The 114,472-nt window shown below is 66.5% G+C and carries 103 protein-coding genes and 2 tRNA genes (2 of these 105 running past the window's edge); 65 read left to right on the top strand and 40 right to left on the bottom strand.

What is annotated here, in order from left to right:
- On the top strand, positions 1-851 hold the 3' portion of the coding sequence (gene pgi / locus VFB33_16340; GenBank protein ID HZO83265.1) for a glucose-6-phosphate isomerase. The gene continues 784 nt to the left of window position 1, outside the view; only the last 851 of its 1,635 coding nucleotides appear in the window; its start codon lies beyond the left edge, outside the window; its stop codon occupies positions 849-851.
- A 14-nt stretch (positions 852-865) separates the two neighbouring features.
- Positions 866-1,789 carry an LLM class flavin-dependent oxidoreductase gene (locus tag VFB33_16335; GenBank protein ID HZO83264.1) on the top strand — a complete coding sequence of 308 codons (924 nt, stop codon included), beginning with the start codon at positions 866-868 and terminating at the stop codon, positions 1,787-1,789.
- A 263-nt stretch (positions 1,790-2,052) separates the two neighbouring features.
- Here the strand turns inward: VFB33_16335 and VFB33_16330 are convergent, their stop codons facing one another.
- From VFB33_16330 to VFB33_16300, 7 genes are all read right to left on the bottom strand, one after another.
- Positions 2,053-3,060, bottom strand: coding sequence for a hypothetical protein (locus VFB33_16330; protein ID HZO83263.1), 1,008 nt, complete (start codon positions 3,058-3,060; stop codon positions 2,053-2,055).
- Positions 3,061-3,204: 144 nt separating this feature from the next.
- Positions 3,205-3,390 (bottom strand): hypothetical protein, encoded by a 186-nt coding sequence (locus tag VFB33_16325; protein HZO83262.1) that lies wholly within the window; start codon positions 3,388-3,390, stop codon positions 3,205-3,207.
- Between the two features lie 127 nt (positions 3,391-3,517).
- Entirely contained in the window at positions 3,518-4,174 is a 657-nt protein-coding gene (locus tag VFB33_16320) for an MlaD family protein (GenBank protein HZO83261.1), read from the bottom strand.
- Entirely contained in the window at positions 4,167-4,910 is a 744-nt protein-coding gene (locus VFB33_16315; protein ID HZO83260.1) for an ATP-binding cassette domain-containing protein, read from the bottom strand. The genes VFB33_16320 and VFB33_16315 overlap by 8 nt, the downstream gene beginning before the upstream one ends.
- Before the next feature lie 90 nt (positions 4,911-5,000).
- Entirely contained in the window at positions 5,001-5,591 is a 591-nt protein-coding gene (locus VFB33_16310; protein HZO83259.1) for an ABC transporter permease, read from the bottom strand.
- A 468-nt stretch (positions 5,592-6,059) separates the two neighbouring features.
- Positions 6,060-6,136: transfer RNA gene (locus VFB33_16305), tRNA-Pro, on the bottom strand.
- A 105-nt stretch (positions 6,137-6,241) separates the two neighbouring features.
- Positions 6,242-6,985: an SDR family NAD(P)-dependent oxidoreductase gene (locus VFB33_16300; protein HZO83258.1), complete on the bottom strand. Its 744-nt coding sequence runs from the start codon at positions 6,983-6,985 to the stop codon at positions 6,242-6,244.
- A gap of 1,038 nt (positions 6,986-8,023) precedes the next feature.
- Between VFB33_16300 and VFB33_16295 the strand changes: the two genes are divergently transcribed.
- The 5 genes from VFB33_16295 (at position 8,024) to panC (ending at position 12,850) form a co-directional block, all read left to right on the top strand.
- Complete coding sequence (locus VFB33_16295) at positions 8,024-8,860, top strand: type III pantothenate kinase (GenBank protein HZO83257.1); 837 nt, start codon at positions 8,024-8,026, stop codon at positions 8,858-8,860.
- Entirely contained in the window at positions 8,832-9,710 is an 879-nt protein-coding gene (locus VFB33_16290) for an MBL fold metallo-hydrolase (GenBank protein HZO83256.1), read from the top strand. Before VFB33_16295 ends, VFB33_16290 begins: the two co-directional genes overlap by 29 nt.
- A gap of 742 nt (positions 9,711-10,452) precedes the next feature.
- The gene (locus VFB33_16285) at positions 10,453-10,884 is read left to right on the top strand and encodes a PDZ domain-containing protein (GenBank protein HZO83255.1); all 432 of its coding nucleotides are present in this window, start codon (positions 10,453-10,455) and stop codon (positions 10,882-10,884) included.
- 284 nt (positions 10,885-11,168) lie between these two features.
- Positions 11,169-11,999: a 3-methyl-2-oxobutanoate hydroxymethyltransferase gene (gene panB, locus VFB33_16280; GenBank protein HZO83254.1), complete on the top strand. Its 831-nt coding sequence runs from the start codon at positions 11,169-11,171 to the stop codon at positions 11,997-11,999.
- A gap of 2 nt (positions 12,000-12,001) precedes the next feature.
- Positions 12,002-12,850 (top strand): pantoate--beta-alanine ligase, encoded by an 849-nt coding sequence (panC, locus tag VFB33_16275; GenBank protein HZO83253.1) that lies wholly within the window; start codon positions 12,002-12,004, stop codon positions 12,848-12,850.
- A 263-nt stretch (positions 12,851-13,113) separates the two neighbouring features.
- On the opposite strand, the gene VFB33_16270 is transcribed toward panC, so the two are convergent.
- Entirely contained in the window at positions 13,114-13,692 is a 579-nt protein-coding gene (locus tag VFB33_16270; protein ID HZO83252.1) for a BON domain-containing protein, read from the bottom strand.
- A 112-nt stretch (positions 13,693-13,804) separates the two neighbouring features.
- Here VFB33_16270 and VFB33_16265 point away from each other — a divergent pair, with 112 nt between their 5' ends.
- The gene (locus tag VFB33_16265; GenBank protein ID HZO83251.1) at positions 13,805-15,553 is read left to right on the top strand and encodes an adenosylcobalamin-dependent ribonucleoside-diphosphate reductase; all 1,749 of its coding nucleotides are present in this window, start codon (positions 13,805-13,807) and stop codon (positions 15,551-15,553) included.
- 791 nt (positions 15,554-16,344) lie between these two features.
- On the top strand, positions 16,345-16,701 hold the full coding sequence (locus VFB33_16260; protein HZO83250.1) for a response regulator: 357 nt from the start codon (positions 16,345-16,347) through the stop codon (positions 16,699-16,701).
- A gap of 24 nt (positions 16,702-16,725) precedes the next feature.
- Here VFB33_16260 and VFB33_16255 read toward each other — a convergent pair whose 3' ends face one another.
- On the bottom strand, positions 16,726-17,085 hold the full coding sequence (locus VFB33_16255) for a cytochrome c (GenBank protein HZO83249.1): 360 nt from the start codon (positions 17,083-17,085) through the stop codon (positions 16,726-16,728).
- Positions 17,086-17,363: 278 nt separating this feature from the next.
- On the opposite strand from VFB33_16255, the gene VFB33_16250 reads away from it, so the two are divergent.
- The 3 genes from VFB33_16250 (at position 17,364) to clpP (ending at position 19,584) form a co-directional block, all read left to right on the top strand.
- Positions 17,364-18,674: an acetyl-CoA hydrolase/transferase C-terminal domain-containing protein gene (locus VFB33_16250; GenBank protein HZO83248.1), complete on the top strand. Its 1,311-nt coding sequence runs from the start codon at positions 17,364-17,366 to the stop codon at positions 18,672-18,674.
- Positions 18,675-18,694: 20 nt separating this feature from the next.
- Positions 18,695-18,904 (top strand): hypothetical protein, encoded by a 210-nt coding sequence (locus VFB33_16245; protein ID HZO83247.1) that lies wholly within the window; start codon positions 18,695-18,697, stop codon positions 18,902-18,904.
- Between the two features lie 74 nt (positions 18,905-18,978).
- Positions 18,979-19,584, top strand: coding sequence for an ATP-dependent Clp endopeptidase proteolytic subunit ClpP (gene clpP, locus VFB33_16240; protein HZO83246.1), 606 nt, complete (start codon positions 18,979-18,981; stop codon positions 19,582-19,584).
- A gap of 86 nt (positions 19,585-19,670) precedes the next feature.
- Here the strand turns inward: clpP and VFB33_16235 are convergent, their stop codons facing one another.
- Entirely contained in the window at positions 19,671-20,129 is a 459-nt protein-coding gene (locus tag VFB33_16235; GenBank protein ID HZO83245.1) for a hypothetical protein, read from the bottom strand.
- A gap of 670 nt (positions 20,130-20,799) precedes the next feature.
- Between VFB33_16235 and VFB33_16230 the strand changes: the two genes are divergently transcribed.
- The 8 genes from VFB33_16230 (at position 20,800) to VFB33_16195 (ending at position 25,942) form a co-directional block, all read left to right on the top strand.
- Entirely contained in the window at positions 20,800-21,003 is a 204-nt protein-coding gene (locus tag VFB33_16230; GenBank protein HZO83244.1) for a hypothetical protein, read from the top strand.
- Between the two features lie 36 nt (positions 21,004-21,039).
- The gene (locus VFB33_16225; GenBank protein HZO83243.1) at positions 21,040-21,525 is read left to right on the top strand and encodes a CBS domain-containing protein; all 486 of its coding nucleotides are present in this window, start codon (positions 21,040-21,042) and stop codon (positions 21,523-21,525) included.
- A 5-nt stretch (positions 21,526-21,530) separates the two neighbouring features.
- Complete coding sequence (locus VFB33_16220; GenBank protein ID HZO83242.1) at positions 21,531-22,262, top strand: BON domain-containing protein; 732 nt, start codon at positions 21,531-21,533, stop codon at positions 22,260-22,262.
- A 50-nt stretch (positions 22,263-22,312) separates the two neighbouring features.
- Complete coding sequence (locus VFB33_16215) at positions 22,313-23,749, top strand: RtcB family protein (protein HZO83241.1); 1,437 nt, start codon at positions 22,313-22,315, stop codon at positions 23,747-23,749.
- A 51-nt stretch (positions 23,750-23,800) separates the two neighbouring features.
- Positions 23,801-24,532, top strand: coding sequence for an SDR family NAD(P)-dependent oxidoreductase (locus tag VFB33_16210; GenBank protein ID HZO83240.1), 732 nt, complete (start codon positions 23,801-23,803; stop codon positions 24,530-24,532).
- Between the two features lie 98 nt (positions 24,533-24,630).
- Positions 24,631-25,299: a cupin domain-containing protein gene (locus VFB33_16205; protein HZO83239.1), complete on the top strand. Its 669-nt coding sequence runs from the start codon at positions 24,631-24,633 to the stop codon at positions 25,297-25,299.
- A gap of 58 nt (positions 25,300-25,357) precedes the next feature.
- Positions 25,358-25,597 carry a hypothetical protein gene (locus tag VFB33_16200; GenBank protein ID HZO83238.1) on the top strand — a complete coding sequence of 80 codons (240 nt, stop codon included), beginning with the start codon at positions 25,358-25,360 and terminating at the stop codon, positions 25,595-25,597.
- Positions 25,598-25,615: 18 nt separating this feature from the next.
- Positions 25,616-25,942, top strand: coding sequence for a hypothetical protein (locus VFB33_16195; protein HZO83237.1), 327 nt, complete (start codon positions 25,616-25,618; stop codon positions 25,940-25,942).
- Between the two features lie 25 nt (positions 25,943-25,967).
- On the opposite strand, the gene VFB33_16190 is transcribed toward VFB33_16195, so the two are convergent.
- The 7 genes from VFB33_16190 to VFB33_16160 form a co-directional block, all read right to left on the bottom strand.
- A complete protein-coding gene (locus VFB33_16190; protein HZO83236.1) occupies positions 25,968-26,867 on the bottom strand; it encodes an alpha/beta hydrolase in 900 nt (299 codons plus the stop codon).
- 131 nt (positions 26,868-26,998) lie between these two features.
- Positions 26,999-27,559 (bottom strand): hypothetical protein, encoded by a 561-nt coding sequence (locus VFB33_16185; GenBank protein ID HZO83235.1) that lies wholly within the window; start codon positions 27,557-27,559, stop codon positions 26,999-27,001.
- A gap of 126 nt (positions 27,560-27,685) precedes the next feature.
- Entirely contained in the window at positions 27,686-28,321 is a 636-nt protein-coding gene (locus VFB33_16180) for a pentapeptide repeat-containing protein (GenBank protein ID HZO83234.1), read from the bottom strand.
- A gap of 517 nt (positions 28,322-28,838) precedes the next feature.
- Positions 28,839-30,221 (bottom strand): DUF1329 domain-containing protein, encoded by a 1,383-nt coding sequence (locus tag VFB33_16175; GenBank protein HZO83233.1) that lies wholly within the window; start codon positions 30,219-30,221, stop codon positions 28,839-28,841.
- Between the two features lie 136 nt (positions 30,222-30,357).
- Positions 30,358-32,004, bottom strand: a complete 1,647-nt coding sequence (locus VFB33_16170; GenBank protein HZO83232.1) for a DUF1302 family protein — start codon at positions 32,002-32,004, stop codon at positions 30,358-30,360.
- Between the two features lie 137 nt (positions 32,005-32,141).
- Entirely contained in the window at positions 32,142-34,508 is a 2,367-nt protein-coding gene (locus VFB33_16165; protein HZO83231.1) for an MMPL family transporter, read from the bottom strand.
- Position 34,509: 1 nt separating this feature from the next.
- The gene (locus VFB33_16160) at positions 34,510-35,547 is read right to left on the bottom strand and encodes a hypothetical protein (GenBank protein HZO83230.1); all 1,038 of its coding nucleotides are present in this window, start codon (positions 35,545-35,547) and stop codon (positions 34,510-34,512) included.
- Between the two features lie 477 nt (positions 35,548-36,024).
- Between VFB33_16160 and VFB33_16155 the strand changes: the two genes are divergently transcribed.
- On the top strand, positions 36,025-37,143 hold the full coding sequence (locus tag VFB33_16155) for a kelch repeat-containing protein (GenBank protein ID HZO83229.1): 1,119 nt from the start codon (positions 36,025-36,027) through the stop codon (positions 37,141-37,143).
- Between the two features lie 24 nt (positions 37,144-37,167).
- Here the strand turns inward: VFB33_16155 and VFB33_16150 are convergent, their stop codons facing one another.
- Together VFB33_16150 and VFB33_16145 are read right to left on the bottom strand one after the other, a co-directional pair.
- Positions 37,168-37,686, bottom strand: coding sequence for a hypothetical protein (locus VFB33_16150; GenBank protein ID HZO83228.1), 519 nt, complete (start codon positions 37,684-37,686; stop codon positions 37,168-37,170).
- 41 nt (positions 37,687-37,727) lie between these two features.
- Complete coding sequence (locus VFB33_16145; protein HZO83227.1) at positions 37,728-38,969, bottom strand: vWA domain-containing protein; 1,242 nt, start codon at positions 38,967-38,969, stop codon at positions 37,728-37,730.
- Positions 38,970-39,293: 324 nt separating this feature from the next.
- Between VFB33_16145 and VFB33_16140 the strand changes: the two genes are divergently transcribed.
- The 3 genes from VFB33_16140 to VFB33_16130 all read left to right on the top strand — a co-directional run bounded on the left by VFB33_16140 (position 39,294) and on the right by VFB33_16130 (position 42,080).
- Entirely contained in the window at positions 39,294-40,721 is a 1,428-nt protein-coding gene (locus VFB33_16140) for an amidohydrolase family protein (protein HZO83226.1), read from the top strand.
- 68 nt (positions 40,722-40,789) lie between these two features.
- On the top strand, positions 40,790-41,596 hold the full coding sequence (locus VFB33_16135; protein HZO83225.1) for an enoyl-CoA hydratase/isomerase family protein: 807 nt from the start codon (positions 40,790-40,792) through the stop codon (positions 41,594-41,596).
- Positions 41,597-41,600: 4 nt separating this feature from the next.
- Positions 41,601-42,080, top strand: coding sequence for a GNAT family N-acetyltransferase (locus VFB33_16130; protein ID HZO83224.1), 480 nt, complete (start codon positions 41,601-41,603; stop codon positions 42,078-42,080).
- Between the two features lie 41 nt (positions 42,081-42,121).
- Here the strand turns inward: VFB33_16130 and VFB33_16125 are convergent, their stop codons facing one another.
- Positions 42,122-43,051 carry a zinc dependent phospholipase C family protein gene (locus tag VFB33_16125; GenBank protein HZO83223.1) on the bottom strand — a complete coding sequence of 310 codons (930 nt, stop codon included), beginning with the start codon at positions 43,049-43,051 and terminating at the stop codon, positions 42,122-42,124.
- Between the two features lie 38 nt (positions 43,052-43,089).
- On the opposite strand from VFB33_16125, the gene VFB33_16120 reads away from it, so the two are divergent.
- The 4 genes from VFB33_16120 to VFB33_16105 all read left to right on the top strand — a co-directional run bounded on the left by VFB33_16120 (position 43,090) and on the right by VFB33_16105 (position 46,829).
- Positions 43,090-43,959: a uracil-DNA glycosylase gene (locus tag VFB33_16120; protein ID HZO83222.1), complete on the top strand. Its 870-nt coding sequence runs from the start codon at positions 43,090-43,092 to the stop codon at positions 43,957-43,959.
- 143 nt (positions 43,960-44,102) lie between these two features.
- Complete coding sequence (locus VFB33_16115; protein HZO83221.1) at positions 44,103-45,389, top strand: nodulation protein NfeD; 1,287 nt, start codon at positions 44,103-44,105, stop codon at positions 45,387-45,389.
- Positions 45,390-45,432: 43 nt separating this feature from the next.
- Complete coding sequence (locus VFB33_16110) at positions 45,433-46,218, top strand: slipin family protein (GenBank protein ID HZO83220.1); 786 nt, start codon at positions 45,433-45,435, stop codon at positions 46,216-46,218.
- Positions 46,219-46,238: 20 nt separating this feature from the next.
- Positions 46,239-46,829 (top strand): histidine phosphatase family protein, encoded by a 591-nt coding sequence (locus VFB33_16105; GenBank protein ID HZO83219.1) that lies wholly within the window; start codon positions 46,239-46,241, stop codon positions 46,827-46,829.
- Between the two features lie 294 nt (positions 46,830-47,123).
- Here the strand turns inward: VFB33_16105 and VFB33_16100 are convergent, their stop codons facing one another.
- The gene (locus tag VFB33_16100) at positions 47,124-48,011 is read right to left on the bottom strand and encodes a hypothetical protein (protein ID HZO83218.1); all 888 of its coding nucleotides are present in this window, start codon (positions 48,009-48,011) and stop codon (positions 47,124-47,126) included.
- 102 nt (positions 48,012-48,113) lie between these two features.
- Between VFB33_16100 and VFB33_16095 the strand changes: the two genes are divergently transcribed.
- Positions 48,114-49,289, top strand: coding sequence for a substrate-binding domain-containing protein (locus VFB33_16095; GenBank protein ID HZO83217.1), 1,176 nt, complete (start codon positions 48,114-48,116; stop codon positions 49,287-49,289).
- A gap of 40 nt (positions 49,290-49,329) precedes the next feature.
- Here VFB33_16095 and recO read toward each other — a convergent pair whose 3' ends face one another.
- Positions 49,330-50,091 carry a DNA repair protein RecO gene (gene recO / locus VFB33_16090; GenBank protein ID HZO83216.1) on the bottom strand — a complete coding sequence of 254 codons (762 nt, stop codon included), beginning with the start codon at positions 50,089-50,091 and terminating at the stop codon, positions 49,330-49,332.
- A gap of 30 nt (positions 50,092-50,121) precedes the next feature.
- The gene (locus VFB33_16085; GenBank protein HZO83215.1) at positions 50,122-51,243 is read right to left on the bottom strand and encodes an AAA family ATPase; all 1,122 of its coding nucleotides are present in this window, start codon (positions 51,241-51,243) and stop codon (positions 50,122-50,124) included.
- Positions 51,244-51,450: 207 nt separating this feature from the next.
- On the opposite strand from VFB33_16085, the gene VFB33_16080 reads away from it, so the two are divergent.
- The 8 genes from VFB33_16080 to VFB33_16045 all read left to right on the top strand — a co-directional run bounded on the left by VFB33_16080 (position 51,451) and on the right by VFB33_16045 (position 60,256).
- The gene (locus tag VFB33_16080; protein ID HZO83214.1) at positions 51,451-52,650 is read left to right on the top strand and encodes a formyl-CoA transferase; all 1,200 of its coding nucleotides are present in this window, start codon (positions 51,451-51,453) and stop codon (positions 52,648-52,650) included.
- Positions 52,651-52,752: 102 nt separating this feature from the next.
- Positions 52,753-53,040, top strand: a complete 288-nt coding sequence (locus VFB33_16075) for a hypothetical protein (GenBank protein ID HZO83213.1) — start codon at positions 52,753-52,755, stop codon at positions 53,038-53,040.
- Between the two features lie 120 nt (positions 53,041-53,160).
- Positions 53,161-54,630 carry a hypothetical protein gene (locus tag VFB33_16070; GenBank protein HZO83212.1) on the top strand — a complete coding sequence of 490 codons (1,470 nt, stop codon included), beginning with the start codon at positions 53,161-53,163 and terminating at the stop codon, positions 54,628-54,630.
- Positions 54,631-54,636: 6 nt separating this feature from the next.
- The gene (locus tag VFB33_16065) at positions 54,637-55,578 is read left to right on the top strand and encodes a metal ABC transporter substrate-binding protein (GenBank protein ID HZO83211.1); all 942 of its coding nucleotides are present in this window, start codon (positions 54,637-54,639) and stop codon (positions 55,576-55,578) included.
- Positions 55,568-56,287, top strand: a complete 720-nt coding sequence (locus VFB33_16060; GenBank protein ID HZO83210.1) for an ABC transporter ATP-binding protein — start codon at positions 55,568-55,570, stop codon at positions 56,285-56,287. Before VFB33_16065 ends, VFB33_16060 begins: the two co-directional genes overlap by 11 nt.
- Positions 56,287-57,090 carry a metal ABC transporter permease gene (locus VFB33_16055; protein ID HZO83209.1) on the top strand — a complete coding sequence of 268 codons (804 nt, stop codon included), beginning with the start codon at positions 56,287-56,289 and terminating at the stop codon, positions 57,088-57,090. Before VFB33_16060 ends, VFB33_16055 begins: the two co-directional genes overlap by 1 nt.
- 5 nt (positions 57,091-57,095) lie before the next feature.
- Positions 57,096-58,673 (top strand): TldD/PmbA family protein, encoded by a 1,578-nt coding sequence (locus tag VFB33_16050; GenBank protein HZO83208.1) that lies wholly within the window; start codon positions 57,096-57,098, stop codon positions 58,671-58,673.
- An 8-nt stretch (positions 58,674-58,681) separates the two neighbouring features.
- Complete coding sequence (locus VFB33_16045) at positions 58,682-60,256, top strand: metallopeptidase TldD-related protein (GenBank protein ID HZO83207.1); 1,575 nt, start codon at positions 58,682-58,684, stop codon at positions 60,254-60,256.
- 40 nt (positions 60,257-60,296) lie between these two features.
- Here VFB33_16045 and VFB33_16040 read toward each other — a convergent pair whose 3' ends face one another.
- The gene (locus VFB33_16040) at positions 60,297-60,896 is read right to left on the bottom strand and encodes a hypothetical protein (GenBank protein ID HZO83206.1); all 600 of its coding nucleotides are present in this window, start codon (positions 60,894-60,896) and stop codon (positions 60,297-60,299) included.
- Positions 60,897-61,065: 169 nt separating this feature from the next.
- Entirely contained in the window at positions 61,066-62,760 is a 1,695-nt protein-coding gene (locus VFB33_16035; protein ID HZO83205.1) for a thiamine pyrophosphate-binding protein, read from the bottom strand.
- Positions 62,761-62,995: 235 nt separating this feature from the next.
- Between VFB33_16035 and VFB33_16030 the strand changes: the two genes are divergently transcribed.
- Complete coding sequence (locus VFB33_16030) at positions 62,996-64,282, top strand: BamA/TamA family outer membrane protein (GenBank protein ID HZO83204.1); 1,287 nt, start codon at positions 62,996-62,998, stop codon at positions 64,280-64,282.
- Between the two features lie 197 nt (positions 64,283-64,479).
- Here VFB33_16030 and VFB33_16025 read toward each other — a convergent pair whose 3' ends face one another.
- A complete protein-coding gene (locus VFB33_16025) occupies positions 64,480-65,547 on the bottom strand; it encodes an LLM class flavin-dependent oxidoreductase (protein HZO83203.1) in 1,068 nt (355 codons plus the stop codon).
- Positions 65,548-65,740: 193 nt separating this feature from the next.
- Between VFB33_16025 and VFB33_16020 the strand changes: the two genes are divergently transcribed.
- Genes VFB33_16020 through VFB33_15995 form a run of 6 tightly spaced genes read left to right on the top strand, consistent with a single transcriptional unit; the run spans position 65,741 to position 71,490 of the window.
- Positions 65,741-66,103, top strand: a complete 363-nt coding sequence (locus VFB33_16020; protein ID HZO83202.1) for a metal-sensitive transcriptional regulator — start codon at positions 65,741-65,743, stop codon at positions 66,101-66,103.
- 33 nt (positions 66,104-66,136) lie between these two features.
- A complete protein-coding gene (locus VFB33_16015) occupies positions 66,137-68,488 on the top strand; it encodes a heavy metal translocating P-type ATPase (protein HZO83201.1) in 2,352 nt (783 codons plus the stop codon).
- Positions 68,489-68,524: 36 nt separating this feature from the next.
- Positions 68,525-68,878: a hypothetical protein gene (locus VFB33_16010; protein ID HZO83200.1), complete on the top strand. Its 354-nt coding sequence runs from the start codon at positions 68,525-68,527 to the stop codon at positions 68,876-68,878.
- Between the two features lie 45 nt (positions 68,879-68,923).
- A complete protein-coding gene (locus tag VFB33_16005; protein HZO83199.1) occupies positions 68,924-69,103 on the top strand; it encodes a hypothetical protein in 180 nt (59 codons plus the stop codon).
- 43 nt (positions 69,104-69,146) lie between these two features.
- Positions 69,147-70,241, top strand: coding sequence for an acyl-CoA dehydrogenase family protein (locus tag VFB33_16000; GenBank protein HZO83198.1), 1,095 nt, complete (start codon positions 69,147-69,149; stop codon positions 70,239-70,241).
- 28 nt (positions 70,242-70,269) lie between these two features.
- Positions 70,270-71,490, top strand: a complete 1,221-nt coding sequence (locus VFB33_15995) for an acyl-CoA dehydrogenase family protein (protein HZO83197.1) — start codon at positions 70,270-70,272, stop codon at positions 71,488-71,490.
- 102 nt (positions 71,491-71,592) lie between these two features.
- Here the strand turns inward: VFB33_15995 and VFB33_15990 are convergent, their stop codons facing one another.
- The 4 genes from VFB33_15990 to VFB33_15975 form a co-directional block, all read right to left on the bottom strand.
- Positions 71,593-71,988 carry a hypothetical protein gene (locus VFB33_15990; protein HZO83196.1) on the bottom strand — a complete coding sequence of 132 codons (396 nt, stop codon included), beginning with the start codon at positions 71,986-71,988 and terminating at the stop codon, positions 71,593-71,595.
- Between the two features lie 569 nt (positions 71,989-72,557).
- Complete coding sequence (locus tag VFB33_15985; protein ID HZO83195.1) at positions 72,558-73,148, bottom strand: OmpA family protein; 591 nt, start codon at positions 73,146-73,148, stop codon at positions 72,558-72,560.
- A gap of 545 nt (positions 73,149-73,693) precedes the next feature.
- Positions 73,694-74,443 carry a hypothetical protein gene (locus VFB33_15980; GenBank protein ID HZO83194.1) on the bottom strand — a complete coding sequence of 250 codons (750 nt, stop codon included), beginning with the start codon at positions 74,441-74,443 and terminating at the stop codon, positions 73,694-73,696.
- A 334-nt stretch (positions 74,444-74,777) separates the two neighbouring features.
- On the bottom strand, positions 74,778-75,899 hold the full coding sequence (locus tag VFB33_15975) for a mechanosensitive ion channel family protein (GenBank protein HZO83193.1): 1,122 nt from the start codon (positions 75,897-75,899) through the stop codon (positions 74,778-74,780).
- Between the two features lie 239 nt (positions 75,900-76,138).
- On the opposite strand from VFB33_15975, the gene uvrB reads away from it, so the two are divergent.
- Positions 76,139-78,388, top strand: coding sequence for an excinuclease ABC subunit UvrB (gene uvrB / locus VFB33_15970; GenBank protein HZO83192.1), 2,250 nt, complete (start codon positions 76,139-76,141; stop codon positions 78,386-78,388).
- Between the two features lie 46 nt (positions 78,389-78,434).
- Here uvrB and VFB33_15965 read toward each other — a convergent pair whose 3' ends face one another.
- Positions 78,435-79,280, bottom strand: a complete 846-nt coding sequence (locus VFB33_15965) for a glucose 1-dehydrogenase (GenBank protein ID HZO83191.1) — start codon at positions 79,278-79,280, stop codon at positions 78,435-78,437.
- A gap of 85 nt (positions 79,281-79,365) precedes the next feature.
- Between VFB33_15965 and uvrC the strand changes: the two genes are divergently transcribed.
- Positions 79,366-81,651, top strand: a complete 2,286-nt coding sequence (gene uvrC, locus VFB33_15960) for an excinuclease ABC subunit UvrC (GenBank protein HZO83190.1) — start codon at positions 79,366-79,368, stop codon at positions 81,649-81,651.
- Positions 81,652-81,665: 14 nt separating this feature from the next.
- On the opposite strand, the gene VFB33_15955 is transcribed toward uvrC, so the two are convergent.
- Positions 81,666-83,111, bottom strand: coding sequence for a M48 family metalloprotease (locus VFB33_15955; protein HZO83189.1), 1,446 nt, complete (start codon positions 83,109-83,111; stop codon positions 81,666-81,668).
- A 92-nt stretch (positions 83,112-83,203) separates the two neighbouring features.
- On the opposite strand from VFB33_15955, the gene VFB33_15950 reads away from it, so the two are divergent.
- Entirely contained in the window at positions 83,204-85,795 is a 2,592-nt protein-coding gene (locus tag VFB33_15950; protein HZO83188.1) for a ComEC/Rec2 family competence protein, read from the top strand.
- A gap of 19 nt (positions 85,796-85,814) precedes the next feature.
- On the opposite strand, the gene VFB33_15945 is transcribed toward VFB33_15950, so the two are convergent.
- Together VFB33_15945 and VFB33_15940 are read right to left on the bottom strand one after the other, a co-directional pair.
- A complete protein-coding gene (locus VFB33_15945) occupies positions 85,815-86,360 on the bottom strand; it encodes a VOC family protein (protein ID HZO83187.1) in 546 nt (181 codons plus the stop codon).
- Positions 86,361-86,384: 24 nt separating this feature from the next.
- A complete protein-coding gene (locus tag VFB33_15940) occupies positions 86,385-87,323 on the bottom strand; it encodes a fumarylacetoacetate hydrolase family protein (protein ID HZO83186.1) in 939 nt (312 codons plus the stop codon).
- Positions 87,324-87,440: 117 nt separating this feature from the next.
- Between VFB33_15940 and VFB33_15935 the strand changes: the two genes are divergently transcribed.
- The 6 genes from VFB33_15935 to VFB33_15910 all read left to right on the top strand — a co-directional run bounded on the left by VFB33_15935 (position 87,441) and on the right by VFB33_15910 (position 94,323).
- On the top strand, positions 87,441-88,418 hold the full coding sequence (locus tag VFB33_15935) for an aldo/keto reductase (GenBank protein ID HZO83185.1): 978 nt from the start codon (positions 87,441-87,443) through the stop codon (positions 88,416-88,418).
- A 124-nt stretch (positions 88,419-88,542) separates the two neighbouring features.
- Positions 88,543-88,986, top strand: coding sequence for an OB-fold domain-containing protein (locus VFB33_15930; protein ID HZO83184.1), 444 nt, complete (start codon positions 88,543-88,545; stop codon positions 88,984-88,986).
- Positions 88,987-89,058: 72 nt separating this feature from the next.
- Complete coding sequence (locus tag VFB33_15925; GenBank protein ID HZO83183.1) at positions 89,059-90,222, top strand: thiolase family protein; 1,164 nt, start codon at positions 89,059-89,061, stop codon at positions 90,220-90,222.
- Positions 90,223-90,466: 244 nt separating this feature from the next.
- The gene (hisS, locus tag VFB33_15920; protein HZO83182.1) at positions 90,467-91,726 is read left to right on the top strand and encodes a histidine--tRNA ligase; all 1,260 of its coding nucleotides are present in this window, start codon (positions 90,467-90,469) and stop codon (positions 91,724-91,726) included.
- Positions 91,727-91,783: 57 nt separating this feature from the next.
- Positions 91,784-93,574, top strand: coding sequence for an aspartate--tRNA ligase (gene aspS, locus VFB33_15915; GenBank protein HZO83181.1), 1,791 nt, complete (start codon positions 91,784-91,786; stop codon positions 93,572-93,574).
- Complete coding sequence (locus VFB33_15910) at positions 93,571-94,323, top strand: GNA1162 family protein (GenBank protein ID HZO83180.1); 753 nt, start codon at positions 93,571-93,573, stop codon at positions 94,321-94,323. The genes aspS and VFB33_15910 overlap by 4 nt, the downstream gene beginning before the upstream one ends.
- Positions 94,324-94,414: 91 nt before the next feature.
- On the opposite strand, the gene ald is transcribed toward VFB33_15910, so the two are convergent.
- Positions 94,415-95,521 carry an alanine dehydrogenase gene (ald, locus tag VFB33_15905; GenBank protein HZO83179.1) on the bottom strand — a complete coding sequence of 369 codons (1,107 nt, stop codon included), beginning with the start codon at positions 95,519-95,521 and terminating at the stop codon, positions 94,415-94,417.
- Positions 95,522-95,699: 178 nt separating this feature from the next.
- On the opposite strand from ald, the gene gcvH reads away from it, so the two are divergent.
- Positions 95,700-96,089: a glycine cleavage system protein GcvH gene (gene gcvH / locus VFB33_15900; GenBank protein HZO83178.1), complete on the top strand. Its 390-nt coding sequence runs from the start codon at positions 95,700-95,702 to the stop codon at positions 96,087-96,089.
- A 4-nt stretch (positions 96,090-96,093) separates the two neighbouring features.
- Here gcvH and VFB33_15895 read toward each other — a convergent pair whose 3' ends face one another.
- Positions 96,094-96,921, bottom strand: a complete 828-nt coding sequence (locus VFB33_15895; protein HZO83177.1) for a DUF3426 domain-containing protein — start codon at positions 96,919-96,921, stop codon at positions 96,094-96,096.
- Positions 96,922-97,717: 796 nt separating this feature from the next.
- Between VFB33_15895 and VFB33_15890 the strand changes: the two genes are divergently transcribed.
- Entirely contained in the window at positions 97,718-98,839 is a 1,122-nt protein-coding gene (locus tag VFB33_15890) for a glycosyltransferase family 4 protein (protein HZO83176.1), read from the top strand.
- A gap of 87 nt (positions 98,840-98,926) precedes the next feature.
- Here VFB33_15890 and VFB33_15885 read toward each other — a convergent pair whose 3' ends face one another.
- Positions 98,927-99,820 carry a glycosyltransferase gene (locus VFB33_15885; protein HZO83175.1) on the bottom strand — a complete coding sequence of 298 codons (894 nt, stop codon included), beginning with the start codon at positions 99,818-99,820 and terminating at the stop codon, positions 98,927-98,929.
- A 71-nt stretch (positions 99,821-99,891) separates the two neighbouring features.
- Between VFB33_15885 and VFB33_15880 the strand changes: the two genes are divergently transcribed.
- From VFB33_15880 to VFB33_15835, 10 genes are all read left to right on the top strand, one after another.
- Positions 99,892-99,977, top strand: a tRNA-Leu gene (locus VFB33_15880).
- 115 nt (positions 99,978-100,092) lie between these two features.
- Positions 100,093-102,783: a valine--tRNA ligase gene (locus VFB33_15875; protein HZO83174.1), complete on the top strand. Its 2,691-nt coding sequence runs from the start codon at positions 100,093-100,095 to the stop codon at positions 102,781-102,783.
- Between the two features lie 24 nt (positions 102,784-102,807).
- Positions 102,808-103,659, top strand: coding sequence for a carboxylating nicotinate-nucleotide diphosphorylase (gene nadC / locus VFB33_15870; GenBank protein HZO83173.1), 852 nt, complete (start codon positions 102,808-102,810; stop codon positions 103,657-103,659).
- A 46-nt stretch (positions 103,660-103,705) separates the two neighbouring features.
- On the top strand, positions 103,706-104,542 hold the full coding sequence (locus tag VFB33_15865) for a biotin--[acetyl-CoA-carboxylase] ligase (GenBank protein ID HZO83172.1): 837 nt from the start codon (positions 103,706-103,708) through the stop codon (positions 104,540-104,542).
- A 116-nt stretch (positions 104,543-104,658) separates the two neighbouring features.
- Positions 104,659-106,761: an elongation factor G gene (gene fusA, locus VFB33_15860; GenBank protein HZO83171.1), complete on the top strand. Its 2,103-nt coding sequence runs from the start codon at positions 104,659-104,661 to the stop codon at positions 106,759-106,761.
- Positions 106,762-106,812: 51 nt separating this feature from the next.
- Positions 106,813-107,028, top strand: coding sequence for a DUF2905 domain-containing protein (locus VFB33_15855; GenBank protein ID HZO83170.1), 216 nt, complete (start codon positions 106,813-106,815; stop codon positions 107,026-107,028).
- Positions 107,029-107,031: 3 nt separating this feature from the next.
- Positions 107,032-109,269, top strand: coding sequence for an ATP-binding protein (locus tag VFB33_15850; protein HZO83169.1), 2,238 nt, complete (start codon positions 107,032-107,034; stop codon positions 109,267-109,269).
- Positions 109,270-109,312: 43 nt separating this feature from the next.
- Complete coding sequence (gene lpxC, locus VFB33_15845; protein HZO83168.1) at positions 109,313-110,572, top strand: UDP-3-O-acyl-N-acetylglucosamine deacetylase; 1,260 nt, start codon at positions 109,313-109,315, stop codon at positions 110,570-110,572.
- Between the two features lie 84 nt (positions 110,573-110,656).
- Entirely contained in the window at positions 110,657-111,391 is a 735-nt protein-coding gene (locus VFB33_15840; protein HZO83167.1) for an SDR family oxidoreductase, read from the top strand.
- Positions 111,392-111,415: 24 nt separating this feature from the next.
- On the top strand, positions 111,416-112,120 hold the full coding sequence (locus VFB33_15835) for a 7-cyano-7-deazaguanine synthase (protein ID HZO83166.1): 705 nt from the start codon (positions 111,416-111,418) through the stop codon (positions 112,118-112,120).
- Here the strand turns inward: VFB33_15835 and VFB33_15830 are convergent, their stop codons facing one another.
- From VFB33_15830 to VFB33_15820, 3 genes are all read right to left on the bottom strand, one after another.
- A complete protein-coding gene (locus VFB33_15830; protein HZO83165.1) occupies positions 112,121-112,891 on the bottom strand; it encodes an NRDE family protein in 771 nt (256 codons plus the stop codon). It abuts the gene before it with no gap.
- Between the two features lie 120 nt (positions 112,892-113,011).
- Positions 113,012-114,088, bottom strand: a complete 1,077-nt coding sequence (locus VFB33_15825) for a sulfotransferase (protein ID HZO83164.1) — start codon at positions 114,086-114,088, stop codon at positions 113,012-113,014.
- Positions 114,085-114,472, bottom strand: the final stretch of a protein-coding gene (locus VFB33_15820) for a sulfatase (protein ID HZO83163.1). Its footprint extends 1,520 nt past the window's final position; 388 of the gene's 1,908 nt are visible here — the last part of the coding sequence; its start codon lies beyond the right edge, outside the window; it ends in the stop codon at positions 114,085-114,087. Before VFB33_15820 ends, VFB33_15825 begins: the two co-directional genes overlap by 4 nt.

Raw genomic sequence — 114,472 nt, 5'->3', positions numbered from 1 at the left:
TGTTCGGCTTCTGGGACTGGGTCGGCGGGCGCTACTCGATGGATTCGGCGATCGGGCTCTCGACCATGATCGCGATCGGCCCGGAGAATTTTCGCGCTATGCTCGCCGGGTTCCGCGCGATTGACGAACATTTCCGCACCGCGCCGTTCGAGCGCAATCTGCCCGTGATCATGGGGCTGCTCGCCGTCTGGTACAACAATTTCTTCGGCGCGCAGACCGTCGGGGTGTTTCCCTACGATCAGTATCTCAAGCGCTTTCCGGCCTACCTCCAGCAGCTCACGATGGAATCCAACGGCAAACACGTGACGCTGGAGGGCGCCGCGGTGGACTACCAGACCGGACCGATCTTCTGGGGCGAGCCCGGCACCAACGGCCAGCACTCCTTCTACCAACTCATCCATCAGGGCACAAAGCTTATCCCCTGCGACTTCATCGCGTTCTCCCGCCCGCTCAACCCGCTCGGTCGCCATCATGACCTGCTCGTCGCCAACGTCTTCGCCCAGGCCGAGGCGCTCGCCTTCGGCAAGACGCCGGAGGAGGTGAAGGCCGAGGGAACTCCCGATTGGCTGGTGCCGCATCGGGTATGTGAGGGCAACCGGCCCTCGACCACGATCCTCGCCGAACAACTGACGCCGGAGACGTTGGGCAAGTTGGTTGCGCTCTACGAGCACAGCGTGTTTACGCAGGGCGTGGTCTGGAATATCGACTCGTTCGACCAGTGGGGAGTCGAGCTGGGCAAGATGCTGGCGCAACGGATCATCCCGGAGCTGGAAAATCCGGCGGAGCCGCGGTTGGAGCACGACAGTTCGACCAACGCGCTGATCCGCCGCTACCGCCGGCGCCGAACGTAACCAGAGCCCATCCGATGGCCACGCCCCCTTGCGGCATCGCGATTCCGCAAAGCTTCATTGACGCGCCGATTGACGTAAAGCTGATCCGCGAGTTCCTTCCGCGGGCCGAGGCGCTCGGTTTCGACAGCCTGTGGGTGCAGGAACAGATAGTCGGCGACGTCCCGATTCTCGAGCCGGTCACACTGCTGACCTACGCCGCCGCCCTGACGTCAAGGGCGCGGCTGGGCACCTCGGTGCTGCTTACGGTGATCCGAAACCCTGTGCAATTGGCAAAGAGCTTGGCTTCGCTGGATCAACTGAGTAACGGAAGGTTGATCGTCGGGATCGGAATCGGCGGGGCTCACGTGCCCGAGGCGGTATTCGGCGTGCCGAGCGAGGGGCGGGCGCGCCGGTTCGTCGAAGGCGTGCAGGTGATGAAGGCGTTATGGATGCAGCCGCGGGCGTCGATGAACGGCGACTTCTGGCGCTTCGAGAAGGTTGCGATGGAACCCAAGCCTGCGCAGAGGCCGCATCCGCCGCTATGGTTCGGCGCACGCGACGCGATCGGGCTGAGGCGTGCGGTGCGCCACGGCGACGGATGGATGGGTGCGGGGTCTTCGTCGTCGGCCGACTTCGCCGCCCAGATGGAAATCCTGCGCCGATTGCTGGACGAAGCGAAGCGCGACCCAGTGTCGTTCGGAATTTCCAAGCGCGTGTACATCGCGGTGGACGACGATCGCGAGCGCGCGGAGCGGATGCTGCGCGAATGGTTCGCCGTTCGCTACCGCAGCGCCGACATGGCCTCGCGCGTGAGCGTTTGGGGCAGCCGCGCCGAATGCGCTGAAAAGCTTGCGGCGCTGGTCCGCGCCGGAGCGCGCCATCTGATGCTCAACCCGGTGTTCGACGAGATGGAGCAGATGGAAGTGCTGGCGAACGAAGTAATTCCCGCGCTGGGATGACCCTCACGCCGGTACTGGGGAGACTGACCTTCGATGGGCTCCTCGTCGAATGTACCAGGCGGGTCCGCGAGTATCGCTTCATTGGCCGGTGTCCGAGGGGCCATGCGCCGCTGCTGTCGCCAAGAGCATCAAGATCGCCGCCCTCCCCGATACCGCCTTCTTCACGCGCATTGTGATCTCTACCCACTGCTGCGAAGATCACACGCCGCGGTTTACGAGAGCGGGACCGATCGCATCCGCGAGCGAGCCGCTTTTTTAATAGTTTAGAGGAGAAACCACCACGCCACGGCCACGTTGGTAGCAATAAACGCGGCTGGCAAGCCCTTGCGAGCAAAGACCCGGATCCGCAGCGCACGCGCTCCGCGCTCGCGCCGATGGTGGAAGTGCACGGCCACGAGTTCGACGATCGACAGGAAGACAAATATGTAACAGGTCAGAAAGAAAGCGTCGACGTATGTGAGGTAGGGCACGCGGGGCAGCGAAGCCGCGATCGAAAACCCGAATGCGATGATGGTCAGGATGGTGGTGACCGAAATCGTAACCTGCGAGGAGAGGTCCATCGGATCGACCCAAAAGACGGTCCACGACAGACACACCATCAGCAACAGCGGCAGGAAAACCTTCCAGATGTAGAACGCGGACCTGCGCCTGATCGCGATGTCAAAGTCGAGTTGCGAGATGTAACGCTTGCCGTTGTCGAGGCGGACCCGGCGGCTGGCGAAGTCGATTGCGCCCACCTGCCATTGGGCAAGTGCGTCGCTCGCACCCTGCTCGATGCCGGTCATCTCGGGCCGGCCGGCGAGAAGCTCGCGCGAGGCGTTGGCAAGAAAGGGCTGCACCGAGAGCCGCAGCGTCTGGGAATCGAAAGGGAAGCGGCGCAGGTAAAAGCGCGAGGAGAGCGACACGCTCCAACGTTCCAGGTAGCGGACCGAGCCGTCGGGGCGCGCGCTCAGTTCGCCGTCGTAGCGCGTATGCGGGGTTACCGCGTTCGGAAACTGAAAACGCGGCATCCAGATTTCGCCCGGCTGATACACGCGCCAGGTGTCGTCGTCGCCGTGCGGCGTATAGACGAGGCGTGGATCCTTCCAGTCCGCGATCAGATAGCCCACCATATCCACGCGCTGAGCGACTTCGTCGATCGCGGGGATGTTCAGAATCCAGAGCGCCACGGAGACCCGGACCGGCTGGCCGTTTACGGTCGGCGGTTCGAGGAGCGCGGCCTGCGCCTTGGGCGACACTTCGGCTCCCGCGCGGCCCGTCATCAGGGCCATGAGCGCCACCATGCTGGTCAACAAATGAAGAAATGCCCGCCGTCGCGTGTCGGCCATCATTGACTATTAGCGAAGTATCCTGCCCGTCGAGGCGCTGGAAGTTCAAGTCCCGCGGGTGGCTCGCGCGGCTGAGCCGGTCGGCGGCTACTCTTTGTGGTCGGATACGTATTTGCCGCGCAAGAGCGCGCTGGGGTTGCGCTGCAGGTAATTGGCGAGCTCGCGGATCGCGTTGGAGGCGTCCGAGAGGTTTTCCAGGGCGACGTCCAGCCGATAGGTTAGCGGCGAGTCGGCAGCGACCGTCGCCTGGATCGCCGACATCGCGGCCGACATCTGCGTCAGCGTGGCTTCGGCCTGGCGCGAGGTGTTCTGGAGGCTCGCCAGCAGCGGGCCGCCGTCGTTGTTGAGATTGTCGGAGAGGCGACGAATCGAGGTGAGCGTCGCGTTGAGATTGGTGGCATCAACCTTGAGCGAGGGTGTCCTTCAGGTCGCGCGACGACACCAGTTCCTTGGCGGCATTGGCGGCGTCGGTCACCGACTGTGCGAGCGCGAGGAAGTCGACCTTTTCGAGATGAGCCAGCGCGACGGTCGCGCTTTTCTGGACCTGCGCGAGGTTGGTCGAAGTGGTGGGGACTTCGCGGATACTCGCGCCGGGCTCCAGCACCAGGTTCGCCGGCGTATCGGGGAAGAAGTCGAGCTCGATGAAGAGGATGCCTGTGAGCAGGCTTTCCATGTTGAGCTGCGCGCGCAGCCCGCGCCCGATGAGCGCGTCGAGCTCGGCCGGCTTCAATGCCTCGCCGGTGCCGCCCTGCTTCCTGAGCTGCGCCTCGTCCACGTCGATGATCACCGGCAGCTCGTGTGGCAGTTGCGGCTTGACCCTGCCGTATGAGGGCGGAAGCCTGAGCATGATCTTCTCGACTCTCCCGATTTCGACGCCGCGCACCTTCACCGGCGCTCCCACTTTCAGTCCGTTGAGGCTGCCTTGGAAAAAGCAGACGAAGCGATGTGGGCGGCGGAAAAGCTGCCCGGAACCAAGCACGGCCAGCGCCACGACCATCAGCGCGATGCTGCCGACGACGAAGACCCCGATCGCGGTGGAATTTACCCGCTTAGCCATGGCTTCCCGTTGAGACTCCAGCCTGCTCGGCGCCGCGGGTCAGGAATCTGCGCACGGTCGGATGATGCGAATGCGCGAGCAGGTCCTTGGGATCGCCATGCGCGATCGCGGCCTTGCTCTCGGCGTCGAGGAAGATGCTGTTGTTGCCGATGGTGAAGATGCTGGCCAGCTCGTGGGTGACGACCACGATGGTCGCGCCGAGACTGGCGCGCAGCTCGAGGATCAGGTTGTCGAGCAGACGCGAGCTGACTGGATCGAGCCCGGCCGAGGGCTCGTCGAAAAAGAGAATCTCGGGGTCGAGCGCGATCGCGCGCGCGAGCCCCGCGCGCTTCTGCATCCCGCCGCTGATCTGGCTTGGATAGTAGTCCTCGAAGCCCCGTAGGCCGACCAGCGCGAGCTTGAGCGCGGCAATTTCGTGGATTTGCGCGGGCGTGAGATCGGTGAACTCGCTGAGCGGCATGCCCACGTTCTCCGCCAGCGTCATCGAGCTCCACAGCGCGCCGCCCTGGTAAGTGATGCCGAAGCGGCGCAGGATGCGCTTGCGCATCGCGGGCTCGGCGCGGGTGAAGTTCACGTCGCCGTAGAGGATATCGCCGGTGGCCGGCTCGATGAGGCCGATCAGATGGCGCAGCAGAGTGCTCTTTCCGCAGCCGCTGCCGCCCATGATGATGAAGATGTCGCCGCGGCGCACGGTGAAGTTCAGCTCGCGCATCAGCACGAAGCTCCCATAGGCCATCGTGAGGTTGTGCACCACGATATGCGGTTGGCCCGCCGCGCCGTTGCCGGCGTTTGAATTCGTCTCAGCTATCGCGTGCGCTCGCGCCTTTCATATGTGCAAGCGGTTGGTAACCACCGCGAAGACGCCGCAGGCGACCACCACCAGGACGATCGAGGTGACCACCGCGCGGGTCGCCGCGTCGCCGACGGCAGAGGAGCTGTTGCCGCATCGGAAGCCCTGCAAGCATCCGGCAAGCGCGATCAGGCCGCCGTACACGGTCGCCTTGAAGAGGCCGAGGAAGAGGTTGGTCAGGCTAAGCGCCGAGATGGTCTCGCGCATGTACATCGTGGGTGAGAGCCCGAGCATCCCGATTCCGATCGCGGCGCCGCCCGCGATTCCCATAAGGTCCGCGTACAGGCCCAGCAGCGGCATCATCAGCACCAGCGCGCTGAGGCGCGGCACGACCAGAAACTCCAGCGGCGACAGGCCCATCGTGCTCAGTGCGTCGATTTCCTGCGTGACCTTCATCGTGCCGAGCTGCGCCGCGAAGGCCGCGCCGGTGCGCCCCGACATGATGATCGCGGTCATCATCGCGCCCATCTCGCGCACCATCCCGATCCCAACTAGGTCCGCGACGTAGATCGAGGCGCCGAACTGCTGGAGCTGGACGGCGCCCATGAAAGCGAGGATGACGCCGATCGGGAATACCGTTCGTGATTAACCCAGCGGCGGGCGTGTAGCGAATAGATACACTCGCCGCCAGTGCGTGGCGCGAACAGCGGCATCGCGCGCCGATACAGCCGCGCGCTGGCTCTGTTGGGCGGCCGCCGACGGAACGTCAGCCTGCTTCCGGGTCGTCGTCTGCCGCCTGCCGAGGCCTGAGGCGCGCTCGGGTCGGAGACGGGTCTGCTGCATGCCCCAACTATGACGTAACGATCCCCATCCTTTTGCCGGCGGCCCCTTGAAAGGGTAGATGAACGTTCCGCCGGCCCGCGCTATCACAAATCCGGCGAGCATTGCCGACCGATGCCGCAGCGACTGTGCGTGGCGGTCAAGGCGATTGTGCGTCACGCCAAACTCACCCTGCGCGCAGAATCGGCCGTCGCTTAAGGAGGCGATGCTCTACACAGTAGGCGCCGGTTTGGCTAGTCGAGACAGGCCGGGATTTGGTCGGGGCGGCCGGATTTGAACCGGCGACCACACGCACCCCAAGCGTGTGCGCTACCAGGCTGCGCCACGCCCCGACCCGCAGATGCCGCGCAGCCGCGAGCCGGCGGCGCGGTTCCTGAAGCCACGCCAGTATAGTTGCGCGCGCGGCCAAATGCAGCACGCGCCGGTGCGTGCCGCGTTCAGGCCTTTTTTTTCGCCGCCACCCGCGGACGCCATTGCCAGTACGAGCGCAGATCGATGGCGAACGTCCACGCGTTGCGCGGCTGAGCGATCAGATGGACGATTTCGTTGCAGATCGCTTCGGTCGAGACGAAATGGTCCGGCTCCTCCTCGGGAGCGCCCTCGGTGATTCGCGGCAGGCCGACCGCCCCGTCAACGTCGAGCGCGGCCGAATGGATGCCGAGATGCATGTACTCGTAGGCGACCGACTCGGCCAGCGCGCGCTGCGCCACTTTCGAAGCGTTGTATGCCGAGTACATCGCGGGACCGCCGCGGGTCTCCGAGCCAAGGACGAAAATTATCGTGCCCCGCTCGCGCGCCGCCATTCGCGTGACCACCGCCTGCGTGCAATAGAACGGCCCGTAGGTGTTGACCTTGAGCTGGAAGTCGAACTCGTCCTCGGTGATCTCGTCGAAGCGCTTGCGCAGGTAAGCGCCGGCGTTGTTGATGAGCACCGCGATCGGACCGAGCTCGCGCTCGACGGCTTCGACCGCGGCCAGCACCTGCTCGCGTTTGGAGACGTCGGTCGGCGTGACCAGCGCTTTGCCGCCGGCCTGGCGGATAAGCTCGGCCGTCTCTTCAAGCTGCGACTTGGTGCGCGCAATAAGCCCGCACGCGTAGCCCTCGCGGGCCAGGCGTTGCGCAATGTCGCGCCCGATTCCGCGTCCCGCACCCGTGACCAATGCAACCTTTGGTTCCGACATGGCGCGCATCTTAGCCGAGCCAGGCGCCGGCTGAAAACCCGCGCAGCGGGTTCGTGGTTGGAGAATTTGTCGCCGACGCCGACCCTCCCGCAAGCCTGAATGTCCATGTCCCTGCAGCCTGAAGTGCCAAAATAGCGGAATGCGACTCGCTTGGCCCTCATCAGACGCCGGTGTAGCCTGAGGGCAGGCTTTGGGGCGTCAGCAGGAGATACAATGAAGTTTCGCAGCCCACGACACGGGTGCGGCGCTGCGGCGGGAGCAGCGTTGGTCGGCGCTGCCCTGATGTTGGCGGCGTCGGCCGCCACTCCCGCCTGTGCCCGCGACGCCAGCTCGGCCGACTCGGATTGGGAGCGCGTTGACAGCGTTCTGGAAATCCCTCCTGTCTATAAGCCGGCCGCCAGAAGCTCCGCGCCGGCCACTGCGGACCTGCCGCCCGATGGGAGCGGCTGCGAATCGCAAAAGCTGGGTTCGGGCGCCGACGGAGCGGTCGCCGTTGCGGGCACCGCGGACACCGCGTGCGCGGCGGCCGGGAGCGCTTCGGATGACCGACAGGTGTCGTCGTCGGATTCCGGGCAGCGGGAGAGCGATTCTGCCGACTCGCCAGCCGCGGCTGACCCTGCCATAGGCACGCTCGACGATTATCGCCAGCAACAGGCGGCCGCCGAGGCGGCCGCACGCGCCGCAATCGGGCAGATTCCGGTTGTTGTAGGACCCCCGCTGGTGCCCTATTATCTGCCGCGCGCTTATGCGGCGCCGGCGCCTGCGATGAACCATCTATACGTCCCTTCCACGGGCTTTGCGAATATAGCGCCGCGTGCTTCCTGGATGCCTGCGCCTGTGACGCCGATGGTGGTGCCGCCACCGGCATGGGCGCCGCAGCCAACGGTCCCGATGGTGGCGGCGCCAGCGCCGATGTTTATCCCGCGAACGTTTGGCAGCTTCGGGAGAAGCGCGGGCTATGGCGCGGCGGCGGGAGGCTGGCGGAGGTAATCGGCCGCCCAAAAAGACGGCCTCGACCTATGAGACGTGAAGACCCCCATGCTCGTAGTTATTGATGTCGGCAACACCCATACGGTGATCGGGATCTATGACGGCGAGCGCCTGCTCCATCACTGGCGCCTGTCGACCAATCCCGCCCGGACCACCGACGAACACGGGGTGATGATCGGCGCGCTGCTTCAGAGCGCCGGGGTCGAAGCGCCGCTGCGTCCCGAGGGCGTGGCGATCGCGTGCGTGGTGCCGCCGCTTAACCGCACGATGGAAGAATTGGCCCATCGCTACTTCCATCGTGAGCCGCTCCTCGTCGGCCCCGGGATCAAGACCGGGATGCCGATTCTATACGAGAATCCCAAGGAGGTTGGCGCCGACCGGATCGTGGACGCGGTTGCCGCCTACGAGCATTACGGCACCGCCTGCATCGTGGTCGATTTTGGCACCGCAACCACGTTCGACTACGTGACCGCGCGCGGCGAATACGTGGGCGGTGTGATCGCGCCGGGACTGGGGATCTCGATGGACGCGCTGGTCGAGCACGCGGCCAAGCTCTACCGGGTCGAGCTGGTACGCCCGCGCGAAACTGTCGGCCGCACCACGATCGCGGCGATCCAGTCCGGGTTGATCTTCGGTTACACGGCGCTGGTGGACGGCCTCGTCGAGCGCATCAATCGCGAACGCGGCGAGCATGCTCACGTGATCGCGACCGGCGGCCTGGCCGACCTGATCGCGCCCGAGTCGAAGACGATCGAGCTGGTCGACGAATTCCTTACGCTCAAGGGTTTGCGGCTGATCTTCGAACGCAACCGACGCACGACCGCGGCGGGCTTGTCGGCGGCGTCAGGGGAACGCGATGACAAGGCCACAGCGAGTCGTCACTGACTCGATGATCGGGCTTAAGCTGCCCGACTTCACACGCCACTCCGAGCGGGTCGCCACCGTGCTCGGCCATAACCCCGGGCCGTTCACCGGCCCCGGAACTAACACCTATATCGTCGGCAAAGGCCGGCGCCCGTTGCTGCTCGACACGGGGGCGGGCGTGGCGATCTATGAAGAGCTGCTACCGCGCGCGCTCAAGGAGCTGAGCGACAGCACCGAGCTGGATCGTGTCGTCTGCACCCATGCGCACGCTGACCATATCGGCGGAGTTCCCCAGGTCCGTCGCCACTTCGGCGCACTTGCCGTATTGAAGAAGCCATGGCCCGACCATGACCGGCTCGCGGGCGCCCCGATCACGGCGATCGACGACGGCGCAGTGGTCACCATTGACGGCACCACGTTGCGCGCGGTCTTTACGCCTGGGCATGCGCCCGATCACCTGTGCTACTATCTGGAAGAGGAGAGGGCACTCTTCACGGGCGACGTGGTGCTGGGCGCCGGCACGACCGTGATTCCCGACGACACGGGTGACCTCAGCCAGTACATGGCTTCGCTGCGACGGCTGCTCGAACTCGACCTCGCCGTGATCTACCCGGCGCACGGGCCGGTGATTCGCAACCCGCGACAGAAGATCGAGGAGTATATTGCCCATCGCGAGCTGCGCGAGCGGCAGGTGCTCGATGGGCTCGCGAGCGGCGCGTCGCTGTCGCCGATGGAGCTGGTCAAGAAGATTTACACCGACGTGCCGGAGTTCCTGCACACTGCCGCCGCGAATTCGGTCCGCTCGCACCTCAAAAAACTTCGCAATGAAGGACGCGTGGTCGAGCACGATGGCCGCTGGAGTCTCAGCTAGGCGGCGCCCCCCGCCGCTCCTAAAGGTCGCTGCAATCGTTGCGGCGCTCGCGCTCGGGGTAACCACCGCTTTCGCCGGCGATGAATCCGGAGCGTGGGTCCCAGCCGGCTCCGGCGAGGCGTTGGCCGCGACCCCAGCAGAGGCTGATAACGGAGGCGGCGCCGCAACAGCGAAGGTTCCCGCAACTTCGCCGTCCCCCAGCGCTGAAACGTCGCCGACGCCGGGCGCTGTCGCGGCTTCCGGGGCAGACTCGTCAACGCATGGCACGCAGGCAAACAGCGGTGGTTCGTCGGGGGCGAGGTCCGGCGCGGCCTCCGGCGCGAGTCCCGCTTCGGCCAACACTGCCGAAGCGGCCTCCGAACCCGCGGCGGTCACCACCGAAACTATCATGGTTCCGCCGCCTGCGCCGGGCGAGGTTGAAGAGGGACTGTTGGGCGGGCCGGCTCTAACAGACAGCGTCGCGCACGAGGGGGCAGCAACGGCCGCCTCGTCCGGCTCATCTATGGCGGCCGATCCAAAGATTGCCACGCCAACTCCGCCGCCGGCGTACAATGCTCCGGTACTTCCGGCCGACCAGCAGGATCGGTACACGGCCCCGCCGGGAACGACGATCATTCCGCCTGCGAGCCCACCTCCGGCTGGAGCACAAGAGGCCGGCGCGGACAATTCGCAGGTGTCGGATTACCAGGCCAATCAACAGATGCCCCTCAACGAGCCTCAGTTACATAGCCTCCAGGAGTTCATGAGCGAGGGCGTTAACGCGTCGCCGCTGGGAATCGAACTCCAGGAGGGCCAGCGCAAGTTAAACGGCCGCCAAGTCGACGGCCTGCTGGTGGTGGGGGTGCAGTCCAACAGCAGCGCCGCGAAGGCCGGCATCCAGGCCGGCCATCGCGCTGCCCACGACGTGCTCGAAGGCGCGGCGGTGGCGGCCTCGCTGGTTTTTCCACCGGCGGTGTTGGCGGTGCCGGTAATCGAAACGATCCAGCTCGGCGAAAATTACGACATGATCATCGGAGTGGACGGGAACCGGGTGACCAACTTCATGGATTTCGAGGATCAGTTGCGCGACGCCCAGCCCGGTGAAACCGTCTATCTCAACATCCTGCGCTCGGGAAAACGGCTCCAGGTGCCGGTCAAGATGCCGGCACAGAACGCGGCGAATCTATACCCCTAAACGCGCGTCTAATCCGCAGCCGGGCTTTACTCCGGCTCGTCATCGTAATAAGAGATCGCAGTCCGTTGAGGCGATAAGCCCGGCGAGACTGATGAGGAAGGGCTTTCCTCCGGGTACACCCGGAGGGGTTGCGACATAGGCTTGGGCCAGCGCCTGGATCCTGACGACAGGGACCGGGACCCCTTGGATGCTTGAGCTGCTCTTGAGGGCACGTTCGATGCGGGGTTGCCGGTGCGCGGTGGCCCCGCATTTTTGTCCGGCACGTTTTGCCTGAGGGTTTGGCGATGAACAAGGACAAGGTTCGTGTCACCGACCTGGCGCGGATGAAGGCCGAAGGGCGGCCGATCACGATGTTGACCGCCTACGACTTTCCTTTCGCACGGATTTTCGACCGCGCCGGCGTGGACGTCCTGCTGGTGGGCGACAGCCTCGGGATGGCGGTGCAGGGGGCCGACAGCACCCTCGGCGTGACTGTGGAAGACATCCTCTACCACACGCGGATCGTCGCGCGAGCGCGTCAGCGCGCGCTGCTCGTCGCCGACATGCCGTTTCTTTCCTACCAGGTCAGCGTCGAGCAGGCGATGGTGAATGCCGGACGGATGCTCAAGGAGGGCGGCGCCGAGGCAGTCAAGCTCGAGGGCGGAACCGTGGTCGCCGACACCGTGCGCAGGCTGGTTGACTACGACATCCCGGTGATGGGCCATATCGGGCTGACCCCGCAGTCGGTCCATCGGATGGGTGGCCATCGCGTGCAGGGTCGGCGCGCAGGGCGCGGCCCCGGATGCCGCGAGCGGCTGATCGAGGACGCCGCGGCGCTGGAGGAGGCTGGCGCCTTCGCAATCGTGCTCGAAGGGATCCCTGTCGAGCTTACCGAAGAGCTGACCGCGCGGGTCAAGGTGCCGACCATCGGCATCGGCGCAGGCCCCGCCTGCGCCGGGCAGGTACTGGTGATGCACGACATGCTGGGGCTGAGCGAGGGTTTCATGCCGCGCTTCGCCAAACCCTACGCCCAGTTGTGGAATGACGCGGCCTGTGCGGCGGCGGCCTACGTGCGCGAGGTGCGCGAGCGCACCTTCCCCGCACCCGAACATTGCTATCACCTCAGGGGAGCCTGACGATGGAAATCATCACGACTCCGACCGCGATGCAGCGCCGGGCCGAGAGCGAGCGTCTGGCGGGCCGGAAGATTGCCTTCGTGCCCACGATGGGCTTTCTGCACGAGGGCCATCTCAGCCTGATGCGCGAGGGGCGACGGCGCGCCGAGGTGCTGGTCGCCTCGATCTTTGTCAATCCCACCCAGTTCGGGCCCAACGAGGACTTCGGCCGCTACCCCCGCGCCTTCGAGCGCGACTGCGAGATGATGAGGACGGTGCCGGTCGATCTCGTCTTCGCGCCCGAGCCCGAGGCAATGTATCCCGAGGGGGCGGAGACCTGGGTCGAGGCGGTCGAGATTACCAAGGGGCTGTGCGGTGCGCATCGCCCGGGCCATTTTCGCGGGGTCACCACGGTGGTCGCCAAGCTCTTCAACCTCGTCAAGCCGCACTACGCGATGTTCGGCGAGAAGGACTTCCAGCAACTGCGCGCAATCCAGCGGATGGTCAAGGACCTCAACTTCGACCTCGAGATCGTGCCGATGCCGACGGTGCGCGAGCAGGACGGAATCGCGATGAGCTCGCGCAACGCCTATCTGAGCAGCGAGGAACGCGAGCGGGCGTTGAGCTTAAGCCGCGCGCTCAAGGCGGTCGGCGAGACCTTCGCCGCTGGCAGCCGCGATCCGCGCGACCTCGTGCGCACGGCGTGCGCGGTGCTGAGCGCCACGCCCGGGGTCAGGATCGAGTATATCGAGGCGGTGGACGCCGAAACGCTGCGCCCGATCGCGCGGGTCGAGCGGCCGGTGGTGGTCGCCATCGCCGCGCACGTCGGCAAGACGCGGCTTATCGACAACGCGGTCTTTGCGCCGGCTTAGCGTTTCGCAGCGGATCAGCGGCGCCGCCACGGTCAGGGCGTTCTGCCGCGAAAGGGCCGAGCAGCGCCATTTTCGCTCGCACATGATCAATCTGTACGAGCGCGTTTTCGAAAAGGTGCGGCTCGCCTCGGCCGACCGCGTTGCGCAGGCGATGGGCAATCAGAGTCGAAGCGCGGCCCCGCACCGCACGGCTTGACGCCTGGTGAATCAGGTTCTCGGATTCGGTATCGACGGCCTCCGGAGAGCCGGCGCCGCGCGCGCCCTTACAGCCAGCCTGGGAGCGAGAACAGTGGGCCGGGCACCACGCGGACCAGGTTGACCACGTGCAGCTTGGAAAACGACGCGGCGACCCGCGCGGCCTGCTCCTTGTCGGATTCGCTGTGGACGTCGCCCCACAGATAGGCGCGATCGCCGACGACGTGCGCGGACACGTTTTGTAGCGCGCCGACCTGGAGCAGGGCGGCGTTGATCTGCTTCTGCTGCGTCATCCACTGGCCGGTGACCGTCGTCAGGCGATCCTCGACGCGCCTCACCCCGCGCACGCGGCTTGCGGTCAGCACTGCCTGGCGGCTGGCGGCGTCGTCGAACACGGTGCCCGAAAGAACCACTGCCCCGCGCGCATCGGCCCGGGCGCGAGCCCCTGCGAGGTTGCGGTCGGCGCGCAGCGCCGCTTCGACGCGGTCGCCGAGTGTGTAGCGATAGCGGTGTGTAAAGGCTGTGCGATGCAGATGGCGGCGGGTCGCGGTGCGCGCAGCCGCCGCCGGAGCGCCCGTCGCGATCGCCACGGCGAGGGTCAGGATGGGCGCCACCACACGCCTTAACGAATTTCCGTTGATCGTCATGCCGATGCCTCCGGTGCCGCTACGGATTTTTTAATACGCGGGCGGGAGTTGGGACAAGGTTGAGAGAGGGGCCGCAGCGGGGTTAGCCTCGAAGTGGAGGCGGCAGGTCATCATGGCGCAAGGCGTCGCACCGCAATTCTCTCAGGGCGCGCTGGCCGTGCTGCGCGAGCGCTACCTCGCGCACGATCCCGCGCGCGGGGTGAGCGAGGAGCCGCACGACATGCTGCGCCGCGTGGCCGAGGCCGTCGCCGCCGCCGCGCGGAGCTTCGGCGACGATCCCGGCTACTGGAGGGCACGCTTTCTCGAACGCCTGGAGCGGCTGGAATTTCTGCCCAATTCGCCCACGCTGATGAATGCCGGCGCGCCGGGCGGACAGCTCGCCGCATGCTTCGTGCTGCCAATCGAGGACGATCTCGGCTCGATTTTTTCCACCCTCGCGCTCGCCGCACGTATCCAGCAAAGCGGCGGCGGCACCGGCTTTTCCTTCAGCGCGCTGCGCCCACGCGGCGAGCGCGTACGCTCGACCGGCGGCATCGCCTCCGGACCGGTCTCGTTCATGGAGCTCTTCGATCACACCACCGAGGTCATCCGCGCCGGTGGACGCCGGCGCGGCGCCAACATGGGTGTGCTGCGCGTCGATCATCCGGACATCGAAGAGTTCGTCGAGGCCAAGCGCACGGCGGGGCGGCTTGAGAACTTCAACCTCTCGGTCGGGATGACTGATGCGTTCTTTGTCGCGCTGGCGGCGCGCGCGCCGTTTGAGCTGCGCGATCCGCGCGAGGGACGGGTCGCGCGCAGGATCGACGCGGAGAAACTGTTCGACACGATCGTCGGCGCGGCCTGGGAGACCGGCGACCCGGGAATGATCTTCCTCGACGAGATCAACCGCCATAATCCGACACCCGCGCTGGGTGCGATCGCCGCCACCAATCCGTGCGGCGAGCAGCCGCTTCTGCCCTACGAGTCGTGCACGCTGGGCTCGCTCAACCTGGCGGCCTTTGTCGGCAAGGACGAGGTCGATTGGGAGCGGTTGCGCACGGCGATCGACGACGCGGTGATCTTTCTGGACAACGTGATCGAGGTTAACGCCTATCCGGCCGCGGAAATCGGCGCGGCCACGCGGCGCACGCGAAAGATCGGACTCGGCGTGATGGGGCTCGCGGACCTGCTGGCCGAGCTGGGCATTCCCTACGACTCGCCGCAGGCGCTCGCGTTGGGCGAGCGAATCGCGGAATTTTTGACCCAACAGGCGCGCGCCCGCTCAGCACAACTCGGCGAGCAGCGCGGCGCGTTCCCGGCCTTCGAGCAGAGCGTATGGCCGTCGCGCGGGTTCAAGGCGCTGCGCAACGCCACCGTGACCTGTATCGCACCTACCGGCACGCTAAGCCTGCTCGCCGGAGTTTCGGGCGGAATCGAACCCTTCTTTGCGCTGGCGACCGCCCGCCGCTTGCCGGGCGGACAGCGAATCGTGGAGATGGTCCCATCGGTTCGCCGGATGCTTGCCGGGCTGGGCCCGCTGCGCGAGAAGGCTCTCGCCGCGATCCGCGAGCATGGCTCGTTGGAGCGCATGGTAGAGCTTCCCGAGACGGTCCGCCGGCGCTTTCCGATTGCGCTTGAGATGCCACCGCAGGCGCATCTGCGGATGCAGGCGGCGTTTCAGAAACACGTCGATGCGGGAGTCTCCAAGACGGTCAATCTGCCGCCCGACGCGCCGCCCACAGCGGTCCGAGAAATCTTCCTCGAGGCCCATAAGCTCGGGTTGAAAGGAGTAACTGTCTATCGCTACGGCTCCCGTCCGGGGCAAACACTATCGCTGGTGGACGAGCAACGGATCCCCGATTGCCGAGAGTGCGCAGTGTAGGCCGGACTGACCAGGGAGCCTTCAGAGCTCCCCTCCATGATTAGCCTCTTATAGTTGCTCAAAACCGCTGATTAGCAAAGGTTGGCCGCCGCGATGCCGATCGCCGAGACACCAGGAGCCACGACGACCCGTCACGACGCCTTGCGGAAAGTCAGCCTGCTGAGGACCGCGAAGGTCGAAAACGGCGCCACCGCCGCCGAGGCGGACAGTGCTCGACGCTTGGGCGAGACGCTCGTTGACCGCAACGGCAGGGAGACGCGGGATTTTCTTCATCTTGAACGTCCACTGCGCAGCGGTCGGCAGGGCAGTTGTGGGTCTATTGAGAGTGCCTCGCCGGCGAGCACGGGCCGAGGTTGAATCACTTTGGCATGCGCGGGAGCATTCGGCTCGACGGCGGCAAGCCTGCTGATCGTGATTGACCAGCGCAGTGACGAGTGGCAGGCACAACGTGCCTCTTCGAGAGGCTATGAAACCGTGCGTCGTGGACGCGGCCTAGAATCCTTCCGGAATTACGTCAGGATGCACGCCGGGCGCTATACCATCGTCCGTGCCTGAGGCGGGCAAGACGATCCACGCCCGATTCAAGTGAGACGTCTCCAACCAGCCCGGTGGCTGGTGCCGGGTACTTGGCCGACTGGGGTGGTACCGCCTCGCTGGGGCGCCAAGGTCCGCGCCGGGTCGCGCCGTCGTGACATTTTTGGGGCCGGTTTGTGCGTGCGCACGGATGGCACCGAGGTTGCTTGATGTCCCATCAGTGGAGCTTTTCTACAGTGATGGAGAAGAAAGTCCTGATGGCTGACGACGAGGCTGATCTCGTCATCACTTGCGCCAGGTTCCTGGAGCAACTCGGCTACCGGTGTCTGCGCGCTTACGACGCAAGCCGCGCGATCGAGTTGCTCGCTCGCGAGGAACCTGACCTGGTGATAACTGACTTTCAGCTTCCCGACCGCACTGGAATCGAAATTGCCCGCCACATTAGACAGACGCATCGGCGGACGCCGGTGATTCTCATCACGGCGTACAACGAACCCGGCCTGGCCGAGGCAGCCTGCGAAGCCGGCGCCGACGTCTACCTGACCAAGCCTTTCTCGCTTGGCGATTTGGCGAAGGCCGCCGACCGGGCGCTGGGCCAGAGTCAATTGCACTAGGCAATTCGCGCCCGCCTGCGTTGGCTACTTTGCCTGGATCGATTTTATGTAATCGACCAACAGCTTGATGCGTTGGTTGACTTCTTCGGTGGTGCGCTGCGCCTGGATACCCCCGCGGGCGCGCGGTTTACGAAAGGCAAGTCCCCAGATCGGCATCGCGCGGCTGCCGTGCGCGGCGACGGTTTCGCTGCCTTCGATGAATCCCTCGACCCGCTTCTCGGGGAATTCGCCGTTATTGTTCTTGGCCAGCATCGTCAAGTCCGCGGGCTTCTTGGTGAGCGCCGCGGCGACCGGGCCGTCGCCCTTGCCGTCGGTGCCGTGGCACTGCGAGCAATGGCGGCGGTATTCCAGCTTGCCCGTAGTCACTTCACCCGGAGGCACCATACTGACGCCGCCTCTCTCCTGAGCCGGTGCCTGACCAGCGGAGCCCAGCGCTAAACCCAGACCCAGAGCGGAAACCATGCACCAGAGTTCAAGTCCGCGCATAGCGATGTCCCTCCTCGGATCGCTTATAACGCCGCGCGATAGTTGACGCAAAACAAATCAATGGTGCGAATGGTGCCATTCAAATGCCTCATTCGGGGCCATCGTGCGAGGCAAATCTGTATCGCGGCCTCCTCCGTCTGGCGCAGCTTTTGCGTTCCCATCGTGAAGGACGGAGCATGTACGAAGCGGAATACAAGGCAAAACTGATGACGCCCGAGGCCGCGGTGAGGCTGGTTCCCGCGCGCGGCAATCTGTCGATGGGAATGGCGATTAGCGAACCGCCCGCGCTGCTCGCGGCGTTGGAGGCGCGGGTCAGGGCAGGTGAGATCGAGAACTTGCGCGTTTACTACTCACACTCGGCGCCGGCCGCGATGAGCACCATCCTGAAGTACGAATACATGGAGGTCATCAAGCCGCATCCGTTCTTTCCTACCGCGATCGAGCGCGAGCTCGCGCGTCGCGGGAGGGAGGAGCATCGGCGCGTGGTCTTTTACATGCCGGGCAACTTTAGCGCGATGCCGCGGATGCTGGAGGAGATCGGAATCGATGCCTTCCTGGTAATGGTGGCGCCGATGGACAAGGGCGGCTTTTTCAGTTGCGGAACCAACGGCGATTACACAATCCCAACCGCGCGCCGCGCCCGGCGGCTCATCGTCGAAGTCAATCGGCGGATGCCGCGCGTGTTCGGGGACTCGGCGGTGCATATTTCGGACGTCGACGCGATAGTCGAGCACGAAAGCCCGCTGCCCGAACTGCCGGTGCGTCCGATAAGCGACACCGACCGCGCGATCAGCCGGCACATCGTCGAGATGATTCCCGATCGCGCAACGCTGCAAATCGGTGTCGGCGGAGTGCCTAATGCCGTATGCGCTGCGCTCAGCGGCCACAAGGACCTCGGCATCCACACCGAGCTGATGACAGCGCCGGTCGCCGCGCTTATCCAGTCCGGCGCGGTTACCAATCGTTACAAGACCATCAACCGCTACAAGAGCGTCTATACGCTGGCGGGCGGCGACGCCGCGCTGTACGAATTCTTACACGACAACTCCGGGATGGAGCTCTACCCGGTCGATTACGTCAACGATCCCTACGTTATTGGCCGCAACGATCGCGTGATTTCCATCAACGCCTTTCTCCAGGTGGGGCTCGACGGCGAAGTCAACTCGGAGACCCTGAACGGCAAGCAATACAGCGCGCCGGGTGGCCAGCTCGACTTCGTACGCGGCGCCCAGCTCTCGCGCGAGGGCAAGTCGATCCTGACCGCCTACTCGACCGCGGCCGGCGGGAGTGTCTCGCGCATCGTCGCGCGCATCGAAGGGCCGGCGACTGTCCCGCGCGCCGACGTCCAGTACGTCGTCACCGAGTACGGGGTGGCCGACCTGCGCGGCAAATCGGGCGCGCGGCGGGCCGAGGCGCTTATCGCGATCGCCCATCCGAATTTCAGGGACGAGCTTTCCCGCCAGGCCGCCGAGCTTGGCTATCTCTAGAGGCGAAGGAGCCGACGGCAATGAAATGCCCAAGCTGCAACAGCGAATCCATCGCGCCCGACGTTCGCAGCGTCGCACTCGAGCGCCCCGACGGCCGGTGGCGGCACTTTCACGGCGAGTGCATGAACTGCGGCGAGCACCTGTGGTGGAACGCGCATCCGGGCGACACCGCGCCGACGACCAGGGCTGGCGTCCACGAGTGCGCCTTCTTCAGGCCGGCCGAGAGCTGAGCAAAGCGGCCAGCGCCGGCCCGAGTCAGCGGCCGGTGATGCGCCCCGGCGCGCGCGATGCTATCCTTCTCAGCATGAGCAGCGTGCTGGTTCCTATCGTGGTCGAGCAGACGGGCCGGGGCGAGCGTTCCTACGACATCTACTCGCGCCTGCTCAAGGACCGCATCGTATTCGTCGGCGGGCCGATCAATGATGATGTCGCCAACCTGGTCACCGCGCAGCTGCTGTTCCTCGAATCCGAGGATCCCGAGCGCGAGATCAACATGTACATCAACTCGCCCGGCGGCTCGGTCACGGCGGGGCTGGCGATCTACGACACGATGCAGTTCGTCAAGCCGCCGGTTTCAACCCTGTGCGTGGGGCAGGCGGCAAGCATGGGCGCGGTGTTGCTGGCGGCGGGCGCCAAGGGCCGGCGCTACGCGCTGCCGCATTCGCGCATCATGATCCATCAGCTCTCCGGCGGGTTCGAAGGCCAGGCGGCGGATATCGACATTCAGGCTCGCGAGGCACTGCGTCTGCGCGAGATCCTCAACAATATCCTGACCGGCCACACCGGGCAGCCGCTCAAGCGCATCGAGAAGGACACCGACCGCGATTTCTTTATGAACGCGACCCAGGCGGCCGAGTACGGGATTATCGATGAAGTGATCGCCAGCCGCCCGGGCAAGGTCAGCGGCTAGCGCCGCGGGCAGCAGGCCTCAGCCTGCGGTTAGGGAGCCAGACCCAGGTCGCGGCTGCAAAGGCGCGCAGGCGCTCATCGCGGCGGCTACTTTTTGCCGGCGGCGATCTCCTTGCCGCGCCGCTCCATCAGATCACCCATCTCCTTGAGCATCCGCCCGCGAATCTCCATCATCTCTCCGCGCGTCTTGGGATCGGACAACATTTCGGGACCGTTCATCATCCCCATGCCCATTCCGTGCATCCCCATACCCATCGAGCCGGGGCCTCGCATGTAGCCCATCGGGCCGGAACCCATACAGGGGCATGGTCCGCACGGCGCCATCATGTGCTGGCCGCGCATCATCCCTGGTCCGCCGCCCATCATACCCGACCCGCCCATCATGCTGCCCGGATTTGACGGCGCGGCGGATTCGCCGCTTTGAGCAGCGGGCGCTGCCGACGAGCCTTGGTGTCCGGGGTTCTGCGCCATGGTGGGGGCGTCGTACGCCATGACCAGCAGGGCCAGGGCAATCAAGCCAGCGATTGTTAGCAATGTTCGATTCATCGCGAGTCCTCCTTAAGAGCGCGGATCGGAGCAGTTTCTGGAGCGATCCGCATCGAACTGCGCCGGCTGCCGGACGCTATCGGGCAGACGTGCGCAGCCAGGCCCAGAACCTGGCGATCCAGCGCCGGTCTCTGGACGCCGATGTGTTCCTTCGAGTCAGAGCTGCCGCTGACTTGGGCAACGCTCTGACGCACTGACTCGTCGTGGGACGAAGCAGCGATCGCAGTCGCGGACGGCGTCGCGCTTCGCTGATGGCTATGCAGCGGCCCATGATGACGGCTCCTCTCAATTCAGCCGGAAGCAATCTCGCGGCCACTGCGAGGTGGTGCTGCAAGTGTGAAATCCTGCGGTTTCAATTCGGTAAGAAATCACTTGCCCAGAGGGTGGGGCACGCGCTCCCCAATAGGAAACTTCGACGCAACTGGCGCGACGCCCCGAACGGAGGCGGCTGTAGCGGGATAGACATAAGTGCTGCGCGCGGAGGCAGGCGGTTTGGCGCCAGATGGCGCCGAGAAATGTTGCATCATCGCGGGGCCGATCCCCGTCCCTTCCCCGGCCGCAGTTCGCTGAGCATACGACTAACTCTAACCACAGAAGTGGCATGCTGCTTGCCAATACGTTGAGCAAGCTCGTCCCCTTAGGGCGACGGACTGAGAAAGGAACAATCCACATGAACCTCCCGGAAATCGAAAGTGGAACGGAACCCCGCCGCTGCTCGCTTGTCAGGCCGATCCGTGACCATGAAGGACGAGTCCGGTTCCACGAAAACCCGGTCATCGTGAAGGAGGTCAACAACCTCGGCCGACTGATGTACCTGGTCAGGTTTGACGACGGCGCCACCACGTTCCTGTTTCCGGACGAGGTTGTCCGGTAGCCGGCGTGTGCGGGCTCTCGTCGGGGAATTGCGGGCATGAAGGTAAAGGAACTTATGGTGCGCGAGGTCCGCGGCGTGGCGGCCGACGACTCGCTGGGCGAGGCCGCGCGCATAATGTGGGAGCACGACTGCGGTTGCGTGCCGGTGGTTGATCAGGAACTGCACGTGGTCGGAATGCTTACCGACCGCGACATCTGCATGGCCGCCTACACCCAGGGCGTGAGTCTTGGCCAGGGGCGGGTGGCGAGCGCGATGTCGCGCCGGCTGTACTGGTGCGAGCCCGAGGACAGCGTCAGGGAAGCCGCGAAGATCATGCGCGAGGTCAAGGTTCGGCGCCTGCCCGTGATCGACCCCGAGGGCCACCTCGTCGGGATCCTTTCGCTCAACGACATCGCGCGCAAGGCGGCGCGCGAGCGCACCGGCCGGGCGGCGCGCGAGGTGAGCGAGTCCGAACTGGGTGCGCTGGTGGCCTCGATATGCGAACCGCGCCACCCCAAGCGCGTACTCGCACGCGCAGCGTAACTCCGATGGCCACCACCGCTGCCGAACAGACGGTTGCGCACGTGCGGGGGCTCCTGGAACGCGAGCCCCGCATCAATCTTCATCGCTGGCCGATCGCGCTGGAGCTTGCGCCCGACGGAGTACTGACGATGAGCGGCGAGGTCGAAAATCTCGCGGCCAAGAAGACCGCGCTACGCCTCGCGGCGTCGGTCGCCGGCGTGAGCGGTATTGTCGATCGCCTGCGCGTCGTCGCGCCGCGTCCGACAGGAGACGGGGAAATTCTCGACCATCTGCGCGACGCCCTTCTTCAGGAGCAGGCGTTTGCGAACTGCACGCTTGTCGTTATCGAGCGAGGCAAGGCTTCGACGATACGCCAGCCGACGGCGGCGGCCGGCTTGATCCAGATCGAAGTTGCCGATGGCGTCGCGACATTGAACGGCCACGTCACGAGCCTCGCCCACAAGCGATTGGCCGGCTTGCTGGCATGGTGGGTGGCGGGGGTCCGCGACGTCGTCAACGGCCTCGAGGTTGTTCCGCCCCAGGATGACAGCGACGATGAAATTGCCGATTTCGCGCGCCTGGCGTTCGAGAAGGACCCGCTGGTAAGTGAGACGAGGATCCGTGCGCGTGTCGCGGGCGGCGTCGTCACGCTGGAGGGGCTGGCTTCGGGGCCGAAGGAGCGCGATGCCGCCGAGGCCGACGCCTGGGCCATCTTTGGTGTTGATCAGGTAATCAACCGTATACAGACTGAGCGCTAAACAAGATGCCGGGTGAGCCGTCTTCGGGGTCGGGCTGCGCGCGCGCGGCGATGGAAATCCACAAAATTCACGACTATCTGTGGGAAATTCCGCGCCGAGGCGACATGCTGGTGCCCGGGCGCATCTACGCCAGCGCGCGGATGCTCGAAGAGCTGCGCAACGACCCGGCGCTGACCCAGGTCGCCAACGTCGCCTGTCTGCCCGGGATCGTCGGCTACTCGCTGGCGATGCCGGACATCCATTGGGGCTACGGCTTTCCGATCGGCGGCGTCGCCGCGGTGGACGCGCACAGCGGAGTGATCTCGCCCGGCGGCGTCGGCTACGACATCAACTGCGGCGTTCGCCTCGCCCGCACGCATCTGCAGTACAAGGATGTCGCACCCAGGACCGATCGGCTCGCCGACGCGCTCTTCGAGCGCATCCCGGCCGGCGTCGGCTCCGAGGGCGCGATTCCCGGGCTCTCGGTCGCGGAGCTGAGGCAGCTCGTCACCGAGGGCGCGCATTGGGCGCTGCGCAACGGCTATGCGACCAAGAGCGATCTCGAACACACGGAGGAGGGCGGCTGCCTTGCGACCGCCGACCCCGACAAGGTCAGCGAGCACGCCTACAACCGCGGGCGCAAGCAGCTCGGCACGCTCGGCTCGGGCAACCACTTCCTCGAAGTCAGCTGGGTCGATCACATCTACGAGCCCAAGGTCGCCCGCGCGTTCGGCCTTGAGGAAGGACAGGTCACGGTGCTCATCCACTCGGGCTCGCGCGGCCTGGGCCATCAGACCTGTGACGACTATCTGCGCGCGATCGGCGCGGCGATGCGCAAGTACGAGATACGGGTTCCCGACCCGCAGCTCGCCGCGGTGCCGATCCTCTCGCCCGAGGGCGAGGCGTACCTGGGCGCGATGGCGGCGGCGGCGAACTTCGCCTGGTGCAACCGGCAGGTGATGATGCATCTGGCGCAGCAAGCGTTCCTTGAGGCGCTCGGGCTCAGCCCACGCGAGCTCGGCTTCGCGCTCATCTACGACGTCTGCCACAACGTGGCGAAGTTCGAACGCCACATCGTAAACGGCGAGCGCCGGCTCGTCTGCGTCCATCGCAAGGGCGCGACACGCGCCTTCGGCCCGGGCGATCCCGCGCTGCCCGAGGCGTTGCGCGCGGTGGGACAGCCGGTACTGATACCGGGGGACATGGGCCGCTACTCGTTCGTGCTGGTCGGACTACCGGCGGCAATGCGCGAGACGTTCGGTTCGTCGTGCCACGGCGCGGGGCGCATGATGAGCCGCGCGCAGGCCAAGAAGCAGGCCCGCGGGCGCGACCTGTTTCGCGAACTCGCGGAGCTGGGCGTGACCGTGCGAGCCCAGAGTCGCGGTGGAGTGGCCGAAGAGATGCCCGCCGCGTACAAGGACGTGGCGGAGGTGGTCGAGGTGATGGAGGCGGTGGGGGTGACACAGCGGGTCGCGCGGCTCAAGCCGTTTGCGGTAATCAAGGGCTGAGGCCGGCGAGCGCGCTCGCGTTGAGACCCCGCGGCGGCGAATAATCGCCGCATGGAACTCAACGGAAAGGTCGCCTTGGTCACGGGCGGCAGCCGCGGAATCGGACGCGCGATCGCAATCGCGCTCGCCGAAGCCGGCGCCTCCGTGGCGATCAATTACAAGGAAAACCGCAAGGCCGCCGACGAGACGATGGCGGCGCTGAGAGAGCGCGGCGCACCCGCCTTAGCCGTGCGCGCCGACGTTTCGTCGGCGGACGACGTCGCTTCGATGGCGAGCGCGGTTGAAGGCGGGCTCGGCCCGGTCGCGATCCTCGTCAACAACGCCGGCGTCGCGCGGCCGCGCAAGGTCGGCGAGGTCGCAATCGCCGACTTCGACGAAGCGATCCGAGTCAATCTGCGCTCGGCGTTCCTGGTGACTGCCGCGGTGCTGCCAGCGATGCGGCGAGCGGGATGGGGCCGGCTTATCTTCATCTCCTCGACCGCGGCGAATGTGGGCGGTGTTGTCGGGCCGCATTACGCCGCGTCCAAGGCCGGAATGATCGGCTTGATGCACGCCTACGCCTCGCAGTTGGTCAAGGAAGGAATCACCGCCAACGTCATCTCGCCGGCGCTGATAGCGACCGACATGGTGCACTCCGATTTGCGCGTGAAGCCGGAGCTGATCCCGGCGGGACGCTTCGGCCGCCCCGAGGAGATCGCGCAGGTCGCGCTGATGCTCGTGCGCAACGGCTACGTCACGGGGCAGGCAATCAACGTCAATGGCGGACTCTACCCGACCTCGTAGAACGAGCGGCGCGCGGATCGTGCGAGGCGCCACATTTTCCCGGGTGCCGAAGAAGGCGTAGCGTAAAGGTTGCGGAACGGGGCAGCCTGGGAGGAGATATGGGCGTCGCGATGCTGCATACCGATCTCAGCCGGCGCGTCGTGGTCGACACCGATAGCGCGCCGTGGGTGCCGAGCCCGGAGCCGGGCGTGTGGCGGCGGATGCTGGAGCGGGCGGGCGCGGAGTCAGGCCGCGCGACCTCGATCGTGCGCTACGAGCCGGGCGCGCGCTTTCACTTTCATCGCCATCCCATGGGCGAGGAGTTCTACGTCCTCGACGGCGTTTTCAGCGACGAGCACGGCGACTATCGCGCGGGGTGCTACGTGCTCAATCCGCCGGACTCCGGCCATGCGCCGCATACGCGCGACGGATGCGTCCTGTTCGTCAAGCTCTGCCAGTACGCGGGCGCGGGCCGCACGCGAATGGTGGTGGAAACTGCGCGAATGGAATGGCAGCCGAGCGGGACCGCGGGCATCTGGATGAAAAAGATCTACGCTGACCGAGACCACCCCGAGCGCATCGCGCTGCTTAAGTTGCAAAAGGGCGCGCGCTACCGTCCGCATCAGCATCCGGGCGGCGAAGAGATTTTGGTGCTCGACGGCGTGCTCGCGGACGAAGCGGGGCGCTATCCGCGTGGGACCTGGGTCCGTAATCCGCCCGGCAGCGCGCATGAGCCATACTCGCCCGAGGGCTGTGTGATGCTGCTCAAGGCACGCGGCGTCCGTTGAGCGGCGCCGGCGGCGGTGAAAATCGGGAGCGCGACAGCGCAGGAAGGGAAGCACGAGAATGCGTATCAAGGGCGTTTCGCTTGAGGAGGCCGTGCCCGAGGTGCGGCGGCTTTACGAAAAAAGCGCCGAACAGCTAGGACGAGTTTCGGTTCCACTCACCGCCTTTGCGCATCGTCCGGAGATTGCCGAGAGGTACAGCGCGCTGGCTGGGGCGCTGGCGCGCTCGACCGTGGTCGAGCCGCGGTTGAAGACGCTCGCCTGCGTGCGCACCGCGCAGATTGCCGGCTGTCCCTTTTGAGTGGACATCAACTCTGCCGTGGGCAGAGAACAGGGAATCACCGACGCACAGCTCGCCGAACTGGTGGAGTTCGAGCGCAGCTCGGCCTTCGACGCGCGCGAAAAGGCGCTTCTGCGCTACGCCGAAGGGATGACCCGTACGCCGGCCGAGGTGTCGGACGCCATCTTTGAAGACTTAAAGCGACACTTTAATATCGAGCAGATCGTCGAGTTGACCGTGATGATCGCCTTCGAGAACCTCCGCGCGCGCTTTAACCGCGCGCTGCGCGTCGAAAGCGACGGCTTCTGCGAGCTGCCCGCGGACCATCCGGTGCGTAAGGCGGTGCCGCCGTTCGGCGCGTCCTAGGCGGCGGCGCGCGCGCGCGGGCTGCTCAGGTCGTGCGCTTGAGCACGAAGTCGCCGATCTGATCGATCGCTTCCTGACCCTCGGGCAGGATTGGCGCGAACCACTGCCAGACGTGCGGCATCTCGTCCCAGATCTGGAGGACGACCTCGACGCCTGCGGCCTCGGCACGCTCGGCGACGCGGGTCGAGTCATCGAGCAGGGTTTCAGCGTTACCCACTTGGACGAGCAGCGGCGGCAGCCCCGTGAAATCGGCATAGAGCGGGGCGGCGAGTGGATCGTGCAGGTCGCCCTGTTCGCCAACGTAGAGCTTGGCGAGCGCGACGATCATTTCACGCGAGACGACAGGGTCCGCGGCGGCCTTGGTCCGCATCGAGGCGCCGGTGCCCTCGAGGTCGATCCACGGCGAGATGCATACCGCCGCCGCAGGCGTTGGCAGCCCTAGATCACGCAGCGCGACCAGCGTGGCGAGCGTCAGGCCGCCGCCTGCGGAATCGCCGGCGATGGCGATCCTGCCCGGTTTGATCCCTTGCGCGAGCAGCCAGCGGTAGGCCGCGGTCGCGTCGTTGACCGCCGCCGGAAACGGGTTCTCCGGCGCGAGCCGATAGTCGAGGGCGAGACAGCGCGCCATCGCGGCCTTGGAAAGGCGCGCGACCAGCTCGCGATGGGTTTCGATCGAGCCCATCACATAACCGCCGCCGTGCAGGTAGAGAATGGTGCGGTCGACTGCCGCGTCCGGCGCCGCGATCCACTGGGCGCGGACGCCATTGATGCTGAGGTCCTCGCAGGTTACCTTTCCTGCGCTGGGAAAGCCGCTGAACGTTTTGGCGAGCGCGGCGCGCAGCTCCTGCGGACCCTTGGCCTGGGCCGCGTTCCGCGCCAGCATCTTATATTGTTCGATCACCTTCTGAAGCTCTGCACTCGCCATCGACGAACCCTCCTGTGCGCTGGGGAACCTGCGCGCAGCCGTCATGTTCCGCCGCGGATTGCGGACGGCAGCCTATTTCATGCGCGCGCCCGCAGCATGCGTCGAAGCCGCCGGCGCATAAGCGCCCGACCTCAGCGCCGCGCCTGGTTGATCTGCCCGGGCGCCATGAGAGCAGGATCGTCGGCCGCCCCGCGCGACCCTGCCTTGACGGCGCTGGGCGCGCTCCACAGCAGGCGGCGATCCTCGCCATAGATTTCGAAGGTCGAGTTGCCGTTGGGCAACTGCACAAGGTTGGCGCGGGCGGTGCCGTTCTTGTCAACGAGATGGATGCTGGCCGAGTCGTCCAGCGGCACGTTGAGTCCTATACGCGCACGGCCCTCGGTGTCGTACAGGCCCACGGCCGGCTCGCCGTCAGCCAGCACGCCCATCGCCAGTCGCCGTTTGCCCGAGGGGCTGAAGAAGCTCAGCCGCGCCAGGTCGTCGGGGGTGACAGTGACCACCGCGCGCTGGCGTCCGGCGGGATCGACGACCTGGAGCTCGTGAACGATTACGCGGTTGGCGTTGATGGTTTTGCTCTGGCGATCCGCGGCGAGCACGCTGCGGGGGACGAACAGCTGGTTCCACAGCATCGCTCCGAAGAAACCTCCGCCAATCGCCACCGCCAATGTGATCCAACGTTCACGGCTCTTCATCGACAGTCTCTCCCTTGCGCCCTGAGGGCGCCGTTTTTCGAGTATGAAGCGTTTGTGCCGGGTTGTTGGCGGCAATCCCCGCTGCCGTCGAGAGGTCCGGTCCGGCATCGTAGCAGGCGGGTTTGGTCATTGCGAAGGCGCCGCCGCCGGCTCCATCGATTTCGGCACCAGGGTTCCGGAGTCCGTGTTGGCGAGCTTGAGCTGCGCGGCGGTCAGGCCGCGTGCCTTGCTCAGATCGGCTCGGCTGAGGTCGGCGCCCTTTAGATTGGCGCCCGTCAGATCCACGCCATCAAAGCGGGCGCCGGTCAGGATCGCGCCCTGGAGATTGGCGTTGGTCAGGTTGGCCCCGAGCAGGACGGCGCCGAGCAGGTTGGCCTGGGTCATGTTGGTCGCCTTGAGGATCGCGTGCTGAAGATTGGCACTCATCAGGGTGGTCTGCCTGAACGAGGCACGCGCAAGGTCGGCGTTGGCGAGGTTGGCCTTACCGAGATAGGCGCGGTCGAAATTCGCGTACCAGGCGGTCGCCTCCTGCAACTGCGCGTTGGCGAGGTTGGCGCCGCGGAAATTGGTGCCGACCAGCTTGGCGCCCTGAAGCTGAGCGCCGCTGCAATCAGCCCTTGCAAACCACATCTGGCTGAGATCTTTGCCCTGCCAATGCGCGTCACGGCATAGCGCGCGCGGCGGAATCGCGGCACCAAACCCCTGCACGAGCTGCGTCGGGAATATCGCTGACGCCGTTAACCTCGGCTCGCGCCGCGGCATTCCGAGAGCGAGGTCATCTGTTAAGTTTGCAGCGACGAGGTTCCCGCCGGGGGTTGACAGGACTGGCTGGCGATCGAACTTCGCCGCGAACGCAACCGTTAAACTATGCCGGCTCGCCGGAGCCGACTTATTGTCCGCCAACAGGAGGACGATCGCGGCAACGGCGGCCGCTGCAACGAGTGCGGGCGCCAGTGCCGTCGCGTAGCTTCTCGCATGCGCACTGATCCTACAAAGCGGGGCAACGTCAGGTTTCTCCCTGGGAGCAAATCGCGAATTGCTGCCGATGCTGAAGAAAGAGCTAGTCAGGTGTGGTCGGCACATGTCGGTCGCTGCGGACGGGCGCATAACGCTCATACGCAGCGCTACGGTAGCATAAAACCCACCGCGCTACTGAAACGTTCCCCAAAAGGGGAAACTGCGGCCGAAAAAGGAACCACCGGCCCTGCTTTGGCAGGGCCGGTGGCAACTGACAGGTTTGCCTCGCCCGCAGCCTGATGCCGCGGAGCGAACCACGTGATTAGCGGCCGAGGCGCTCCAAAGCTTCCATCGAGCAGAAGTCGCCGAAGAGGCGTGCGTTGTCGATGTCGGCATGGTAGCCGCCCGGCACTTCCATCGCGTAGTAGAAGCGCGACATCCGGTTGCTCTGGAGATCGTGCGCATGGACGTGCGTCCAGCTCCAGAAGTGCTCCGGCACACCGCTCTTCCACGCCATCCCGGGCTTACGCTGGTAGTAGTCGAAGCCACCTTCCCACTGCTTCCACATCTTGCCCTGACGGTCGTAGCTGATCATGGTCAGCGGGCACAGCGTGGCGCCATGGTACCAGATGCGCTTCTTGCTGATGGGCGCGCGCGGATAGGAAACCGGCTCCATCTCGACCACGTACGCCTCGGGCACCAACTCCATGCGGGTCCGCCAGTACTTCACGCCGCTCTTGCCGCCGCAGGTCTTGTGGATCCAGTTGGGCTGGTCGAGGTCGGCGCAATGATGCGCGCAGGTAAGCACCGGGCCCTTGCCGACCAGCTTGAAGTTACCCCAGGTCAGCAGCGGGTCGCCCGCCATCCAGTACTCGGTGACGAAGAATGTGTTGCCCGGGAATTGAGGCTCGAAGCGCTGGTCAACCGGGAAGGAGCGCACGCGCTTGGTCGTCGGCGAGTAGATGTAATAGCCGGGCAGTTTGTGCTGGTCGTACGCCCAAACCTGCAGAATGCCGGTGCCGGCAACGTCGCCGGGGGCGGTCACCGTGCCGCCCAGGATGCGGATCTGATTCTCGTGGCCTGGCATGTACGGATGCGGATCGAGAGTCAGACGGCCAACGGTCTGCCACTCGACATAGTAGGAGCCGTACTGATACTCGATGTTGCCGTCGGCGTCGGTGTCCCAGTCGAGCACCGGGTGCGCCTGGGTGTCGTGCTTGCCCCAGCTAAGGGTGTTAGCCCACAGCACTTCCTGGGCCGACTTCGGCTCGGGGAAGGGGTTGCCGCCGATCCAGGGTTTGCCGTCGAGCGTGTAAACGTTGCCGTCGGGGAAGATCTTGTGCTTGCCCTTATTGGCCAACGTCGCCTGCAGGAAGGGCATCGGCGTAAGCTTGGTGACATCGGTCTCGGTAGGCGCGAGGTCAACCAGGCGGCCGTCGTGCTTTATCTGCCAGTAGGCGGCGGGATCGAGCAGGTCCTTGACGATGTCAACGTTTTCGGCGCTGAGCACGTCGCCCGGTTTGAGCTTGCCCTTGGTGTAGGCCTCGATCGACAGCAGTTCGGCGGGATAGGCCTTTTCGAGGCTGCCGTGATTGCCGACCACCTGCATCAACGGCGCCAGCACGCCCGCAGCCATAACGCCTTTGCTGACCTGTTCGAGGAAGTGGCGCCGCGTCCATCCCTCGGGGTACTTGATTAGATGCATGCCTCGTCGCTCCTTATTGGGGGGATCCGCCCAATCGTTGCTCGCCTAATATCTGGCATCAGCCCTGCTTAGTTGCAAGAGCCGGCGGGGGAGGCGGGCTGAGCCCCGCCTCCCGGCCGTTCCAACGTTACGTGCGCTACATCTTGTACACGGCGCGCAGATATACCGCGTCAATCCAACTGAACGAACCCAGCTTGGAACCCACGTGCTTGGTGGTGTCCACCACCGTGCCTTCGTCGAAGTTCCAGTAGATGTCGTACTCCTGGGACGAAGTTGGCTTGTAGGTGACCGCCGGCTGCAGGAACCAGTTGCCGCCCACGTTGGTGTCACAGATCGCCGTCATCGCGAGCGACCAGATGTTGGCCGGCAGCGGCTGCGTGGCCGAGAGCACCACGGTGTTGATACTATGGTGCCCGGCGCTGGGCATGTAAACGAAGCTCACCGGTGCGTGACGGCTTTCGTAGTTGTACTCGCCAAGCAGATAGACGGAGGGGAAGTGCTGCGTCCAGCGCCAGTACTTCTCCATGTCGAGCGTCATGTTGAGGTCGCCGATTTTGGTCGGTTTGCCGGTGATAAGCACCGTTCTGCTCCCGGTGAAGGATGCATGCGGCGTGTACGCGACCGAGTAGTGAAAAATGTCGCCGGCGAGGAGCCCGCCGCCCGGGAAGTCGAGACTGGCCGGCATCGTGTACGAGATCGAGCCGCCGTAGATGAACTCGCGTGAGAAACGCCGCTGGAGCATGAAATCACGCGGCGTGGGATCGCCCGGGAACAGGAATGGAATGCCGGTCTGGGGATCGGCCGGGAACGGGTTGGCGACCGGCGCCAGCGAGAACCAGCCCACGTGGTCGGGCGTGCTGTAGAAGTTGGCGCTGAGGTCAAACCCGTAGGCCGTGGTGGTCACGACGGCGCCATAGACGATCTTGTTGCGCGCGCGCCGAAGGTTGCCGTAGTCGCCGATCTTTTCAAAGGCCGGCACGTCGTTCATTTGCGAGCCCAGGCCGATGAAGTAGTCGGGTTGGAAGTCCGGGCTGATAAATCCGGTCAGCAGCGAGTTGCTCAGATTGCCGTCGAGCATGTCCGGGAGCTGGTACGACAGCTTGGCCGTCCACTCGCCGATCCGCATGTCGGAGTATTCGAGCGACGCTATTTCGAAGCTGTTGAACTTGGTGAAGTCGAGCGAATCGACCTGGTCGAGCGTTTGCACACCCAGCTCCTCGCCGTACACCACCTGCTGCTTGCCCAGGCGCAGCGCCCATGGGCCCTTGCGCAGGTCGATATACGCCTCGGCGGCGTCGGCTTCGTATTCGTGCTCGCTGATGCGCGCCGACCAACCGTCGCCGGGATAGTGCGCGACGCCTGGGGTGGAGTAGGTCCCCTGACCGACTTCGTAGACCCGCGGGCCGTTGATGAACTGCGCAAGATCCGCCCAGTAGCGGCCGTGGATGTAAACATCGGCGTTATCCACAAACAGAGCCTGGGCCGTATCGTTGTTGAGGCGATAGGTGATTAGCGGGTCGGCCCGCAGCACGCCGGCCTGGATGACGTCGCCGTTGGTCGAGAGTGCCTGGCCGCTGCCTGGAATGTTGTTATTGTTATTGTTGCGGTTGTCCTCTCCCGCGGTATGGAATCCCCAGTCGGTCTCGAGAGAGGTTTGTACCTTGAGATGGCCGCCCGGCACGTCAGTGTCAATCTGCGCCTGGGCCCGGGTACCGACGCACAGCGCCAACCCCGCCGCCATAGCCAATGCAGTTCGTAGCTTGAATCTGTCTGGCTTCCTCATTAATCGGCTCCTCCTCTTTACGCTCCCCTGTTCGCCCCGGACCTCGGTATCGAGCAACCCCCGCACAAGGAACCGAGGGCGGTTTTACCCCTTCGCCGTGCAGCCGCCCCCCAGCCTGCACGGATAGAGGGGATGAATCAATGGCTCATGAGCTTCACCCTGCCCAGGAATTTGGGCTTTATGAACACCGCCTCGATCGGCAGCACGATCATCGCCAGTATGCAGTTGAATGCCATCACCAGCGCCAGCATCAGTCCCATGTCGGCGAGGAAGCGCAGGTCGGAGAGAAAATACCACGGCAGCACGCCGACGATCATAGTGAAGGCCACGAAGAAGGTCGCTTCGCCAGTGGTCAGGATCGCGCGGATCACCGCGCCCTGCACGTCGCCGTCGTTCACCCGCTGATACTCGTCGCACATCCGGCTGACCAGGTAGATGCCGTAGTCGATACCCACGCCCAGCCCGACCGCTACCACCGGCAGCGTATTGACGTCGAGTCCCAGGCCGCGCAGATACATCACCGCGTCGGTCGAGAACTGCGCAAAGGCCAGCGGCACCAGTAGCATCAGCGCGGCCACTGCCGAGTAGTAAGTCATCACGCACATCAGGAAGATGGTGGCGAGCAGGTAAACCAGGATGCGCCAGTTGTACTCGGTCACCACCTGGTCCATCGCGTACTGAAGCGCAACCGAACCCGCGGCCAGCCGAATGCGGAAGACCTTGGAAGGCTCGCGCTGGATCGAGGCGAGCGCCTTATGCACCGCCTCCATCGCTCTCTCGACCGTCGAGCTGCGCAGGTCCTTGTACCACAGGATAACGTCGCCGCTCTTCATGTCGGCCTTGGCCAGCTGCGCGACGTCCTCCAGGCTGTGCCCGGTGAGCGTCCAGAAGAGGTCGGTGGCCACGTCGCGCTCTTTGAGATCGACCGGCAACCACCCTGGATTGCCGCCGCGCAGCAGACGGTTGGTCTGCGGCAGATAGTCGGCGATGGAAAGGGTTGCCTGCGCGCCCCGCATCGCCTCGATATTGCGCTGGAACTGCTGCATCGCGATGAAGCTTTCGGGGTACTTCAGCGCGTGCGGGACCTTGCCCTCCCACACGACGTTGAGCGTCACCGTGCCGGCCAGGTTCTTGTTGATCTGCCCCTCGGCAATATTGAACTCATTGTTGGGCCACAACAGCGGGCTGCCGGTGGCGACGTTGCCCACCTGGCGCTGCGAGGACAGGTACAGCACCCCAACTCCAGCTATCAGCAGGACGACCAGCGTCCCCACCCGCCAGCCCGGCGCCACCAGCTTGGCCACCGCGGCTTGGATTGGCTCGATGGTGTGCGTACTGACCGAATGCACTTCGTGCGTGATGAACACACTCACGTCCTTAGGCGGCGGCAGCACTGCCAGCAGGCAGGGAGTGAGCATTACTACTCCCGGGATTAGCAGCAGCGACCAGGTGCCGCACAGCACACCAAGCTTCTGAATGATCGGAATCGGCGCCAGGCAAATCATGTAAAGGCCGGCGACGTCACACATGATACCGAGGCAGGCAGGCGCGAACATCGAGGACAGCGCTTTGCCCGCGGCGTCGACCTTGTCGTGGACCTCGTAGAGGATCTCGTAATAGCGCCGCGTCATCTGGAGCGAATGGCTGAGCGCGCGCGCCATCAGCAGCACCGGCACGACCAGGGTCAGCGGCTCGAGGTTGAGCCCCATCCAGCCGCCCGCACCGACGCCCCAGATGGTCGAGAGCAAGCAGGCGATAAGCGGAGTCGCGGCGCCGGCGAAGCTGCGCATGTAATCGATATGCGCGACCGTGATGAGCGCAAAGGAAAGCAAGAAGATCCACGCCGCCTGGGTGCCGTAATGATAGACCCAGCCGATCAGCATCACCCGGCCCGCCGGGTAGTACTCGATGTTGGGCGCGGCCTCCTTGGCCAGCATCTCGTGTACGCGGTTAAAGATGAGGTTGTAGTCGATGCCTTTCTCGTGAAAGCCGGCGGTTATCAGGGTGGCCTTCTCGTCGGGCGACACCAGGATGCCCATCACCCCCTGCGCCACGCGCGCCTTATTGCGCACGTCGAGCGCGCCCGCCTCGGTTTTGGGCGGCAGGTCGGGCATCACTGGGAACGACTCGGCGCCCTCGGGCGTCGCGCGCGTTACGCGTACCTTGCTCGAGGCGATCGAGGTGATGGTGACGTGGTCGATATTGGGGATGAGGTCGATCTCGCGGGTCAGGCGCCAGATGCGGGCCAGGGTGTCCGGTGTATAGATGGTGCCGTCCTTGACCTTGGCCAGAATCTGGACGTTGAGCGGGGCCGAGAACTGAGCGTACTGCTTGAAGGTGTCGATGATCGAGCTGTTTTTGGGCAGGAGGTCGGAAAAGTAAGTCCGAAACTCCATCCGCGTGCTGCCGTAGGCGAAGAACGCGGTCAACAGAGCACACAGGATGATGTAGCCCCAACGGTGACGGATCAAAAAATGCGCGGTGCGCTCTCCAGCGGACGCCATGTTACTTAATCTCCCCCTGCCAGACGGCCGCAGGGCCAGCGAGCAACAGCGCATCGGCGTCCACCTGCGTCGCCGACGCGATCCAGTCCAGCCGTATCCCCGGGATCTCGAGGGGCTGCCATGACCATTGCTCCCCCTGACGGCTACCAACCATCAGAAAGCCGCTGCTGGTTCCAACGAGGCGGCCGTCGGAGGTGCAGGTTGCGCCGAAGAGGTCGGGCTTGCCCGGCACCGTCGTCATCTTCCAGTCGCCGTCGCCCTGTTTGACCGCAAAGACGCCCTGCTGGCCTACCGCCTCGACCGCGCCCGCACAGTTGGTCACCGCGAAGAGCGCGGGTGAGACCGGTCCGGTCTCGCTGGCGCCGATGGCGCTGGCGGCTTCCGAGGCCGCGCTGGGCGTAGGCGTGGCCTTAGCGTGCTCGCCGCCGAGCTGGCTGAGGTCGCGCACGTCGGTGGCCGCGCCGCCCTTGATCGTCACCACGGTCTCGTTTTCGCCCACCGCCATCGCCGTGGTGTCATTCACGAAGAGTACGCCGTACAGATGCGGGGTGGCCGCGCCGCTCCACGGCGCGTTTATCTGATGCCAGTCCTTGGAGCCGGCCGGGCGATCGAGGATCGCGCCGAACGAGCCAACCGCGATAAACTCGCCCTTGGGGCTGGCCGCTACCGCGAACAGCCGCTCGGTGGTGCCGACGTCGTGACGGGTCCAGGTGTCATAGTGCCCGCTCACCTCATACAGCGCGCCCTGCTGGCCAACCGCGACCCCATCGCCGTCGGGAGCAAAGGCGATTCCGAGCATCGCCATCCCGCCTGTGTCCGAAGCCGTTTTCCATTGCGCCTGCGCACTCTTTTTGACGATGATCCCGAAGCTGCCCGCGGCCCAGATTTCCTGACCACGGGTCGCGATATGGAACACCATGTCGTGGGGCGTGCCGAGCCATGACGGCACGATCTTGAGGACTGCCGCAGCGGCCGCATTCGACAGCCAGAACGCCGGCACGAGCAGCGCCAGCGCTGCTGCTGGAAACTTAACTCGCATTCTTTCTTCCTCGGTTGCGGCCCCGAATACCCCCGCTCGGGGTCCGCATCAATCCGCGTGCCTATATCAGAGCGCGTTCGCCCGGGTCAATCGCCAGCGCACCAGGTCCCCCAACCAGGTCCCCCAATATGTCAAGCGCCAGCGCGCCCAAGTCCCCCAATATCGCAAGCTCTTGGCATCCGCGCACCCTTCTGGTAGCGCGGGAACGCGCCGCGCAAGCAATATACTGCCATAGCGCCGGATGCAAGCGTCGTTGCACCATGACGAACGGGCGGTGAAATTTGGCGCGCGGCGCAGCCTTTTCGCGGCCTACTTGCGCGCTGCCGCGCGCTTCTGATACGTCGCGCATCCATACCATCATCACCCGCGGGCCTTTCGGGGGAGAGGGCCGCCAGCAAAGGCGAGAGAATGAGGAACATCTGCAACCGACACCCCCGGACCGCGTCGGGCCGGGTACTCCGCTTCCGTGTATCCGTCTTGTGCGCCACGGCGCTCGCAATCGGCCTACTCGGGTCGGTCTCTGCCAGCGCCGGCGGGTTCACCCTGACCGGACGCATCGATCCCGCCCGCCAGTACCACAGCGCCACGCTGCTGCCCAACGGCAAGGTGCTCGTCGCCGGCGGCTATGGCAGCGGCGGCGTCGGATGGCTGATCGATTCGCAGCTTTACGATCCGGGCAAGGGCGAGTTCGAAACCACCGGCCGGCTCGCCACGCGGCGTGACGCGCACACGGCCACGCTGCTGCCCAACGGCAAGGTGCTCGTCGCCGGCGGCGAGGAGGTCAACGAATCCGGCTTCTCGGTCCTACTGAGCACCGCCGAGCTTTACGATCCCGCGCGCGGGGTGTTCGCGCCGACGGGCTCGATGGTGACCGGGCGCGAGCTGCACACGGCCACGCTGCTGCGCGACGGCAAAGTGCTGGTGGTCGGCGGTGAGGACGCCAAAGGCTTGGCGCTGGCCAGTGCCGAAACCTACGATCCCGCGATCGGCGCCTTCATCGCGACCGGCAGCCTCAACGTCGGGCGCTACGGCCATAGCGCGACGCTGCTGCCCGACGGGCGCGTGTTGATCGCGGGTGGCGAGCGCATCGACGACGACGGCTTCGATATCGCGCTGAGCAGCGCGGAAATCTACGATCCTACGACCGGCCGCTTTCATCCGACCGGCAACATGAGGGTCGCCCGCAAGCATGACACCGCGACCCTGCTCAACAACGGCGAGGTGTTGATCGCGGGCGGCGAGGACAATAACGGCCATGCGCTCCAGAGCGCCGAGCTCTACGATCCCTCAACCGGGCGCTTCCGTCTGACGGGTCAGATGCTCAGTCCGCACGACAGCCACGCCGCTGCGCTGCTCAGCGATGGGCGAGTACTGATTGCGGGCGGCTTCGGCGGCGCGGTCGGGGTCACCAGGGAGGCTGAGCTGTACAACCCGGCCAGCGGCGGCTTCGAGTCCACCGGCAGCATGCACGAGGCGCGCGAGTACTTTACAGCCACGCGGATGTCAGACGGTCGGGTGCTGATCGTCGGCGGCTTCGGTTTCAACGCCGCCACCGGCTTCGACGTCGTCGGCCCATGCGAAATCTATTCGCCGTAAAGCAATCCGGAATACGGTGCCGCGTTACGGTTTGGGGGTGGCGGCGGGAGAAGCTGCTTGGCGCGCGCGGCGCCATTCGTGCTTCGCCGCTTCGTCGCGCTCGGCCGCCTCGGTCATCCGGCGCGCCGCCCGCTTGCCCAGCGCCTGCGTATGCCACTGGGGCTTGGCGATCTCGACCCACTGCCCGTGGCGCAGCGCGTACGTGAAGAGCAGGTATTTGATCTTGCCGGTGGCGATTCCCTTGGTGATCTCGCCCCGGTCGGGGACGTACTCAGCGCCGCCGACCTTGGCGTGTATGACATACTCGCCGCCGGTGCCGCGGCTCGGCATGTACTCGAAGCGCGAATCGAAATCGACGTAGGGTTTGCCGTCGGAGTGCTTTTCGTCCTCGGCGCCGAGGTAGAAGGCGAGTTGGTCGGAGAGCTTGTCGTTGAGCGCCTGGTATTGGGCGGGCGTCAGCGTCTGCGCGGCGAGGGTGCGAGGCGTCCCGAAGGCTGCGGCACGCATCGGCGCCGCGAGCGTCATCAGTCCGATCAGCGCCATGCCGAGGGCCGACGCGACCAATCCGCAGGGGCCGCCGCTGCTCACTGCTCGGCCTCGGTAATCTGGCGCCCGAAGGCGGCCAGGTTGCCCTGCCATTGCGCGCCCAGTGCAAGGATCAGCACCTGCTCGTTGATGTGCACGTTCTGGGTCAGACTGCGCATCCCGCCGCCGCCTGCCGCCGCGAGCATCTTATAGGTCTCGCGCGTGTCCTGATAAAACTCGGCCAGCGGCGAGATCGACTCGCCCGGCGGACGTCCCTTGTGGGTCTTGAGCCAGAACTCGCGCTCGTAGCGCTCGTGTTCCTCGGCCGATACGTCGATAGTGTTGAAGGTGCCGTCCTCGGCGCGGAACTTGCGGATTAGCCCGAGCAAGGGGCCGAAGTCCTGATTCTGCGGCGGTGAATCGCCGACCAGCACGATCACCTTCTTGGCGTACGGCTTCCAGTTCATCTGGTTGACCGCGGTCACGCACGCGCCGTAAACGTCGCCCTGCGAACCCCGATGGCCGCGGGTGCTGATGCTCTCGAGGAAGGCCTCGAGGCGGTGGCTCGAGATCGTCAGCGGTTGGATATCCATACGTTCGTTGTGGCCGCCGAAGACCACGATGCCGATGCGGGCGACGGGGACCAGACGATGGATCGCCGCGATCAGCTCGTCCATCCGGTCGCGCACATCGTTGAGGATGAGGTCCATCGTGCCGGTGTCGTCGATCACCAGCACGATGTCGAGTCCCTTGCGCCGCAGCTCGCCGATAAAACCGCCGAAGCCGGCGCCGATTCCCGGCCCGTAGCCCGCGCCCATTCCGCCGCCGCGCCCGATGCCGACGCCGCCGGTGGAAACATCGCGGACGTATTGCTTGGCGGTCTGGACCGCAGTGCGCGAACTCTGCGCGATACTCGGCGCAACCAGCTGCGGCAGTTCGTCGGGCACCGAGAGGTCGGGCATGTCGAGGTCGCGCAGCTCGTCGTGATTGGCGCCGCCGCCGCCTCCGGCCTGCAGGCTGACCATGATCAGGTTGCGCGCGTTCTGCACTTTGACGGTGGCGACCAGCACCAGCAACAGGATCACGTGGAGAGCGATCGAGAGCGGGAACGGTCCGACCATAAAGCGCAGCGCGTCGCGTACGCTGTGGCCTTCCTCGTCGATGCGGGTGGCGTCCTCTTCGAGCAAGCCGCCGCCGGAAGGCCGTGCGCAGGCGCGCCGGCCGCTCATCAGGCGATTCAGTATGTAGGCGACGACGCCGATCGAAATCGCGATCAGAATGACGACAACGGCAGTCAGCATGAAGAGAAGATGTCCCCGTTCAAAAATTCCGCGCCGGCGCCGCGTTCAACGCTATCAGGAACCGCCCCCGCCCGCATCCGGCCGTCGCGGCTGGCGTCTGCCCGCTCGCCGCGCCCCTCGGCCGCCGTCTCCCCCAAAAGCGTTCGGCGATAATAGGCGCAGAGCTCTGAGCCAGACAACAGGCGGTCCTCCAGCGGCGCGGCAGGGTCGTCCGGCTTGCAAGCGAGCCGCCATCAGAACGATCATTGGCGCGAACCTCGACGTAACAGCGGCGCTGCGGCGGCGGCGCGCCGAAACAGGCGCCGCGCCGGATCGGAGGACGTCATGCTCGACTTGATAGTTCGCGGCGGCCAGGTCGTGACTCCCCACGGGGTTGGGCGTTGGGACATCGGCGTGCAGGGCGAAAAGATCGTCTCGGTCGGAGTCGAAGACCAGCGGGCCGCGGCCGGCCGCATCATCGACGCGCGCGGCAAGATCATCGTGCCCGGTGGGGTCGAGCCGCACGCCCATCTGGCCAGCCTTATCGGGATGCGTCCGGAAGGACGGCTGTTCACACTCGGTCCCGAGGAGGACACGGTGGGGATGGCGTTCGGCGGCACGACCACCCACATCGATTTTTGCTTCGTCCATCCCGCAACCGACATCCCGACCGCGCTGGGGCGGCGGCTCGAGCGCTGGAAGGGCAAATCCTTCGTCGATTACTCGTTCCACCTCGCGCTCGGCGGCGCGCTGCCGCTCAGGATTTTCGACCAGATCGGCGACGCCATCCGCGACGGCTTCCCGAGCTTCAAGGTCTTCACCGCCGAGATTCTGCCGCCCCATCCAAAGCGCCTGCCGTTCCGTCTGGACTACGGGCGGATGCAGCTGGCGATGGAGAAGATCGCCAAGGACGGCGGTATCATGACCGTCCACGCCGAGGACCACGACCTCGTCCAGTTCAACTACGAGCGCTTCATGGCCGAGGGCCGCACCGACGGCGCAAACCTCGCGCTCGTCCACACCAAACTCAGCGAGCAGCTATCGTTCCGGCACACCATCCAGCTCGCCGCCGCAACCGGCGCTGCTGTGTACTTCGTCCACACCTCGGCGCGCGAAGGGGTCGAGGCAGTGGTCGAGGCGCGCGCCCATCGGCTGCCGATCTACGCCGAGACGCTCCATCACTACGCCCTGTTCAACGCCGACGACTATCGCAAGCCACGCGGCTTCTGCTACCACACCTATCCTTCGCTCAAGTTCCCTGAGGACCAGGCCGCGCTCTGGGAGGGGCTGGTGCGCGATGGCATCTCGACGACCGCCACCGACGAGTATCCGACTTCCCTTGAAGTAAAACTTGAAGGCAAGCGGATCGACGACGTCACCGGCGGCAACCTTGGCGCGGAGGCGCGGATGGGGATCGTGTACACCGAGGGCGTGGTCAGGCGCGGGATGACGCTGGAGCGCTTCGCCGAAGTGACCTCGACCAACGCCGCGCGCATTATGGGGCTGTATCCGCGTAAAGGCGCGATCGCGCCGGGCAGCGACGCCGACCTCTGCGTGATCGACCCGGCGATTTCGCGGCGCCTGACCCGCGGAGATTTCCACGTCAGCGACTACAGCCCGTGGGAGGAGTGGGAGGTCAAAGGGTGGCCGGTGATGACGGTGCTGCGCGGCAAGGTGATTGTCGAAAACGGCAAGCTGAACATCGGCGAAGGCTACGGGCAGTTGGTCCCGCGCAAGATCGATCCGGTAATCCTGCGCCGTCCGGCGAGCTGATATCCGGCTCGCCCGCGCGAATCGTCTAATAAAGTGTTGCCTTAAATTACCAGCGAAGAGGTAGCTGAATGGCGTACGAGACTTTCATCGTCGAGCGCGACGGCGCGATTGCGACCGTCTATTTCAACCGCCCCGACAAGCTCAACCCGATAAACGGCGCGGTGCTGCGCGACATGCTGGCGGTTGCGCGCGAACTCCAGGACGACGAGCAGTCGCGCGTCGTTATCCTGACCGGCAAGGGGCGTTCGTTCTGCGCCGGCGCCGACATCGCCGGGATGACCGCGGATGCCGGGCCGGAAAAGCAACGCGGGCGCACCGACGCCGCGCGGTTGCGGATGGCGAAGACGGGATGGCGCCTGATGGAGGAGTGGGAGCGCCTCGACCAGATAACGATCGCTGCGATCAACGGCTTCACGGTCGGTGGCGGATTGTCGCTCGCGATGGCCTGCGACTTCCGCATCGCGGCCGCTGGCGCGCGCATCTGGATCCCAGAGGTCGCGCTTGGCGTGCCGTACATGTGGGGCTCCGTAACGCGGCTCGCCAACCTGGTCGGGACGGCGAAGGCGAAGGAATTGATCATGACCTGCGATGAAATCACGGGCGAGCAGGCGGCGACGATCGGCCTCGTCAACCAGGCCGTCGCGCCCGAGCGCCTGATGGAGGCCGCGCGCCAGTTTGCCGCCAAGCTGCTGAGCAAGCCGCCAATGGCGCTTAGGCGGACCAAGGAATTCTTCAAGGCACTCGGCAATAGCCGCCTTGGCGACATCACCTACGCCGACGCGTACCTGGGGCTCGCATGCTTTGCGAGCGAGGACATGCGCGAGGCGATGGAGGTATTCAAGGAGAAGCGTCCCGGCCGGTACGCCGACCGCTGACCCGATGGCGCTCACGATCCGGTTTGCCGCTCCGGCCGACGCGGAGCTAATCCTGCACTTTATCCGCGGCCTGGCCGAATACGAGCGTCAGCCCGATGCGGTGCGGGCGTCGGCCGCCTCGCTGCGCGCGCAGATGGAGGCGGCGGACCCACCCTTCGAATGCCTGATCGCCGAGCGCGACGGCGAGCCCGCGGGTTTTGCGCTCTTCTTCCGCAACTACAGCACGTGGAGCGGAAGGCCGGGGCTCTATCTGGAGGACCTGTTCGTCAGCGAGCCGCATCGCGGTCATGGCGTCGGCAAGGCGCTGCTCAAGCGGCTCGCCGCGATCGCGCTGGAGCGTGGATGGGCGCGGATGGAATGGGCTGTGCTGGACTGGAATACCGCGGCGCAGGGGTTCTATCGTGCGCTCGGAGCCTTTCCCAAGGATGAATGGACGGTGTGGCGGCTCGACGGGGCAGCGCTCGCCAGCGTCGCCCGCGGTTGAACTTCGCGCCGGCCTAAGCCGCTCACGCTACCCGGCCTGCCCTACACCGGGCGGTTCGCGGAGCCGAAGGGCGTCGCGCTGAGGTGCGCTCGCAGGTCATCAACCGCTGCGTCGGCGAGCCGGCGCGCCGAACGCTCGGCCTCGGCGCCCATCCGCACCAGCCGCGTCAGCGTGCGTCGCGCGCGCATCGCGTTGCGCACCGCCCGCTGCCCCATCGGATCGTAGCGGCACGCCGCCGCGTCCGCGCCGCGGTCGAGCAGGCCCGCGATCGCCGAGCACGCGGCGGCAGAGAAAACCTCCACGTCGTGGCGCTCGCCGCTGTGCGCATGGGTCATCCCGATCGCGCTCATCACGCGATGCCATTCGCGGATGCGACGCAGCCCGCCTTCGAAAATCCGCTTCTGCGCGCGGAAGGGCAGCAGCGGCGAGTCGATTTGCCGGCTGAGCGCCGCGTCGACGCGGCGAAAGTCGGTCGCTATCACTTTGACCAGCAGTTCGCGATACGAGCCGTCAAGCATCGCGTCGAACCGCGCTTCGGTCAGGATGTGGCTTGCGATCGCGGAGTCGAAGCGCCCGATATAGCGCGCGGGCAGGAAAAAGTTGTGCGCGACCACGTCGGCGCCGAGATGGGCGAGGTAGCCCAGCGCGAAGGCGCGCTGCTCGTCGTCGCGCGCGGCGGCGAGCAGGCGGAAGCCGGTCGGCCAGTTGTGCGAATGGCGACGCAGGCGGCTTTGAAGCCGGCGGCCCTGCACGATGTCCGGCGCCAGCGAGCCGTACAGGAACGTCTCCGGCATCGAGAGCAGCACGGCTTGAAGCGGATGTTCGGGGGTGATAACGCTCGCAAGCACTTGCACGCCGAGGGCGATGTGGGTGACCGGCCCCCAGGCGTACGCCGGCTCGGCGCCGAGCAAGATGAAGCCGATGGTAAGGCCGACTATGCTTGCGAGGAACATCGCCGCGCCCGCGTCCATCGCGGGCGGCCTCCTCTGATGTTATGGGCCGCGACTTGATGGCGCCAGAGCGCCGCCTGCTGCTCGACTCGGTGCGCGACTATCTCGCGCAGCTCGCCGAAGAGGGACTCGAAGGACTTCCGGCCGGCGTGCCGGCGTGCGCAGGCAGTGGCGTCGCGCCGGCTTCCCCATCGGCGCCAGTGCCGCCGCGACTTGCGCAGAGCGCGCGCGCGGCAGCGCCCGCCGTCGTCGCCGCGCCGCCGTCGGTTGGGCGCGCCGCTCCGCCGGCGCTCTCGCGTCCGACGCCGGTCGTTGGCGAGCTGCTTTCGCGCTATCCGGGTTTGGAAAAGACGGACACGCTGGAGGCGCTGCGCGAGTTCATCGGCGAGTGCAAACGATGCAAGCTCGCGCCTTTGCGCACCCATCTTGTGTTCGGCGTCGGCAACCCGCGCGCGGAGCTGATGTTCGTCGGCGAGGCGCCGGGCGCCGACGAAGACGCGCGCGGCGAGCCGTTCGTCGGCCGCGCGGGACAACTGCTGACCGACATCATCGAGCGCGGGATGGGCCTGAGGCGCTCCGACGTTTATATCTGCAACGTCATTAAGTGTCGCCCGCCCGACAACCGCAACCCCGAGCCCGACGAGGTCGCCGCCTGCGAGCCGTTCCTGATGCGGCAGATCGATCTGGTCCGCCCACGCGCGATCGTGGGGCTCGGCACTTTCGCGGTGCAGGCGCTGCTCAAAGTCAAGACGCCGATCAGCCGGTTGCGCGGCGTGTGGCAGGAAGTGCGGGGGATCCGGATGATGCCGACGTTCCATCCGGCCTACCTGCTGCGCAGCCCCGCCGAGAAGCGCGTCGTATGGCAGGATATCCAGGAAGTGATGAAGCTGCTCGGGCTGAAGCCGCCGCTGCGCGGCCGTGGCGCGTGAGGCCCGCGCGGAGCGAGCGCGGGCCATCGTGGTCGAGTGCCGCATGCGCGCTCGCGATCCTGTGCGCGCTCGTTGGCGGCTCGCCGGATGCGCGCGCGAGCCACGCTTCGCGCAAAGCGTCGAAGGCGGCGGGCGCCCAAGCAGTGACACAGAGCGGCGTCCCCGCGAATTCCGGCGGGGCGGCCGCGCCGGCCGCGTGGGTCGAGTTGATCAAGATCGACGGCTCGATCAATCCCGCCGTTGCCGCCTACCTCGAAGACGCTATCGAGCACGCCAGCTCCGAAGGCGCGGCCGCGCTGGTGGTCCAGCTCGACACGCCGGGCGGACTGCTCAGCTCCGCCCGGCGCATGGTCAAGGACCTGCTCAACGCGCCGCTGCCCACGATGGTGTACGTCGCGCCGTCCGGCGCGAGCGCGGCCTCCGCCGGCACGCTGATAACCGAGGCGGCGGCGATCGCCGCGATGGCGCCCGGGACCACGATCGGTGCCGCCCACCCGGTGAGCGAGAGCGGCGGCGAGATCAAGGGCGCGATGGGCGAGAAGATCGAGAATTTCACCGCCTCGCTCGCCCGCAGTATCGCGCGCGACCGCGGACGCAACGAGCAATGGGTGGAGGAGGCGGTGCGCAAGAGCTCCGCGCTGAGCGAGGACGAGGCGCTCAAGCGCCACGTTATCGACCTCGTCGCGCCCGACCTGCGAAGCCTGCTGGTGCAGGCGTCAGGGCGCGAGGTACGGGTCGGCAATCGCACGGTCAAGCTCGCGCTCGCCGATGCCGCGATCCATCGCGCGCGGATGACGCTTGCGCAGCGCCTGCTCAACACGTTGGCCGATCCGAACCTGGTCTATCTGCTGCTGATGGCCGGGATCGTCGGGCTGTATTTTGAATTCGCCCATCCGGGCGTCTATCTGCCGGGGGTGGCGGGCGCGATCTGCCTGCTGCTGGCGCTCGGTTCGTTCGAGGTTCTGCCGATCAGCCTCGCAGGCCTCTTGCTCCTGCTGCTGGGGGTGGCATTGCTGATCGCGGAAGCGTTTGTGACCAGCTACGGCGTGCTCGCCGTGGGCGGCGTGACCGCCTTCGTGATCGGCTCGCTCCTGCTGATCGACAGTGCGCAGACCGACCTGCGGATCAACCGCGGGATGATTGCCGGCGCCGCGATCGCGATGAGCGCGATTATCGTCGGACTGGGATGGGTCGTGCTGCGCGAGCGGCGCCGCCATGCGCAGACTGGCAGCGAGGGCCTCCTCGGCGAAATCGGCGAGGTGCGCGAAGCGATTGCGCCCGGCGGCCACGGGCGGGTCTTCGTACACGGGGAGCATTGGCGGGCGGTGAGCGACGAGCCGCTCGGCGTGGGGACGCGCGCGCGGGTCACCGCAGTGCGCGGCCTTGAAATCGAAGTGCGGCGCGAGCCGGGGAGCGAATCGGGCAACTGAACGCAGGAGCGCGCGGCCGGACTGCGGCCGGGGGGAAACGACTATGGGGATAGCGTTGGGAGTGATCGTGGTAATCGGCGTGATCATCCTGCTCAGCGGGATCAGGGTGTACAACGAATACGAACGTGCGGTCGTCTTCCGGCTCGGCCGGTTGACGCCTTACCGCGGTCCGGGCGTGATTTTCGTCATCCCGATTGTCGAGCGCGCGGTGCGCGTCGATCTGCGCACGGTCACGCTTGACATCCCGCCCCAGGACGTAATCACGCGCGACAACGTCACGGTCAAAGTCAGCGCCGTGCTCTACTTCCGCGTGCTCGATCCGTCGCGCGCGGTGACCGAGGTCGCAAGCTACCTGTTCGCAACCACGCAGCTTGCACAGACCACGCTGCGCTCGGTCGGCGGCCAAACCGACCTCGACGATCTGCTCGCCCAGCGCGAGAAGCTCAACGCGCGCATCCAGGAGGTGGTCGATGCGCAGACCGAGCCGTGGGGAATCAAGGTCACCCTGGTCGAGCTCAAGAACATCGACCTGCCGCAGGACATGCAGCGCGCGATCGCGCGCCAGGCCGAGGCCGAGCGCGAACGACGGGCCAAGGTGATCGCCGCCGAGGGCGAGTTCCAGGCGGCGCAGCGGCTGGCCGAGGCGGCCGAGATCATGAGCAAGAGCCCGATCACGCTTCAGTTGCGCTATCTTCAGACTCTGGCCGAGATCGCAACCGAGAACAACTCGACCACGCTGTTCCCGATCCCGCTTGATCTGCTCGAGCCGTTCTACACAATGCGGCGCGCGGCCGCCGGCGCGGCGGCGGAGGGCACGGCCAAGCCCTGATCAGGGACTGTCGTTTCGCGATGGGTAAATTGATAATGGTTCGCCACGGCGAGAGCGAAGGCAATCGCGAACGCCGCTTTACCACCACACCGGACGCGCCGCTCACCGACCTCGGCCGCGAGCAGGCCGCGATGGCGGCGCGGCATATCGCGCGCCTGTTCAGGCCGCGCCTGGTAATCACCAGTCCCTACGCGCGGGCGCGCGAGACCGGCCGGATCATCGCCGATGCCCTGGGGTTGCCGACCGAAATCGAGCCCGGCCTCTACGAGCGCAATTTCGGCTATCTCAGGGGGCAGCCCTACGACGCCGTGCGTGACGATCCGACGTTCGATACCGAGAAGATGTGGCTATGGCGCCCCGAGGGCGGCGAGAGCTACGAGGACGTGCGCGCACGCGTTGCGCCGGTGCTCGAGCGGCTGGCGGCGCGCGCCGCTGACGGCGAACTCGTCGTCGTCAGCCATGGCGGCGTGATGCTGTGCTGTTGGGCGCACCTGACCGGCTGCTGGGAGAGCGCGCACGTCCCGCCCAACTGCGGAATCGTGCTCGTCGAGCACAGCGATGGACGCTTCCTGCATCCGCGGATCGTCGAGCCGCATCTGGTCGAGAGCTGACAACTTCGGCCCGCGCGTCAGTCGCCGCCGAGCGGACGGGCCATCGCGCGCAGCGCCGCCGGCATCCGGTGGCGCGGGTCGACGCCATAGGGCTGGGAATAGGCGCGCAGGCCGCATTTCTCGGGGCTCTACACACCGACATCGGCGCATGCGTCCGAAATCAATTCCAACTGGCACGAAGTCCTCTGCCAGCACCGCCAGCGCCGCCACGGCGAGCGCCCTGAGGGCCGTGCCCGCCGCAAGCCTGATGCACGAAATTGCAGATTTGCCGAAGCATCAATCGCTCGCGCGCGGTCAGAACGGAATGCGCCCGGAAAAAACGACGGCGTGGTTGTACGCCGGATGGTGCGTGACGGCGACCTGGTAGCCGGCTCCGAAAGTCAGGCCGAGCCGCTCGCGGACCGGGATGCGTCCGACGACGAGTCCGGGCGTCAGAAAAACCTGGTTCTTGCCCGCGTTCTCGCCGCGGGTGAACCAGGTGTAGTTGACCTCCAGTTCCGGCCAGAAATACGTGAGCACGTGGTACTGGAAGGCGGTGTTGTAGCTCAGCGGCATCGACAGCCGCTCCATCCCGCCGTTGGGAATCGCAACCCCCAGCGTGCTCTGGAAGTCGAAGGCGCCCCATCCTTTGCCGAACGCGATCGCCGGAGTGAAGACCGCATGGCGCGCGCTATTGCCGTCGGCACCGGTCGGAGCGCTGAAACCCATGAAGGCGGTCAGGAGGTAATTGCCGCTGTCCTCATTGGCGGACAGGATGCGGTACTTCACGAGAAAGGTTTCGTCAGCCCAGCCGTCGATGGGCGGCGCGACCGGTCGCTTGCCGTTCTTCTTTGCCTTGGGATGCGGGATGGAGCCGTTGTGCGCGATCCATCCGGGAACGCCGAGGATGACCTCGACGTTGTACCACGGGATCAATTCGAGCCCTTTGCTCGCGCCGAAGTTATCGAGCGCCGCGCCGTGCGCCTGCGCCTGCCATAACTGATCGTAGCGGTACTCCTGTTCGAGCCGCGGCGTGACCGTGACCAGCGGCGTAATCCAGTGCGGCTGTTCAGACTGAATGCGTGTGGCGCGCGGCATCCAGTCGGCGAAGTACTCCGCGACCGGCGCGAACAGCGACGGTTCCGCAGAAAGCGCCGGCGGGCTCGATGGGCTCTGCGCAGCGGCCCGCGATGCCGAGAGCACGATTACTGCGACGGCCGTGGCAACCAGACACGCGATGAGATTTGGTCGGGACGAATTTCGAACTTCCATAGCAGGCGTCATCTATGCCAATATTCAGGACAAATGACAAGTAAACTGGCGCAGGCAGAATCAAAGTCGGCGCTGCGGCGGGCGCGCATCGCTCGCGGCCTCGGTCAGAGCGAGCTTGCCCGCCGCGCCGGAATCTCGCGCCAGGCGCTGAGCGCGATCGAATCTGGGGCCTACCAGCCGGGCGTCGGGGTGGCGCTCGCCCTCGCGCGCGAACTCGGCGAAAGCGTCGAGGCGCTCTTCGGTGCGTCCGACTCGCAGACCCACCTGGAAGCCGCCTGGATCGGCGACGAGCGAGCGGAGGCGGGCGCGAGGCCGCACGGCGCGGTTGCGCTCGGACGCGTCGGCGGACGGCTGGTCGCGCAGCCCCAGCCGTCGCCCGCCTTGCGTCTGGCACCGGCGCCCGGCGTGCTTGAAGCCGTGCACGGACGGCGCGCCCGCGTAGCCGCGTTTCGCACGCCGGAAGAAATCGAAACGACGCTGCTGGTCGCGGGATGCGATCCGGCGGTCACGGTCCTTGCCGACTGGCTCGGACGCCAGCGTTCCGCCGCCGCGCTCGCGCCGATTGCGCGCTCCAGCCGCGCGGCGCTCGCCGCGCTGCTCGAAGGCCGCGTCCACGCCGCCGGCGTCCATCTGGGAGATCGAGGCGAGTCCTCGGCGGGGCGGGCCTCCGCGCCCGCTCGCGGCGAGTCCAGCGTTGGCGCCGTGCGCGAGGCGCTGGGGCGGCGGCACGCCTTGATGGTGAATTTCGCGCGGTGGGAGCTCGGACTCGGCGTGCGGCACGGCAATCCGCTGGCAATCCGCTCAGTCGCGGATCTCGCGCGGCCCGGCGTGCGGCTGGCCAACCGGGAGCCTGGCTCGGGCGCCCGGCTGATGTTGGACCGGACGCTGGCGGCGTTGAAGATCGCGCCGCGCCGAATTGCGGGCTACGCGCGCGAGTTTAGCGGCCATCTCGAAGTGGCCGCCGCAATCGCCGCGGGCGAGGCCGACACCGGCCCCACTTTGCGAGTGGCGGCCGCGGCATGGAATCTCGACTTCGTTCCGATTTGCGAAGAGCGCTACGATCTGGTGGTCCTGGAGCGTGATCTGCAGTCGGCGCCGGTGCGTGCGATGCTCGAAGCGCTCAACTCGTCGCGCTTCGCGCGCGAGCTGGCCGCGCTCAGCGGCTACGATACGAGCTCAACCGGGCAGGTGATCGCCCGGCTCAACTGACCGCCGCGGCAACCCGCTTTGCGCCGCGGCGCGCGCGCCTTCAGCGCGGCGCCACTATCGAGTCGAGGAACTCCACCGACTTGAGCCTGCGATCGACGACCGACGCGATGAAGCGGGCGAGCGCAAGCGCGCCGTCGGGGCCAGCCGCCTGCGCCCCGGCCGCGTCGCCGACAGGAATGCGTGCGAGATGCGCGAGCGCGGACGCACTCGCGGCGCCGAGCCGGATTCCACCCTCAGGCGTCACTTCGCGGCAGCGCACGCACACGATCCCGCCGCGGTCGACGATGAAGTACACCGCCGGCGCGCCGGCCTGGTCCGCCCCGCAGATGCGGCAACGCTCGAAGTCCAGTCCGAAGCCGGCCCATCCGAGCAGCCGCAGCTCGTAGGCCTGGCGCAGCGCCGCACCCGCCGCACCCGCGCTGAGCGCGCCGAGCGCTCCGGCAAGCAGGCGGTAGGCGCCGGCCGCGTCGGCCTCTTCGGAGGCGAGCGCGTCGGCGAGCTCCAGCATGTAGGAACCGAGCGCGAAGCGGCCGAGGTCGCCGTCGAGATTGTACTGCGCGAGGTCGCCCGCCTCGGCGCGCGTGATGAAGACCAGCTGGCCGTGCGGGCGGCGGCGAAAATACAGCATCACGTGCGAGAAAGGCTCCAGCCGCCGCTCGAAGCGCCGGCGCGAGGACTTGGCACCCTTGGCGATGCCGCCGAGTTTGCCCGCACGCTCGGTGAGCAGGGTCACGATACGGTCGGACTCCATGTAGTCGCGCGTGCGGAGCACGAGCGCGGCGGTGGATTCTTCGGCGGGCATCGGCGAGCGCGTCGCGGCGTGCCGCGCGGACTACATCCGGCGCAGCATCGCCTGCTGGATCTCCCTGACCTGCGAGCGCATCGACTCGATGCCTGCGACGGCGGCGCCGCTCTGGACGGCCTCGCGCACGAGGTTGTCTAGCCGCACCAGGATGTTGGCGATCTTGGTGTGGGCCTCGACCAGCGCGCGATTGCGCATCTCCTCGCTCTCCCATCCGCGCTCGGCGTATTCGCGCAGCTCCTGGCTCTGGATAAGAAGCTCGCGCGCCTGCTCCTCGTAGCCCTTGATCAGGCGATGGATCGCGTCGCGGACCTTAGGATGCTCCTCAGGGTCCTTCCATAGCACGTGCTCGAGGAAGGCGAGATCGTCCTCGGCGGCCGCAGTGCGGCCAGAGAGCAGGGCGTGCGCGCGCAAGATGTCGAGCGAGTTGTGCCAGCGGCGGTCGGAGACGACGATCTGCCGGCGTCCAAGCTCGCGGCGCAGTTCGGCGATTGCCGAGAGCACGCCGCGCGCGACTTCCACCGCGCGCGCGGCGGCGCGCAGCTCGTCGAGCTCGGCGAAGCTCAGGGTGGTGCGGCTGGGCGGCCGTGCGCCTTCCAGCATCTTGAGGAAGCGGAAATCCTCGGCGATGTAATCGACCGTGAAGCGCAGCATGAAGCGGTCGTAGAGCGCCGTGAGCTCCTCCTCGTCGGGCAGCTCGTTGGATGCCCCGAACATCGTAATCAGCGGCACGCGCACACGCGCGCGCCCGTTGTGGAAGAAGCGCTCGTTGATAATCGTGAGCAGCGCGTTGAGGATCGACGAATTGGCCTTGAAGATTTCGTCGAGGAAGGCGATATGCGCCTCGGGCAGCTTGTTCGTGGTCACCCGTCGGTAGTCATCCTGCTCGAGCCCGCTTAAGCTCACCGCGCCGAAGATCTCCTCGGGTGTGCTGAAGCGGGTGAGCAGCCATTGGAAATAGTTGGCGCCCTCGATCCGCCGGCAAAGCTCGTCGGCGAGCATCGACTTGGCCGTCCCGGGCGGCCCGATGATCAGCACGTGATTGGCCGAGAGCAGCGCGCACAGCGCGCCGTCAACGAGGTCAGTCCGTTCGAGGAAGGTCTGGTTGAGTTCGTCGCGGATGCGGGCGAGACTCGTGGCTGCGATCGACATCAGTTTTGTGAACGGCGCACGCACGGTGCGCTCACTTGCCCCACTTTTATCAGAGGCCGCGCGACCGAGGCGAGAAGGGAGCGGCTCGCCAACTTGCCGCGGCGCGCTTGAGGCGGTACAACCAATCTAAACTCCAGAGCTCCCCGCGCTGCCGCCCAAGCGCGCGCGCCGGCGAAGTGCGGGGACCGTCCGGGCAGGAGGGCTCCGATGGACAAGGCGTTGGCAGGCGTGAGGGTCCTCGATCTGACGCAGTTCGAAGCCGGCACCTCGTGCACCGAGATGCTGGCGTGGCTCGGCGCCGACGTGGTCAAGGTCGAAACTCCCAAGACCGGCGAGCAGGGGCGCTGGCAGCTGACCGAGAAGCCCGGCGTCGATTCGCACTACTTCATGTTGCTCAACGCCAACAAGCGCTCGATCACGCTCAACCTCAAGGACGAGCGCGGCAAGCGGATCTTCGCCGAGCTGGTCAGGCACTTCGACGTGCTCTCGGAGAATTTCTCGCTCGGCACCCTCGAGAGCTGGGGCTTCGGATGGGAGCGGTTGCGCGAGCTCAATCCGCGCCTCATCTACCTGACGATCAAAGGCTTCGGCACCTACGGCCCGTACAGCAAGTACAAGAGCTTCGACATGATCGCGCAGGCCTCGGGCGGCGCGATGGCGCTGACCGGCTTTGCGGGCTCGCCGCCGCTCAAGCCCGGGCCGACGATCGGCGACACCGGCACCGGGATGCACGCGGCGATCGGCGTGCTCGCCGCCTATATCCAGCGCCAGCGCACGGGCAAGGGCCAGAAGGTCGAGGTCGCGATGCAGGACGCGATCCTCAACTTCTGCCGGGTGCCGATGATGGGCACGTACATCACGCACAAGCCCGTGCCGCGGATGGGCAACCGGTTGGCGGGCGGGGCGCCCGGCGACGTCTTCAAATGCGCGCCCGGCGGCGACAACGACTACGTCTATATCCTGTGCACCACGCCCGAAATGTGGAGCGCGCTGTGCCGGGCGATGGGCCGCGAGGACATGATAACCGACGAGCGCTTCAAGGACCGCCGCTCGCGCGGCCATCACGTCGACGAAATCAACGAAGCGATCACCGCCTGGACCAGCCAGCATACCAAGCATGAGGTGATGCGCATCCTGGGCGAAGCCGGCGTCCCGTGCGGCAAGGTGCTCGACAGCGTCGAACTGCTCAACGACCCGCATCTGCGCGAGCGCGGAATGATCGCGACGATTCAGCATCCGGTGCGCGGCGAGTTCACGATGCCCGGATGCCCGGTCAAGCTCGAAGACTCGCCCGTCGAGGTGCGCAGCGCGCCGCTGCTCGGCCAGCACAACAACGAAGTCTTCGCCGAATATCTCGGCTTCGACGCCGCCGAGGTCGAACGTCTCAAGCAGGAAGGCGTGATTTAGGCGGCGCGCCTCGTGCGCCTTGCCCTTACGAGCATGGGAGACGCCGCATATACGGCAAGACTGCGGCGCTGCATCAGCGCGCGGAGCCTCAGGCGCCTGGCGTTGATCGCCGCAGCGCTTCTGCTCTTTGCGCAGACCGCCGCGGCCGCCCATTACCATCCACAGCTTGCCTCCGCGCGCGCGAGTCTCGCGCCGGTCGTCAACGTCGACGCCGGGGTGTGCGCGCTCTGCCTGCTCGCAGTTCACTTCCCGGCCAATCCCGCCGCTACGCCGTCGCTGGCGCGGCCTCAGCCGGCGCTGAGTGCGCTGGCGACGGCGGCGCCGGAGCGCGCGGTGGTTCCCGACCGCACTTCGGCGCCGACCCGCGCGCCGCCGTCCCGCGTCGTCTGACGCTTTCGCGCTGATTCTCAATTTGTGAGCTGCGCTCGGCCCGGGCTGAGCGCGGAATCGACGCTCGCCCCAGCGAGGAAGGCGGGCGGCGATACATAACCCGTTGCGGAGTGAGAACGTATGGCGACGCGGATGGGTATCGCCTTGCTGGCGGTGTGGTGCGCGGCGACGGCCGCGGTGGCTGCGCTGCCGGCGGTCGCGGCGGCCGCCGACGAATCGGCGGCCGCCCGCGACAGGGAAGTTAGCGAGCTGCGCGCCGAAGTGCGCGCGATGCGCGCGCAACTGGGCGCGCTGCAAGAGCGGCTCGATGCCCTGACGGCGCGGCTGAAGGCCGCGCCGCCGAGCACCCAGCCGTCCGCTGCCGGCGCGGCGCCCTCGGGCGCGGCGCCGACGGCGGCCCGCGGCGCGGCGCCGGCACAGGCCGCCGAGAGCGGCCTGCCGGCGCCGCCGCCCGGAGTGACGCCGGCGGGCACTGGGGTCACGCCCGCCGGAGCGCTGAAGTCGCTGATGCCGGGCGAGCTATCGGGCCCAACTGCGCGCCAACCGGGATTCGGCATGGGAGGCGCACCACAGGGGCAGGGCGTGATCATCCCCAGCGTGCAGGGCGTGCCCAAGGTCTTCATCCCTGATATCGGCGGCGTCGGCGATATCACGTTTCAGCAGAGCGACCTCCATCGTGGCGACCCGCGCTACAACCCGGCCAACGATCAGTTTGTCCCGCGCGATACCCAGCTCATCTTCTTTTCGCCGATCGACCCCTACACGAACGCGCAAATCTCGATCGACAAACCCAACGACGGACCATTCGATATCGAGGAGGCCTTTCTCGTTTTCCACAAATTGCCTTGGGGCCTCAATCTGCGTATTGGCCAGTACCGCTCCACCTTCGGCCTGCTCAACGGGCTCGACACGTTCCAGCTCCCGGTGGTGAATCGGCCCGACGCGCTCGCGCAGTACATCGGCCCCGACGGCTTCATCAATCCGGGCGTCAACCTGAGCGCCTATGTGCCCAATCCGTGGGAGCTCGACCTCAAGGCGGACCTCAATGTCATCAGCGGGCAGAACACGCTCGCCTTCGACCATCGCAACGGCAACACGTTCGACTTCGCCTATATCGGCAGCCTGATGTACTCGCGCGAGCTGTTCACGTCGGGCTCGATGCTCGCGGGTTTCAGCATGGCCGGCGGGCCGGGCGCGGGCAGCGGCGGACAGAGTTATCTGGAAGACCCGTTTTTGCAAATCCAGTACGCGCCCGACCAACGCCACATCTGGACCTGGAGCGCCGAGGGACTGCTGGCCGAGCGGGCCAACGTCGGCGACCACGGGATCAAGCGCGGCGTGTACACGTTGCTCGATTACAACTTCTGGCTGCGCTATCACGCGGCGCTGCTGCTCGACATGTGGGACGTGCCGGGGGTGGCGCGCGGCACTCAGTTCGCGGCCTCGCCCCTTTTCACCTACTTCGTATCCGACAACACACGGCTGCGGATGCAGTACACGCACGCGACAGCGAGCGGGCCGATGCGCGCCGCCGACTTCGTCTATCTCCAGGCAACCTTTTCGCTGGGCAACCTCAAACCGCTGGATTAAGTTGTGATGCGATTCATACCGGTAAACCGATTTATCCCTGCGACGCTCGCGGTCGCGGCGCTTGCGGTGGGGATTACGCTCGCTGCGCCGCGGCCGCTGTGCGCGGCGCCGCTGCGCGTCGTCACTACCACTACCGACCTCGCCGCGCTTGCGTCGGCCGTGGGCGGCGACAAGGTGGAAGTTGCGGCGCTGGTGCCGCCTGGCTTCAACGCCGATCTCTATTCGCCGCGGCCGAGCGACCTGTTCAAGATCCATCGCGCGCGGCTGTTCATCCAGGTGGGGCTCGGATTGGAGGAATGGGCGCGCGACCTCGTCAACGAGGCCAACAATTCAAGCCTCGTCAAGGCGCAGGTTTCCTATCAGATCCCGCTGCTCGACGTTCCCCAGGGACGGGTCGATTACAGCTTCGGCGACATCCATCCCTACGGCAATCCCCACTACCAGCTCGACCCCGAGGACGGCCGCATCATGGCGCGCAACATCTTCAACGCGCTCGCGTACAGCGACCCCGCCGACAAGCAATACTTCGCGGCCAATCTGGCCGCCTTCGAGCACCGGCTGAGCGCGGCCGAGGCCAAATGGCGCACCGAGATGGCGCCGTACGCCGGGGTCAAATTCGTGCCCTACCATGAGTCGTGGGATTACTTCGCGCGTGCCTTCGGGCTCGTGATTCCGACCACGATCGAGAGCAAGCCGGGGTTCGTGCCTTCGCCGCGGCGGGTCGAGGAGGTCATCAACATCTGCAAGCGCGACGGTGTACGCCTGATCATTACGGAACCGTACTACGACGTGTCGATCGCCAAACTGGTCGCCGGCCAGGTCGGCGTGCCGTATCTCGATCTGCCGATCGACGTCGGCGGAACGCCCGAGCAGAAGGACTATATCTCGATGATCGATTACATCGTCGGCCAGTTCGTCGCCGCGCTGAGGAAGAGCCATGCCGGATGACCTAGTGCGCGTGCGGGGGGTTGCGCTGGGCTACGGCGCGCGCACGGTGCTCAGCCGGCTGGACTTCACGATAGCGCGCGGCGACTTCCTTGGCGTGATGGGTCCGAACGGCTCGGGCAAGACCACGCTCCTGCGCGCGATGCTCGGTTTGCTCGCGCCGCGGCAGGGGACGATCGAATGGGTCGCGCGAAACGGCGCTCTCCCGCGGCTTGGCTACGTGCCGCAGCGCGAGCGGCTGGATCCGCACTTTCCGCTCTCCGCGCTCGAAGTCGCGGTGATGGGGCGGTTCGGAATGCTGGGCGCGATGCGGCGGGCGAGGGCGGGCGACGTTGAAATCGCGCACGGATGTCTTGGGCGGGTCGGGATGGGACGCCACGCACACAGCCCCTACCGCTCGCTTTCCGGCGGCCAGCAGCAGCGCGTGCTGATCGCGCGCGCCCTGGCCGGCGAGCCCGACGCGCTGCTGCTCGACGAGCCGACCAACGGGATGGATATCCGGGCCGAGCGGGCGATCATGGAGCTGCTGCTCGACTTGCAGCGCACCGGCGCGACCACTGTCGTCTTCGTTACTCATCTGCTGAGCGCGATCGAAAACTTCGCCCGCCGCGTCGCGCTGATAACCGCCGACGGCAGCCTGCTCATCGGCGCCAAGGACGAGATGCTTGCGCCGGCGAACCTCGCGCGCGCCTACAGCGAGGAGGGCGTCTGATGGGCCTGCTTGGCGTCCCCTTCATGCGCCACGTGCTGATTGCGGGCGTGCTGGTCGCGCTCGGACTCGCGCCGCTCAGCGTCTATGTCGTGCTGCGGCGAATCGTCTTCGTCGGCGCGGCGGTGGCCGAGATTTCCTCGGCTGGCGTGGCGTTGGCGATCCTGGTCAATGTCGAACCGTTCGCGGTCGCGATCGCGCTGACCATAATCACCTTCCTCGCCTTCTCGCGCGCGGCCGACAAGCTGCGGCTTCCGCTGGAGGCGCTGATCGGGATGCTGTATGCGGGTGGCGCGGCGGCCGCCGTGCTGCTGATCGCAAGGTCGCCGCGCGGCGAGGGCAACATCCTCAACGTGCTCTTCGGCAATATTCTCACCGTGCCCCTGCCGCTGCTGTGGGCGATGGTAATCGCTTTCGGCGTGGTGCTCGCGATCCAGTATCTTGCCTACAAGGAATTCCTGATCACGGCCTACGACCCGGACATGGCGCGCGCGCTAGGGATCCGGGTCGATCTGTGGAACACGATTTTCTACGTCGCCCTCGGCGTCGCAGTGGCGATCGCGATACGCGGCGTGGGCGCACTGCTGACGTTCACGCTCCTGGTTGCGCCGGGCGCCGCCGCGTTGTGCCTGGTCGGAAGCCTTGCCGCCGCCTTCAGCCTGGCGACCGCGCTTGGCCTGGTGTGCACGGTGACCGGCATCGCCGGCTCCTACTGGCTCGACCTTCCCACCGGGCCAAGCATCGTTGCGCTCCTCGCCGCCGCTTTCGGACTCAGCTACATTTGGTCCGCAATCCGGGGCGAGTAATCGCGATGGGATCCAGGGACGCGTTCGACGCGGTCGAGCTGCTCAAGAAAGAAGGGCCGATATTGCTCGCGCGTTTCGTCCGCACGCGGCGCGATGCGCTTTATGCCGATCTGCGGTTCGAGGCGATGTTCAGCCGGTCGAGTTCGGCCGCCGACGGCGAGCCGCGCTCGGCGCAGGAGGGTGAGAGCGCCGGCGTGGGACTCAGCGTGCGCGTGGGCGGGCGCGGCGGAGCGGTCGGCGTCGGCCAGGCCGGGGTCGAGCTCGGCCGGCTCGCGCTCGCGCCGGGCAAGCTGATAGGCACGATACGCGCGGCGCTTGAGGAGGCGTACGGGCGCGCGCGGCTTGGGGCCCGCGCAAAGGCCGCGTTAATCCGCGAGTTGGGCGCGCGCGCGCAGAGCATGGCCGCGGCCGGATTCGAACCGCCAGCGGCGGTGCAAGACGAGGTCGCGGCCGTCTTCCGACGTGACCCGCGCACGCTGGATTCCGCCGCGCTCAAGGGCCTGACCCGCGAGGCATCGGCCCAGGTCGCCGCGCTCGGCCCGGAGATCGCCTTCAACGTTATCGCCGCACTGAGCGAGCTGCGTGAGGAGCTGTTTGTGAACAGCTCCGGTTCGGTGATAACCCAGGGCTTCGCGTTTTCGCAGGGCGATTGCTATGTCGTCGCGCAGAGCGCCGACGGCCATCAGGAAACCTACGACACGATCGGCCAGCAGCGCGGCCTCGAGTGTCTGCTCGAACCCTGGCGCGACGAACTGATGCCCAACCCCGACCTCGTCGCGTTCGCGCTGGAGATCGGCCGCGAGGCGCGCGAGCTCGCCGCGGCGCCCGCACTCAAGCCGCCCGAGACCGAGGTCACAGTGGTCACCGACCCGCACTTCAACGCGCTGCTCGCCCACGAGATTATCGGCCATCCGAGCGAGGCCGACCGCGCGCTCAAGATGGAGGCGGCGTATGCTGGGCGGAGCTGGTTTCTGCGCTCGCTGGTGGACAACGAGATCGGCCGGCGCGTCGGCTCGCCGCTGCTCAACGCGTGCTCGGATCCGACGCTCGGCGGCTACGGCCATTACCGTTACGACCACGAGGGCACGCCCGGGGGGCGCGTGATGCATATCGAGAACGGGGTGTTCAGCGGCTTTCTCAATTCGCGCGACACCGCCGCCGTGCTCGGGGTGGAGCCCAACGGCGCCGCGCGCGCGAGTGAAGTCTTCTATGTCCCGCTAATACGGATGTCGAACACGTTCGTGATGCCGGGCGAGAGCGACCCGCAGTCGATGATCGCCGAGGTCGAACGCGGCTACTACATCTGCGGCAGCGCGATTCCGTCGATCGCCGAGTCGCGCGAGAATTTCCGCATCTCGGCCCGCCGCGTGTACGAGATCGAGCGCGGCCGGCTGGGGCGGCTCTACCGCGCGGGCAGCGTGATCGCCGACTCGCGGCGGTTCTTCCTCGATATTGATGCCGTCGGCAACGACCTGCGGCTGATCGCGATTCCCAATTGCGGCAAGGGCCAGCCGATGCAGGTCAAGCGGATGTCGAACGGCGGGCCGACGCTGCGCTCGCGCGCGCGGCTGGGCGGACGGTAAGGCGCGCGATGCGCTCGGCTTCGGAACTCACCGGCTTTGCCCGCGCGGCGCGCGCGCTGCTTGCGCGCGAGAAAGATCTCGGACAGTTCGAGGTCTATTGCGCAAGCGGCGAGCATCGCGTGGCCCGTCTTGCCTACACCTCCGACATCCCGTGCCGTGGCGTCGAGGAGGCGAAGACGCATGCGGCCGACGGCTTCGCGCTCAGGATTGTGATGCGCCGCGATGGGCGGGAGACCGGGATGGCGGCCGAGGCGGGCGACTTCAGCGTCGAAGCGCTGCGCGCGGCGCTTGCGCGCGCGCGCCGCGCAGTGGTGGTGGACCCGTACTTCCCCGGATTACCCGCAGCCGCACAGGCGCTCACTCCGGACAGGGCGCTGCGCGCGGCGCGCCCCGGCAGCGGCGGCGCCGATGCCGAGCGCCGCGGCCTTGCGCGCGCCGGCGACGCGCCGCTGGTCGAAGGAGCGTGGCAGATAATCGGCGGCGCTCTGAAGGCGTTCAGGTCGCATCGCGCCGCGCGCAGCGTCTCGCCCGGGCTGGTCCTGGGCGGCGACGTTTCGTTGATGCGCGATCGGATGGCGCTCGTCAGCTCGAACTTCGACGGCGTGCGGCTCGAAACCGGCGCGCATTTCACATGCATGGTCACGGCGCTGATCGAATCGCTGGGCGCCAAGGGCACTGCGTCGGCCATTGGCGCGACCCCGGCCGAGTTGGCACGAGCGGTGGCGCGCGCGGGACGCGACGCCGTGATGCGGGCGCTCGCGCTGGGCAGCGGCGAGCGTCCGCCAGGCGGCGTTTATCGCGTCGTGCTCGGTCCGCAGCCGGTGGCCGAGCTTCTGAACTACATGGTGGTGCCGTCGCTGACGACAGGTTCCTTTCACGCCGCCAACAGCGCGTACCACGGACGTTTCGGCGCGCAGGTGATGGATTCGCGGATCAGCCTGTACGATGACCCCGCAGCACCGCGGGGCGCGATCCGCAGACGGCTCACCTGCGAGGGGCTGGCGGCAATGCGCACGCCTCTGGTCCGCGACGGCCGGCTGGTAGGGCTACTTTCCAATTTCTACGACAGCCATCGGCTCTCCACCGACGAGCATCGCGGCGAGAAACTCGGTCCGCTGGCGGGCGACACGATCCGGTTCGCGCCCCACAGCGGCTACCGCCTCGGCGACAGCGCGGTGCGCCGCTACGACTCCCATCCGGCTTCGACTGCGACCAACGTCATCATGCGGACGCGCGGAGGTGTGAGCGAGCGCGAGCTGATTCGCGCAGTAGGCGAGGGGATCTACGTCGGTCGGGTCTGGTACACCTACCCGATAAACGGCCAACGCGCGGGCGACTTCACCTGCACCGTAAGCGGCGATTCCTATCTCATCCGCAATGGAGCGCTCGACGCGCCGCTGGCGCCCAATGCGCTGCGGATCAACGCGAACATCGAGCAGATTTTCGCCCGCCCGCTCGGCGTGGGTAATCGCGCAGCGGCGGCGCTGGTATGGGGCGCGCCCGAGGCGTACTACACGGTCGCGCTGGCGGCCGACGGCATCCCGCTAACCGCGATCGAAGCGCCCGCGTCCGCGATGGAATGAGGCGCGCGGCGAAATCAATATCGACGGCGCAGGCGCGCCGCTACTTGCTGGTTGCGGCGTCGTTGCCCGCGGCTGCGCCGGCAGGTGCACTGCCACCTGTGCCGGCCCCAGGTCCGGTCGAGGTGGTGGTCGAGACCTTCAAGTCATCCTGATAGACGTCGGTCCACATGCGCAGGCCGTTGGCATCCCATCGGTGCCACACGCCCTCGCGCTTGCCGCCGCGGTAATTGCCCTCGATCGCCTTGGCCCCGTTGGCGTACCAGCTGATGTGCTCGCCGTCCTGGACGCCGTCCTTGTAGTGATCGACCGACGCACGCTGGCCGTTGTTGTACCACATGGTCCACTCGCCGGTCTGTTTGCCGTCGTGATAGTAACCTTCGAGCATCCGGTCGCCGTTGAGGTTATACGTGACGAAGACGCCGTCCTTTACCGGCACGCCACCGACCTCTTTTTCACACCAGATCTCGGTGCCCTCCGGCGGCGGCGCGCCCTTGAGCTCGGCGCCGTCGGGGCAGCTCTTCGGTGTCGCCGCGACCTGTTGCTTGGCCGCCTTGCATCCGGCGGAAACCAGCGCCAACACCAGCAGCATTGCTGCCGCGCCCGCCAGGCGCGTCGGCGCGCGCAAGGATCCGAGGACCATGGCGTTATAGCTTACACGGTTCGGAGCGCCGCGCCAGCCGGAGTTACGACCACGGCACAGCAGCGGTCGCGGCGCATCCAAAAATTGCACGGGCGGCGGGGCTCACCTCCCGCCGCCCGTGGGCTGCTCTTTGCTGCGCCGCGGACACGAGCCAGGCGACGTGCCGACTCTAGTTCGATCCGGTCGAGCCGAGCAGGTTGCCGCCCAGGGTCGGATGGCCGACCGTCTTGTCGCCAATCACGTTGACCAGCGCCGGCTTGCCCGACTTAAAAGCGCGTTCGAGCGCCGGGATTATCTGCTCGGGCTCGGTGACGTTCTCGCCGTGGCATCCCATCTCGCTGAAAATCTTGTCGTAGCGGATGTCCTGGAGCATGTTGAACGGATCGGTGCGGTCCTTCAGCAACGGCATCGACTCGAAACTCGGTCCCCACGAGCTGTTGTTCCACAGCAAGCAGACGATCGGCAGCTTGTAGCGCGCGGCAGTCTCCATGTCGAAGCCGCCGATGCCGAGTCCGCCGTCGCCCATGACCAGAACGACCTGCGCGCCGGGCCGCGCGAGCTGCACCCCAATCCCCATCCCGAAGCCGTGGCCGACCGGCGCCAATGGACCGGCGTCGATGATCTGGCCGGGAAAGCGGCAGATCATGTTCTGGCTCATCCAGCCGGACAAGGTGAAGCTGTCGATCACGACGGTCGCGTTCTTGTCGAGTACGGAAACCAGGTCGCGGCTCAGGCGCGCCGGATGAATCGGGCGGTTGGTATGGAACTTCTTTGCGTTGTCGGCGACCTGGCGCTCGAAGTTGGCGCGTACTTCGGCGAGCTCCTTGAGCCACTGCGAATTGCGGTTCTTTGAGAAATCGAGCTTGAGCTCCTTGAGCCGGTTGATCATCTGGCGCAGGACCAGCTTGGGATCGCCGACGATCGGCACCTCGGCCGGCACCTGCCAGCCGATCCGGCTGGCGGTAGGATCGACCTGGATGTACTTGGCCTTGTCGTTCCAGGTCTTGGGGCGGCCGAAGTGCTCGCCGCTCCAGAAACGGAAGCCGAGGGTGAGGACGACGTCGGCGCGGCCCGTGAACGGCTTCTTGAACGCGCCGCGGACGGCCAGCGGATGCTCCTCGGAGACCGAGCCCTGGCCGGCGCGCCGCGCGTAGACCGGAATCGAGGTCAGTTCGACGAACTCGCGCAGCTCCGGCGCGGCCTGCGACCAGAACAGGCCGTCGCCGCCCGCGATGAGCGGGCGCTCGGCCGCGTGCAGCAGCTCCAGCGCGCGATCGATCTTGGCCGGGTCGCCCGCCGCGCGCAGGTCGTCGGTCGTAAAGCGCATCCCGCCCGGAATCTGCGCCTCGCCCTCGCGCGCGTGGTGATAAAGGATGTTCTGCGGAATCTCGACCAGGGCGACGCCCTGCGGCGGCGTGATCGCCTCGCGGAAGGCCAGGCGCATGTCGAACTCGATGGTGCTGAAGTCGGTCACGCGCTTGGTGTACTTGGCGAAGCTGCGCACCACCTCGGAGCCGTAGGCCTCCTGGAAGGAGCCCTGGTGATCCTCGGTGTTGGGATGCTGGCCAGAGATGCAGACCACCGCGCTCTGGGTCATGGCCGCCAGGCACAGTCCGGTGACCGCGTTGGTCAGGCCGCATCCGGCGGTGACCATGCATACGCCGGGCTCGCCGGTCATCCGGGCCCAGCCGTCGGCAGCGTAGGCGGTCGCCTGCTCGTGACGCATGTGGATGAGCTTGATTTCGTGACTGCGAAGCTGGGCCAGGATGGGGAACAGATGTCCGCCATTGATCGCGAAGCAGTATCGCGTCTTGTTTTCCCGCATCACGCGGGCTACCAGTTCACCGCCGTCGACTGTGGCCATCGCCTGGATCCTCCGTACTAGTCGGGTCGCCCGCTCGCGCCCGCCGCCATCCCCCGTCGGGGGCGGTGCGCTGTGCGCTGCGGGTGCTCTTCAACCCTGGGGCTTGCCCGACCGGAATCCTTGCACATTTCAGGCAAGCGCGGAAACCGCGCGGCACGGTTGATCAGCACGCCGATGCCTGTCACGGTGTAACCCCGAAAGTGAGCGGCCGATTCGGCTTGTCGATCACCATTTGATGAGACACTTGCGCACAGTCGCCCTAGTGCTGGTGCTCGCGCTGTGCTGGGCTCGCCCGGCGCGCGCGTTCAGCCTTATCGAACCTGACACCTGGCCGGGCTATCTCAACCCCAACACCTGGCCGACGCCGCTCAATCCGCATAACTGGCCATTCACGATGATTCCGGTGCCCGAGGTCGAGAGCGACCCCAACGCCGGCGTGACCTACGGCGTGCTGCTGGCCGCGCTGTTCAACGACCAGAACAATCAGATAACGGATATTCTTGCGCCCGACATCAACAACAACTCCACCCTCGGCGCCGGGGGGACCTTCCGCTTTCTCTCCTATCCGTCGGCCGACGAGCAGTGGTGGGTGATCGGAGGTTTGCAGGAGAAGATCGCGCGCAACGTCGATCTCTACTATGCGATCGGCCGCACCCATCAGAAGACCTGGTCGTTCAGCGGCCATTTCTTCTTCGAGCGCGATCCCACCGAGCGCTTCTTCGGGATCGGCAACAGTGCCGCGGAAGGCGAAGAGACCAACTACACGACCGAGCAGCTCTATTTCGAGGGCACGCTAGGCTACAACATCACACCCCGGCTCCAGCTCGCGCTTTATGAGCGTCCGCGCTACGTGCGCATCTTCAACGGCGCTTTCAACAACATCCCCTCCATCTTCAAGCTTTTTCCGACCCTCAAAGGGCTCAGCGGCGGCAGCGAGCTGCTCAACCAGGTCCAGCTCAGCTACGATACCCGCAATTCGATCGACATCCCGACTGACGGCGGCTACTCGATGGTTTACGCCTCGTTCGCCGACCGCAGCATGGGAAGCTCGATCTCGTACACCCGCTTCGGCATGGACCTCCGCCATTACTTCCCGATCGGGCAGAAGATCACGCTTGCCACTCACGGCTATTTGCAGTACATGCCGAGCGGCAACGAGGTGCCGTTTTGGTCGATGGGGCGCCTGGGCGGCGAAGAGAGCCTGTTCTTCCAGCAGCAGACCCTGCGCGGCTACGGCGCCGGCCGCTGGGTGGACAACAACCTGTTCGACGTCAACATCGAGATGCGGGCGCGGGTGTTCGACACCGACATCTTCAACACTCACGGCGTCCTCGAGCTCGCGCCGTTCTTTGACGCCGGGCGGGTCTTCCACAACCCCGGCGAGGTCTTCGTCACTGATCTCCATCCGGTCGGCGGAATGGGCTTTCGCGGGATCGCCGAGCCGTTCGTGGTCGGCTATGTTGACGTCGGATGGGGCGGCGAGGGCGCCGCGGTCTTCTCCGGAATTAACTACCCGTTCTAGGCGCGGAGCCCTGTTCGTCAGCGGCGCGGGCCCCGGCAGCCTTACCACCTCAAGGTGGGCAGGGACGCCCGCTCCACCTGCCGGCGGTTGCCACTTCCAGCGAGTTCCTTCCGGGTTAGTGGGACGCAGGCCTCCGAACTCGCGCATCTTGGGCCGAGCCGGGACCCCGTCCGGCCGAGGGTTGGTTGCTTTTCCGTCTATACCCGCCCGATCAGTTCGCGCGACACCTCATCGATCGTCTCGTTGAACCGATCCATCGACGGGTTGAGAATGATCTGACCGAGCCCCGCGCTCTGCAGCGCGCGCAGTTTGTCCACCAGCTCTTCGCGGCTTCCTATGATCGTCGTGGCGCGAATGGTCTCCGCCGTCACGAAACGGCGCTCCTCGGGCACCACGTAGGTGCAGTGTCCGACGTGCAGTTTCAGATAGCGCTCCGCCGCCGGTTCCATCCGCTCCGTGTACTCGGCATAGGCGTCATACACCTTGCGCGCGTCGGGTGGGAGCGAGCGCGGCTTGGCGTATCCGGCGGCGATCGCGTGCAGGCAGGTGATCACCCACGGCCCCACCATCTCGACCACGCGCGGCGAATCCATCGCCTCGCCCGGACGCAGCACGCATACGTGGCTGAGCGAGACTATCGGCATCCCGCCCGGCTCGCGGCCCGCCGCGCGCGCGCCTTCCTGGGCATGGCGCCGCACCGCGCCCATCCGCTCGGGCGTCGCCACGCCGGTCGTGATGATGCCGTCGCCGAACTCGCCGGCGAGCGCGAGCGCACGCGGCGCATTGGCCGCAACGTAAAGTGGAATCCTGTCGTCGAGGTTGATGAAGCGGCGTTCGCGATGGAGGTAGCGGATTTTGCGCGCGTGCCCCTCGGCGTTGTAAACGGCCTCGCCCTCGCGCAGCAGCTCGCGAATGACACGCACCTCCTCGCGGAAATCGGCGAAGCTCACCGGCGGCAGGCCCATCACGCGCCGCCCCGTGTGTCCGGTGCCGAAGCCCAGGATCACGCGCCTGGGCGCAAGCTCGTTGATCGTCGCGATCGAATGAACGGTCACCGGCGGGATGCGGTTTTTGGCCACGGAGATGCCGGTGCCGAGCCTGATCCGGGTCGTGCTGGCCGCCGCCAGCGCCATGCACGCGTAGGTGTCGCCCCAGATCATGTGCGAGTCGGGAAACCAGGCGTGCGTAAAGCCGCGCTCCTCGGCGTAGCGAGTATCGATGATTGCGCGCTGCGGCTTGGTAAAGATGAGGGTGCCGAATTCCATGACCGAAGCTCCTTTGTTGCGCCGACGAGCGGCGCGCAGTTGAATTTAGTCCAAGCGGGACCGCGATCAACTGCGCGGTGGAGGCGCACTCGTGTGGGCGGGCCGCGCCCGCGGCTGCCGGCATGACGCACCACCCGCGGATCATCGGGCGATGTCCCCATACGCTGGCCTGATACCCTGCAGGGGTATTAGAATGGAGCTGGAAATGGACCACACACAGAAAGCCGACGGCCGGCGGAACGGCGGCGCCGAGCACGCGTTGCGCCGGCGCGCCGTTGCGGTCGATACGGGTGCCAAGGCGAAAAACCTCCGCCGCCTCAGGCGCATCGAGGGCCAGGTCCGCGGCGTGCAGCGGATGGTCGAGCAGGAGCGCTACTGTGCGGACATTTTGGTCCAGATCGCGGCGATCAACGAGGCGCTGCGGGCGGTGGCGCGCGAGCTGCTCCACAACCACCTGCGCCACTGCGCGGCGGACGCGATTCGCAGCGGCAGCTCCCGCCGCGCGGAGGACACGTATGCGGAACTCCTGGGCCTGTTCGCCAAATTTGCCCGTTAGACGCCCCTTGGGCGCTCGCCGCGGAGTTAAGCCATGACGGAAATCGAGGTCGGCCAGGCTGGGGCAACCGTCGAGCACGCGACCGATCCGGTCTGCGGGATGAAGGTGAAGGTTACGCCGAGCGCTCGCTCTGCCGAACACGACGGCCGGCGCTACTACTTCTGCGGGCAGAAGTGCCTCGAACGCTTCGTTGAGGACCCTGCAAAATATCTGAGCCGGCCTACCACTTCCGCGCCCATGCGGGCGCACGTCGCAGCGAAGGCGCCGCCCGCGGTCCAGGAGGCCGCCGAGTACACCTGCCCGATGCATCCGGAGGTCGTGCGCAACGCGCCTGGAGACTGTCCGCTGTGCGGGATGGCGCTCGAACCACGCACACCAGCGCTCGCCCCGGAGGGGAATGCCGAGCTGCGCGACATGACGCGCAGGTTCTGGATCGGCGCCGCGCTGACGGTGCCGGTGGTTTTGCTGGTGATGGTGCCGGAGAGCGTATGGTCGGCGCTGTTGTCGGCCCGCACCGCAGACCTTGCCGAGCTCATCCTCGCGACGCCGGTGGTGCTGTGGGCGGGATGGCCGTTTTTCGAGCGCGGCTACCGTTCGCTCCTCAGCCGCCATCTTAACATGTTCACCCTGATCTCGATCGGTGTCGGCGTCGCCTGGAGTTACAGCGTGGTCGCGCTGGCCGCGCCCGAGCTCTTTCCGGTTTCGGCGCGCGAGCCGAGCGGCGCGGTTCCGACCTACTTCGAGGCCGCCGCAGTGATCACGATCCTCGTTCTGCTCGGCCAGGTGCTCGAACTGCGCGCGCGCAGCCAGACCAGCAGCGCGATTCGAGCGCTGCTCGATCTCGCCCCGCGCACGGCGCGGCTTATCCTGCCCGATGGCTCCGAGCGCGACGTTCCGCTCGAGCATGTCAAGCCCGGTGATCGATTGCGCGTGCGGCCGGGTGAAAAGGTGCCGGTTGATGGCGTCGTCCTCGACGGCGCCAGCGCTGTCGATGAATCGATGATCACCGGCGAGTCGATGCCGGTCGAGAAGAGGGCCGGCGACAAGGTGATCGGCGCAACCGTAAACGGCGCCGGCGGCTTCACGATGGAGGCGCGCAAAGTGGGCGCCGACTCGCTGCTCGCGCAGATCGTGCACATGGTGAGCGAGGCCCAGCGCAGCCGGGCGCCAATCCAGCGGCTGGCGGATGTGGTCTCCGGATGGTTTGTGCCTGCGGTGGTCGCGATTGCCGCGCTGACGTTCGTGGTTTGGCTGTTTGTGGGGCCCGGGCTGGGCGAGGCGATCGTCAACGCGGTCTCGGTCCTGATAATCGCATGCCCGTGCGCGCTGGGGCTGGCGACCCCGATGGCGATCATGGTGGGCACCGGCCGCGGCGCCACCGCGGGCGTACTGATCAGGGACGCCGAGGCGCTCGAAGTCATGGAGAAGGTGGACACGTTGGTCGTCGACAAGACCGGCACCCTGACCGAGGGAAAGCCTCGGCTTGCTTCCGTAACGGCGGTGGGCGAGTGGGATGAGACCGCGCTGCTGCGGATGGCGGCTGCGGTCGAACGCGGCAGTGAGCACCCGCTGGCTTCGGCCATCGTGGCAGGCGCGGAGCAGCGCGGCATCGCCTTGGCCGACGCGCGTGAGTTCAAATCGATTTCGGGCAAGGGCGTAACTGGCGTCGTGGACGGTCACCAGGTAGCCCTCGGCAATGCGCGCCTGCTCGAAGATTTACAGATTCCTTCGGCGGAGCTGGCCGCGCGGGCCGAACGGATGCGAGTCGAGGGCGAAACCGCGATGCTGGTCGCGATCGACCGCAAGCCCGCCGGCGTTATCGGCGTCGCCGACCCCATAAAGCCATCCAGCGCCGAGGCCGTGCGCCTGCTTAAGCGCAGCGGCGTGCGGATCGTGATGCTGACCGGCGACAGCAGGACCACCGCCGAGGCGGTCGCGCGTCGGCTCGGGCTGGACGAGGTGCGGGCCGAAGTCCTGCCGCAGGACAAGGCGGGCGAGGTCAGACGGCTTCAGGCCGAAGGGCGAATTGTTGCGATGGCGGGCGACGGGATCAACGACGCGCCGGCGCTGGCGCAGGCGCAGGTCGGGATCGCGATGGGCACGGGAACCGATATCGCGATGCAGAGCGCCGGGATCACCCTGGTCAAAGGCGACCTGCGCGGGATCGCCAAGGCGCGCCTGCTCAGCCGCGCCACCATGCGCAACATCCGTCAGAACCTCTTCTTCGCCTTCGTCTACAACGCCCTCGGCGTGCCCATCGCGGCGGGTGTCCTCTATCCGTGGTTCGGAATCCTGCTGAGCCCGATTATCGCGAGCGCGGCGATGGCGCTCAGCTCGGTGTCGGTGGTCGCCAACGCGCTGCGGCTGCGCCGCGTCGCGATTTAGGCACGGTCGGGTGATAACAATGCCGAGGAGGAAAGCATGAAGAGAGCATCCGGGCTGTTCGCTGCCGCGCTGATCGTGCTTGCCGCTGCTGTGTCGGCGGGTCGGGTGGCCGCTCAGCCGGCAGCGGTCACGAGCGAAAACCTCAACCAGATGATTGCGAAGGCGAAGGCGCCGGCCGACCACGAGGCGATTGCCGCTTACTACGACGGCGAGGCGGCCGCGAACGAAAAAATGGTCAAGCTCCATCGCGCCTCGGAGAACATCTACACCAAGACCACCAACGTGCTGCACTGCAAGGCGCTCATCAGGTCGTACCAGCAGGCCGCCGAGCAGGACAGAGCGCTCGCCGCCTGGCATCGCGCGATGGCAAGGAAAGGCGCCGGGCAGTGACAACACCGGCGTGGTTTTGTCGCCGCGCTTCGTTAGTATCGAAGAATGCCGTCGCGTAGGCGAGCGATCCACAAACCGGGAGACGGCGTGATGCGCAAGGTGCGCAAGCCACTCGCCCCGCCTACCCGGGTCGAGGAGGATACGACCCGCTACCGCCGCGCGCGCGAGCGGGCGCGGTTGCGCCGTGAGCAGGAAGAGGCCGAGGATCGGCGCGAGCCGGACTGACGAGCGCAACCGTTCCAGGGCAAAATTGGGCTGAAACGAGATCATGGTGAGCTTCGAACTGAGCGAAGAGCAGCGGATGATGCGCGACAGCGTCGGCGCGTTCGCGCGCGAGGAGATCCGCCCGGCGGCGCGGGAGGCCGACGAGAGCGGCGCTATTTGCGCCGGGCTTATTGCCAAGGCCTGGCAACTGGGCCTGGTCCAAGGGCCGATTCCCGAAAAACTCGGCGGCAACGGCGATGCGCGCTCGGCGGTCAGCGGCGCGATTGTCGCCGAGGAGCTCGCGTGGGGCGATCTCGCGATAGCATTGCATGCGCTGTGCCCGCGGTTGCTCGCCTTCCCTGTGCTCGAATTCGGTTCCGACGATCAGCGCGAGCGCCATCTAAGGCGCCTCGCCGGCGCGGAGTTCGCCCCGGCGACTGCGGCGCTAATGGAGCCGCGATGGGACTTCGACGCCTCTGAGCTTGCGACCACGGCGCGGCGCGACGGCGCAGGTTTCGTGCTTTCGGGACGAAAATGCCTGGTGCCGCTGGCGGCATCCGCCGAGACGATTCTGGTGTGGGCGACCGAGGGGGATGGTGTCGGCGGCTACCTTGTTCCGCGCGGAGCGTCTGGGCTCAGGATCGGCGGGCGCGAAAAGAACATGGGACTAAAGGCGCTCGAAACCTTCGAGCTGGAGCTCGACGGCCTGCGGGTCGGTGCCGAAGCGCGTCTGGGCGGTGGCGGCGGAGTCGATTTCCGGCGCGTGCTCAGCCAGTCGCGCGTCGCGCTGGCCGCGATGGGGGTGGGCGTGGCGCGCGCGGCCTTCGAATACGCTCGCGATTATGCCCGCGAGCGCAAGGCCTTCGGCGTGCCGATCGCAACCAAGCAGGCGGTCGCTTTCATGCTCGCCGAGATGGCGATCGAGATCGACGCCTCCCGCCTGCTCGCGTGGGAGGCCGCATGGCATCTCGACCGCGGCGCTGACGCCTTCAAGGAAAGCTACCTCGCCCGCAACTACGTCGCTGCCGCCGCGCTCAAGGTTACCGACAATGCGGTCCAGGTGCTCGGCGGCCACGGCTATATCCGCGAGCATCCGGTCGAGCTGTGGCTGCGCGACGCGCGTGGCTTCTCGAGCTTCGAAGGACTGGCGACGGTCTGAGCTGCCAGCGAGGAAGAGGGCCCCGACGATGATCGACTTCGAATTCGAACCGCAGACCCAGAAGCGGATCCAGCTCTACCATACGGTGGCTGAGCAGATGATGCGGCCAATCTCGCGCGAGTACGACGAGCGCGAGCACGAAAAGCCCTGGGACTTCATCAATGCCATGTGGGCCGCGACCACCGCGCCCGGCGGCGATCCGATGGGCGGCGGCGACGGCGGCCAGGGCGGGCCGCGGATGCGCAACCTTTACACCGTCGCCACCACCGAAGAGCTGTGTTGGGGCGACGCCGGCCTGTTCCTATCGATTCCCAATGCGGGACTGGGCGGCGCGGCGGTGGGAGCCGCGGGGACGCCCGAGCAGAAGCAGCGCTTCCTTGCCCCGTTCCGCAGCGGCCCGCCCAAGTGGGGCGCGATGGCGATCACGGAGCCCGGATGCGGCTCGGATTCCGCAGCAATAACCACCACCGCCACCCGCGACGGCGACCATTGGGTGATCAATGGCACCAAGATCTTCTGCACCTCTGGATGGATGGCGGCGGAAAAGTCCGAAGGCTTCGTCGTGGTCTGGGCGACGGTGGACAAGAGCGCCGGGCGAGCAGGAATCAAGCCGTTCGTGATCGAGCACGGGACTCCCGGGATGTCGGTGGTACGACTCGAGAAGAAGCTCGGTATCCGGGTCAGCGATACCGCGGCAATCGTCTTCGACAATTGCCGGATCCCGGCTGACCATCTTCTGGGTAGCCCCGAGGTGAAGCGCGACCGCGGCGGGTTCAAGGACGTAATGGCGACGTTCGACGCGACCCGGCCGATCGTGGCGGCGATGGCGATCGGGGTGGGACGCGCCGCGCTCGACTTCGTACGCGACTTCCTCGGCGAACAGAAGGTGGAGATTCGCTACGGCCTCTCGCCGCGTCGGCTCAGCGCCATCGAGCGCGACTTCATGGAGATGGAAGTCCAGCTCAAAGCCGCCCGTCTGCTCACCTGGCGCGCGGCCTGGATGCTGGATGCGGGGATGCGCAACAACTTGGAGGCCTCGATGGCCAAGGCCAAGGCGGGGCTGGCGGTCACCCAGATCACGCAGAAGGCGGTAGAGATGCTGGGGCCACTGGGCTATTCGCGCCGCTACCTGGTCGAAAAGTGGATGCGCGACGCAAAGATCAATGACATCTTCGAGGGCACCCAGCAGATCAACCTGCTGATCGTCGCCCGCCGCATTCTCAACTACTCAAGCAAGGAGCTCAACTGAACGCGCGCGCGGCGCCGACGACCATTTGGGAATCGAAAAAAAAAGCGGCCGGCTCGTCGGAGCCGGCCGCCTTTGCCCTTGCCGCAAGGGCGGATAGGCACTTCAGTAGTACCACTTGCCCTTGTCCCAACTGAAGATCTCGCGCGTGGGGACTGTGGTCACCGAGGGCTTGGCGTGCAAGGCCTCCTCGATTGTCTTGCCGGTTAGCGTGTTGTCCAACTCCTTGTAGGTCAGTTCGCCAATTGGTACGCCGTTGTGCGCCTGCTTGCAGGTGCAGCTTTCGATCGGGCCATAGCCGACATAGGTGCCGGTCTCCATCCCGTTTTGAAGCTTCCAAGTGATGTGGGCGAGGTTGTCTGCCTCGCGCTCGGCGAGCTTGCGATGCCAGTCCTCGCAGAAGCCGGCGAACGAGGCCTTGGCGATCTCGAACTGCTTGAGCGCGCGCATCATCAGAGGACTGAGCTTCTCGGCGGTCGCCGCCATACTCTGGCCGTCCACGCCCTTAAGCACCGCCTTGGCAGCGGAAGCGTTGGGGGCGGGTTGAGATCCAGAGGGAAGGGCGGGCGAAGTTGCGCCGGTCATCGCGACAGTCGATGAAGAGCGGGCCGTTGCGGCGGCGGGCACCATGATCGAGGCGCCTGGGACTGTCGGCTTCGTGGATGCTGCCGAGGTTGGCGCCGCAGCTGGGGCCGAGGGGGGGTGAGGTAGCAGCGACTGCGCTGTTGCGGCGAGTGGAAGCAGGAACAGGTCGAGTGCGATCATGCCGACGGCTGTCGAAAAGGCCCTCGTGCATCCCCGCCAAACATAGCCCATAGACGCCCCCCGAAACTCCGGTTGCACGACAATTATTGCGCGCCGCGAAGCTCTGTAAAGAGGTACAGCCTCAAGCCCGCGTAAGCGAAGAATCGCGCTGTAAACCGAAGGCGGAGCCACGCCGCCTGGGCATGTCAATCCGGTGCGCCAGGGACGTTGGAGGGAAGCGGACGCACACGCCGGTCAGCCGCGGTACGGCGGCGGCCGCAGCCCAAATTGGGCTGCGGCCGCCGTCCATGGTTAGCTGGCTGCGTCTACTGGATTGGCACCAGCTCGACTCGCCGGTTTTGGGCGCGCCCTTCGGGCGTCGAGTTGGTCGCCACGAAGTGCGTCTTGCCGTAGCCGTGCGGAATCAGCCGGCTCTCAGCGACGCCGTGGTCGGCCAGGTACTTGACGACCGCGTCCGCGCGCCGCTCGGACAGCTTCTGATTATAGCGCACCGTGCCGATCGCATCGCAGTAGCCGTTTACGTTGACGTTCACGTTCGGATGCGCCTTGAGGATGTCGGCGGCCTCGTCCAGCACCGCGGCGTCCTGCGGACGGATGTTGGACTTGTCAAAGTCGAAATGCACGCCACGCAGGATCAACTTCTCCGGCGCTGGTGGAGGCGGCGGCGGAGGCGGAGGAGGCGGCGGCGGGGGAGGGGGTGGCGGAGGCGGCGGCGCGGGCGCCATCAGGTACCCGATGATTCCGCCGATGATTGCGCCACCGACGATCCCGGCCGGGATCGCGGGCCAGTTATCGCTGTTATCGGCGGCGTAAACTCCGCCACCGATACCGCCGCCGATAAGGGCGGCGCCGGCCACGGCCCCATAGATCGTGTAGTCCTTTTGCTCCTGCGTCATCCCGCAGCCCGCCAAGCCAACGGAGGCTGCTAGGCACAGGGCCACAATCCCCTTTCCTCGACTTCTCCCTGCCATAACCCTTCCTTTCCGTGGTCCGGGCGCTGAAGGACGTCGGCGCGGCCCGAATAAACCCGTTCAGCGCGCCACTGAACCAAGTCGAAGCCGCCCCGGAACTGATGCTGGCCTCAGCGAGCTGTGAGCGAAGGCGCCGGCTTCGGCGCTGCACCCAGCGATACGCCGCTAAAAATATAGGGAGCGCTTCGGGTGTATTGCAACAATTTGGAGCAACTTAATTCTAACAATCGTTGTGTTTTCACTTGCGTCGAATTTGTTATTAGCGAGTCGCTAGCGAAAACATTGGCGCATTTTGGGCGTGATTTCGTTCAAATCGACGGGCCCGGTGAATCTGTGCAGCCTCTTGAAAATGCCAAGTCAGCATAGAGAAAGGCCGGACCGGCTCATCGCCGGCCCGGCCTTCAGCCGAGACCTTGAGCTTTGGCCCTTCTCTCTCAGCACTTCAACGTGCCGGCGGGAAAAGCTGCCCTTCAATCCATGTCGTGTCCGTGATGCCCGTGGTGCGCATGGCCGCCGTGATGGCCGTGGTGCCAAGCGTAGTTCGCCGCGCCCGGCGCATCGTCGTCACCGTCGTCGCGGTGCTTGCCGTGATGCTTGTACCAGCCGAGGTGTTTGCCGTGGTCGTGATGCTCATGCTCCTCGAACTCCTCATGCTCCTCGCGTTCCTCAGCCTGTTCGAGGGCGCGCTGACGCCTCCATTGGTCGCGCCAGTCGCGATCGCTCCAATCGTCGGCGTCGCGCCACTGGCTACGCTCTTGCCATCGATGATAGCGCTGCCACTGATTGAAGCTCCACCCACGAGCGGCCATCTGGCGCTGCACGGCCGGATGCTTTTGCAGGAAACGCCTGAAATTGGGGTGCCGCGCGAGGAAGGTAGGGTCAGTCGATAGCGCGGGATTCACTGCCAAGGCTTGGTCCACCTGCGGATGGGAATGGAGAAAATTAGCGAGCGCGTAGGCGTTGCCGTCCGGACGATAGGATGGCGCTTTGGCGAGCATCGCCTGGTAGGCGCTCGGGTTCTGCTGGAGGTACGACCAAAGGGTCGGATGCTGGGTCATGAAGCCCGGGCTGCGGTAGAGGCTCGGGTTACCAGTCAACGCGTTTTGTAGCTCTGGATGCTGTGCGAGAAAGCCGTAGTAGTTCTGAAGGGCGTTTGACTGCGCCATCGCCGGTGCTGCGGCCAAGGTCAGCACTGCAGCCATCAGCAGTTCTTTCAGCATTCTCCTCATAATAGGTTTTTGCCTCCTCCCCGGTCGCCGCTGGGCCCCGGGAATCATTCCTGACGAAGCGACAACGACTCTGTCGTCAAAAGCATGGCCGATGCCACTCAATTTGGCCGTCGCGGTGCTCGTTTTTGCCTGATCAAACGGGCAAAAGATGGACGGACCAGACTTGGGCAATACGCAAAGGTGCAACGCGCCACCGTAATTGGTGCAACGACGATACCTTCAACTGGGCATTCGCCGATTTTTCGCCGAACGCGTCAACAGCGCAACTACCTTCGAGGTGGGCTTTTCCATCCAGGCGTCAGACTTGATCGGCTGTTCGGCGCGCTCACAACGCGGGTCCACCCTGAGGCTGCGACTGCCGCAGACCGTCGGGTGCGAGCACGCGGGTGTTGAGTTCGCCGTCGAGCTCGGCCCGCGCCCGCGGCAGAACATGGGGGTAGTTGCGCTGGATGAAGTCGATAAGTTTCTCGCGCACCTCGCACCTGAGGTCCCACGCCAGCGACGAGTCGGCGGCGCTCGCCAGGGCGCGGATCTGGATCGTGCGCTCGGTAGCGTCCGTCACTTGCAGCACGCACACCTTGCGGTCCCATCGCGGACTTGCCTCGAGTATCCGCGTGAATTCCTGGCGCAGCGGCTCGATTGGCGTGCGGTAATCGAGGTTGAGGTAAACGTAGGCGAGCAGGTCGGCGCTCTGCCGGGTCCAGTTTTGGAAGGGCGTCTTGATGAAATAGGAGATGGGCAGGAGCAGCCGGCGCAGGTCCCAGGTGCGCATCACGACGTAGGTCGTGGTGATTTCCTCGATCCATCCCCACTCGTTGTCGGCAATCACGACGTCTTCGAGCCGGATCGGTTCAGTCAGGGCGATCTGAAGCCCGGCGACCAGGTTCTCGATCGTCGGCCGCGCGGCCAGCGAGCCGGCTAGGCCGAGGATCCCGGCGGAGGCCAGGACGCTGGTGCCGATCGTCCGCGCCCAGTCGAAAGTGGTCAGCGCGACTCCCGCCGCGATAATCGTCACCACCAGGGTCAACACCCGTTTGAAGACCACGAACTGCGTGCGTATCCGCCGCGCCTTGAGATTGTCTTTCACATCGACACGAAACCGCTCGACCAGGAGGTCTTCGACAACCGAGCCCAGCCTGATCGTCAGCCACGCGACGGCGTAGATCAGCAGTAGGCCGATTACGTGGCGGACCGGATTGTCCACGGCCGGAGGTATCGCGAGCGAAGGCAGCACGAGGTCCAGCGCGAGCAGCGGGAGCATCAGTCGTAGCGGACCGGCGCAGTGCCGGGCGAGAGAGTCGTCCAGCGTGCTTTGCGTACGCGCCGCCAGCCGGCGCATCAGCGAGAGCGCCGCCGCGCTCAGCGCGAACCCGGCGGCCAGCGCGGCGACGAAGACGCCGGCGTTGATCGCGATTCCAATCCAATCGACCGTCGTAAGCGCGCTCATCGGGTCACCTCGCGAGATCGCGGATCGGGCGGCGTGCCGCCCGGCCGCCGGCGCGTTCAAGATCAGCGGGACGGAATAATCGGGCTGACGGTTAAATTCTGGATCGTTCGGTTTGCCGTACGCAATCTCGCGGAGCCCCGCGTTTTGCCGACCGCATCGGGATGCAGCATGGCGCGCTGTGCGCAAAGGCGCGCGGCGCTGTTCGCCGCCCGCTCGACGCACCTGCTAAAATAACGGCCGTGCTCTCTCTGGCGCGCGGCAAGGAAGGCGTCTTCCGCCTGGTTTCCAACTATCGCCCGCAGGGCGACCAACCGGCGGCGATCGAAGCGCTCAGCCGCAACATCCACGACGGGGTGCGCCACCAGGTGCTACTCGGCGTCACCGGCTCGGGCAAGACGTTCACGATGGCCAACGTAATCGCCAACGTGAACAGGCCCACGCTGGTGATCGCGCCCAACAAGACGCTGGCCGCCCAGCTCTACAATGAGTTCAAGAGCCTGTTTCCGGAGAACGCGGTCCGTTACTTCGTCTCCTACTACGATTACTACCAGCCCGAGGCCTACGTTCCCTCGACCGACACCTACGTCGAGAAGGACGCCAGCATCAACGACGAGATCGACAAGCTGCGCCACTCGGCGACCAAGGCGCTGCTCGAGCGCAACGATGTCCTGATCGTCGCCTCGGTCTCCTGCATCTACGGCCTGGGCGAGCCCGAGGTGTACTTCGAGATGCTGGTCTTCGTCGAGGAGGGCCAGGAGATCGAGCGCGACCGGGTGCTGCGCAAGCTGGTGGACATCCAGTACCAGCGCAACGACTACGACTTCCATCGCGGCACCTTCCGCGTGCGCGGCGACATCGTCGAGGTCTTCCCAGCCTACGAAGAGAGCCGCGCGGTGCGAATCGAGTTCTTCGGCGACCAGGTCGAGGCGCTCTACGAGGTCGATCCACTGCGCGGCAAGGTGATCCGCAAGCTTCAGAGCGTGGCGATCTATCCGGCCTCGCACTACGTCACCACCGAGGACCGGATGGAACAGGCGGTGCACAACATCCGCGCCGAGCTCAAAGAGCGGCTGGAATTCTTCCGCCGCGAAAACCGCCTGCTCGAGGCGCAGCGGCTCGAGCAACGCACGCTGTACGACCTCGAGCTGTTGGCCGAGATGGGCTTCTGTCCAGGAATCGAGAACTACTCGCGCCATCTGACCGGCCGCGCGCCGGGCCAGCCGCCGCCGACGCTGCTCGACTACTTTCCTCGCGACTACCTGCTGTTCGTTGACGAGAGCCACGTCACCATCCCGCAGCTCGGCGGGATGTACCGCGGCGACCGCTCGCGCAAGGAGACGCTGGTCGAGTACGGCTTCCGCCTGCCCTCGGCGCTCGACAACCGACCACTGAATTTCGAGGAATGGGAGTCGCTGGTGCGCCAGTCTGTGTACGTCTCGGCCACGCCCGGTGACTACGAGCTCAAGGTCTCGGGCGGACTGGTCGTCGAACAGCTCATCCGGCCCACCGGGCTTATCGATCCCGAGATCGAGGTGCGCAAGGCGGGCACCCAGGTCGACGACCTGCTCGGCGAAATCCGCAAGCGGGTCGAGGCCGGCGAGCGCGTGCTGGTCACCTGCCTGACCAAGAAGATGGCCGAAGACCTCACCGATTACTACCACGACCTCGGCGTGCGGGTGCGCTACCTGCACTCAGACATCGAAACCATCGAGCGCGTCGAGATCATCCGCAGCCTGCGCAAGGGCGAGTTCGACGTGCTGGTCGGCATCAACCTGCTGCGCGAGGGGCTGGATATCCCCGAGGTCTCGCTGGTCGCGATCCTCGACGCCGACAAGGAAGGCTACCTGCGTTCGGCCCGCTCGCTCATCCAGACCATCGGGCGCGCCGCGCGCAATGCCCGCGGCCGGGTATTGATGTACGCCGACGCAATTACCCCCTCGATGCGGGTCGCGATCGACGAAACCAACCGTCGGCGTTCCAAGCAGATCGCCTACAACGAGGAGCACGGGATCACGCCGCAGTCGATCGTCAAGGCAATCGACGCCTCGCTGGTCGAGATGTACTCGCCGGAGTGGGCAGTGGTACCGGAAGTCGAGGAAGCGCCGGCCGAGCGCGAAGTGATTGCGGCCCACGAGCTGCCCGACCGGATCAGCGAGCTGAGGCGCGAGATGATGGAGGCGGCGGAGGCGCTGGAGTATGAGCGCGCGGCCGAGCTGCGCGACCGGATAAAGCGGCTCGAGCGGCAGGTCTTCGGCATGGACCAGCCCAGGAGCGAGGCGGCCAAACCCGCGCCGCCGCCGGGCTCGGCCCATCAGCATGCCAGCGACGCGATGCGCGCGCGGCTGGAGCGCCACAAGATCAAGGACGTGAGCGAGAAGCCGCTGCCGCAGCGCGGTCGGAGCAGGGGCCGCGGCGCGCGCGGCGGCCGTGCCGCGGCGTCCAGCGCGCGCCAGGGCCGCCTGACGCTTATCCCCGACCCGCCGAAATAGGCTTCTGAGAGAAGCGAAGCATTTCCGCCAAGCCAGCTTCTGACACCTAGCGCTTGACCTCGAAGGACGGGCCCGCGTAGATGCTGGCCGGCGCGTACATCCCGCCGCCGAAGTCGGGGTCAGCGAAGACGTTGCGCCCCGCCGTCAGCCCGCCGTCAACCACCATCGCGGCGCCCGTTATCCACTCCGACTCGTCGCTGGCTAGGAAGAGCGCCATGTTGGCGATATCCTCGCCATGGCCGGCGCGTTGGAGCGGATGGAGCCGCGCCAGCAGCTTTTCCATCATTTCGCGGTCCTGCGAGACGAAGTTGAAAATCGGCGTGTTGATTCCGCCTGGGCAGATGCAGTTGACGCGGATCTTGTCCTTGGCGGCTTCGAGCGCGACCGAGCGCGTGAGATTGATGACGCCGGCCTTGGCCGCGCTGTAAGAATGCGGACCGTGGCCGCCGGCGAGCCCGGCCACCGAAGCTGTCGATATGATGGAACCGCCGCCGATCCTGCGCATCTCGGGAATCGAATGCTTCATCCCGAGGAACACCCCGCGCAACAGGACGGCCTGCGTGCGATCCCAATCTTCGACCGTGGTGTGCTCGATACTTCCGAGCGCGCCGCCCAGGCCGGCGTTGTTGAAAGTGATGTCGAGGCGGCCGAACTCCCTGACCGCCCGCTCGACCATCGCCTTGACCGCGGCTTCGGAAGTTACGTCGGTCTTCTGAAACACGGCGCGGCCGCCGTTTTCCTTGCACTCGCGCACCGCGGCGGCGCCGCCTTCTTCGTTGAGGTCGGCGATCACGACCGCCGCGCCTTCGCCCGCGAAGCGCGCCGCCGTCGTGCGGCCCATCCCGCTGGCCGCGCCGGTGATCACCGCGACTTTGCCGTCCAATCTGCCCATGATGAAACCCCTCGTTTGGCCGCCGCTGCGCGCCGGCCCAAAGCCGGTCAGGCCGAAGCGGTGATGATGGTATAATCCACGATTGATGTCCAAAGAGCGAATCGGAGACCGGCGCGCGGCGGCGGCGATGGTGCGTGCGGCGGAGGGGATGCATCAGCGCGCCCGTGGCGGCGACGCTGCGGAGCAGGCCGCAGCGTCGCCGTCGCGAGCGGTCGATGCTGCTGACTCCGTTGCGGGCGGCGATGGCGGCGCCGGCGCGCAGGCCAGCCTGGTGCTGCCCGCCGAGCGCCGGCGCTTCGACTCGCTGGTCAGCTACCCACCGCCGGACGGGGGCGGCGCCGAGACGCCGGTGGCGGCCGACGCCGACGCCGCGCTCGAGCGCAAGCTCGACGCCATTCCCGTAGAGCCGGGCGTCTATCTGCTGCGCGAGCGGCCGAGCCCGAGCGGCGCGCCGGGCAAGGTGCTCTACGTCGGCAAAGCCAAGTCGCTGCGCGCGCGTGTGCGCGCCTACTTCCGCGAGAGCGGCGACACCCGCTTCCAGGTGCGGTTTCTGATGCGCCGCGTGCGCGACTTCGACGTGCTGGTCGCGCGCAGCGAAAAGGAAGCGCTCATACTCGAAAACAATCTGATCAAGCAGTATCGCCCGCGCTACAACATCCGGCTCAAGGACGACAAGTCGTATCTCAGCGCCAAGATCACCAATCATCCCTGGCCGCGGATCATGGTCACCCGCAGGATCGTGCGCGACGGCGGCAAATACTTCGGCCCCTTCGGTTCGGCCGACGGCCTGCGCGAGACCATCGACGTCATCCGCAAGGTCTTCCCGCTCCGGACCTGTTCGGACGCGGTGTTCAAAAACCGCGCCCGCCCGTGCCTGGAGTACCAGATCAAGCGATGCCTGGGGCCGTGCTGTCTGCCCGTTGACCGCGCCGAGTACGAAGGCCATCTGCGGGCCGCCCAGATGCTGCTCGAAGGGCGCAACCTGGAGCTGCTCAAGGAGATGCGCGAGCGGATGCGCACGCACGCGCAACGGTTGGAGTTCGAGGACGCCGCGCGCGTGCGCGACCAGGTGCGGGCGATCGAAAAGACGGTCGAGCGCCAGACCGTGCTCCATCACTGGGGCATCGACCAGGACGTCTTCGGGCTCTACCGCGAGGGCGGCTTTATTGAGGCGATCGTCCTGATGGTCCGCGGCGGCAAGCTCACCAGCACGCAGGGATGGAGTTTCCAGGACCTCGAGTTCGCCGACGAGGATGTGCTCGCCGACCTGCTCACCCAATTCTACTCCGGCGCCCGCAACATCCCGGACGAAGTGATCGTGCCGGTCGCGCTGGAGGACGCCGAGGCGCGCGCCGAACTGCTCAGCGAACGGCGCGGCAAGAAGGTCGAGTTCCTCGTTCCCCAGCGCGGCGAAAAGCTGCGGCTTTTGGAGATGGCGATGGACAACGCGCGGCAGAGCTTCGCCGCGCGCCGCGACAACGAGAACACGCGCGAGCGAATGCTCGAAGAGCTGCGCGCGCGGCTCCATCTGCGTAACACGCCCAAGCGCATCGAGTGCTTCGACATCTCCAACTTGCAGGGCTCGATGGTGGTCGGGGCGCAGGCGACCTTCGACGAGGGTGAGCCGCGCAAGGAACTGTACCGCCGCTACCGGATCCGCACGGTCGAGGGGCAGGACGATTTCGCCAGCATGTACGAGGTGCTGAGCCGCCGGCTCAAACGCGCCGTCGCCGAAGGCGAATACCCCGACCTGTGGGTGATCGACGGCGGCAAAGGGCAACTGAATGTAGCGCTTGAGGTATTGCGCGAATTCAAACTGCTCGACCAGATCGACGTGGTCGGACTCGCCAAGCAGCACGTGCTCAACGCGCCGCGCGCGCGCTCGGTGGTCAAGTCCGAGGAGCGCGTCTTCCTGCCCAACCGCAAAGACCCGATCGTTTTGCCGAAGAACTCGACCGCGCTCTTCCTTCTGGTCCGCATCCGCGACGAGGCTCATCGCTTCGCCATCACCTACAACCGCGAGCTGCGCAGGCGCGCGCGCCTGCGCTCGGTGCTGGACGACATCGAAGGAGTCGGCCCGGTGCGCCGGCGCGCCCTGTTGACGCATTTCGGCAGCTTGCGGCGGATTCGCCAGGCCAGCGTCGAGGAGCTGGCGGTGGTCAAGGGGATGAATCGCGAGCTGGCCGCCGAAGTCAGGCGTTACCTCGACACGATGCACGCGCTGCTCGACAATGAGGAGCGCGCCGAGGCGGCCGAGGAGGCCGCGGCCAACGTGCAGGCATCCGCCGACGACGCGCAGCTCGACCTCGCGCTCGCGCACGACGAGTCCACCGACGCCGGCCCAAGCGACGCAGCTCCTGACCCCGACTGACGCGCCGCGCGCGCCTATTCGGTGATTATCTTGACCCGCTGGCCGGGAGTCAGCTCCGCGCCCGGAGCGAGACCGTTGAGCACGCGAAAGCGCTCGGCGCGATAGGTCTCGAACGCCATCCGCTTCGCCATCGCCGCCACGGTGTCGCCCTTGTTGACCATGACCACACGCACCCGCAGCGGTTTGAGCGCCGCCGCCTCGGCCGGGCTCAGCGTGCGGAAGCTCTGGATCGTGCGCATGTTGCCTGGACCAAGCTGCGCCAGCAGCGTGAGCGGGGTCAGGAAGCGGAAGCGATAGACGCGCGCGGGTTCGGTGCGGATCGCCGCCAGCCTGAGCTCCATCGGGCCGCGATTGGTCTGTACGTTGACCCATCCGGTGGCCGCCTCCAGCCCGTTGACGCGCATCGCGGTGACCCCGTTAAGCGTGGTGCGGCCGGCGCCGCCAACGTACTGCGCCATCGTCATCTGACGCAGCCGCTCGGGCTGCGGCGCGGCGTCGAAGACGATCAGCGCCTCGCCGGGGCCGGGCGCGAAGACCGCGTTCTGCGTGTTGAACAGCTGGTACTCGGGCGGGACCTCGAAGCTGATGCGCAAAAGCGGATGGCTGAACGTGCGCCCGCGGATGTAGCCCTGCGAGGCCGGTTCGCCGTAAAGCATCCCGTCGATCGCTTCGAGATAGCTGTCGCGTCCCACCGTCGGATTCGCAACGACCGTTACCCTGGCGGCTGCGATGGCGCTCTCGATCCGATCCGCGGTGGTCGGATGGGTGGCGAGAAAGCCGAAGCGTTCCGCGCGGCCCGGCTGTCCGAGGATCGTCTCCTGAAGCGTGGTGTAGGCCTGGAGCTTGCGCAGGAACGCAACCGCGGCGCGCGGGTCATAGCCGGCGCGCGCCATGTAGCGGGCGCCGAGCTGGTCGGCTTCGTACTCCTGCTCGCGCGAGAAGCTGCGCAGATAGGCCAGCGCGGCGAGCTGCGTCCCCTGGATAAGCGCGGCGGGGGCGCCGGTCGCGATCGCGAGCGCGGCGATCCCGAGCGAGGCCAGCGTCTGGCGGCTCTGCTGCTGCGCGTGATGGAGCGCGGTGATGTGGCCGAGCTCGTGACCGAGCACGCTGGCGACCTCGCCCTCGTTGTCGGCGAGCGCGAGCAGTCCGCGGGTGATGTAAACGTAGCCGCCGGGGGTGGCGATCGCGTTGACGATCGGTGAGTTGAGGATGGTGAATGTGTAGGTCACGTCGGTGCGTTCGGTCTGGCGCGCCAGCGCCTGGCCGATCCGATTGACGTAGGCGTCGAGTCCGGAGCCCTCGTAGGCGCCGCCGAAGGCCTGCAGGATCTGCGGATGCTGTTCGCGCCCGATGCGTGCCTCGTCCGCCGCGGTGGTGAAGCCGGTCAGGGCGGTTCGGCCGGTGGCTGGATTGACCGCGCAACCGGCGGGCGCGAGCGTGAGCGCCGCTGCCGCGAGCATAGCGGTTAAAACTAGCCGGCTGATCTTTTCGGGTCGTGCAAACCGCAATTCTGCCGTGCGCATCATTTACATTATCCGCCTCACAATAGGACGTGACATCTTTTTTATCGGCGGCGCTACTCGAGATCGCGCCGATCTATCTGGTCGCCGGAGCGATCGTCGCGGGCGACGCGCTTGGCCTCTGCACGTTCGCCCCTCCGCCGTGGGCGGCCGCCGTGGCGGCGTTCGGTGCCCTTCTCCTCTATATCCGGCGCACAGCCGCGGTCGCGATGGCGCTCGCCCTGATCGCGATAGCTGCCGCGGCGGCATCGACGGCGCGCAAGACCATCGCGCCGCCGCGCAGCCGCTCAAGCCTGGCCAGTTTCGCTGACGGTGCGACCGTCACGGTTGAGGGATGGATCGACCGCGCGCCGGAGCGCTTTGCGGATCGCGAGTACGTGTACGTCGATGTCGAGCGCGCGGGCCTCGACGCGGCCACGATGCGTCGGGTCCGCGGCACGATCCGCGTAACCGTAATCGGCGGCAGCGCCGACGTGCGGGTCGGCGACGAGGTGGAGTTGCGTGGCGCGCTGCGTTTCGCGCGCGCCTTCGGCGACCCCGGCGAATTCGACTACGCCGCCTACCTCGCGCGCAACGCAATCGCCGCGCGCCTCGTGCTCAACCCGCGCAGCGATACGGCGCTTGCCGTTATCGGCCATCGCAGCCGCTTTCCGCAGGCGCAAATCGCGGCAGTACGCACGCGGATCGGTGCGCTGATCGACGCCGGTCTCGTCGGCGATGAGCGCGCGGAACTGCGCGCACTGGTGATCGGCGACCGCGGCGGAATCACGCGCGGGCTGCGCGAGCGCTTCGCGCGCACCGGCCTTGCCCACATGCTGGTGATCTCCGGGCTCCACTTTGGTTGCGTCGCCGCGGCCGCTTTCGCCACTGTGCGGTTAGTGATGTCGCTCGTCTCTTCGCTGTGTGCGCTTGGCTACGCGAACAAGCTCGCCGCCGCGTGCGCCGCGTTGGCGGTAATGGCATATGCCGCCATCGCCGGGCATCACGTCTCGACCACGCGCGCGCTGGTGATGGTGCTGGCGTATACGCTGGCGGTGGTCACGGACCGCGCGCGCGAGGTGATGGCGAGCCTGGCGCTGGCCGCGATCGTGATTTGCCTTGCGATGCCCGGCTCGAGCGGCGATATCGGCTTCCAACTCTCATTCGTATCGGTGATAGCGATCGTGCTCGGGATGCGGCGCTTCACGGCCTGGTGGCGGCTGCGTCTCGAGCGGCGCGACGTGATCGCCGGCCCCCCCTCCCGCGCGATGCGTATGGCGGCCGTGGTCGGGGGATATGTCGCGGTTTCATTCTGGGCGTTGCTGGGTGTCGCGCCGCTCACCGCCTATCACTTCAACCAGTTCTCGGCCGTAGGCGTGGTCGCCAACGCGGTCGTGGTGCCGGTGATGGCGCTGGGCGGCGTGGTATGCGGCCTGGCGGGATGCCTGGTCGGGCTCGTCGCGCCAACCCTGGGCGTGCCGGTGCTGCGCATGGCGGGATGGGCGCTTTGGCTGGGGACGGCGCTTGCCGGATGGTTTGTCGAATGGCCGGCGGCCTATTTCAGGACGTTCACGCCAACACTGCTCGAAATTGCGATTGCCTACGGATGGCTCCTGCTATGGCTGAGCCGGCCGTTCGTCTGGCCCGAAGGCGCCGCCGCGCCCGCCGGGCAACCCAGGCCGGCTGCGGTCGGCTCCGCCGTGCGCTTGTGCCCCCCTGCACGCTGGCGTATCGCGGCGCTCGCGCTCCTCGCTGTAGCGACGGCGGCAGACGCGGGGTGGTGGAGCGGCGCGCGATGGTTCGATCAGGGCCTGCGGGTGACCTTCCTTTCGGTGGGCGAGGGGGACGCGGCGGTGGTGCGCTTCGGCGGCGGGCGCGTGATGCTGATCGACGCGGGCGGCGCGTGGCCCGATGGTTTCGATTTCGGCGAGCGCGTGGTGGCGCGCTACCTGTGGACGAAGAAGATCATGCACGTCGACTACCTGGTGGTGAGCCATCCCGACCTCGACCATTTCGGCGGGATGGCATTCGTCGCGCGCAATTTCTCGCCCGCCGAGTTCTGGACCAGCGGCGCCATCAGTACCGACGCCGCCTACCGCGCCTTGATGGCTCAGATCGCAGCCGAAGATATCCCGGTGCGTATCGTCAACTCTGCGATGCCGCCCGTGCGAATCGCCGGTGCAACCGTACGCTGTCTAAATCCGCAACCCGGCGAGGTCGCCAGCAGCAACAATCTCTCGATGGTGCTGCGGATTGCGCAGCGCGGGCGCAGTGTGATGTTTACCGGCGATCTCGAAGCGGAAGGCGAACGGACCCTGCTTGCCCACGTGCCCGAGTCCGAGCTCGCCTCGACGGTGCTCAAGGCGCCGCATCACGGCAGCCGCACCTCGTCGAGTGCGCCCTTCGTCGAGGCGGTGCACCCGCGCGTGACCGTCGTCTCGCTTGGCTACCGCAATCGCTTTCATTTTCCGGCGCCCGAGGTGGTCGAGCGTTACCGGGAATCCGGTGCGCTGGTTTTGCGCACGGATATGGACGGCGCGGTCAGTATCGAGTTTGCGCCAGACTCGATTGGCGTGCGCACGTACAACGGTGGGGCGATAAACCTGCCGCCGGCGCCGCCGGCAGTCATCGCGCGCGGCGAGTAACGCGAGCAGGCGTGGGGCTCTATTTCTCGGACGAGGGCGCGATATTCTGGCGGGCCAGGCGCGCGCGGTCAATGTAACCGGTCTTGCCGTACCTGGCGACGGATTCCTCAACTTCCTTCATCAGTTCGACCGCCGGCTTCTCCAAGTCGAGCACCTGCCCATAGGGCTGTTTGGCCTTGAGCCCGGTGTTCCAGTACACCTCGAACCGATTGCCCTCGGGATCGAGGCCATAAACGCCGATCGCGTTGCCGTGGGAAAGAATGACGTCGATTTGGACACCCTTTTCCTTGAAGCGACGATAAAAGCCGAGCACGTCCTCCAGCGAGTTGCAGCGGAACGAGACCTGTTGCACCACACGCGCGTCGCTGCCGACATTGCGCCCGCGGCAAAGCAGGAGTTCGTGATGCTCTTCGTCGGGGCGCGAGCTCATGAACACCATTCCCAGTTCCGGGTCTTCGTCGCTGACGGTCAGGCCGAGGATATCGCGATAGAAGGACTTCTGTTTTTCGAGGTCCTGCACGTGGAGACCGACGTGTCCGAGCCTGGCGATCGACGGGGTAGCCATTGCGTGCCCTCCTCAGGTCCGTCCCTATTTTTGCCTGACCAGCGGTCCGGTGGGCTTGTCGGCCGCGAAGTTGGGCCACGGCGCCCGCGCGGCGGCCACCCGGTTGCGCAGCACGCCAATCCCCTCGGTCTCCATCTCAACTACGTCGCCTGCCTCAAGCCGCTTGTTGCCGGCGTAGGTGCCGAGCGAGATCACGTCGCCCGCCTCCATCAGGGTGTAGTCCGAGCAATAGGCGAGCACCTCGAAGGGATCGAAGATCATCGCGGAGGTGTTGCCTATGCGCCGGACCCGGCCGTTGACTCGCACTTCCATCCTGAGGTTGCGCGCGTCGGGCAGCTCGCGGGCCGTCACGACCCACGGACCCATCGGACAGAAACTCGCGAAGTTCTTCGCGTAGCTGTACGGCTGGCCCATCTTCAGCCGCTCGCGCTGGCGGTCGCGCGCCGAGACGTCGTTGCAGATGGTATAGCCGAAGATGTAATCGCGCGCCGCGGAGGGCCGGATGTGCCGGCAGTCGCGCCCGACGACCAGTGCCAGCTCGTGCTCCTCGTCAACCATCTGCGGGAACGGCGGCAGCTCGATCTCGCCCTCGTGCCCGACGAGGTTGCTGCTGTACTTGGCGAAGATGATCGGCTCGTCGAAGAAGCTGAGCTTGCTCTCCTCGATATGCTCGCGGTAGTTGAGCGCCAGCGCCAGAATCTTGGGCGGGCGCAGGATCGGCGGCAGCCATTTCGGGTGCCGCACGGCGTAATCGGCGAGCTTGCCGGCGCCGCGCAGCCGCTCGACGCTTTCGGCCGCCACGGTGTCGATGTCGATTCCGGCCTGGATAATTGCGAGCAGCGAAGCGGCGCATCGCAGCTCCGGATGCGTCGTGTTGAGCGCGCAGGTCAGGTCGTAGATGCCGTCGGCGAGCGCGACCCCGACGTGCGCCTCCGCCCCAGCCTCGAACGACAGCAACTTCATGCCCCGGCTCCTCCGATTCCGCGCCCGAGTCTAGCGCAACCCAGAGGGGAGGGGGTAACTCGGGGCCGATGTGGTAGAAGCCGGGGTAACTCGGGGCCGAGGTGGTAGAAGCCGGGTGTGAGGCTCACGCGAGCGGAGTTTCTGCGGCTCGCGGCCGCAGCGGCGGGCGCGCTGATGCTCGACGCCGCCGTGCGAGTGTTGCGCGCCTCCATTTTGGGAGCGGTATCGCAGAATCCGGAGGTTGCAACGATGAATAATCCCGGCCGGGCGATGCTCACGCGGCCGATCCCGACCAGCGGCGAGGCGCTGCCAATAATCGGGCTGGGCACGTGGCAGACCTTCGACGTCGCGCTCGACCCCACCACGCGCAAGGCTCTCACTGAAGTGCTCCGCCTGCTGCTCGACGGCGGCGGCAAGGTGATCGACAGCTCGCCGATGTACGGGCGGGCCGAGGCGGTGGTCGGCGAGCTGCTCGCCGCAATGCACGCGCGCGAGCGAATCTTCCTCGCGACCAAGGTGTGGACCTCGGGGCGCGAGGAGGGAATCGCGCAGATGCGCCGCTCGGCCGAGCTGCTCCGCACGCGCGTCATCGACCTGATGCAAGTGCATAACCTGGTCGATTGGCCGACCCAGCTCGCGACGCTGCGCCGGATGAAGGACGCCGGGCAGGTGAGGTACATCGGGATCACCCACTACACGCCGTCAGCCTTCGGCGCGCTGGCCGACGTTATGGAGCGCGAGCGTATCGACTTCGTCCAGCTTCCCTATTCGATCGAGACCCGCGAGGCTGAGGCGCGGCTGCTGCCGCTCGCCGCCGAGCGCGGGATCGCGGTGCTCGTCAATCGCCCGTTCGAGGGCGGCGGCCTCTTCCGCCGCGCACGCAAGGCCGCGCTGCCGCCGTTGGCGGCCGAGTTGGGATGTTCGAGCTGGGCGCAGTTCTTCCTGAAATTCATCGTCTCCCATCCGGCGGTGACCTGTGTGATCCCCGCGACCGCCGAGCCGGCCCATCTCGCCGATGATCTCAAGGCTGGCTATGGGCGTCTGCCAGACGCCGCCGAGCGGCGCCGAATGGCCGAGCTGTGGCGTTCGATTTGAAACAGTTGACGCTTTGAACGGCCTGTGGGAGACTCCGCATCGCGGCCGGCCGGCGACGGATGACGCGCGCTCGCCGGGCGCATTTTAGCGTCTTCATCGAGACTCGAAGTTCGGGAGGCAGTCCATGGCTGAGCAGGCGCAAGCGGCCGAAACCGGCCCCAAGCCGATCGTTCCTTTCCTCAAGCTCGCACCTAAGCCCCACCTGATGGGATGCAAGTGCTCAGCATGCGGCGCGACTTTTCTCGACACCAAACGTGTGGCGTGCTCGAAGTGCGGCGCCACCGACACCCTCAAGCCGATCCAGCTGAGCGACAAGGGCAAGGTGTGGGTCTTCTCGGTGGTTCATCAGTCGTTCCCCGGAATCAAGACGCCTTACATCACGGCGATCGTCGATCTGCCCGAGGGCGTCAGCGTGCGCACCAATATCGTGGGTGTTGAAGCCGAGGAGGCCCAGAAGAACCCCAAGCAGATGTTCGACATGCCGGTGGAGATGATCACCAACGTGGTGGCCAAGGATCGCCAGGGCAACGACGTCGTCGCATTCGCGTTCAAACCGAGCAAGAATTAGGAGAGCAGCATCAGGGCGCCGCGCGCGCTAGGCGCAACCTGAGCGCCGGCTGGTCCGGCAGGAGGATCCGAGATGCAGAACGTTTACGTATTGGGAACCGGGATGATCAAGTTCGGTCGTTATCCGGAAAAGAGCGTGCCCGAGCTGGGCGGCGAGGCGGCCGAAATCGCGCTCAAGGACGCCGGCATCAGTATCAAGGACGTCGAGCTCTTCGCCTGCGGCAACCTCTACCAGGCCAACGCGATGGTCGGGCAGCGCATCCTCCAGCAGATTGGTCAGACCGGCATCCCTGTAGTCAACGTTTCCAACGCCTGCGCCACCGGCTCAACCGCCTTCCGCGAAGCGTACTTGGCGATCGCGTCGGGGATGTATGACGTCACGCTGGCGGTCGGGGTGGAGCAGATGGGCAAGCAGGGCCTGCTCGGCGGCGGAGGCGGCGGCAGCGACCCTGCCTACGCGACCGAGGGGCGGCTCGGCTCGGGCTTGATGCCGGCGGTGTTCGGCCAGGCCGGCGTCGAGCACATGCGCAAGTACGGTACCACCATCGAGCACTTCGCCAAGATCTCGGTGAAGTCGCACAAGCATGCGACCCGCAACCCCTTCTCGCAGTACCGCAATGAGGTCACTCTCGAGGACGTTCTCAACTCGCGCATGATCTCGTACCCCAACACGCTCTACATGTGCTGCCCGACCGGCGACGGTGCGGCGGCGGCGATTCTGGTCTCCGAGAGCAAGCTCAAGCAGCTCGCCGCCGGACGCAAGCGCGCGCGGGTTGCCGCCTCGGTGCTGACCTCGGATCCGTGGACCGACCGCGACCTAGCGCTGCCCGATGTGAGCACGTTGACCCGGCGCGCCTCCAAGAAGGCGTACGAGATGGCGGGCTTGGGCCCCAAGGACGTGAATCTCACCGAGCTGCACGACTGCTTTGCCACCGCCGAGCTCGTGCACTACGAGAACCTCGGCCTGTGCGGCGACGGCGAGGCCGGCAAATTCATCGATAGCGGCGGTGGCAAGCATCCCGACCTCGGCGGCTATGCGCCAGTCAACGTCTCGGGCGGCCTGCTCAGCAAGGGCCATCCGCTGGGCGCCACGGGCGTCGCCAACATCTGTGAAATCGTCTGGCATCTCACCGGGGACCCGCGGGCCAAGGATCGTCAGGTGCCCAATGCCAAGGTGGGCCAGGCGCACGTCATCGGGCTTGGCTCGGCCTGCACCATCCACATCCTGACCGTCTAGGCTTGCGGGGCTGGCCTGTTGCAACGAGGCCGAAGGGGCCGCTTGCTTGGCGGCCCTTTTTCTTGCCCGCCTGCGCGGATAGATTTCTGTTGGGGATAGCGAATCGCTTCGCGGAGATTCTTAGCTTCGCTCAGCATGGTAAGAGAGGCGCCCTTGGGTGTCATCTCGAGCGAAGCGAGTCTGCGAGCGGAGTCCAAGGCTCAGCGCGCGGCGATTCGTTTCACACGGCAACCACGAACGCATCGTGCAACTGACGCGGCTCAGAGGATTCCAGGACATTGCGGGGGCGCAGGCGCGCAGCCTCGCTGTAGTCGAGGACCGCGCGCGCGCCATCGCCGAGCGCCACAACATAAGCGAAGTGCGCATCCCGGTGCTCGAGCGCTTGGAGCTTTACCAGCGCTCCACCGGCGAAACCACCGACATCGTCGAAAAGCAGATGTACGCCTTCGCCGACCGCGACGAGGCCGAGACTACGCTCGCGCTGCGCCCCGAGGGCACACCCGGGGTGGTGCGCGCGTATATCGAGGCCGGCTTGGATCGCAGCGAGCCGGAGCAGCGATGGTACTACGTCGGGCCGATGTTCCGGCGCGAACGTCCCCAAAAGGGGCGCTTTCGACAGTTCTCGCAGTTCGGCGTGGAGATCTTCGGCCGCGCCGACGCCGCCACGGACGCCGAGTTGATGGTGATGATCGACGAGCTCAGACGCGAGCTCGCCCTGGCGTTGAATTTCGAGGTCAATTCGCTCGGATGCCCCGAGTGCCGGCCGCGCTTTCGTCAGGCGCTGCTCGCATGGGGCCGTGCCCATCTGGCCGAGCTCTGCCAGGACTGCCATCAGCGGCTCGAGCGCAACCCGCTGCGCGTGCTCGACTGCAAGATCGACGTTAAGCTCGCCGAGGACGCGCCGAGGAGCCAGGACTACCTCTGCGAGGCCTGCCGCGCGCATTTCGCGATCGTCTGCGAGCTGCTCAGCGATGCCGCGGTGCCGTATCGCGTCAATCCGCGCCTGGTGCGCGGGCTCGACTATTACACCCGCACCACATTCGAGGTGATCTCGGGCGCCGTCGGAGCGCAGAGCGCGGTTGCCGCCGGCGGGCGCTACGACGGCCTGGTCGAAGCGCTGGGCGGTGCTCCGGTGCCGGGCACCGGCTTCGCGATCGGCGTCGATCGCCTCGCGCTCGCGCTGGAGGCGGGGAAATTCGAGGCACGGCCCGACGCCGCGCTGGCCGCCTTGGGCGACGCCGCGGTGCGTGTGGCGATGCGGCTAGCGGGCGAGATGCGCGCGGCGGGGCTGAGGGTCGAAGTGATGACGCCCGGGCGGGGACTCAAAGCGCTGCTGCGTCGCGCGGACAAGATCGGCGCGCGCTACGCCGTGATCATCGGCGACAACGAGCTCCAGCGCGCGACCGCCGTGGTGCGCGACCTCAAGGCGAGCGCGCAGAGCGAGGTAGCGCAGCGCGATCTGATCGCGGCGCTCAAGGACGGGCGCGCGTCCACTATTCCGTAGCCGGCGGCGCACGGGTATCCTGCCACAGACGCCGAGTCCGACTCACTGACGACTGCGATGGCTGAATTCTCCGAATACTCGCCGCTGCCGCCGTGGCAGCGCACCGACTTCTGCGGCGCGCTGCGCGCGGCCGACGCCGGGCGCGAGGTCGCGCTGTGGGGATGGGTCGCGGCGCGGCGCGACCACGGCGGCCTCATCTTCATCGACCTGCGCGACCGTGAGGGGATCGTTCAGCTGGTGTTCAATCCGGCACACGACCCTGCGGCGCACGAGGTCGCGGGGCGCGCCCGCTCGGAGTACTACGTCGCGGTGCGCGGCAAGGTCGTGCGCCGCGCGGAAGGCACGGTCAACGCTGAGCTGCCGACCGGAGAAATCGAAGTCGCGGTCTGCGAGGCGCGTATCCTCAACGCGTCGCAGCCGCCGCCGTTTCCGATCGACGGCGAGACGACCGCCGAGGACGTGCGGCTGCGCTACCGCTATATCGACCTGCGCCGCCCGGCGATGCAGCGCAACCTGCGCCGGCGCGCGCTTGCAGTCAAGGCGACGCGCGCGTTTCTTGACGGCGAGGGCTTCGTCGAAATCGAGACGCCGATTCTCTGGCGGCCGACGCCCGAGGGCGCGCGCGATTATATCGTGCCGAGCCGCGTCAACCCGGGGCGCTTTTTCGCGCTGCCGCAATCGCCGCAGCTGCTGAAGCAGCTCCTGATGGTCGGCGGCTTCGACCGCTACTACCAGATCGCGCGCTGCTTCCGCGACGAGGACCTGCGCGCCAACCGCCAGCCCGAGTTCAGCCAGGTCGATATCGAAATGACCTGCCCGCGTATCGACGACATCATCGCGGTGGGCGAGGGGATGATGGCGGCGATATACCGCGCCGTGCTCGGGGTCGAAATCGCGCGCCCATTTGTGCGCCTGACCTGGGCCGAGGCAATGGAGCGCTTCGGGAGCGACAAGCCCGACATGCGCTTGGGAATGGAGCTCAAGCGGCTCGATGCGGCGTTCGGCGGCACCCAGTTCAAGGTGTTCGCCGAGGCGCTCGGACGCGGCGAGAGCATCTATGGAATCGCGCTCCCCGCGGCGCATCAGCTCAGCCGGCGCGAACTCGACGAGCTGGTCGAGGGCGTGCGCGCGCGCCACGGGATGGGCCTGGCGTGGGCTAAGGTCGGAGCCGACGGATGGCAGGGGCCGATCGCGCGCCATGTTGGCGATGCCGAGCGCGAGCGTGCGGGCGCGGCCGCCGGGCTCGGTGCCGGAGACACGCTGCTGATGATGGCGGGCGGCGCGGCGCGCGTGCGCCCGGTCCTGGGCGAGCTGCGGCTTCAGCTCGGGGATCGTTTCAAGCTGCGCCAGAGCGGCGAGCGCAAGTTCCTGTGGGTGGTGGAGTTTCCGCTGTTCGAATACAGCGATGAGGACAAACGCCTGGTGTCGGTCAACCACCCGTTCACCGCGCCCCATCCCGAAGATCTCGATCTGCTGCGCGACCAGCCGCTCAGCGTGCGCGCGCTCGCCTACGACATGGTGCTCAACGGCGAGGAGCTGGGCGGCGGCTCGATCCGTATCCACACGCCGGAGCTCCAGCTGCGGGCCTTCGAACTGCTCGGCTTCACGCGCGAAGAGGCGATGCGCCGGTTCGGGTTTCTGATCGAGGCGCTGGGCTACGGCGCGCCGCCGCACGGCGGTATCGCCTTCGGCGTGGATCGGATTGCGATGCTGGTCTGCGGTACCGACTCCCTGCGCGACGTCATGGCATTCCCGAAGACGCAGAAGGCGGTGGATCTGATGAGCGGGGCGCCGTCGGAGGTGGACGCGCGTCAGTTGCGCGAACTCTCGATCAAGGTGACGCCGTGAACAAGATTAATCCGTCCGCCGCGGCAGCGCTCGCGCTGGCATGGGTGCTGCTGGCGCCCGGATGTGCGAAGGACCGCTCGGTCGGTCAGGTCTGGCACGACACGATGTCGGCCATCCCGGTGGTCGGCAGCGATCCCTCGCTGGAGATCCATTCGGTGCGCTCGATCAAGACCGTCAAGGTGCATCGGCTGGCCGTGATGCCGCTGATCGAGCATCCCAACGCCACTGGCGAGCCAATCGAGGAGGGTGCGCCGGAATCGCTCACCGCCGACATCTACAGCCGCGTCACTCTGGTCTCCGGATGGGAAGTCGCGCCGGAGAGCGACGTGCGCGACGTTCTGTCCACACTGCCGCCGACGACGATGGCGAATCTCCAGCAGAACGCGCTCAAGCTCGGCCGTCAGCTTTCCGCCGACGCCGTGCTCTACGGCACGGTGACCCGTTATAAGGAGCGCGTGGGCAGCGACTACGCCGCGAAGAGCCCGGCGGCGGTGGCCTTCGCGATCCACGTGATTGACGTGCACAACGGCGTCGTGCTGTGGACCGCGCGCTACGCGCGCGAGCAGCAGGCGCTGACGCAGAACATCTTCAACCTCGCCAATTTCGTCGAGAATCGCGCCCGCTGGGTGCGCGCGCACGACATCGCGCAGCGCGGCGTCGACGAAGCGATCGCCGACCTCGCCTCCAAGCTCACCTACACGCTGCCCGTCACGCCGGTGCCGATGCCGCCGGGAACCGGCACCTACTGATCCGCGCGTACTCGGAATCGCTTCGCGCGGATTCTGCGCTTGGTTCAGAATGGCCAAGGGCGGCTTCGCCGATGCCATCCCGGAGGCCGCCTCAGTCCCACGGCGAGCGCGGCTTCATCCGCAGCGCGGCGGCGACCGCCGGATGCGCGACGTGGCCGCCGAAGGTGTTGAGCCCGGCGCGGATTGCGGCGTTGCGCGCGCCGGCTTCGAGCACTCCGTGATCGGCCAGCTCCAGCGCATAGCTCAGCGTCGCGTTGGTCAACGCGTAGGTCGAGGTGTGCGGCACGATCGCCGGCATGTTGGTCACGCAGTAGTGGACCACGCCCTCGGCGATGAAGATCGGCCGCTTGTGGCTGGTCGGACGCGAGGTCTCGGAGAGTCCCCCCTGGTCGATCGATAAATCGACCAGCGCCGCGCCGCGCTTCATCCGTGAAACCATCCGGCGCGTGATTAGGCGCGGCGTGCGCGCGCCCGGCACTAGCACGGTGCCAACCACCAGATCGGAGCGCAGCACCTCCTCTTCGATCGTCGCGCGGTTGGACATCACGGTGGTGATGCGCCCCTCGAGCGTTTCGCTCAGGTAGCGCAGGCGTGTCGGATTGACGTCGAGGATGGTGACCTCGGCGCCGACGCCGGCGGCGACGCGCGCCGCGTTGGCGCCGGCGATTCCGCCGCCCAGCACCGCGACCCGTCCCGGTCGGACGCCCGCGGCGCCGCTGAGCAGCACGCCATCGCCGCCGTTCTGCGCCTCCAGGCACCATCCGCCGACCTGGATCGCAAGCCGCCCCGCCACCTCGCTCATCGGCGCGAGCAGCGGCAGGCTGCCGTCGGCGAGCTGCACCGTCTCATAACCGAGCGCGGTAGTGCCGCGGCGCACGAGTTCGCGCGCAAGACGCGGCTCGGCGGCAAGGTGGAGATAAGTGAAGAGTACCAGATCGGGGCGCAGGAAGCGGAACTCGGATGGCTGCGGTTCCTTGACCTTGAGCACCATCCGCGCGCGCGCCCATACCGCGGCCGCCGCGCGCACGATCTGCGCGCCCGCGGCCTGGTACTCGCGATCGCTATGGCCGCTGCCCGCGCCGGCGCCGCTCTGCACCAGCACGCGATGGCCGTGGCTGCGCAAAACCGCGGCGCCCGCGGGCGTCAGCGCGACGCGCCGCTCGTCCGGCTTGATTTCAGTGGGGACCCCGACGATCATCGCTGCTCGACCTTTCCCGCCGCGTGCGACAGAGGCGGCGCCTACTTGAGGAAATCTCAAGGGAACTTGACAAGCGGTTTTCCGCCGCGCTTGATGGCAGATATGCGGCCGCGGGTCCGGCGCCGTTGAAGATCGGCACGCCGGGGGAGCACAAGGCGGCGATCGTTTGGAGGAGGACATGGAGGTTCCGCCGGGACTCAAGTACTCGAAAGAGCATGAATGGGTGGCGACCGAAGATTCGGTCGCCACCATCGGAATCACCGACCATGCGCAGGAACAGCTCGGCGAGATCGTTTATATCGAGCTCCCGTCGGTCGGCGAAAAGATCAGCAAGGACGATCCGTTCGGCGTCGTCGAATCGGTCAAGGCCGTCTCCGACATCTATGCCCCCGTCAGCGGCACCGTGATCGAGGTCAACGAGGACCTGCCCGAAAGTCCCGAGGTTATCAACGAAGATCCGTACGGCGACGGCTGGCTGATCAAGGTGCGCTTCAGCGATCTCGCCGAAGTCGACGACCTGATGGACAGCGAGGAATACGAGGAGATGGTCGCCAAGGAGAAGGAGTAGGGAGCTAATCACTCGCCGAGGCCGGCGCCGTGGCCGGCGCTGTTTCGGCCTTGGCGACCCGCAACTGGAACCGGCTTACACCCGCGGGCGGCGCGACGAACACGATCACGAATGGGGCGTTGCCTTGCGGGGGCAGGGTGAAGTTCTTCGGCCCGTCGAGCCTTTCGAAGAAGTCCAGCTCGTGCGGTGTCATCTCGCTGACCATTGCCGGCGACAGATTGTTGCCGCAATAGACCGCGCGCACGCGCAGCGGCTGGTTCGTGGGACCGCTCAACGCGGCTTCGATCTGCACCGCGCCGAGCCTCGCCGAGCTCACATTCTCGGCTACCCCGCTGATAATAAGCGCCGTCTGCTTGTCTTTGATCGTCGCGTAGCGGGCCCGGACCTGGCTGAGCGCTACCCTTTGCGCGGGCGAGATCGGCGGTTCGAGATCGGCGCCGACCACCGGCAAGGCGCTTAGCAACTCGGCGCTGGCCAAGGGCGCTCCGCAGATAATCATGCTCAGGACGCCGAAGCCGAACACCACAACAGCGAACAGCGCGATGAAAAACCCGGCCGAGTGCAGCGTGTAGGAACGCCCGCGCAACTCGGCTTCGAGCCGAGCCGCTGCGGCGCTGGCCTCTTCGTGGTTGAGCGGTTCAAAATCGTGGCCCTCGCGCGCATCGTCGATCTCGTCGCCGCGGATACGGCGCGGGGCGCGCGCGATTCGCGGCGGGGGGACGGCTTCCGGCTCTCCGACCTCCCACGGTTCCTCGCCGTAACCTTTGGCGGCGTGGTCGGGCTCGCCCACGGGCGCGCGGACTTCATCGCTGAAGTCGAAGCTCAGATTCACTCCGGGTGAGCTCTGTTCGTTTGGCGTTGGCTCGAAGCGTCGGCTTAGAAGCTCCTCTGTGGGAGGGCGCCGCGAAGCGGCTTCGTCCGAAGCTGCGGGCGCGGGTGTGTCGTCGGGCGTCGGTTGGTCAGCCGCCGGACGCTGCTCACCCGCCTGCGCCGCCTCGCGCGGCGCCTTGGGTGCCCGACGCGGCGCAGGCTGCGGGCGCGTCGGCGCGGCCATGCTTGGCGCTGCCGCGTCCGGCGCGCCGCCCACAGACCTCGCCGCGTTTGCGGCGGCGCCCCCAGCCGCAGCATCGGCCGACGATGGCGGCGGCGCCTCGGACCTCGGCGCCAAAGCGCCGAGGTCCGAGGCGCCGCTCCGAGGCGGTTGCGCCGCGGCGGCCGGCGCGCCGTCAGGCGCGGCCGGCGCTGCGGCAGGGCTGTCCGGCTCCTCCGCCGGTGGCCGCGTGGCCGGCGAAGGCGCGGGCGCGGGGCGCGCGCCTTCGGGGCCGGCGCGCCGCGACGTCCGCTTGCGCGGCTCGATGGTGAACACGTGCCCACAGCGCGAGCATTTGAACGTTGGGGTTTCGTCAGGCAGAATCCGTTCGTCAATCCGGTAACGGGTCTGACAACTTGTACACTGGACTTCGATCATTGCCCCTGCGCCTCTCCGTCCAGCCGATTACGCTAACACAAGCAGCCCTGCCAGGCATCAGACCGAGGCAGCGGCGTGTCGGCATGCGCGGAAGGTCGGTGCGCACTGTACGCGACGTACGCGGCGCCGGCTGGCAGCCAGCGACGTGGGGTGAGCCGCGATGCGGTTGGCGCTGATTGCGCGCAGATTCGATCCGGCGGGTGGCGGAACCGAGCGCGATCTGCTGGTGACGGCCGAAGGCCTGCTGCGGGCGGGCCACGAGGTGACCATCTACGCCGCGGAGGTGCGCAAGCCGACGCGGCGATGGCGTATCGTGCAGGTCGGTACGTCGTGGTTGAGCCCAAGCCTGGGGCTTTGGCGATTCGCGTGGGCTGCGCCGGCGATGGCGCGGCGCGACGGCGCCGACCTGGTGATCAGCTTTGCGCGCGCGGTGGGCGCCGACGTGCTGCGCTCGGGCGGTGGCGCGCATGTTGCCTATCTGCGGGCGGCGCGGCGGTGGCGAGGGCGCGCCGCGGCGTCAGCGATGCATCTGCGGCCCTATCATCGCGTGCAGATGGCGGTTGAGCGAGCCGGGTTCACGTCGCCGGCACTGCGGCTGGCGATCGCGGTGTCGAAGCTCGTGCGCAAGGAGCTGATTGCAGAGTTCGAGCTAGCTCCGGAAAAAGTCGCGACACTTTACAATGGGGTCAACCTCGAGCGCTTCCATCCGGTGGCGGACCGTGCGACGCGCGTCGGCCTTCGGCAAGCATTCCAGGCCGACACTGGCGCGCCGGTGGTGGCCTTCGTAGGCAACGGCTTCGCGCGCAAGGGGCTCGCGCCTCTGCTCAAGGCGTGCAGCGCGATGGAAACGCGGCCGTTTCTGCTGATCGCCGGGAGCGACCGCGCCGCGATTCGCTACATTCGCCTGGCTCATCGGCTCGGAATCGACGATCGCGTGCGTTTCCTCGGCGCGCAGGAACAGATCGAGCGCGTCCTGCATGCCTCCGACGCACTCGCACTGCCCTCATTTTTCGAGCCCTTCGGCAACGTCGTGATGGAAGCGCTGGCGAGCGGGATCGGCGCGCTCGCCAGTGCGCAATGCGGGGTCGCTGAACTGATGCCGCCGCTCCTGCAGCACCTCGTCGTAGAGGATCCCGCCGATTCCGGCGAGATCGCAAACGGTCTCGACGCGCTCGTGCAGAGCGGCCGCGAACTCGGCGAAGCCGCCCGCGCGGCCGCCGCCGGATACACCTGGGAGCGCTACGCCAACGGTCTGCTCGCGCTGATAAACTCGCTGGCCTAATCGAGCGCCTGTGGACGGCGGCAAGCTCAATGGCTCTTGCCCCCCTTTGCCTTGGGGAAGGGGCGGGAGGTCAGGTCGCAGCCGTCCTCAGGTTTGCTCGCTGAATGAGCTGTCACCGGTCTTTGTCTGCGCTCCTTGCCAGAGCACATCGCGCATCCCGCGCGTGACCGCGAGCCGCCACTCCGCACGCGCCAGGCGCTCGGGGCGGGCGCCGGCGATTCGCGCGGCCCAGACCCGCAATACTGCCATCGTGTTGTCCGCAAGCACCGCGAGCGCGCGATGGTGTTCGTGGATCATCCGGCATCGACCGCGCTCGCGCGCGATGCGCAGAAAGCGCGTGCGGTCGGCGCGCGACGGGTCGACCTCGTGATAAACCAGCGCGCGCGGCGCGTAGCCGATCCTGAACCCCGCACGGCGCAGCCGCGCCGACATTTCGGTCTCCTCCTCGTGGCCGGCCGCGCCCGGTCCCAGCCGCTCGTCGAACAGCCCCACGCGCTCAAGCACCGACACGCGAAAGGCCATGTTTGCGCCGAGGACACCCCGCACTTCGATCACCTGCTCGCCGTGGTCAACGATCGGAAGGTCGAGCCAGGGCGCAGCCGCGGCGCCGACTTTGGCCACAGGATCCTCGACGGGCAGGACGCGGCCTTTCATCGCCGCGAACTGCGGGTGTTCGCTGAAGAAGCGCTCGACTTGGTCGAGATAGTCGGAGACCACGACGAGGTCGTCGTCGAGACACACGACGATTTCGCCTGAGGCTTTGCGCAGCGCTCGGTTCTGGACGCGGCATTTGCCGGGACGGGGGTCATGCAGATGCTGATGCGGCGGCGCCGGCGCAAGCAGGGGCGTCGGCGCGGGCGTGCCGTTGTCGGCGATCAAGAGCTCACGCTCGCCCGGGCGCAGTTGCGGCGCGAGGCTTGTGACCAGGCGTGCCAGTGCCTCGGGACGCGCGTGAGTGGCGATTACGACCGACAGTTTCAAATTTCTCCACAAGCGGCGCGACGGCTTGAATTCGACTCCGCAGCCGATTAAACCCTTTCAGATACCGGGGCGCGAGAGTGGCGGAACGGCAGACGCGCAAGGCTCAGGACCTTGTGAGCGCAAGCTCGTGGGGGTTCAAGTCCCCCCTCTCGCACCAGATTTCGCCGCCGGCGTCGCCGCGATATTCTTTAGACGGATGCGCCGCGGTAGGCCAGTGCTTATCGGCCTGACCGCTCAACGCACTGAATTCCGCTAGGCAAGACGGGCTCCCCTTGGAACTGAGCAAGACCTTCGACCCGAAGAGCGCGGAGGAGCATTGGTTTCAGCGCTGGATTGACCTCGGCTATTTCAAGGCCGATCCGGCGCGTCCGGGCCCCGTATTCTCGATCGTCATTCCGCCGCCCAACATCACCGGCCAGCTTCATCTCGGTCACGCGCTCAACGTCACCCTGCACGATGTGATCGTGCGCATGCGCCGGATGCAGGGTTACAACACGCTCTGGCAGCCGGGCACTGACCATGCCGGAATCGCGACCCAGAACGTGGTCGAGCGCGAACTGGCAAAAGAGGGCAAGACGCGCCACGACCTTGGGCGCGAGGCCTTCGTCGCGCGGGTGTGGCAGTGGAAGGAAACCTACGGCGGGCGCATCCTCAACCAGCTGCGCCGTCTGGGCGCCTCGTGCGACTGGAGCCGCGAGCGCTTCACGCTCGATCCCGGGCTTTCGCGCGCGGTGAGCGAAATTTTCGTCCGTCTCTATCGCGAGGGGCTGATATACCGCGCGCTCAGCCTGATCAACTGGTGCCCGCGCTGCGAGACCGCGCTTTCCGACCTCGAAGTCGATCACAAGGAAACGCTGGGCCATCTGTGGTACATCCGCTACCCCTTAGCTGACGGCGCGGGCGCGGTTACCGTTGCGACCACGCGGCCGGAGACGATGCTGGGCGACGCCGCCGTCGCGGTGCATCCGGACGACGAGCGCTATCGCGCGCTGGTCGGAAAAAAGATCGTGCTGCCGCTGACGGGCCGCGAGATTCCGCTGCTCGCGGATCCCGCCGTTGACCCGGCCTTCGGCACCGGCGCGGTCAAGATCACTCCGGCGCACGATTTCAATGACTTCGAACTTGGCCGCCGCCACGGGCTCGAGCAGATTGCGGTGATGGACGCGCACGCGCGAATGAATGATGCGGCGGGCGCGTACCGCGGGCTGACGCGCGAGGATTGCCGGCGCAAGCTGGTCGAGGACCTCGAAGCGCAGGGGCTGCTTGAAAAGATCGAGCCGCACCGTCACGCGCTCGGCGTCTGCTCGCGCTGCGAAACCGTGGTGGAGCCGCTGCTTTCGTATCAGTGGTTCGTGCGGATCAAACCGCTGGCCGAGGAAGCGATCGCGGCAGTGCGCGACGGCCGCACAGCCTTCCATCCAAAGTTCTGGGAGAACACCTACTTCTCATGGATGGAAAACGTCCACGACTGGTGCATCTCGCGCCAGCTATGGTGGGGCCACCGCATCCCGGCGTACTGGTGCGAGCGATGCGGCGAGCCGACGGTTGCCGCCCAGCGGCCTACGGCTTGCGCCAAATGCGGCGGCACCGACCTGCGCCAGGACGACGACGTGCTCGACACCTGGTTCAGTTCGGCGCTGTGGCCGTTTTCGACCCTCGGCTGGCCCGACGCCACACCCGAGCTGGCGCGCTACTATCCGACCAGCCTGCTTATCACTGGCTTCGACATCATCTTCTTCTGGGTCGCCCGGATGATGATGATGGGGTTGAAGTGCACGGGGCAGGTGCCGTTCCACGACGTGTACATCACTCCGCTGGTGCGCGACCAGTACGGCAAGAAGATGACCAAGTCGCGCGGCAACGTGGTCGATCCGCTCGACATCATGGAGCGCTATGGCACTGACGCGGTGCGCTTCACGCTCGCCCAGCTCAGCGTCCAGGGGCGCGACCTCATCCTCTCTGACGACCGACTGGCCGCCTCGCGTGCCTTCGCCAACAAGGTATGGAACGCGGCTCGCTTCGTGCTGATGAACCTCGAAGGCGCGCCGCAACCCGTGCCATCCGCGCAGCCGTCCGAGCTCAGGCTGGCAGAGCGCTGGATCATGGCGCGGCTGGACGAGGCGATTCGCGAGGTGAGCGCCGCGATCGATCGCTACGAGTTCAACGTCGCGGCGCTCAAGGCGTACGATTTCATCTGGCATGAGTTCTGTGACTGGTATATCGAGCTGGCCAAGGAGCCGCTGAAGGAGACCGGTTCGCGGCAGTCGGCGGCGCGCTGGGTGCTGGTGCGATGCTTCGATTCGCTGCTCCGCCTGCTTCATCCCTTCATGCCCTTTGTGACCGAGGAAATCTGGCAGGCGCTGCGCCCCTATATCGACGAGTCCGGCCTGGCGCCCCATCTGGCGATCGCGAGGTTTCCGACCCCGGCCGAGCGCGATTTGCTCGGCGAGGGCGAGGCGGCGGCGATGGATCGCTGTATCGCGGCCACCGAAGCGATCAACTCGTTGCGCTCGCTGCTCGGCTACCATCCGGGGCAGCGCGTGGAAGCGCGCATCAGGCTGCTTGGCGCGGGCGGTACGGGCGAGGCGATGGAAGCGTTTCGCGCCGAGTTCGAGCGCTGGAAGCCGTACGCGGCGACGATGGCCAAGACCGCAAGCATCAGCCTGGCCGGCGCGGCCGACCGCGCGGCAAAGGGGATGGTCACCGCGGTGCTGGGATGGTGTGAGGTTTCGGTGATCGCACCCGCAGCCTTCGATTTCGAGCGGGCGCGCGCGGCGATTCGCAAGAAGCTGGGCGACGTAAGCGCCCATCTCGAACAACATCGGGCGCGGCTTGACAATCCGGACTTCATCGCCAAGGCGGCGCCCGAGATGCGCGAGCAGATGCAGCAGCGCGCAGACGAGCTGGCCAGCCAGGAACGCCTGCTGCGCGCCCAGCTCAGGCAACTCGAAGAAGCGGTGTAGCCCGAGCGTCGCGCGAGCGGGGCCGTGGAGCTATTCAACCAACTCGACCTGACCGAGCTTTTGCGCCGTGCGCTGGCTGAGGACCTCGGCCAGGGCGATGTTACCACTGCCGCTACCGTGGCGCCGCAACAGTTGGGACGGGCGAGGATCGTGGTCAAGGAGTCGCCCCACATCGTGCTTTGCGGCGGCGTCCTCATCGATCGCGTCTTCAGGCTGTCGGGCGCCGAACCTGCAGTCTCGACACTTGCCCCTGAGGGCAAGATCCTCGCGCAGGGCGCGGTTGTGGCCGAGGTTGAGGGCCGGCTCGCCGGCCTCCTGATCGGCGAACGTACGGCGCTGAATTTCCTGCAGCTGATGTCGGGAATTGCGACGATAACGCGCCGCTACGTGGAGGCGGTTGCGGGCACTCGCGCGCGCATCGTCGACACCCGCAAGACCCATCCGGGCCTGCGTGTGGTGGAAAAATACGCGGTGCGAGTCGGCGGTGGCTTCAACCATCGCTTCGGCCTCGACAGCGGCGTGCTGATCAAGGAGAACCATATCGCGGCGGCGGGGTCAGTGCGCCTTGCGATCGAGCGCGCGCGCAAGCTGGCGCCCCATACGTTGCGCGTCGAGGTCGAATGCGAAACCCTCGCCCAGGTCGAGGAAGCGCTGGCCGCCGGCGCCGACGCGATCCTGCTCGACAACATGCCGCTCGCAGCGATCCGCCAGGCGCGTGCACTCGCACCCGCTCCGGTTCTGCTCGAGGTTTCCGGAGGCGTGACGCTGGAAAGTGTGCGCGCAATTGCCGAGGCTGGGATTGACCTGATCTCGGTGGGTGCGCTCACGCATTCGGCGCCAGCGGTTGACCTCAGCATGCGAATCGAGCCGCCTTAGAATCAGACGCCGCGTCGCCGGCGAAAATCTGACAGGAAGCAGAACGATGCCCACGCGCCGAAACTCGCGTCGTAACTCTCAGCGCTCCGCCAATCCGTACGAGGCGGCCGCCGCCGGGCGTCCGGCCGGATCGATCGGATGGCGCGTTCACTATTTCGAAGAGCTGGAATCGACGCAGGAAACCGCGAGGGCGCTGGCCGCCCAGGGCGCGCTCCACGGTGAAGTTGTGGTCGCGGAGCAGCAGAGCGCGGGGCGAGGGCGGATGGGCCGGCGATGGCACTCGCCGCCCGGCGTCAACTTTTACGGAACGTTCATCCTGCGCCCCGACCTGCCGGTGGCCGAAGCCGCCCTGCTCAGCCTGGTGGCGGGTGTCGCGGTGGCCGAAGCGATGGAGAGCGTGGCGCCCGGCATCGTCGCGCTCAAATGGCCCAACGACGTATGGCTTGCCGGGCGCAAAGTGGGCGGGATCATCGCCGAGGCGGTAACCGACACGCGCCAGCGCCTGGCCTGCGTGTTGCTCGGGATCGGGATCAATCTGAACCTCCCGCCCGAGCAGATTCCAGACGACCTGCGCGGCAAGGCGACCTCGGTACTCGCCGCAACCGGCCGACCCTGCGACCGCACGACGCTTGCCGCCGCGCTTTTTTCCCGTCTTGACACTCGCTATATGGAGACCCTGAGCGGCGGTTTCGCCGCGGTGTGGCCGGCATGGGAGCGTTACTCGGCGCTGACCGGTCGGCGTGTCGCCGTCGTTGACGGTTGCAACCGCCTCTGCGGCACGGTCAGCGGGATCGCAGCCGACGGCGCGCTCTTGCTGGATACAGAGGTGGGGACGCTTCGGGTGCTGGCGGGTGACGTAACCGTTGAGGGCGCGTACGATTGAGGCAGGGAAGCGTTGACGGTCGCGTTAGCCCACGATCCGCGGCCCGCGGCACGGAATTATCACGCGTAGCGGGAGCGCTGGACACGACCTAGAGAACTTGGCCAGGAGCAAAGCGTATGGCTGTGGAGGAAATCGGGCGCCTCAGAAACATCGCGATCGTCGGCCAGGGCGCCACCGGCAAGACCCAGCTCGCCGAGGCGATACTGTTCACGGCGGGGGCGGTGACCCGCCTGGGCCGCCCGGACGACGGCACCGCGGCGATGGATTTCGAACCCGAGGAGCTCAGCCGCCAGGTTTCGATAAACTCTTCGTTCCATCACTTCAACTGGAAGCGCAACGAAGTGATCTTCGCGGACACTCCCGGCTATTCGGCGTTTCTGCCCGATACGTTTGCGACGATGCGCGCGGTGGACGCCGTAGTCTTCCTTGCCACTCCGGGCGGCGACCTTAAGGTCGAGTCGGAAAAAATCTGGGAAGCGACCGGACGTTTGGGCTTGCCCCGCATTTCCTTCGTCTCGCGCCTCGACCGCGAGCGCACCAGCTTTGACGCGGCGATGGCCGATCTCGAGAAGACCCTCGAAGCGCATCCGGTCGCGCTCACGCTTCCGATCGGCGAGGAAGCCGGATTCAGCGGTGTCATCGACCTGCTGGCGATGAAGGCCCTGTCGTACGTCGATACTGGCGGCAAGGCGAAGGAAGAGGACTTAACCGGCGATCTGAAGGCGCGCGCCGAGGCAGCGCGGACGCGGCTATGCGAAGCGGTCGCTGAGACCGACGACGCACTGCTCGAAAAGTACCTCGATCAGGGAGCGCTGGAGGACGAGGAGCTGCGCGCGGCGCTACGCGCCGCGGTGCTGGGCGGCAAGTTGACGCCCGTGCTGTGTGGCTCGGGAACTAAAAATATCGGTGTCGGACCGCTGCTCGACGCCGTGCTTGCGCTGCTGCCGGCTCCCAACGAACGGCCGGCGCGCCAGGGGATTGACGGCAACGGTGCGCCGGTCGAACGCGCGCCCGACCCGGCGGCCCCGTTTTCGGCCTTCGTGTTCAAGACCGTGATCGATCCGTTCGCAGGCAAGCTGTCGATTTTCCGCGTCGTATCCGGCCGCGCCAGCAGCGACGCCAGCGTGCTTAACGCGACGCGCGGCGCGCGCGAGCGCTTCGGCCAGCTGCTGCGGCTCGAGGGCAAGAAGCAGGCGCCGATTGCTGCCGCATTGCCCGGCGAGATCGTCGCCGTCGCCAAGCTCAAGGACACTACCACCGGCGATACGCTATGCGACGAGAAATCCGTGGTGATTTTCCCTCCCGCTGAACGGCCTGCCCCTGTCATATCGTTTGCCGTGCGGCCCAAGAGCAAGGGCGACGAAGAGAAGGCCTCGCAGGCGCTGGCGCGTTTGGTCGAGGAGGATCCCGCGCTCGAGATGCATCGCGATCCGCAGACCCACGAGATCATCCTCTCCGGCACCGGCCAGATGCATATCGAAGTGACGGTCGAGAAGCTCAAGCGGAAATTTAATGTAGAAGTTGAACTTCAATCGCCCAAGGTGCCCTACAAGGAAACCATCAAGGGGCGCGCCGAGGCTCAGGGCAAGTACAAGCGCCAATCCGGCGGCCGCGGACAGTACGGTGACTGTTGGCTACGCGTCGAGCCGCTGGCGCGCGGCGGCGGCTTCGAGTTCAAGGACGAAATCGTCGGCGGTGTGATCCCGCGCCAGTTTATCCCGTCGGTCGAAAAGGGCGTGCGCAACACCCTGAGCGAGGGCTATCTGGCGGGCTACCCGGTGGTTGACGTGAAGGTGTCGGTTTACGACGGCAGCTTTCACGCGGTGGACTCCTCGGACATGGCGTTCCAGATCGCAGCCTCGATGGGGTTGAAGGCGGCGTTGGAGAAGGCGCGCCCGATCATCCTCGAGCCGATCATGGCGCTGGAGGTCGCGTGCCCCGAGGAATGCATGGGCGACGTCATCGGCGATCTCAACTCGCGTCGGGGCAAGGTGCTGGGGATGGATCGCAAGGGGCAGAGCCAGGTGATTAAGGCGCTGGTCCCGATGTCGGAGATCCTGAAGTATGCGCCCGACCTGCGCTCGATTACCTCGGGGCGTGGGTCGTTCGAGTCGCACTTCTCGCACTACGAAGAGGCGCCAGGACCGATCGCGGACAAAATTATCAAGGAAGCACGCGAAGCGCGCGAGGCTGCGCAAAAGGAGCGCGCCCACGCCTGAGACATTACGCGCCGGCTCCGCGACGCGTGGACGCGCGTGTAGGGCTTGACGATGGCATCGCAACTTGGAAAAGCAATTATCGCGCTGGGGCTCATTCTGATCGTGCTCGGCGCGGCGCTATGGGGACTTGGCTCGATACCCGGGCTGGGCCGGCTGCCCGGCGACATCTACGTGCGGCGCGGCAATTTCGCGCTGTATTTTCCACTAACCACGGCGATCGTGATCAGTGTCATCCTGAGCCTGTTGCTGGCTCTGTTGAGGCGCTGAGGCGTGGCCGACGAGGTCAAAGTCACAGACGCGGCGCGCGAGGCTGAGCTCAAGCGCCGCCGGCGCGAGCTTATCGCGGTGGGCGTGGCGGCGGCCGTGCTGGTCGCCTTCGTGCTCGCCCAGACCGAGTTGCCGCCGCTCAGCCGCCACACCTCGCTGGTTTCCAACCTCGTTGTAATCCTGCTGTTCGACCTCAGCTTCCTGTTGCTCGGCCTGCTCCTGCTGCTGGTCGGACGCAACCTCGCCAAGGTCATCTTCGAGCATCGCCGCGGGCTGATCGGCTCGAAGTTCCAGGTCCGCCTGGTGCTGGGCTTTATCGCGGTGGCGCTGGTCCCGAGCGCCTTCCTGCTGGTGGTTGCGGGCGCCTTCCTGCACGCCGACGTCGGGAGCTGGTTCAACCCCGAGTACGAGCGCGTGCTCGACGACTCGCTCGACATCGCCAAGGTCTATTACCTTAACTCGGCCAACAATGCGGCGCACTTCGCGCGGGTGCTGGCCGGCGAGATCGCCGCCCGCGGCCTGCTCAAGCCCGACCAGCGGGCCGCGCTGAAGACGTTCGTCGAGCAACGCCAGCAGGAGTACAACCTCGGTACAATCGAGGTCTTCGACCGCGAGCGTCGCCTGTTGCTGCTCGCGCTGAGTCCCAAGACCCCGACTGGAATCGGCGTCGCGCCAGAATCGCCGCTACTGGCGCAAACCCTGAGCGGACACGCGACAACCCGCACCGACAGCCTGGGCAAGTCGGACATCATCCGCGGCAGCGCGCCCATCTACACTTCCGCGGACTCCGACGCGGTGATCGGCGCGGTGGTGGTGGACTATTTCCTGCCGCGCAGCCTGGCACAGCGCGCCGCCGGCATCTCGAAAACCTTCGAGGACTACTCCCAGTTGCGCATTCTTCATCAGCCCATCCTGCACAGCTATTTCCTGGCGCTGACGCTGATCGGGCTGGTCGTGGTGCTGCTGGCGAGCTGGTTCGGGATGTTCCTTGCGCGGGGCGTCACCGGACCAATCAAGCTGCTCGCCGAAGGCACCCAGGCGATAGCCCACGGCGAGCTTGACTATCAAATCCCGTCGGTCGGCGATGACGAGATTGGCCAGTTGGTCCTTTCGTTCAACCGGATGACCGCCGATCTGCGCGCCTCGCGCGCCGAATTGGAGCGCCGCCGTTCATACACCGAAACGCTGCTGCGCAACGTCAGCGCGGGGGTTATCGGCCTCGACGAGCAGGGGACGGTCACGGCAATCAACCCGTGCGCGGAGCGGATGTTAGGGCTGAAAGCCGCTGACGCGCTCGGGAGTTCATGGCGCGCGGTCTTCCGTCCGGCCCTGGCGCAGGCGCTTGACGAGATCTTCGCGCAAAACCGCCATCCCCACGAAGCGCACTCCTCGCTCAAGCTGGAGCCGTTCAACGGCGGCGGCGAGCATGAACTGATGGTGACGGCGAGCGCACTGGGCGAGAGCGGCGAGCTGGGCACGGTGCTGTTCCTGGAAGACGTAAGCCAGCTCGCCAAGGTCGAGCGGATGGAGGCGTGGCGCGAGGTCGCCCGCCGCATCGCGCACGAGATCAAGAATCCGCTGACGCCGATCCAGCTCTCGGCCGAGCGGCTGCGCCGTCAACTCGCCGCGGGCGCGGATGGCGAGGCGGGCAAGCTGCTCGAAGAGTGCACGCGCACGATCATCAGCGAGGTCGAAGACCTAAAACGCCTGGTCGCTGAGTTCTCGGCCTTCGCCCGGATGCCCCATCTCAACCCGGTGCCCGGCCACTTGAATCCGCTCGTGGAAGAGACCGCGGCCACGTTTCGCGAGACCAACCCGGGCGTCGAATTCGCTGTCGAGCTGGCGCCGACGCTGCCGCGCATCGCGATCGACCGCGAGGCGCTCAAGCGCGCGCTGGTCAATCTGATGGAGAACGCGGTGTACGCCGCGCGCACGGCCAACCCCAACGGCGGCGAACGGGCGCGGGTGGAGCTGCGCACGGCCTTCGACGCGCTCAGCGGAGTGGTCACCCTGGAAGTTTGTGACAACGGACCCGGAATTGCGCCGGCGATGCGCTCGCGTATCTTCGAGCCCTATTTTTCGACCCGTAAGGGTGGCACCGGCCTGGGCCTGGCGATTGTCTCCGCTATCGTCGCCGACCATCACGGCTTCGTGCGGGTGCGCGAGCGGGCGCCGCGGGGAAGTAGATTCGTGCTCGAATTTCCTATAAAAGACCAGCAATTCGCGAACGTTCTCAGCTAGCGCGCATTTCGCGCGGCGCATCCCTTCTAAACAGGAAAAAAGCGTGAACGAGACCGTATTGGTGGTGGATGATGAGGAGCGGATCCGGTCCTCGCTGCGCGGCATTCTGGGCGACGAGGGCTTTCGCGTGCTCGACACCGGCGACCCCGCCGGCGTGATGGAGCTGATTGCGCGCGAGCACCCGGCGCTGGTCCTGCTCGATATCTGGATGCCAGGTATCGACGGCATTGAGCTCCTGCGCCGGATCAAGACTGAACGTCCCGAAGTGCGCGTGATCATGATTTCCGGCCACGGCAATATCCAGAGCGCGGTCGCCGCGACCCGCCTTGGCGCGGCTGACTTCATCGAAAAGCCGTTCTCTGTGCACGGGCTGCTCGCTTCGATCGCGCGCGTGCTCGAGCGCGAGAACGGCGGCGTGCGGATGTCCGCCGGCGGCGAAGCGGCGCGCGTGCCAGCGCTTGCGCCTGTGCGCCCTGCGCTGGGCGGCCGCGCTCAACGCACACTCGCGCGCCCGGTGGTGGCGGGGGGACAGGGATTACACAGCGGGCTCAAGACCGGCGTGATCCTGCACCCGGCGCCTCCGGGTAGCGGCATCGTTTTTTCCTCGCTCGCCGACGAAACCACGATTGTCGCGCGCCTGGAGAACGTCACGGACACCGGCTACAACACCACGCTGACCGCGGGCGGACGCTCGGTGCGCACGGTCGAGCACCTGATGTCAGCGCTGCACGGGATGGGTATCACCAACCTGCTCATCAAGACCGACGACGAAGTGCCCGCGCTCGACGGCTCGGCGCTCGAGTTCTGCCGCCAGATTGCCGAGGCGGGTGTTGCCGATCAGGACGCGGCGATCGAGCCGGTGCGCGTCGCGCGTCCGATCGCAATCGGCCACGACGGCGAATCGATCCGCATCGAACCTGCCGATTGTCTTGTCGTCGACTACACGCTTGAATATCCTGCGCCGATCGGGCGTCAGAGCGTCCACTTTGAACTGAGCTCGCCCGAGGCGTACGTGCGTGAGATCGCGCCGGCGCGCACTTTCGGCTTCGTGCGCGAGTTTCATAAGCTCGCCGAGATGGGGTTGGCGAGCGGCGGCCGGCTCGACAACCTCATCCTGATTGACGACCAGAAGGTCGTAAACACGACGCTGCGTTTCAGCGACGAGTTCGCACGCCATAAGGTGCTCGACCTCATCGGCGATCTCTATCTGCTCGGACGACCAGTGGCAGGGCACGTGATCGCGCGCAAGACCGGCCACTCCGACAATCTTGCCCTGTTGCGTGCGATCAAGGCGGCGCTGTAGAAGCCGCGCGGTGGACGACCGGCGCGCGGTGCGCCACAATCGTTACGCGCGGGGCGTACATGCGCCCGGGCCGGAACCACACTGATGGAGCTCAAAGACAAGGTTGCGCTGGTCACCGGCGCCGCGCGCCGCGTCGGCCGCACGATCGCGCTTCGCCTCGCCGGGCGCGGCGCAAAGCTGGCTGTGCATTACAATCGCTCGCGCGCCGAGGCCGACCAGGTGGTGGCCGAAATCGAGCGCGCAGGCGGCCACGCGCGCGCCTTCGGCGCCAACCTCGAACGCGTCGCCGAGATCGACCGGATGACCGCCGAAGTGATGGCTGCCTTCGGCCGCATCGACGTCCTGGTGAACTGCGCTTCGATCTTCTACCGCAGGCCGCTGGAAGAACTGACCGAGCGGGACTGGGACCTTAATCTTGACGTCAATCTGAAGGCGCCGTTCTTCCTGGCCAAGGCGGCGGGTCTCGCGATGCGCCGGCAGGGCGCGGGGAAGATCGTCAATATCGGCGACTGGGCCGGCATCCGGCCGTACAACAACTACCTGCCCTACACCGTCTCCAAGAGCGGGCTCATCGGGCTGACCCGCGCGCTGGCAAAGGCGCTCGCACCGGAGGTGCAGGTCAACTGCGTCGCACTGGGCCCCGTAATGCCGCCCGAGGACTACAGCGCGGAGGAGAACGCGCGGCTTGCCGCGGCGACCCTCACCAAGCGGCTCGGCTCGCCCGAAGACGTCGCCAACGCGGTGCTCTTCCTGTGCGAGGGCACCGACTTCGCCACTGGCTCGACGCTGCTGCTCGACGGCGGCCGCCTGCTCAACTAGACCGCCTTGGCTCCGCACGCCCGCATGTCGCTCGCCGATCGCGACTACCGAATCGTCCCGCTCAAGCGGCGGCTCGCCGTACTTGCAAGCGGCGGGCTGGACAGCTCGGTGATGCTGGCCGATCTGGCGCGGCGCGGGCGCGAGGTCTTTCCCGTTTACATCCGGGCCGGGCTGTTGTGGGAGCGCCACGAACTACCCGCGCTGCGCCGCTTCGTCGCGCGGCTTGGCATGTCCAACGTGCATCGGTTGACCGTGTTAGAACTGCCGATGCGCGACGTCGCCGGCAGTCATTGGACAGTCACCGGGCGCCGCGTGCCTGGCTACAAGGCGGCACTGTCGTCCAACTACATCCTCGGGCGCAACTTGAGCCTGCTCGCCAAGGCTGCCGTGTTCTGCGCACACAACCGGATTGGGGCGATCGCGATGGCGCCGCTGGAGAGCAATCCGTTCCCAGACGCGCGTCCGGAGTTCTTCCGCGCGGTCGAGCGCGCGGTGCGGCTCGGCGCCGGGCTGCCGCTGCGCGTGCTCACGCCGTACGTCGGGATGACTAAGGCCGACGTGATTCTGCGCGGCGCAGGCCTGCCGCTTGAGTTCACGATGTCGTGCGCGCGACCGCAGGGAGGGCGCCATTGCGGTGCCTGCACCAAGTGCGCCGAGCGGATCGAGGCGTTCCGCGCGGCCGCGGTTGCCGATCCCACCGATTACATACGCCGCCCACCGCCCAGGTAGCTAATTCGCAGTCGTCGGGACAGGCGCGGGCTCGAAACGCGCCGTACACGGCGGGCCGGGCGCGAAGAAGTGATTGATCGCGCCGCGCTCGCGCCCGAGGAAGATCATGCTCGCCGAACGGGTGCCGTATTCGCCAAGGTGCAGACACAGCGAATTGGGCCGCCCCGAACGCGGGTCGAGCTGGGTCGAATGGTCGGCGAGCAAGCGCGCCAGTTCCTCGTGCCGGCCGACGGGATCGCGCGCGAATTCGGGCGAGGCGCCGAGCGCGGCGAAGCGCTCGTGCGAGCGGCTGATTCGCGGGCACTCGAAGTCATCGAGGTCGAGGTTGGTCAGCAGGTGCATCCCCGGCATCAGCTCCACGATTTCGATAACGCCGGCGCGGTTGTAGGCGACGAAGGTGCGCTGGCGCGATGCGACCAGTAGATTAAACGGGTTGTAGTCGGCGCCCTTCTGGCTTCGCACGAAGGCCATCGCCTCGGCGGCGCTGCGATGGCGCAGCGCGTCTAGGCAGAGCAGCCCGCGCGAGCGCAATGCGGGATTGTTGGCGCCGTTGTTGGCCGCGCGCCGGTTGAGCAATCCGGCGACCAGGCCGTGCTCGTTGATCCCCAGCCAGGTGCCGTGCGCAAGCAGGTCCTTGCCGCCGACCACGTGCGGCCGCTCGAGCAGGGTGGTCGGAGGGAGCGCTGGGCGCGATAGGTACTCGTCGCGGTTGGCCGCAATCACGACCGGGAGGTCGGCAAAGACCTTGAAGTAGATGGCCAACGTGCACATCGACGCTCAAACTTGGCAAAACCCGCCCGCGTCGTACAAGAGGGCATGGCGACGCCACCGGGGCCGCTTCGGCGAAGCCCCGGATTTAAAGGAATTCCAAGGAAACAGACGCCTTGCGACTCAGTTGAGCGTGTAGCCGAATTCGTCGAAGAGGGCCGACCATCGGCGCTGGACAAGCGGTTTCCAATCGTCGGCTGAAGCGAGCGGGCGAGGAGAGTTGCAGTCCATATATCGACCGACCTTGTCCAGCGCGGACGAAGGGTTCCCGAGCATCAGTCGTTGGTAGAGGCGCTCGATTGTGCCATGCGGATCCGCCACCAAGTCCTCGTAGCGGACCGTCGCGGCCCTGTCCTCCGGCAGTCCACGCAGACCATGCTGCAGCTTCCGCTCCAAGGCCAGCCCCGCCTGCAGAACCCTTTCGACTAAAGCGTCCTGGCCAAGCGGAGGCGTCAGCGCGTAGCGCTCCCACATGCTCTGCCAGAGCCGGAGTGACGAGGAGAAGACGGCGCATGGCTCGCGCACGACGCGAATAAACGATGCGTCGGGAAAAAGAGTGTTCAGCCTCGCGATTCTGAGCGAATTTGACGGCGACTTGACCGCCAACCGCCGGCCGGCGCCGCTGACGTATGCAGTCGCCTTGAGAATCCACAACATCGCGCGGTCCCATCGACGCCGCTCCCGCTGTTCGAAAAGGTCGGGATCGCTGAGCGCCTCGAGCCGATTCATCGCCGAGGGAAACATGAAGGCTTCGTAAGGCGACGTCGCCCCCAGGCAGAGCAGCGCGAATTCTTCTTCCTGCGGCGAGAAGGCCGAGACCACGATGTCGCCGGTCGGGCGCACAAGCTGCCTCTTAGGGGGCGCGCCGTGACGCGCGAGCAGAAAGTGATGCGGATTGAAGCAGGCGTAGTTGTCGGGTGCGGCGAAGCGTTCATCCAGCGCGAGCAGTTCGTGCAAAAGGGTTGTGCCGCTGCGCCAGTGGCCGACGATGAACACCGGCGATTTGACCTCGATCCGCTCCAGCGCGCGGCCGTACATTCGCTCCTGAAGCGCCCCCAGCATCGAGAACGCGCCACCGGCAAGACAGAAGCGCAATGCGAGGCCGCGGGCCACCGGCGCGCGATTGCGGTTGCGGATCGCGCGCCATGCGGCGAGGTTAAGGTTGAATACCGGCCGCGACCAGGAGCCTCCCGGACTCATCGGCGGTTGACCGGCGAGGCGAGATTGAGCGCGCCGCCGAAGCGCCGCCGGATCTCGGCGGTGAGCGCCTTTGTCAGTCCGGCCGGGCGAAGCACGGACGTGCCATGGGTTTCCTGCGGATCGCGTGCAATATCGAAAAGCTCCGCGCGGCCAGAGGGGAAGTGCCAGACCAGATGCCAGGGGCCGGAGCTGGCGGCGATCGCGCCGACGGCCGGCCGTTCAAACGCGTCCGACTGCGCAAGATACATCGAGAAGGCCGGTTGCGGGGCCGCCGCCGCACCGGTGCTGCCAATGAGCGGATGGCCGTCCATCCACGAGGGCTGCGCTATCCCGAGCAGGGCGAGCAGCGTGGGCGCGACGTCGGTCAGGTCGCCGTCCTCCTTC

The organism is Candidatus Binataceae bacterium, from assembly GCA_035650475.1.
GTDB lineage: Bacteria > Desulfobacterota > Binatia > Binatales > Binataceae > JAKAVN01.
The sequence above is the reverse complement of the archived record's forward strand: the minus strand, read 5'-3'. Positions and strand labels throughout refer to the sequence as shown.

Bases quoted from the DNA above. Each gene is read 5' to 3' on its own strand.
- VFB33_16335 (HZO83264.1), top strand. From the start codon at position 866: ATGGCCACGCCCCCTTGCGGCATCGCGATTCCGCAAAGCTTCATTGAC.
- VFB33_16330 (HZO83263.1), bottom strand. From the start codon at position 3,060: ATGGCCCTGATGACGGGCCGCGCGGGAGCCGAAGTGTCGCCCAAGGCG.
- VFB33_16325 (HZO83262.1), bottom strand. From the start codon at position 3,390: ATGTCGGCCGCGATGTCGGCGATCCAGGCGACGGTCGCTGCCGACTCG.
- VFB33_16320 (HZO83261.1), bottom strand. From the start codon at position 4,174: ATGGCTAAGCGGGTAAATTCCACCGCGATCGGGGTCTTCGTCGTCGGC.
- VFB33_16315 (HZO83260.1), bottom strand. From the start codon at position 4,910: ATGGCCTATGGGAGCTTCGTGCTGATGCGCGAGCTGAACTTCACCGTG.
- VFB33_16300 (HZO83258.1), bottom strand. From the start codon at position 6,985: ATGTCGGAACCAAAGGTTGCATTGGTCACGGGTGCGGGACGCGGAATC.
- VFB33_16295 (HZO83257.1), top strand. From the start codon at position 8,024: ATGCTCGTAGTTATTGATGTCGGCAACACCCATACGGTGATCGGGATC.
- VFB33_16290 (HZO83256.1), top strand. From the start codon at position 8,832: ATGACAAGGCCACAGCGAGTCGTCACTGACTCGATGATCGGGCTTAAG.
- VFB33_16285 (HZO83255.1), top strand. From the start codon at position 10,453: ATGAGCGAGGGCGTTAACGCGTCGCCGCTGGGAATCGAACTCCAGGAG.
- panB (HZO83254.1), top strand. From the start codon at position 11,169: ATGAACAAGGACAAGGTTCGTGTCACCGACCTGGCGCGGATGAAGGCC.
- panC (HZO83253.1), top strand. From the start codon at position 12,002: ATGGAAATCATCACGACTCCGACCGCGATGCAGCGCCGGGCCGAGAGC.
- VFB33_16270 (HZO83252.1), bottom strand. From the start codon at position 13,692: ATGACGATCAACGGAAATTCGTTAAGGCGTGTGGTGGCGCCCATCCTG.
- VFB33_16265 (HZO83251.1), top strand. From the start codon at position 13,805: ATGGCGCAAGGCGTCGCACCGCAATTCTCTCAGGGCGCGCTGGCCGTG.
- VFB33_16260 (HZO83250.1), top strand. From the start codon at position 16,345: ATGGCTGACGACGAGGCTGATCTCGTCATCACTTGCGCCAGGTTCCTG.
- VFB33_16255 (HZO83249.1), bottom strand. From the start codon at position 17,085: ATGGTGCCTCCGGGTGAAGTGACTACGGGCAAGCTGGAATACCGCCGC.
- VFB33_16250 (HZO83248.1), top strand. From the start codon at position 17,364: ATGTACGAAGCGGAATACAAGGCAAAACTGATGACGCCCGAGGCCGCG.
- VFB33_16245 (HZO83247.1), top strand. From the start codon at position 18,695: ATGAAATGCCCAAGCTGCAACAGCGAATCCATCGCGCCCGACGTTCGC.
- clpP (HZO83246.1), top strand. From the start codon at position 18,979: ATGAGCAGCGTGCTGGTTCCTATCGTGGTCGAGCAGACGGGCCGGGGC.
- VFB33_16235 (HZO83245.1), bottom strand. From the start codon at position 20,129: ATGAATCGAACATTGCTAACAATCGCTGGCTTGATTGCCCTGGCCCTG.
- VFB33_16230 (HZO83244.1), top strand. From the start codon at position 20,800: ATGAACCTCCCGGAAATCGAAAGTGGAACGGAACCCCGCCGCTGCTCG.
- VFB33_16225 (HZO83243.1), top strand. From the start codon at position 21,040: ATGAAGGTAAAGGAACTTATGGTGCGCGAGGTCCGCGGCGTGGCGGCC.
- VFB33_16220 (HZO83242.1), top strand. From the start codon at position 21,531: ATGGCCACCACCGCTGCCGAACAGACGGTTGCGCACGTGCGGGGGCTC.
- VFB33_16215 (HZO83241.1), top strand. From the start codon at position 22,313: ATGGAAATCCACAAAATTCACGACTATCTGTGGGAAATTCCGCGCCGA.
- VFB33_16210 (HZO83240.1), top strand. From the start codon at position 23,801: ATGGAACTCAACGGAAAGGTCGCCTTGGTCACGGGCGGCAGCCGCGGA.
- VFB33_16205 (HZO83239.1), top strand. From the start codon at position 24,631: ATGGGCGTCGCGATGCTGCATACCGATCTCAGCCGGCGCGTCGTGGTC.
- VFB33_16200 (HZO83238.1), top strand. From the start codon at position 25,358: ATGCGTATCAAGGGCGTTTCGCTTGAGGAGGCCGTGCCCGAGGTGCGG.
- VFB33_16190 (HZO83236.1), bottom strand. From the start codon at position 26,867: ATGGCGAGTGCAGAGCTTCAGAAGGTGATCGAACAATATAAGATGCTG.
- VFB33_16185 (HZO83235.1), bottom strand. From the start codon at position 27,559: ATGAAGAGCCGTGAACGTTGGATCACATTGGCGGTGGCGATTGGCGGA.
- VFB33_16180 (HZO83234.1), bottom strand. From the start codon at position 28,321: ATGCCGCGGCGCGAGCCGAGGTTAACGGCGTCAGCGATATTCCCGACG.
- VFB33_16175 (HZO83233.1), bottom strand. From the start codon at position 30,221: ATGCATCTAATCAAGTACCCCGAGGGATGGACGCGGCGCCACTTCCTC.
- VFB33_16170 (HZO83232.1), bottom strand. From the start codon at position 32,004: ATGAGGAAGCCAGACAGATTCAAGCTACGAACTGCATTGGCTATGGCG.
- VFB33_16165 (HZO83231.1), bottom strand. From the start codon at position 34,508: ATGGCGTCCGCTGGAGAGCGCACCGCGCATTTTTTGATCCGTCACCGT.
- VFB33_16160 (HZO83230.1), bottom strand. From the start codon at position 35,547: ATGCGAGTTAAGTTTCCAGCAGCAGCGCTGGCGCTGCTCGTGCCGGCG.
- VFB33_16150 (HZO83228.1), bottom strand. From the start codon at position 37,686: ATGGCGCTGATCGGACTGATGACGCTCGCGGCGCCGATGCGTGCCGCA.
- VFB33_16145 (HZO83227.1), bottom strand. From the start codon at position 38,969: ATGCTGACTGCCGTTGTCGTCATTCTGATCGCGATTTCGATCGGCGTC.
- VFB33_16140 (HZO83226.1), top strand. From the start codon at position 39,294: ATGCTCGACTTGATAGTTCGCGGCGGCCAGGTCGTGACTCCCCACGGG.
- VFB33_16135 (HZO83225.1), top strand. From the start codon at position 40,790: ATGGCGTACGAGACTTTCATCGTCGAGCGCGACGGCGCGATTGCGACC.
- VFB33_16130 (HZO83224.1), top strand. From the start codon at position 41,601: ATGGCGCTCACGATCCGGTTTGCCGCTCCGGCCGACGCGGAGCTAATC.
- VFB33_16125 (HZO83223.1), bottom strand. From the start codon at position 43,051: ATGGACGCGGGCGCGGCGATGTTCCTCGCAAGCATAGTCGGCCTTACC.
- VFB33_16120 (HZO83222.1), top strand. From the start codon at position 43,090: ATGGCGCCAGAGCGCCGCCTGCTGCTCGACTCGGTGCGCGACTATCTC.
- VFB33_16110 (HZO83220.1), top strand. From the start codon at position 45,433: ATGGGGATAGCGTTGGGAGTGATCGTGGTAATCGGCGTGATCATCCTG.
- VFB33_16105 (HZO83219.1), top strand. From the start codon at position 46,239: ATGGGTAAATTGATAATGGTTCGCCACGGCGAGAGCGAAGGCAATCGC.
- VFB33_16095 (HZO83217.1), top strand. From the start codon at position 48,114: ATGACAAGTAAACTGGCGCAGGCAGAATCAAAGTCGGCGCTGCGGCGG.
- recO (HZO83216.1), bottom strand. From the start codon at position 50,091: ATGCCCGCCGAAGAATCCACCGCCGCGCTCGTGCTCCGCACGCGCGAC.
- VFB33_16085 (HZO83215.1), bottom strand. From the start codon at position 51,243: ATGTCGATCGCAGCCACGAGTCTCGCCCGCATCCGCGACGAACTCAAC.
- VFB33_16080 (HZO83214.1), top strand. From the start codon at position 51,451: ATGGACAAGGCGTTGGCAGGCGTGAGGGTCCTCGATCTGACGCAGTTC.
- VFB33_16070 (HZO83212.1), top strand. From the start codon at position 53,161: ATGGCGACGCGGATGGGTATCGCCTTGCTGGCGGTGTGGTGCGCGGCG.
- VFB33_16065 (HZO83211.1), top strand. From the start codon at position 54,637: ATGCGATTCATACCGGTAAACCGATTTATCCCTGCGACGCTCGCGGTC.
- VFB33_16060 (HZO83210.1), top strand. From the start codon at position 55,568: ATGCCGGATGACCTAGTGCGCGTGCGGGGGGTTGCGCTGGGCTACGGC.
- VFB33_16055 (HZO83209.1), top strand. From the start codon at position 56,287: ATGGGCCTGCTTGGCGTCCCCTTCATGCGCCACGTGCTGATTGCGGGC.
- VFB33_16050 (HZO83208.1), top strand. From the start codon at position 57,096: ATGGGATCCAGGGACGCGTTCGACGCGGTCGAGCTGCTCAAGAAAGAA.
- VFB33_16045 (HZO83207.1), top strand. From the start codon at position 58,682: ATGCGCTCGGCTTCGGAACTCACCGGCTTTGCCCGCGCGGCGCGCGCG.
- VFB33_16040 (HZO83206.1), bottom strand. From the start codon at position 60,896: ATGGTCCTCGGATCCTTGCGCGCGCCGACGCGCCTGGCGGGCGCGGCA.
- VFB33_16035 (HZO83205.1), bottom strand. From the start codon at position 62,760: ATGGCCACAGTCGACGGCGGTGAACTGGTAGCCCGCGTGATGCGGGAA.
- VFB33_16030 (HZO83204.1), top strand. From the start codon at position 62,996: ATGAGACACTTGCGCACAGTCGCCCTAGTGCTGGTGCTCGCGCTGTGC.
- VFB33_16025 (HZO83203.1), bottom strand. From the start codon at position 65,547: ATGGAATTCGGCACCCTCATCTTTACCAAGCCGCAGCGCGCAATCATC.
- VFB33_16020 (HZO83202.1), top strand. From the start codon at position 65,741: ATGGAGCTGGAAATGGACCACACACAGAAAGCCGACGGCCGGCGGAAC.
- VFB33_16015 (HZO83201.1), top strand. From the start codon at position 66,137: ATGACGGAAATCGAGGTCGGCCAGGCTGGGGCAACCGTCGAGCACGCG.
- VFB33_16010 (HZO83200.1), top strand. From the start codon at position 68,525: ATGAAGAGAGCATCCGGGCTGTTCGCTGCCGCGCTGATCGTGCTTGCC.
- VFB33_16005 (HZO83199.1), top strand. From the start codon at position 68,924: ATGCCGTCGCGTAGGCGAGCGATCCACAAACCGGGAGACGGCGTGATG.
- VFB33_16000 (HZO83198.1), top strand. From the start codon at position 69,147: ATGGTGAGCTTCGAACTGAGCGAAGAGCAGCGGATGATGCGCGACAGC.
- VFB33_15995 (HZO83197.1), top strand. From the start codon at position 70,270: ATGATCGACTTCGAATTCGAACCGCAGACCCAGAAGCGGATCCAGCTC.
- VFB33_15985 (HZO83195.1), bottom strand. From the start codon at position 73,148: ATGACGCAGGAGCAAAAGGACTACACGATCTATGGGGCCGTGGCCGGC.
- VFB33_15980 (HZO83194.1), bottom strand. From the start codon at position 74,443: ATGCTGAAAGAACTGCTGATGGCTGCAGTGCTGACCTTGGCCGCAGCA.
- VFB33_15975 (HZO83193.1), bottom strand. From the start codon at position 75,899: ATGAGCGCGCTTACGACGGTCGATTGGATTGGAATCGCGATCAACGCC.
- VFB33_15965 (HZO83191.1), bottom strand. From the start codon at position 79,280: ATGGGCAGATTGGACGGCAAAGTCGCGGTGATCACCGGCGCGGCCAGC.
- uvrC (HZO83190.1), top strand. From the start codon at position 79,366: ATGTCCAAAGAGCGAATCGGAGACCGGCGCGCGGCGGCGGCGATGGTG.
- VFB33_15955 (HZO83189.1), bottom strand. From the start codon at position 83,111: ATGCTCGCGGCAGCGGCGCTCACGCTCGCGCCCGCCGGTTGCGCGGTC.
- VFB33_15945 (HZO83187.1), bottom strand. From the start codon at position 86,360: ATGGCTACCCCGTCGATCGCCAGGCTCGGACACGTCGGTCTCCACGTG.
- VFB33_15940 (HZO83186.1), bottom strand. From the start codon at position 87,323: ATGAAGTTGCTGTCGTTCGAGGCTGGGGCGGAGGCGCACGTCGGGGTC.
- VFB33_15930 (HZO83184.1), top strand. From the start codon at position 88,543: ATGGCTGAGCAGGCGCAAGCGGCCGAAACCGGCCCCAAGCCGATCGTT.
- VFB33_15925 (HZO83183.1), top strand. From the start codon at position 89,059: ATGCAGAACGTTTACGTATTGGGAACCGGGATGATCAAGTTCGGTCGT.
- aspS (HZO83181.1), top strand. From the start codon at position 91,784: ATGGCTGAATTCTCCGAATACTCGCCGCTGCCGCCGTGGCAGCGCACC.
- ald (HZO83179.1), bottom strand. From the start codon at position 95,521: ATGATCGTCGGGGTCCCCACTGAAATCAAGCCGGACGAGCGGCGCGTC.
- gcvH (HZO83178.1), top strand. From the start codon at position 95,700: ATGGAGGTTCCGCCGGGACTCAAGTACTCGAAAGAGCATGAATGGGTG.
- VFB33_15890 (HZO83176.1), top strand. From the start codon at position 97,718: ATGCGGTTGGCGCTGATTGCGCGCAGATTCGATCCGGCGGGTGGCGGA.
- VFB33_15865 (HZO83172.1), top strand. From the start codon at position 103,706: ATGCCCACGCGCCGAAACTCGCGTCGTAACTCTCAGCGCTCCGCCAAT.
- fusA (HZO83171.1), top strand. From the start codon at position 104,659: ATGGCTGTGGAGGAAATCGGGCGCCTCAGAAACATCGCGATCGTCGGC.
- VFB33_15855 (HZO83170.1), top strand. From the start codon at position 106,813: ATGGCATCGCAACTTGGAAAAGCAATTATCGCGCTGGGGCTCATTCTG.
- VFB33_15840 (HZO83167.1), top strand. From the start codon at position 110,657: ATGGAGCTCAAAGACAAGGTTGCGCTGGTCACCGGCGCCGCGCGCCGC.
- VFB33_15835 (HZO83166.1), top strand. From the start codon at position 111,416: ATGTCGCTCGCCGATCGCGACTACCGAATCGTCCCGCTCAAGCGGCGG.
- VFB33_15830 (HZO83165.1), bottom strand. From the start codon at position 112,891: ATGTGCACGTTGGCCATCTACTTCAAGGTCTTTGCCGACCTCCCGGTC.
- VFB33_15825 (HZO83164.1), bottom strand. From the start codon at position 114,088: ATGAGTCCGGGAGGCTCCTGGTCGCGGCCGGTATTCAACCTTAACCTC.